We start from the raw sequence: 113181 nt of genomic DNA, 5'->3' as shown, positions 1-113181 counted from the left end.
GTGCGCGCACGGCCGGCAGCAGGCCGCGCCGCGAGGGAAACACGGCGTGGATGATTTCGCGCTGCGGCCGCCATTGCTCCATCAACTGCAGCAGGCTGCCATTGGCCACCTGCTCGGTGATCATCATGGTCGGCAGCTGCACCACGCCCACGCCGGCCACGGCCGCGTCGCGCAGGGTCAGCATGTCGCCCGTGACGAAGCGCGGCGTATGGCGCAGCTGGGCGCGCGCCCCATTGGGGCCATGCAAATCCCACTGGTAGTGCTGTTGCGGCATGCCCAGGGCCAGGCTGGGCCAGTCGGCCAGGTCGGCCGGCGCCTTCGGCAGCGGTGCACCGGCGAACAGCAAGGGGCTGCCCACCATGCACTGGCCCCGTTCGGCCAGCACGCGCAGCACCAGGTCGCTGTCGGGCAGCGGCGGCGGACGCACGCGGATGGCCACGTCGATGCCCTCGGCCACCAGGTCGACGCGTCGGTTGCTCGCTTCCAATAACAGAGTCACCTGCGGATGCGCGCGCATGAAACCGGCCAGCATGGGCGCGACCAGCGATTGCAGCAGGGCGATGGGGCAGGACAGGCGCACCGTGCCGCGCGGCGCGGCGCGCGTCAGTTCGATCGCTTCCTGCGCCGCCTCCGCTTCCACCAGCATCGCCTTGCAATGCTCGTAAAACGTCTGTCCCACGTCGGTGACGGAAAAATGCCGCGTCGTCCGCTGCAGCAGGCGTGCGCCCAGGCGCTCTTCCAGCAGCGCGATGCGCCGGCTCAGTTTGGATTTCGGTATGCCCAGCGCGCGCCCGGCCGGCGCAAAGCCGCCATGGTCGCCCACCTGCACAAAGTAGTACAAATCGTTCAGGTCCTGCATGCCGCCTCCTTGGTCGTTCTATTTTTGGAACGCTGATGGCCTATTTTACCGTCTACCCGCTTCATCGTTGCAAGCGTATTCTGTCTCCAGCGTAATGCAAACCTCAACAGGAGATCGAGATGAACAAAGTCACAGGTATCTACAGCGCACCGCGCCAGCACTGGGTAGGCGATGGTTTCCCCGTGCGCTCGATGTTTTCGTATAACGGCCATGGCAAGCAGCTGAGCCCGTTCCTGCTGCTCGACTATGCCGGCCCCGCCGAATTTGCACCCGGCAGCCGTCCGCCCGGCGTCGGCTCGCACCCGCACCGCGGCTTTGAAACGGTGACCATCGTCTACAAGGGCGAAGTGGCGCACCGCGATTCGACGGGCCAGGGCGGCGTGATCGGCCCCGGCGACGTGCAGTGGATGACGGCCGGCGCCGGCATCCTGCATGAAGAGTTTCACTCGCCTGCCTTCACGCAGTCGGGCGGCACCCTGGAAATGGTGCAGCTGTGGGTGAACCTGCCGGCGAAAAACAAGATGACGGCGCCCGGCTACCAGGCCATTACCAGCGACACGATACCCACGCTGGCGCTGCCCGACGATGCAGGTTCCGTGCGCGTGATCGCCGGCGATTTCGCTGGCCAGCATGGCCCGGCCCGCACGTTCTCGCCGATGCAGGTGTGGGATGTGCGCCTGGGGCAGGGCAAGCTGACGGAACTGCCCGTGACCCGCGGCTGGAGCACGGCGCTGATCGTCCTGCATGGCACGGTGCTGGTCAACGGCGAGAGCGTGGTGCGCGAAGCGCAGATGGCGCTGTTCGAGCGCGACGGCGACAGCATCACCGTCGAGGCGAACAACGATGCCGTGGTGCTGCTGCTCAGTGGCGAGCCGATCGATGAGCCCATCGTCGGCCATGGCCCCTTCGTCATGAACACCGAAGCGGAAATCGCGCAGGCGTTCGAGGATTTCAACAGCGGCCGCTTCGCCCGCATCGCGAAGTAATTTGTGCAGTGAATTTGTGTAGTACCCGTGCCGCATCCCGCGGCACGGTTTTTCAGGAGACCACCATGAGCACCCCCGCCAACTTCCAAGGTTTGCCACCCATGATCGATCCCGACGACGCCGTCATGCTGTTGATCGACCACCAGAGCGGCTTGTTCCAGCTGGTGCGCGACATCGAGCAGCACGTGCTGCGCGGCCACGTCACGGCGCTGGCCAAGCTGTCGCGCCTGGCCAAGATGCCGACGTTGACCACCGCGTCCGTGCCCGACGGCCCGAACGGCCCCTTGATCCCGGAAATCCACCATTTCAACCCGGAAGCCGTCTACATCCCGCGCACGGGCCAGATCAATGCCTGGGACAATCCGGCCTGGGTCGATGCCATCGAGAAGACGGGCCGCAAGACCCTGCTGATCGCCGGCACGCTCACCAGCGTGTGCATGGCTTTTCCCACCATCAGCGCGCTGGCGGCCGGCTACAAGGTGTTTGCCATCATCGACGCCTCGGGCAACTGGTCGAAGATGGCCACCGACATCACCATGGCGCGCGTGACGCAGGCGGGCGCCGTGCCGATCGACACGTATGCCGTGCTGGCTGAAGTGATGAGCACCTGGAACCGCGCCGACGCGATGGAATTCGCCGCCATCATGACCGACCACATCGTGCCGCCATACCGCGCCCTGATCGAAAGCTATGACAAGGCGCAGGGCGTGCAAAAGAATGGCCGCGAAACGAAGCTGGAAATCCTCGAGGCGGCATCGAAGGGCTGACCGCCGCTACGGCGTTCATAATTGCTGCGTATCGCCACCAGCACGCCGCGCTGCTCCAGGCGCGTGATGGCGGCGTTCAGGCGCGCCAGGTCGGCGGGACCCGCGTCGAGCATGAGGATGCCTTGCCGGAAGCCGCCGAAGGTATTCAGGCGGCCGTCTTTTTCCAGGGCCGGACGGGCCGCCGCATGGTCTGCCCCATACCAGCCCACCTTGGGCGCCAGCAGGGTGGACTTGCCGCGCGCGAGCTGCGCGAAGCTGGTGACCTGGCGGGTTGCGGATATCAAATGGGCTATAGTGGCGGCGTGTCTTCACCCAAAGGAAATCCGCTTGACTCCCCCGCTCGAGATTGCCGCCAATGTCTTGATGACTGTTTCCATCGTCCTGGCTGGCCGTAACAACATTCATTCCTGGTGGATCGGCATCGTTGGCTGCGTGCTGTTTGCCGTGCTGTTTTTCCAGGTTAACCTGTATGCCGACGTGATGCTGCAGCTGTTTTTCATCGTCACCTGCGTCATCGGCTGGCTGCAATGGCGGCGCGGCGCCGGCGGCCAGCCCTTGCCGATCACGCGCACGGGCTGGCGCAGCCTGGCCTGGATAGTCCCGGCCGGCATCGCTTCCGTGGCGATCTACGGCATGTTGCTGCACCGCTTCACGAATGCCTACGCGCCGTTCATCGATTCGGCGGTGTTGGTATTTAGCATCATCGCGCAATTTCTGCTGATGAGCCGGCGCATCGAGACGTGGGCCTTTTGGCTGCTGGTCAACACGGTGGCCGTGCCGCTTTACTACAGCCGTGGCCTGCACCTGACGGCCGTGCTGTATGCGGCCTACTGGGTCAACGCCGTCATTTCCTGGTACTGGTGGAGCGTGCAGGCACGCCGCGCGGCGGCCGCACCGCCGGCGATGGCCGACGCGTGATATTGCCAAAAACCAAGTCCTTAGATCCAAATCGTATATACATTCAATTTTTAATTCGTTCACCCCATAAAGACACCGGGATATAGTGGCCTTTCCCCGCTTACCGGTGTCTTTTATGTTGCGTTTTACCCTTTCTGCCTGTTTTTACGCCGCCCGGCACCAGCTGACCATGCAATGCATGGCGCAGTGGATGCCGATGCGTGCTCGTCCACGCATCCTCTAAGAACGCCTATCAAAATCTGCTGCGCGTCGTAATTTGCGGCCTGCGATGCTCACTGTACCTTCGTACAGTTGCGCTTCTCGATCGCAACTTACTTCCGCTCGCTACGGTTTTGTTAGGCGTTGTAAGTCACCCATACATTTCGTTGTCGTTTGCCCGCTGACCACCCGGTCCGCGTGCCCCTGCTCGGCCTTTTTTATCTGAAAAAGGCTGCAATCCCAATAAGAGGAAACCATGTTCAAACCACTCGCCATCAGTCTTGCCATCGCCGCCGCCTTTCCCGCCGTCTCCACCATCGCCCATGCCGAGGACGACATGCTGCGCGTCAACGTCACCGGATCGAATATCCGCGTCAGCGAAAAGGAGGGCGCCAGCGCCGTGCAGGTCATCACGGCCAAGGAATTGAAAGCCAGCGGCAAGACCAGCGTGTCGGACGTGCTGCGCGCCATCTCGGCCAACAGCGGCAACAGCTACAACGAACAATATACGGGCAGTTTCTCGGCCGGCACCTCGGGCCTGTCGCTGCGCGGCATCGGCCAGAAAAATACCCTGATCCTGGTGAACGGCAAGCGCGTGGCCAGCTATGCGACGGCGCAAAACCTGCAGGAAACCTTTGTCGATCTGAACAGCCTGCCGATGGCGGCCGTGCAGCGCATCGAGGTACTCAAGGATGGCGCCTCGTCGATCTACGGTTCCGATGCCGTGGCCGGCGTTGTCAACATCATCCTGTACAAGGAGTTTACGGGCACGGACATCACGGCGCAGTGGGGCGGCTCGACCGAAGGCACGGGCCAGCATGAAAAGAGCGCGGCGCTGCAGACGGGGTTCGGCAAGCTCGAGGAAGACGGCTACAGCCTGGTCTTCTCGATCGACGCGCAGCAGCGCGACAAGCTGCAGCAAAGCGACGTGGCGTGGATGCGCGATGCGGACTTCCGCAATCAGCAGCGTGGCGCGCTGGGCTGGGTAGCCACCAATTATGCGGGCAGCGATCCGACGCGGACCCTGGGCGGCGTGCGCGCACCGCTGCAGCTGGTCAATTATGGCGACATCACCCCCGGCAAGACGGGGCAAGTGCTCGCGTATAACCCGTCGCCGTATAAAACCCTGATCCCCGGCATCGAGCGCGTGCACACGGCCGCGCGCGCCACCTTCAAACTGAACGCAGACACGGAAGCGTACGTCGACTTGCTGCACAGTTATTCGCGCGCCGATCAGACCTTCAGCGCGCCGCTCACCGTCAACAATGCCACGCGCGTGTGGAACAACGCCACCCAGGCGCTCGACACCATTCCCGTCGTGCTGCCGATCGGCCACCCGAACAATCCGGGCACCACGCCCCTGCCGTTCACGGCCACCCTGTTCGACCTGGGACCGAGGCTGAAGCAGGACAAGGTCACCTTCTACCGCGCGCTGGCGGGCATCAAAGGCACGCTGGCGGGCTGGGACTGGGATGCGGCCGTGGGCCACTCGAGCAGCAAGCTGGAAGAAACCGTGCAGAACTTCGTCAACCGCTACGAATTCCAGAAGGTGCTGGCCGACGGCAGCTATAACTTCTTCGACCAGTCGCAAAACAGCGAAGCCGTGCGCAACCGTCTGCGCCTGTCGACCCTGCGTCCGGCCGAGTCGACTCTCGACACCGTCGATTTTTCGGCCGCGAAAGACCTGTGGCAATTGCCTGCCGGTCCGCTGGGCTTTGCCGCCGGCGCGCAGTGGCGCCGCGAAAAGATGGATTCGCAAACCTCGACGGCCGTGCTGTCGGGCACGGAGCTGCGTCCGGCCATCAACATCATCAACGGTTCGCGCAGCGTGTCGGCCCTGTTTGCCGAATTCAACGTGCCCGTCGTAAAAGACCTGTCCGTCAACCTGGCGGGCCGCGCCGACCATTACAGCGATTTCGGCAATGCGTTTTCGCCGAAAGCCAGCGCGCGCTACCAGGCGGCACCGTGGCTGCTGGTGCGCGGTACCGTGTCGCGCGGCTTCCGCGCGCCGTCGCTGCCGGAAATCACCGACAGCACGGCCGTCAGCTATACCGGCGTGATCGATCCGCGCGACCCGATTACGCCCACGCAGTCGCGCGGCGTGACGGTGATGACCATCGCCAATCCGAAGCTGCGCCCCGAGCGGTCGAATAACCTGAACCTGGGCGTGGTGGTATCGCCGACCAGCAGTTCGAGCATCGGCCTCGATTATTACCGCATCAAGCAGGATGGCGTGATCGGCACGGAAAGCGCCACCACCACTCTCGCCAACGAAGCGTCGGCGCCGCAGAAGATCACGCGCGATGCCGATGGCCGCATCACGACCCTGTACCGCCAGTACCGCAACCAGGGGCAGCGCGAAGTGTCCGGTATCGACCTCGACCTGCGCCAGCGCTTCGTCGACAAGGACTGGGGCAAGCTGACCCTGGCCGGCCAGTTGAGCCGCGTGCTGCGCTTTGCCGAACCGCTGTCCGACGGCGCGCCGCTCACCGATGGCGCCGGCACCAATTATTTCGGTTCGATTCCGAAATGGCGCGGCGTCACCTCGGCCACGTGGGAGCAGGGCAAGTGGTCGTCCACGCTCACCTGGAACTACGTGGGCAGCTATGCGCAAAACACGCATCTTGATGAATCCGTGGCCGCCTTCAGCACGTTTGACGTGACCACCAGCTGGCAAGTCACGCCAGCGGCGAACGTCACCTTCATCGTGCAAAACCTGGCCAACAAGCGCGCGCCGTGGGATTACTCTGCCTCGGGCTTCGACTATACGCAAGCCGACCCGCGCGGACGTTTCGCCTCGCTCAAGCTGAACTACAAGTTCTAACCGGCCGTTGCCTGCCGCTGCCCCGTCTGCTCCTGCAGGCGCTGGCGGTAGGCGCTGGGCGTGACGCCCATGCGTTCGCGGAAGGCCGTGGCGAAGTTGCCTGCGTTGTGAAAGCCGATCAGCAGGGCGATATCCTGCACGTCGATCTCGGTCTGCTGCAGCAGTTCCACGCCGCGGGCGATGCGCGCTTCGCGGATGAAGGCGAAGACCGTCATGCCCGTCTGCTCGCGGAACATCAGGGTTAGCTTTTCGCGGTAGGTGCCCACGCTGCGGGCGATTTCGGACAGGTTCGGCAGGCTGCCCAGGTTGTCGAGGATCAGTTGTTTGACGGCGTTGACGAACACGAGGTCCGGATGCTGCAGCTTGTCGCTGATCGGTGTCGTTGCTGGCAAGGTACTGTTGCTTTTACGCATCAAACCCAGGTGGATATGGATGCGCGCGGCCAGTTCTGCCGGCGTGAACGGCTTTGAAATGTAGTCGACGCCGCCCACCTGCAAGCCCATGATGCGCTCCTTGGCGGCATCGGCGCCGCTGAGAAAGATCACGGGTATCTGTTCCGTTTCGGGATTGGCCTTGAGCAAACGGCACGCCGTGTAGCCATCCATTTCAGGCATGCGCACGTCGAGCAGGATCAGGTCGGGATGCGTGGCCAGTGCCAGCTGGTAGCCCTGGTAGCCATTGAAAGCGATGCTGAATCGATAGGGCTGCTCGCTGAGCAGTTCCATCAGCATGCGCTGCTCGAACGCGGAATCATCCACGATCAAGATGTTCTTTCTGATGGTTTCGCTGGTCAATGGCATGGCATGGAAGACTTAACCAAATAGCAAGTTGTTGCTTATTATGCCCTGCTTTTTCTTTTTTTTCTGCTTTTCTCGTGTTTCAAAAGATGTTTCTCCGCCAGAAGAAGCGAGGATTTCCCAGATCGCCAATACTTCGCTCATGCATTGATTTTAAGCAATGTGGATTGCCAAAAAATCTGTTTTGCCAATGCCGCAAAAAATGCCGGAGTCCCCGGGTTCCTGACTCTTGGCACAAGTATTTTGTCGTCCTGGTTTGCGTGCCCGAGAAAACGCCGGCAATACCGTGACTATCCTCGATGCCCTTCATATTGGTGGGCTCATTAATGATGTTCCATCATCAGGAGGTATCATGTTGCGAGTTATTTTTCCCCGCCTTGTCGTTGCCGCCAGCGTGGCTGTTGCCGCCACGGCGCTCCTGCCGCGTGGCGCCGACGCCGCCGTGTATTTGAATGGCAGCGCCACCACCACCTTTGACGTTACCCTGAAAATCATCGCCAATTGCACCATCGCGGCGGCCAATCTCGACTTTGGCCAAAGTCAGGGTGTACTGGCTACTGCCGTGAACGTCAATACGACCGTGAACGTCACCTGCACCAACACCACGCTGTATAACGTGGGCTTGACGGCCGGCTCGGGCAGCGGCTCGAGCGGCACCACGCGCTACATGAGCGGCACGGGCGGCAATACGGGTACGGTGCAATTCAATCTGTACCAGGCGGCCGGCAGCACCTTGTGGGGCGATACCCAAGGCACGGATACCGTCGGCGGCACCGGCAACGGCTCATCGCAGCCGATCACGGTGTACGGCAATATTCCGCCGCAGGCGACGCCGGCGCCCGATACCTACAAGTCGACTATCACGGCCACCGTTTACTTTTAAGCCAGGCGCCGCGTGAAGGCCGCTGCTGTTTCCCTGATGAAAAGCGTGCTGGCGCTGCTGGCCTGCTGCGCCGCTGGCGTTCAGGGCGCCAATCTGCAGATTTCGCCGGTGACGCTCAATTTGCGCGCCCCACAGAATGCAGCGGGCATCAATTTGCAAAACCTCGGCGACCAGCCCATCTATGGACAGGTGCGGGTGTTCGCCTGGGAGCAGCGCGATGGCGAGGAAACCTTGGCGCCGACGCAGGAACTGGTGGCCAGTCCGCCGATCGTGGAAATCGCCGCCAACAGCCGGCAGACCATCCGCCTCGTGCGTGCCCAGGCTGGCCCCGTGGCGCAGGAAAAGACGTATCGCGTGCTCATCGATGAAGTCAGCCGCGAAGATGGGGCGGGCCGCAGCGGCATCGATATCCGCCTGCGCTATTCGGTGCCCGTGTTCGTGCTGCCGGCCGGTGCGCCGGGCAAGGAAATACTCGACTGGCAAGTGTTTCGCGAGCGGGGCGAGTGGATGTTGCGTGTCAAGAACAGCGGCAACTTCCATGCGCAGATCGGTGCGATGACGTTGACGAACCAAGCGGGCAAGGAATTTGTCATCAGCAAGGGGCTGTTTGGTTATGTCCTGGCGGCACGCATGCGCGTCTGGCGCCTGCCCGTCGCCAGGGAGGCCGAACTGGATGGACCGTTGAGTATTGCGGCAAACGTGAACGCAAAGGCGCTCGTTGCCACGAATTCGACACCTTGAACCGGGCCGCCATGGCGGGCGGGCTTGCCGCGAACCGGGTTAAACCATGAGACGCGCACTGGCATCCTTGCTGTTGCTGTTGCTGGCCATGGCACCGGTGGCCAGGGCCGATGGATCGGCCGCCGAGACGGGCGCCGATCCGGGACCGGCCAGCTTGCCGAGCGATCCGATGGCGCCGAACGAACTGTATCTGGAGGTGACTGTGAATGCTGAATCAACCGGGCTGATCTTGCGCTTTACCCAGGTGGGCAAAGGCTTGCGCAGCAGTGTGGCGAACTTGCAGCAGCTGGGGCTGGACCCGGCGCGCCTGCTCGCACCCGGTCAGACCGACGTGGCGCTCGATGCGATTCCCGGACTCAGCTATGACTATGATGCGGCGCGCCAGAGCGTGTCGCTGCAGGTGGCGGACGACTTGCGTTCGCCGTACCGCATCAACGCGCGCCTGGCCCCGCAGACGCCGCCGTCGCGCGTCACGCCCGGCGCCGTCCTCAATTACGAAGCCTATGCGGAACTGGGCCGGACGCGGCGCGCCGCCATCTTCAACGACTTGCGCTATTTCAATGACAGCGGCGTGTTCAGCAACACCGGCACTTTGAACCTGGGATCGGACCAGCGCAAATACATGCGTTTTGACACGTTCTGGAGCCACGCCGACCCCGAGACCCTGCAGACGTGGCAAGTGGGCGACCTGATTTCCTCCTCGCTCAGCTGGAGCCGCGTCGTGCGCGTCGGTGGTCTGCAGTGGCGCAAGAATTTCCAGCTGCGCCCCGACCTGCTGACTTTTCCCGTCGCCTCCTTCGACGGCACGGCGCTCGTGCCTTCGTCGCTGAGCCTGTACGTCAATGGCGTGCAGCAATATGCTGCCAGCGTGCCCAGCGGTCCGTTCGTGCTGAACCAGGTGGCCGGCATCAATGGTGCCGGACAAGCCACCATCATCACGCGCGATGCCCTGGGGCGCAGCGTGACGACCGTGCTGCCCCTGTATGTCGATACGCGCATGCTGGCTGCCGGCTTGAGCGATTATTCGGTCGAGGCGGGCGCCGTGCGGCGCGACTATGGCCGCCGCCTGTTCGGCTATGAGCGGCAGCTCGTTGCCAGCGCTTCCGTCCGCCATGGCGTCAGCGACAGCTTCACCATCGAAGGACATGCGGAACTGGCTGCCGGCCTGTATCAGGCGGGGGCGGGTGCTCTGGTGCGGCTGGGTCAGGCGGGCGTGCTCAGCGGATCGTTGTCGGCCAGCGCCGGCCGCAGCCGTGGCGCGCAGCTGGGCGCCGGCTACCAGTACATGGGGCCACGCTTCAGCGTCGACGTGCAAAGCGTGCGCGCGAGCGCCGGCTTTGGCGACCTGGCCTCGCGCGACGGCAGCCCCGTGGTGCGCGCGGCGGACCGCTTTACCGTCAGCCTGCCTTTGCCGGCGGGTAGCAGCATCAGCAGCAGCTATATCAGCTACCGCACACCGGGCGCGCCGCCATCGAAGCTGGCCACCGTGGGCTATTCGGCCACCCTGTTTCACGGCCTGTTCCTGAACGCCAGTCTGTTCCAGGATTTGCGGCAACGCGAGAAGCGGGGATTTTATGTCGGCCTGAGCATGGCTTTCGACAATAATCTGTCCATCAGCACGAGCGCCAGCCGGCAAAACGGCGAGAGCGGCCGCAGCGTCAGCGCGCAGCGCGCGGCGGACTTTGGCGGCGGCTTCGGCTGGAACTTGCAAGCTGGCACGGTGGGCGGCAATACCTACCGGCAAGCGCAAGTGGAATACCTGGGCAACGACGGCCGCGTGAGCGCGCGCACGCAAAGCAGCAGCATGGGCAATGCTTCCTCGCTGGGCGCGGCTGGCGCGCTGGTGCTGATGGATGGCCATGTCGAGACGGCGCGCCAGGTGGGCAACGGTTTTGCGCTGGTCTCCACTGGCGGCGTGGGCAATATTCCTGTGCTGCATGAAAATCGCCAGATCGGCGTGACGGGCAGGAGCGGCTATCTGCTGGTGCCGAATTTGAATCCCTATGGGAATAACCAGATCAGCATCGCCACGGATGAACTCGACGTCGACGCGCGCGTACCCGTGACCAATATGACGGTTGTGCCGCAGCACCTGGCCGGCGTGCTGGCGGCGTTTCCCGTCGAACGCTACAGCGCCGCCACCGTCATCGTGCAGGGCGCCGATGGCAAGCCGCTGGCCACGGGCTTGCCCGTGCTGCATGTACAAAGCGGCAGGCAGACGGTCGTGGGCTTTGACGGCATCATTTTCGTCGACGACCTGCGCGAACAGAATCAGTTGCACGTCGGCGAGGGCGACAGCGCGTGCACGGTCGGCTTTGCGTATGTGCGTCCGGCCGCAGGCGGCTTGCCCTTGATCGGGCCATTGCGTTGCGCGGCCGTTGCCGCCGGGGGAGGCCGCTGATGCGCCGCCTGCTGCCATGGCTGACCTTGCTGCTGGGCTGCGCCTGGGGTAGTGTGGCGCAGGCGGCCGATACCTGCACGGTCAGCATGACGAATATCAATTTTGGCTCCGTCAGCCCGATTTCCGGCACCGACTACGTGGCGCAGGCAACAGGCACCTTCAGCTGCCTGTTTTCGTCGCTGAACCTGGGACAGTTACTTACGCCCAATGCGCAAGTGTGCATCTCGCTGGGGCTGGGCACGAATTCCACCTCGGCCCTGCCGCGCAAGCTGGGCAATGGCAGCAACCGCATGGAGTACAACGTGTACGTGGACAGTTCATATGCGACGGCAAAAATCTGGGGGGGCGCCGGCGTGACAGGCGCGCCATCGACCTTCGGCATGACCCTGTCGGCCGGCTTGCTGGCCCCGCCCGGCACGTATTCCACCACCTTTACCGTGTACGCGAAGATTCCTGCCGGTACGGCCCTGGCCGCCGTGCCCACGGTCGCCAACGCCAATACCGTCTATGCGTCGAGCTTTGCCGGCGTGGGCACCTACACCTACACGACGTATGGCCTCGTCAACCTGCAGGGTTGCACGGCCACCAGCGGCAGCTTCGGTTTCACGGTGAGTGCCACGGCCGTCAACGACTGCACCATCGCGGCCAGCCCGATGGCATTCGCCAACGCCTCCATCCTGACGGGCAACTTGCGCAGCACCAGCACCTTGTCCGTGCGCTGCGTGAATAACAACGCCTACCAGATTGCCCTGAACGGCGGCAGCGTGGCGGCCAATGTGGCCAACCGGCAAATGAAAAACCTCTTAACGACGGACAAGGTCAGTTACCTGCTGTCATCCACGCTCGATGGTGCGCCCTGGGGTGATGGCACGGCAGGCACGAGCATGGTGACGGGCACGGGCACGGGCGCCAGCGTGCCGCTGACGATTTACGGCCGCGTGCCGGCGCAGGTGTCGCCGCGCCCCGGCGACTACAAGGACACGGTGACGGCAACGATTTATTTTTAGAACGTGACGGTAACGAGGCCGGCGCCCGATGGCGTCGCCTGCTGGTGCAGCAGATAAGGCGTGTTGTGCTGGCAGCGTACCTGGGTGATGTTGCGCTGCGAAACGATGGTGCACGCTTCCTGCACGACGAAGGTGGCCTGCAGCGTTGCGGAAGAGGCGGTACCGGCGGTGGTGGTCTGGCAAAGGGACAGGGCGAGCAGGGCAGGCAGTACGGCAAGCTTCATAGGGGGCATCGTGAACGCATCGAGTGAAAAACGGGCGTGGGCAGCAGCGCCGGAAGGCGTGGCTGGCACCGTTTTTCGCACCGGGATTGGGAGAGCAGAACCAGCCATGATTGTACTTGAACAAGGAAAGTGTGAGTTTTCGTGTATTTTCAGCCCGCCGCAGGGGCAAGCACCTCACTTTCAAAATGATAGTAACTAAGTTTCCGTGTTGCAACTGAAATTTTTTTCGATTGTTGTGTTGAATCAATGTGAGGAGATGGTCATGAAACATACCAACTTTAATAATTTGCCTTGCCCGATTGCGCGCAGCCTGGGCAAGGTGGGCGAATGGTGGAGCATCCTCATCCTGCGCGAAGCGTTTTATGGCAAGACGCGCTTCGACGAATTTGAAAAAAGCCTCAAGATCGCCCCGACCATCCTGACGCGCCGCCTGGCCGACCTGGTGGAAGGCGGCTTGATGACGCGCCGCCTGTATTGCGCCAAGCCACCCCGCTACGACTACGTGCTGACCAAGTCCGGACGCGCCTTCAAGCCCGTCTTGCTGGCGTTTATCGCCTGGGGCAATGAAAACTTTGCGCCGGAAGGCGCCAGCCTCGTCATCGCCAGCCGCGATACGGGCCTGGCCGCCGATCCGGTGCTGGTCGACGCCACGACGGGCTTGCCCATCAATGACGAGTATTACGCGTTCGCGCCAGGACCTGCCGCCAGCGACAGCATGCGCAGCATCATCCTCGACGCGGAAAAAAGCAGCGGCATCGCGCCCAAACCGAAGGCGCCGGCCGCCAACCGCGGCTGGGTGGCGGAAGGGCACCTGGCCTGAGACGCGCTGGCAGGCGCGCACCAGGTTTGGCGCAAAGCAAGACGGACTGCACGGCAAGGCGTTACCGTCGCACTATGCAATGCAAGTGCGGCGCAGGCCCGGCTGTGCAGGGTGAGGCGCCATCCGTGACCCGATGTCCGTTGAAGGAGTACTGCGATGACTACATTGCCGCAACACGCTTGCCGCGCCGCCACCGTGCTGGCGCTGGCTGCCCTGCTGGGCGCCTGTTCCCATGGCCCGCACCATCCGGGCAGCCAGGACGTCACCTTGACGGGCGCGCAGGAAGTGCCGGCCAATACCAGCACGGCCAGCGGCAGCGGCAATATCCGCGTCGCCGATGACCGCAGCGTCACCGGCGGCGTGCGCTACACGGGCATGGTGGCCACCGTCGCGCATATCCATGAAGCGCCGGCCGGCGCCAACGGCCCCGTCATCGTGCCCCTGGTGAAAACGGCCGAAGGCATGTTTGCCGTGCCGGCCGGCGCCATGCTGACGCCGCCCCAGTATGTGAGCTACCAGGCCGGCAACCTGTACGTGAACGTGCACAGCGCCGCCTACCCGGCCGGCGAGATCCGCGCCCAGCTGAAGCCATAGCCGCCACCCGCGCTTTCTCCGAAACCTCCTTGGGCCGCGCGAGCGGCCTTTTTTTGCGCCCGGCGGCCTGCCGCAGCACCGCGCTACAATGGCGCTTCATGCTGACCATCCTCGCCATCACCTTTCCCTTCTTCGCCCTGGTACTGTGCGGCTACCTGGCCGTGCGGCGCACGCTGCTGCCGCTGGCCGCTATCGGCGGCTTGAACAGTTTTGTCCTGTACTTCGCGCTGCCGTGCATGCTGTACCGTTTCGGCGCCGCCACGCCCATCGCGCAGCTGCTCGACGCCAGCGTGTTCGGCGTGTACCTGCTGTGCGCACTGATCATGGTGGGCGTCACGACGGCCATGACCCTGAGCCACCGCATCGACTGGAACAACGCCGCCTTCGGCGCGCTGGTGGCGGCCTTCCCGAATACGGGTTTCATGGGCGTGCCCCTGCTGTTGACCCTGCTGGGCCCCCGGTCCTCGGGCCCCGTCATCGTCACCATCATCGTCGACATGCTCATTACCAGCTCGCTGTGCATCGCGCTGTCGCGCATCGGCAGCGGCGGCGCGCACGGCAGCCGCGCCGCCGTCGCCAACGCCATGAAGGGCATGCTGGGCAACCCGATGCCGTGGGCGATCGTGCTGGGCGCCATGTCGTCGTGGCTGGAACTGGCCTTGCCCAAGCCATTGATGCAGACGGTGGGCCTGCTGGCCGACGCCGCCTCGCCGGTCGCCCTGTTTACCATCGGCGCCGTGCTGGCCCGTTCGCAAATGAGCACGGCCGATCCGGCGCCGCTGGGCGAGTATGTGCCCGTGGCGCTGAAAAAACTGCTGCTGCATCCGCTGCTGGTGTGGGGTATCGGCCACGCGTCCATCGCGCTGGGCGCGCCGCTCGATCCATTCGCGCTGACCTGCATGGTGCTGGTGGCTTGCCTGCCCAGCGCCAGCAACGTCTCGCTGCTGTCGGAGCGCTTCGGGGCAAATACTGCGCGCATCGCCCGCATCATTTTAGTGTCGACGGCGCTGTCGTTTTTGACGTTTTCGGCGGCCGTCAGCTGGCTGGCGTGACGTTGGCGGCGATCAGCGCGCCGAGTGCCTGCGCCGCACCGGGCTGGGTGCCGGCGGCCAGTTCGCGCGCCATGGTGGCCTGGTCCTGCATGCTGCGGTTCTGCCCCAGCTTCCATTTGCCCGTGATGCGCGTAAGGGGGATTTCGATGCCGACGATGACTTTCAGGAGTTTCTCGATATAGGCGGCCGGTGCATCGCTCACCCGCCATGGTGCGGCTTGATCTGCCTCATGGCGTGCCGTCAGCCGATCCACCAACCCCAGCAGCCACGCCGCGTCGTCGATGGCGCGCAGGGGACCGTGGGCGTGCACGACCGCGTAATTGAAGGTCGGCACCTCCTTGCCGCTGCGCTGCTTTTCCGCATACCAGGCGGGCGTGATGTAGGCGTGCGGGCCCTGGAAAATCACCATGCATTCATCGTTCCCGCCGGCGGCGCGCCACAGCGGATTGGCGCGCGCCACGTGAGCGCGCAGGATGCCGAATGGGGCGTCAAGCGTGGGCGCGGCGATCTCGAACGGCAGGTGGTCGGCGCACAAGCCATCGGTATCGTGGCGCACCAGCGCGCCCAGCGGATGCGCGTCGATCAAGCCATGCAGCACGTCGAGGCGCTCTTCGCGAAAGCTGGCGGGCGTGTACATTCAGGCGGCTCCTTCCACGACCACCTCGGCCGTCAGCGAATTGGCGATGTAGCAGCGCTCGTGCGCGTCGTGGTGCAGGGCGGCCAGCGCCTCGGGCGAGGGCGGCGTTCCCGCAAACGCGATGCGCGGACGCAGCACGATGCGCGTCATGGCCAGGCGGCCTTGTGCATTCTTGCCCAGTTGCCCGACGGCGTCGTCGCGGTAATCGTCGATGACGTAGCCGCGCTGCGCTGCCAGCGACAGGAAGAACAGCATGTGGCAGCTCGACGTGGCGGCCACCAGCGCTTCTTCCGGATCGATATTTGCCGCCACCGACATGGGCAGCGGCACGGACAGGGGCGACGACGAGGCGGCTACCGTCAGGCCGCCGTCGAACTGCCATTCATGGCCGCGGCTGTAGCGCTGGCCGGCGAAATCCTGGCCGTCGCGCTGCCAGGCCACGGTGGCGAAAAACTGATGCATGGGTGCTCCGCAAGAGTAGAGGGGAATGCGCCATCTTAGCGCCAGTCTTGGCTATTTAAAACAGCCAATAAGTGCTATATTGAAGCTGCCAATTCAAGAGTGCCGCCATGCCAGCTTCCCACCTGCACCAGATCATCGCCACCTTGCCGCTGCAGCGCGGCGCCAGCGAGCCGCTGTTCCGCCAGCTGTATGCGGCCATCAAGGCCGCCATCCTCAATGGCCGCATGAGTCCCGGCATGCAGCTGCCGCCCACGCGCGACTTTTGCCGCCTGCTGGCCGTGTCGCGCCAGACGGTGCTCAATGCGTATGCGCTTCTGACGGCCGAAGGCTACCTCGATGGCGCTGTGGGGCGCGGCACCTTCGTCAGCGTCGAGGTCCCGATGGCCGCGCCGCCCGCCAAGATGGAAGCGCCCGGCCTGCTGCGGCCCCTGTCGGCGCGCGGTCAGGGCGTGGTGACGGCCATGCGCCAGGTGGCATATCACCGTGGCCCGCTGCGGGCCTTCCGCGTCGGCATGCCGCGTATCGACCATTTCCCGTTCGACGTGTGGAATCGCCTGGAAGCGCGGCGCTGGCGCAGGCCCGACCACCATTTCGGCTACAGCGATCCGGCCGGCTACCTGCCGCTGCGCGAGCTGCTGTGCGTGTATCTGAAAGCGTCGCGCGGCGTCCAGTGCACGCCGCAGCAAATCGTCATCACCTCCGGTTCGCAGCAGGCGCTGTTCCTGCTGTCGACCATCCTGCTGGCGCCCGGCGACGCTGCCTGGATGGAGTCGCCCGGCTACCGGGGCGCCAGCGGCCCGCTGCGCGCGGCCGGCGCGCGCGTGTTTCCCGTTCCCGTCGATGCGCAGGGACTGGACGTGGCGTATGGCATAGCGCACTGTCCGCAGGCGAAGCTGGCGTACGTGACGCCATCGCACCAGATGCCGCTGGGCGTGAGCATGAGCTTGCCCCGCCGCCTGGCCTTGCTGGCCTGGGCCGCGCACAACAAAGCCTGGTTGGTGGAAGACGATTACGACAGCGAATACCGCTACGCGGGCGCGCCATTGGCTTCGCTGCAAAGCCTGGACCGGGCCGGCTGTGTGGTGTATGTCGGCACCCTGTCGAAAGTGCTGTTTCCTGGCCTGCGCCTCGGCTATATGGTGGCGCCGCCCGCGCTGGCCGAGGCGCTGGTGCAGGCCAAGGCCGTGATGGACCGGCACACGGCCATTGTGCCGCAGATGGCGCTGGCCGACTTCATCGCCGAGGGCCACTTTGGCCGCCATATCCGCCGCACGCGCGACAGCAATGCCGAACGGCGCGACTTGCTGGTGCGCGGCATCGCGCGCGAACTGGGCGACCAGCTCGCGTGCGGCCCGGCCGACAGCGGCCTGGAACTGTGCGCGTATTTTCGCGCCAGCCACGATGAAGAAAGCGTCGCGCGTGCAGGGCTGGAACGGGGCATCGAGTTGCGTCCGCTGGGCCACTATGCCGATCCGGCGGCAGGGCCCGAGTGCGCCACTCCACCAGGGCTGCTGTTGGGCTTTGCGGCCATTCCCCCCACCGAGATACAGCACGGCGTGCAGGAACTGGGACGCATCCTGCGCGGCCGATAAACTATACTGGCACTTGCCTGCACATGAAGAACACGACCATGACCACCATCCGCTGCTCCTGGGCCAACCCGGCCAATCCCCGCTATCTCGATTACCACGATACGGAGTGGGGCGTGCCCTGCCACGACGAGCGACGGCTGTTCGAGATGCTGAACCTGGAAGGCGCGCAGGCTGGCCTGAGCTGGGAAACCATCCTCAACAAACGCGACACCTACCGCGCCGCGTTCGATGACTGGGACGCGGAAAAGATCGCCGCGTATGGCCCGGACAAGGTGGCGCAGCTGCTGGCGGACCCCGGCATCGTGCGCAACCGCCTGAAGGTGGCGGCCGCCATCACGAATGCGCAAGCCTATTTGCGCCTGCGCGCACAAGGGCAGACCCTGGACAGTTTTTTGTGGGCATATGTCGATGGCCAGCCCATCGTCAACAGCTGGCAGCCGGGCGCATTTCCCGCCAAGACGGCCCTGTCCGACAAACTGTCGAAAGACTTGCTCAAGCTGGGCTTCAAGTTCGTCGGCTCGACCATCATCTACGCCTACATGCAGGGCATCGGCATGGTCAATGACCATGCGCCCACCTGCTTTTGCCGCGCGGGGCGCTGATGCACCGCGCGCTCGTCCTGCTCGACACGGATTTCGACGGCGCCCGCTTGAGCGCTGTCTGTGCGGCGCATGGCGGGCGCCGCCTGCATTACATCGCGCTGGCGCCGCGTCCCGTCGATGCACGCCACTTGCCCGAGCAGTGGCGTGCGCAATGGCCGCCCTGGGTGCCGGGCTTGCACCGCATGGTGTCGCACGATGGCCTCGTCACGCTCGATGTGCTGATCGGCGAGCCCGACGCCTGCCTGGCGCAATTGTCGGCGCGCGTCGATGAAGTGCACCTGGCCTGGGTGCCGCCAGCCACGCCGGTGCTGGCGCGCCTGATGGCCGATGGCGCCCGCCTGCAAGCCGTGCACCTGGACGAGGCGCAGCGCATGGCCCTGCAAAAGCATGGTTTTGTCTTCGACGAGAGCCGTTTGCGCGCCATGTTTTATGCGCGGCGCGGAGAATCCGTGAGCGCGGTGGTGCCCGAGCGGCGCGCCATCGTCATCGGCGCGGGCGTGGCCGGTGCGACCGCCTGCGAGCGGCTGGCCGCGCGCGGCTGGAAGGTGACCCTGATCGAACGCCACGCGCAGCCGGCCAGCGAGGCCTCGGGCAACCTGGCCGGCATCTTCATGCCCCTGATGTCGAAGGACGACAATATCGCCACGCGCCTCGTGCGCGCCGCCTACCTGTATTCGCTGAACCGCTGGAAAGACCTGGGCGGTATCGGTGCCGCTTTTGACGGCGCCCAATGCGGCGTGCTGCAACTGGCGCGCGACGGCGCGCATGCGCGGGTGCAGCGGCAGATCGCCGCCAGTGGCCTGTATCCGCGCGAATTCGCCCGCTGGCTGGAAGCGCCCGAGGCGACCGCCATGCTGGGCGCGCCGGCGCCCGATGGCGCCTGGTGGTTCGAACAGGGCGGCTGGGCGCGTCCGTCCTCCGTCTGTGCCACCATGCTCGACGCCTGTGGCAGTTTGCTCACACGGCACTTTTCCAGCAGCGCCCTGGGCCTGGAGCGTGGCGACCAGGAATGGCTGGTGCGCGATGCGGACGGCACCCTGATCGCGGCCGCGCCCAACGTCATCCTGGCGGCAGGCACGGGTGCCATCGATTTTGAGCAGGCGGCCGGCTTGCCGCTGGACGCCGTGCGCGGCCAGGTCACGCACCTGGCCGAAGCCAGCTTGCCACCGTTGCCGTTCGTCGTCTGCCGCGAAGCCTACATGACGCCGGCGCACGAGGGCATCGTGTGCGTGGGCGCCAGTTACGATGCGGACGCGGACGCCCGCTTGCGCCTATCGAGCCAGGAAGACAATATCGCGAAGATCGCCGACATCCTTGGTGTCGCCCCGTTCGACGCGCCGCTGGCCGGCCGCACGGGATTTCGCTGCGTGGCGCCGGACCGCCTGCCGCTGGTAGGTGCCTTGCCCGACCCCGGCGTACCGGGCCGCTGCGAGCGCCTGCGCGACGTGCCGCGCTGGCCCGGCCTGCATGGCTTGCTCGGTTACGCCTCGCGCGGCCTGATCTGGGCGCCGCTGGCGGCCGAGCTACTGGCGTGCCAGCTGGAGGGGGAGCCGCTGCCGCTGGAACGCCAACTGGCAGAGGCCCTGGATCCTGCGCGGTTTTTATTGCGCGAACGGCGCCGCGCTATTTAAGCGGTGCGGCAGATCAAGTGAGAGCTGGTGTCAGACCCGGCGGGTCTGACACCATATACGTTTTTCAGCTTTCCAAACTCTTTTTAATTTGTTTTCCGAACAACATAAGTTCGCTACAGTGGACTCGTGCTGGTTTTTGACGACGGAATAAAGAGGTGGAAAGATGGCTGCTGCAGAACTGATTTTCGATCCCCGCGCCGCGCACGGCGAGGCGGCGTTTGACGAAGTGCTCAATCTGGCGCGTACCCAGGCGCAGGCGCAGGGCTTGCCGTATGCGGGCATCTTCAGCGCGCAGGATGCATGGCAGCTGGTGCAGGCCGGCAAAGCCGCGCTGGTCGACGTGCGCACGCATGAAGAACGCACTTTCGTCGGCTACGTGCCCGCCTCGCTGCACGTGGCGTGGGCGACCGGCACGGCCATGAACCGCAATCCCCGCTTTACGCGCGAACTGGAAGCGAAGGTGGGCGGCAAGGATGCCGTCGTGGTGCTGCTGTGCCGCAGCGGCAAGCGCTCGGCCGCGGCCGCCGAAGCGGCCGCCAAGGCCGGTTTCACGCACGTCTTCAATATCGCGCAAGGCTTCGAGGGCGACCTCGACGAGCAGCAGCAGCGTGGCCACAGCGGTGGCTGGCGCTGGCATGCGCTACCCTGGCTGCAAGATTAATTTTCTTCCCGGGACCACCATGAACCAGCGAGCCATTCCCCCTGCCTCCCTTGCCGCGCAGCCGCAATGGGAACTGCGCCAGATCGTCGATGAATTGCGCGCCGTGCGCGAGCAGTGGCGCGAAGGATTGGCCAGCAATCAGGAGTGCGGCGCGCGCGAATTCCCGTCGCGCCAGCATTTGCGCGACATCGTCGGCGCCCTGTGCGCGGCCCTGTTCCCGATGCGCCTGGGCCCCCTCGACCTGCAGCAGGACAGCGAAGATTTTTTTGTCGGCCACACGCTCGACACGACCCTCACGGGCTTGCACGAACAGGTGCGGCGCGAACTCAGCTACCACGCGCGCCAGCACGGCTTGCAGCAGACGGTGTCCATCGAACAGCAGGCGCTGGCGATCGTGCAACGCTTCGCCCGCGCACTGCCGCGCATCCGCGCCCAGCTCGACACGGACGTGGCGGCCGCCTTCCATGGCGACCCGGCCGCGCACAGCGTCGATGAAGTGCTGCTGTGCTATCCGGGCATCCTGGCCATCATCCATTACCGCCTCGCCCACACCTTGTATGCGCTCGGCGCGCCGCTGGTGGCGCGCATCATCGCCGAAGTAGCTCATTCGCAGACGGGCATCGACATCCACCCGGGCGCCATCATCGGCAGCAGCTTTTTCATCGACCATGGCACGGGCGTGGTGATCGGCGAGACGGCCATCATCGGCGAGCGGGTGCGCATTTATCAAGCCGTCACCTTGGGCGCCAAGCGCTTTCCCGCCGGCGCCGACGGCGTGCTGGAAAAGGGACTGGCGCGCCATCCCATCGTGCAGGACGACGTGGTCATTTATGCGGGCGCGACGATCCTCGGGCGCGTGACCATCGGCCAGGGTTCCGTCATCGGCGGCAATGTCTGGCTGACCCGCAGCGTGGCGCCAGGCAGCCATGTCACGCAAGCGCACAACCAGCAAGAGGCACCGGAGCCGCCGGCGCCATCCCACCCCGCCTTTGCCCACCACCCATGAGGACAGCATGTTGATCAAACAGTTTGGACTGGCCGTGCGCCAGTTGCGCGAAGGGCATGGCTGGTCGCAGGAGCGCCTGGCCGAAGCGGCCGATTTGAACCGTTCGTTCATCGGCGAAATCGAACGGGGTGCCGCCACGCCGTCGCTGCTGACGGTGGAAAAGCTGGCCGGCGCGCTGGGCATCGGCCTGGCCGGATTGATGGCGCGCTGCGAGCCGGAATTGGTGGATTAAAGCGGATCGATTAAACGTCGCGTTGATGGCGATAGCATGTTGAGAAGAATGGGGAGACGCTCGATACTTTATTCGTTTTTCGGATAAGCATATTCACTTTTCTCATCAGGAGTAGTCATGGCAGAAGCAACAGAGAACCAGTTCGCGCTGGGCGATAACGCCGCGCGCCAGCTGGCCAATGCAAGCAAGAGCGTCCCCCAGTTATCCACGATCACGCCGCGCTGGCTCGTGCACCTGCTGCAATGGCTGCCCGTGGAAGCGGGTATCTACCGCCTCAATCGCGTAAAAAACCCGAAGGACGTGCGCGTCGCCTGCTCGCAGCGCGACGAGTCGGAACTGCCGCAAACCTTCGTCGACTACGACGACCAGCCGCGCGAGTATTTTCTCAATGCCGTCAGCACGGTGCTCGACGTGCACACGCGCGTATCGGACCTGTACAGCAGCCCGCACGACCAGATCAAGGAGCAGCTGCGCCTGACCATCGAGACGATCAAGGAACGCCAGGAAAGCGAGTTGATCAACAATCCCGATTACGGACTGCTGGCCAGCGTACATGACGACCAGCGCATCTTTACCCTGACGGGCGCACCGACGCCGGACGACCTCGACGAACTGCTGACGAAAGTGTGGAAGGAGCCGGGCTTCTTCCTCGCCCACCCGCTGGCCATTGCCGCCTTTGGCCGCGAATGCACGCGCCGCGGCGTGCCGCCGCCGACGGTCAGCCTGTTCGGTTCCCAGTTCCTCACGTGGCGCGGCGTGCCGCTGGTGCCATCGGACAAACTACCGATCGAAGACGGCAAGACGAAGATCATTTTGCTGCGCGCGGGCGAACAGCGCCAGGGCGTGATCGGCCTGTTCCAGCCTGGCCTGGCGGGCGAGCAAAGCCCGGGCCTGTCCGTGCGCTTCATGGGCATCAACCGCCACGCGATTTCGTCCTATCTGATTTCGCTGTATTGCTCGCTGGCCGTGCTGACCGACGATGCGCTGGCCGTACTGGAAGACGTGGAGATCGGTAAATACCATGACTACCCAGACACCTACAAGTGATGGCGCGGCGGGCTTGCCTGTCGTCCCGTTCTTACCCGACGAAGCGACCTTGAACCGCCTGGCCGGTGAATTCTTTGCCCGCTTGCCGGGGTTGGCCCCCGCCTCGGACAAGTCGCCCAGCCTCGGCGGTTCCGGCAGCGTGCTCGATGCGGCGCCCCGCTATGCGAACCGTCCGCCGCCGCAGCCCGGCCCTTCCTTCGCCGCCATCGCCCCCGGCGTGGCGACGGCGCAAGTGCCGCCCGTGACGGCGCCGCTGGAAGCTCCGATTGCGCCGGCGCCCGCATCGATTCCCACGCCGCGTGCGTCCTCCCTCGGTGCGCCGTCGCCCTACTATTTTGTCGGCGGCGCGCATGGCTATCCGGCGTCGGACGGCAAGCTCGATGGCCTGGCGCAGCAGGGGCTGGGACAGGCCGCGCCGCAGCAGGCACCCGCGCGCCAGCTGTCCGTATCGCCGGCTAACAGCCAGCCCGTGTTCTATTTCCAGACCGAGCTGCCCTCGGCGACGAAGCCCGGTCAACACCAGCCGCCGGCGCCATTCGACGTGCATGCCGTGCGGCGCGATTTTCCCGTGCTGGCCGAGCGGGTCAACGGCAAGCCGCTGGCCTGGTTCGACAATGCGGCCACCACGCACAAGCCGCAGTCGGTGATCGACCGCGTGTCGTATTTTTATGCGCACGAGAATTCGAACATCCACCGCGCGGCGCACGCATTGGCGGCGCGTGCCAGCGACGCGTACGAGGCCGCGCGCGCCAAGGTGGCCAATTTCCTCGGCGCGGCTTCGCCTAACGAGATCATTTTCGTGCGGGGCGCCACCGAGGGCATCAATCTGGTCGCCAATACCTTTGGCCGCAAATACATCGGCAGCGGCGACGAGATCATCGTCTCGCAGCTCGAGCACCACGCCAACATCGTGCCGTGGCAGCAGCTGGCGGCGGAAAAGGGCGCGACCCTGCGCGTGATTCCCGTCGACGACAGCGGGCAGGTCATCCTCGATGAATTCCGCAAGTTGCTCAACGGCCGCACCAGGCTCGTGTCCGTGACGCAGGTGTCGAATGCATTGGGCACCGTGACGCCCGTGGCGCAGATCATCGCGCTGGCGCATGCGGCCGGCGTGCGCGTGCTGGTCGACGGGGCGCAAGCCGTGTCGCATTTGCGCGTGGACGTGCAGGCGCTGGGCGCCGATTTCTATGTCTTCTCGGGCCACAAGGTATTTGGCCCGACGGGGATCGGCGCCGTGTATGGCAGGGCGGACTTGCTCGAGCAATTGCCGCCATGGCAGGGCGGCGGCAACATGATCGCCGACGTCACGTTCGAGCGCACCGTCTACCAGGGCGTGCCGAACCGTTTCGAGGCGGGCACGGGCAATATCGCCGATGCCGTGGGCCTGGGCGCGGCCATCGATTACGTGCAGCGCATCGGCCTGGAAAACATCGCCGCTTACGAGCACGCGCTGCTGGAATACGCGACGCACCAGCTGCAATCGATTCCCGGCGTGCGCCTGATCGGCACGGCGCTCGACAAGGCCAGCGTGGCCTCGTTCGTGCTGGCCGGCTACGAGCCGGCGGAAGTGGGGCGCGCGCTGAACGACGAGGGCATCGCCGTGCGCTCGGGCCACCATTGCGCCCAGCCGATCCTGCGCCGCTTCGGCGTGGAAGCGACCGTGCGGCCGTCGTTTGCCTTCTACAACACGTATGAGGAAATCGACCGCATGATCGTCGTGGTCAAACGCCTGGCGGGCGCGCGCCGCTGATCTTGCCTGCTTGTCAAGCTGATGCCGCCCCTGCGCAAGCGGGGGCGGCATTGTTGCGTCATGTCACGGACTTTGCGCGCGGCTGGCTGGCGTCCGCAGGCTGGCGGTATAATTTATCCTTGGCAATATTGAAGCTGCGGCCCAAGGAGATATCCGGTGGAAGATCAACACAGCTCGCCCGAGCTTTTCCTGTTCCTGGCATCGACCGTGCACGACATGAAAAACTCGATCAGCGTGGTCAGCGGCACTCTGGAGTCGCTGCTGGCGGCCGAGCAGGCGAAAACACCCCCCCAGGCCGACCCCGCCTACCTGCAGATGGCGCAGATGCTGTACCAGACCAAGCGTCTCAACGATAACCTGATTCAGCTGCTGGCCCTGTACAAGGAAGTGGGCAAGCCCGGCTACCCGTTCGACGTGCAGCCGCAGCTGGTGAGCCAGGTGGTCGACCAGGTGGTGGACCAGGAAAAGATCCTGCTGGCGTCGAAAGGCATCGCCCTGGAGACGGCCTGCCCGCCGGAGCTGATCTGGACCCTCGATGAAGACCTGGTCATCGGCGTGCTCGCGCATGCGATCAATAACGCCATCCGCTACACGAAAGACACGATCCGCCTGTCCGTGCGGGAGCACGGCGGCATGCTCGAGCTGCGCGTGGAAGACAATGGCGACGGCTATACGCAGGCCTTGCTCGACGCAGGCAGCGCGGCCATGGATGGCATGGCGGCCGGCGTGAATTTTTCTACCAACAGCACGGGCCTGGGCCTGTATTTTTCCAGCGAAGTGGCAAAGATGCACAAGCACCGGGGCAGCAGCGGCAGCATCGCCCTGGAAAATGGCGGCGCCCTGGGCGGCGGCTGTTTCATCCTGCGCCTGCCCTGAACGAGGACTCCATGACGACAGACAGCCACGCCACGGCCGCCGAAGCGGGCAGCACCGACTGGGCCGACAAACATTATCTGCTGGTCGATGACTTCATCGGCATCCGCATCTTGCTGCGCGAATCGTTGCGCAATCTGGGCGCGCGTCATATCGACCAGGCAGCCAGCGGCGGTGAAGCCATGAAGCTGCTGGCCAAGACGCGCTACGACGTGGTGCTGTGCGATTACAACCTGGGCGAAGGCAAGAACGGCCAGCAAGTGCTGGAAGAGACGCGCGTGCGCAACCTGACGGCGCCGTCCAGCGTCTGGCTGATGGTGTCGGCCGAGAAAAGCGTGGAATCCGTGATGGGCGCGGCCGAGCACCAGCCCGACGCGTATCTGATCAAGCCGATCACGGAAGGCGTGCTGCTGACGCGCTTGAACCGCGTGTGGCACAAGAAGCAGGTGTTTCGTGAAATCGACCAGGCCTGCATGGAAAAAGATTATTTGCGCGCGGCCAAATTGTGCGACGCGCAGATCGAAGTCAACAAGCTGCACGAGCTGGAATTGCTGCGCATGAAGGCGTCGTTGCTGCTGAAAAGCGGCGAGCCGGAAAAGGCCCGCGCCGTGTACGAAAAAGTGCTGGCCGACCGTGATTACAGCTGGGCCAAGGCGGGCCTGGGCAAGATCCGCATGAACAACGGCGAGCACGAGGCGGCGCGGCAGATTTTCCAGGGCGTGATCGTCGAAAACAAGTACTACATCGATGCCTATGACCAGATGGCCGTCGCCTACCAGCTGATGGGCCAGCACGAGGAAGCGTGCGGGGTGCTGGAAAAGGCGGCGCGCCTGTCGCCCAATTCCGTGCCGCGCCAGCGCAACCTGGGACTGGCGGCCCTGAAAGTCGGCAATGTCAGCATGGCGGAAAAGGCTTTTCGCAAATGCATCTCTATCGGCGAGTTTTCCGTTATGAAAACGCCGGATGCCTACCTGGGCCTGGCGCGCGTGTGCGGCCTCAAAAAGGATGCCAAGGAGGCGCTGCAATGGCTGCTGCTGGCGCAGCGCGAATTCTCGCCCGAGCAGATCGGGCTGCGCGCGAAGATCACGGAAGGCATGGTGCACCACGAAACGGGCGACTACCGGCGCGCGCGCAAGTGCGGCGATGAACTGGAAGCCATGCTGCTCGAAGACCCGGCGCGGCCCGAGAAAAGCATTTGCATGGAACTGGCGACCCTGCTGTTTGCCGTCGGCGTCAAGGATGCGCCGGCCGGCCTGCTGTGCTATGTGGTGAAGAACAACCACGACAACCAGGTGGTGCAGGACGAGGTGCAAAAGATCTTCGACAAGGCGAAGATGGGCGACGAGGGCACGAGCCTGATCATCGCCTCGCGCAAGGAAGCGTCGGACTTGATGAACAAGGGCGTGCTGCTGTGGAAGACGGACAAGCTCAACGAAGCGGTGGCCTGGATGCGTACGGCGCGCGAAAAGCTGCCGAACAATCTGCGCATCCTGTTCAATTCCGCGCAAATCATCGTCTCGTTCCTGGAGCAGCGCGGCTACCAGGCGGAATTGGCGGCCGAAGCCATGGAAGTGTTGTTGTATGTGGACAAAATTGCACCAGGCCAGCAGCGCTTCGCGCAATTGATGGAGCAACTGGTGCAGCTGACGCCGCCCGCACCGGAAGAGGCCGTCGTGGTAGCGGAAAAAGCGCCGCCGGCGCCGGAAAAAGGGGGAAAAGTCGTGCGTGAGCGTGCCGGATGATAAACTAGGGGCCAGCGTGGGTTCGCCTGCGCTTGAGTTGCTCTACAACAATAAGGAAGAAACTATGCGTGATGTGGTCAATGAAGTATACAAAAAAATGAAAGTCGGCGCCGTTGCCTGGGTACGCCCGGTCGCCGCCAAGGGAGACACGCTGGAAACATTCCAGTCTTCGTACGAGCACGCCAAGGCGCTGGCCGACGAAGGCCTGATCACGATCGGTGACGTAAAACGCCAAGCCGACAATCAGATCGAGGCGATCCGCATTCATCGTATCGCCTGATCATATCGCCAGCTTGAAACATCAGGCCTTGCCTGGTGCTTTCGACTTGGGTGCCGCGCGCTTTGCCGGCGCCTTGCGCAGCGGGGCCTTGGCCTTGGCTGCCGTGCCTGCTTCTGCCGGCTTGGCGGATTTGCCGGCCGCCGGCTTGGCCGCCGCTCCAGCCGCTCCACCGCCAAAACTGGCAGCATCGGGCGACATCGCTGTCGACACGGCCTGCTTGAACTGATCTTGTAACAAATTCCACCAGGCACTTGGATTGGCCAGCTGGGCTGCCGCCTGGCTGCCGGCATCGTTGGGCGCCGCTGCGGCCGGTTCGGGCGCGGGTGCGGGCGCAGGCGCCGGTTTCGGTTCAGGCGCTGGCGCCGCTTGCTGGAAAAACGCGGAAGCGTAGGGCACGGATTCAAACACGGATTTCTCGCTGGCGCCGGGCTGGGTGATGGCCGCCGCCAGGGACGCGCCCATCGATTTCAGGGTGGCGATGGTGCCGCGCTGCACTTCCAGTGCCTGGATACTGCCGCGCAGCATGCTGGTATTGAGGTTCAGCCAGGCTTCGACGGCTTTCAAGTCATTGATTTTCTTGTCCAGCTCTTCCACCGACATGGTGGGCGCCGTGATGCCGGGCACGCCCATGCCGGGCACGCTCATGCTGCCCCACAGGTTCTTGACGAAGTCGAGGGTGTCGGTCACAACTGCTGCGCCCGGCATTTGGGGCATTTGCGGGTTTGCCATGCGAAATCTCCTGGTAGGTGGATGTGCCTAGCGTAGCAGATATCAGCTTGCTACTGACGCAAAGCCGCCAACATTTTCTTACATAAAACAGTAGGAGTTGAGCACGGGCAAGAAGCAGGAAGTGGGGGGAAGGCGGTACACTACGGCCTATGATGCCTGACTCCTTCTTTTCACCACCGCGCCGCCGCACCGTCATTTTTGTCGCGATCATCGGCGCACTGCACTACGTGGCACTGGAATGGCTCACCTCGCGTGCCAGCATGGTGCCGCTGGGGCAGGATCATGCGCAGGTGGTCAGCATGGCGCTGATCGCCGAGCCACCCAAGCCCGTGCCGGTGGCGCCGCCTCCGCCGCCGCCGAAGCTGCAGCCCTTGCCCGAGCCCCGCTTGCCGCCGCCGCCGCCGACGACGGAACTGCCGTCGAGCGAAGCGCCGCAGTTGACTGCGCCCGCCAGCGACGTGCCGGAAGGACCTGCCACGACCGAGCCTGCCGCCGTGGCTGTCCCGGTCATCACGGCGCCCGCACCGGCTGTGGCGGCCGCGCCCGTGCCGGCCAGCGCGCCGCCGCCACCGCCCGTCGAGCAGGCGCGGCGCTACAAGACGAATGCGCCTGCCTCGGCCCAGTTCGACCTGCACGTGGACCGGCGCGATGCGGACGGCACCAAGTGGCAGGGCGTGGCCGCCATGGCGTGGGACAACCGCGGCGACACGTACCAGCTGAAACTGGAAGTGGGCTTGAGCATGCTGATCACGCGCATCAATCTGCTGGTGCTGACCAGCGAGGGCCTGATCGATGACGGCAGCATCGTGCCCGTCACGGCCACGGAAAAACGCAAGGGCCGCGCGCAAACGGCCACGCATTTCAACCGCGACGCCAAGGCCATCACGTTTTCGGCCACGACGGCTACAGTGCCATGGCAGGAGGGGACGCAAGACAAGGCCACCGTGCCATTCCAGCTGGCCGCCATCGGCCGCGCGGACGTCAACCAGCTGGCGGGCAATATCGATATCCTCGTCGGCGAGGAAAAGGAAGCGACCGTCTTCCGTTTCCAGCTGGTGGGCGAGGAGGAACTGGAGACCAAGATGGGCCGCCTGGTAACCTGGCATTTGCGCCGGCCGCCGAAGCCCGGCACGTATTCGTCGCAGCTCGATATCTGGCTGGCGCCGTCCATGCAATGGTATCCGGTACAAATACGCAATACCGAAGCGAACGGGGCGCTGACCACGCAAACCGTGACCCAAATTCGCGTCAATGACGCTACAGGAAAATAGATGACTACTTTGATAAATTTGAAGCGCGTTCTGATCGCCAGTCTGCTGGCCGCCACCCTGAGTCCCGCCATGGCGGCGGACGAGCCCGTGGACCACCCCGTCATCAAGCGCCCGTACAAGCTGGCGCCGTCGGCCGACCTCGTGTATTCGATCAAGGCCAGGCAGCGCGGCATTGCGCTGTCCGGCGAATCGGTCAGCAACTGGCGCGCCGGCGATGGCAAGTACTCGCTGCTGGCTGAAACCAAGGCCGCCCTGTTCGGCAAGATCCTCGAGCAGCGCAGCGAAGGCGCGATCGACGATTTCGGCCTGGCGCCGGCCCAGTTCGTGGAAAAACGTTTCCGCAAGGAAGCGGCCACGACCACCTTCAAGCGCGACAGCAAGACCATCGTCTTCAGCGAAGGCGACGACAGCTATCCGCTGAAAGGCGGCGAGCAGGACCGCAACAGCACCGTCTGGCAACTGGTCAGCATAGCGCGCGCCGCGCCCGAGAAATTTACGCCCGGTTCGGAATGGAGCTTCTTCGTTGCCGGCCGCCGCGACGCCGAGCCATGGACCTTCAAGGTCGTCAAGCAGGAGACCGTCGCCACCGGCCAGGGTCTGGTGGAGGCCGTGCACCTGACCAAGGCGCCGCCGCCGGACAAGAAAGGCCAGCAAGTGGACCTGTGGCTGGCGCCGTCGCTGGAATGGTATCCCGTGAAGGTGACGTTCGCCGATGAAGACGGTGATTACGTGGAGCAAACCTTGCAAAAGATTATCCAGAAGTAAGTGCTTGCTAATAACCCCGATGCAGAAACCGGGGGCGGACCCTGAGGGTCCGACCCCGGCCCTTCGCCGTTGGGGTTTCCCTCAATACAACACTCGGCGACCTGACTGCCCGCTGGCTGCCCTCCCACGCGCTAAATTGCATGTCAGAACTGATATACTGACGCCCCCGCCCCGCAGCGCTGCGTTAGCCCGCTGCGCCGCCCGCTGAACACTCATCCGGAAAAGAATGATTGATATAATGGCAAGTGCAGCCGTGGCTACGGATGCAAATCAGACAGAGCAAGAGCATCACGATTCCTTGCAGGCGCATTTCCAGCCCAATATTTCGGCCGATGAAATCGAGCAAGTTTTTCACTTGAAGCGGGCGCAGCCCCTGCTGCAAGTATTTACGGCTCTGTTTCACGGCGGTTTCGATGGCGTGCTGGTGCGTCTGCTCGTGTTGCGCGAACTGGCGTCCGATGCGGCCACGTCCGCCTATACGCGCGCCGATATCAATACGAAACTGGCCTATCTGTTGCCGGAAAGTCTGGAAACGGTCTTGCTGCGCCTGCGCTCGAATCAGTTGCTGGCCTGGGATGCGCAGCAGGGCGTGTACCGCGTCACGCCGATGGCGCGCAACGTGCTGTCCGCCATCGACAGCTTGCTGGGCTTGGGCCAGACGGAAGACGAAGCGGAAATGGGCTTTTTGCTGTCGCAGGTGGCGGGCGCGCAAGCCGTCGGCGGCGTATCGGTTGAACAACTCCAGCATTTGCTGGGGCGCCTGGTGGACTTGACGGAGGAATTCTCCGACGCCATTGCTTCCGGTTCCGAATTCCGGCTGCGCACGGCGCAGGCAAAGTGGAACATGGCGTGCGACTGGGTCGAGAAGGGTTCCGAGATTCTCGTGGCCATCACGTCCGATGAAAACGCGGACAGCGCCACGCACAAGGCGGCGCAGGCGATCGGCCGCGCGCAAAGTAAATTGCTCAACATGCAAGGCATGTTTTCGCGCGCACTGAACCAGATCGAGCGCCAACGCGTGCACCTGGGCCAGTCCGGCCTGTCGACCACGGACATCAAGCGCTGGTTGCTGCTGCATGACGACCTGGCCAGCCTGGCCGAAGGCGCCATCGATCAGCCCGTCGTGCCGCTGTTCTCCACGCCGGCCGAGATGATCGACGTTGCCGAAACGGAACTGCTGTCCGAACGGGCGGCAGGCATTACCAACACGGGCCTGCCCAGCGGAGAGGATGCGCCCACCACCATCAGCGACGGACCCGCCATGCAGCTTGAACTCGATGACCTGTTGGACCGCCTGTCGAACTTCGCCAGCCTGGGCAATTTCCCCAGCATCGGCGAAGAGGGGCCGAAATCGGTGCCCGTGCAGGACTCGCTGCTGCCTGCCAGCTTTGCCGTCGCGTCGTACCGCGCCTCGATGCTGCCGCTGCTGGGCGACGTGTCCGAAGCGAGCTTGCAAGGCTCGACGGCCGAACTGGCCCGCCTGCCGATTACCTTTACACCGACCGACGAGATGGTCCAACTGACCGACCCCCACGTGGCGGCCATGTCGATCGCCTCGCTTTCACTGAATGTTTCACTTGATTTAGATAGCGGCACCGCCGATGAATGACGATTCCCAAATCCTGATTGCGCGCCTGCTCACGCATCAAACCCTGCGCCGCGACGACAAGCTCGTCAAGCGCGTGCTGTCCGACGAGCTGTTCCGCGCCGAGATCGATGCGCGCCTGCTGGCCTGCGGCTTGAAGCTGCTCGACAACGTGTATGCCGACCACGTGACGTTGGCACTGACGCGCACCATCGAGCCGAAGATCTTCGGCGCGCGCGACGTGTGGCAAAACAATAATTTCGGCCTGGCGCGCGATGGCGTGGCCTTGCTGGTGGTGCTGTGGGCGCAGATCATCCTGCCCAAGCGCGAACGCCAGGAAACGCACCAGCACGCGGACGACGACCAGAACGATATGTTCGGCACGGAAAAGCCGCTGCCCCGCGCGGAAGATGCGTCGATCGGCATTTCCTACAAGGCGCTGCTGTCGGACTTCGGCGACAAGCTGGGCAAGAAGACGCGCATGGACATGAACCTGGGCACCCTGGCCAAGCTGGGCTTCATCGAGCGGCGCGGCGATTTCATTCTGGAAGGTCCGTTGCTGGACCTGATGATGGATACGGACGTCTTGAAAGAGCGCATCATCAACGGCGCCCTGGCCGACGTATTCAAGCGGGCGCCGGCGCGCCTGGTGGCCGTCGACCTCGATGCTGACTTGTCCGCTGATTTGTCCGCCGACATCGGCGACCTGCCTGACGCCGGCGACGAGCCCGCGTCCGACCTTCCTCACTGAAAGCGCCCATGTTTCATATCAAATCACTTGAACTGGTGCACTGGGATTACTGGCAGCGCATCAAGAATATTCCGCTCGACGCGAAGATCATCACCATCGCGGGCCAGAACGGTTCGGGCAAGACCACCTTGCTCGACGCCTTGCGCACCTTGTTCGGCCTCGACTGCTCGATGGGCCGCACGTATAAACACTATGCGCGCCACTCGGGCCAGCAGACGGCCTGGCTGCGCGCCGTGGTCGACAACAAGAACGTGGGCAAGCAGCTGTCGAACCGCCCGTTCCGCAGTTCCGGCTTCTTCAGCGACGATGAAGTGACCCTGTTTTGCCAGATCCAGAAAAATGGCGGCGACTGGAAGCGTCAGTATCTGATGCGTCCGGGCAATGTGCAGATCGAAGACATCACGGATGCCAACGACTGGCTCGGCGTGGAAAACTACCGCAAGCGCCTGGCCAATGCTGGCCTGTCGCCGGCCATGTCGAAAGTGCTGGCGCTGGAGCAGGGCGAGACGGACAAATTGTGCGAATATGCGCCGCGCCAGCTGCTCGATCTGGTCTTCCAGGTGTTTGGCGACAAGGAAGTGCTGGACGCCTACGACGAAGCCAAGCGCCATCAGCGCGACACGGAAGTAGAGCTGAAACGTTTCGAGACGGAACTGGAAGCGTCGAAAACCAACCTGGAAGGCTTGCGCCTGCGCGTGGCCAATTACCACCAGTGGGAAGGGCTGCATAAAGAGCGCCGCAACCTGCTGGAAGAAGTACTGCCCAGCCTGCAATACCACGAGGCGCGCGAAAAAGCGGCCATCGCCAGCCGGCAGTTGCGCGATGCGCGCAAGCCGATGGCCCAAGCGGACCAGCAGCTGACCGATAAACGCAATGCGCTGGCCGCGCAAGCGAAGGCCCTGTCCGACGCGCAGATGAACGAGACCCTGCTGGAGCAGGAATCGATCGGCCTGCAGAGCCGCTTGTCACTGATCAATGCCAAGCTGAAACCGCTGGACAGCCTGCTGGAACAGAAGGATCGCCTGCAGAAGCTGGCCGCCGATTCGGGCAGCGACATCGCCGAAGTGGCAGCCCAGCTGGAACAGAAGGAAGCGGAACTGCTGCGCCAGCGCCAGCAGCGCGACGCCCTGTCGGCGCGCATCGCGGGCGAGCAGGCGACGATTGCAGCATTGCAAGGCAAGACGGCCATGCCGGAGCCGGACAATGTGCGCGGCATGCGCCGCGCGCTGCGCGACGCAGGCATTCCCCACGCGATGCTGTCGGACATCGTCGAAGTGACGGACAGCCGCTGGCAGGGCGCCGTCGAAGGCGTGCTGGGCGGTTACGCCTCGGTCGTCTTGCTCGACAAGGCCAAGGATGCGGCCGCCGCTTACCGTCTGGCCGAGAAGGAACGCTACCGCCACTTCATCGTGCCCGACCTGGTCACGGCGCCCGTGGCGAAAGACGAGAGCTTGCTGGCCGTGGTGAAATTTTCCGCGCCCGTACCCAGCTGGCTGATCGAGCAGCTGTCGCGCATTTCGCGCGTCGATTCCGTCGAAGCAGGCTTTAAATTGGGCAACCACGAAGAGTGGATCACGCCCGAGGCCTACCACCGCGAACGCCGCGGCGGACGCTCGCTGTTCGTCGAAGCATCGCGCTACCGCTTCGGCCAGGCTGGCCGCAGCGGCCGTCTGGAAGCGCTGCTGCGCTCCTTGCCGGGCCTGGAAGGCCAGGAAGACACGCTCACCCTGGCGATCTCGAAGCTGGCGGCGGAAGTGGGTGCCTTGAAAGCGCGCATCGCCGGCGTCGACGCGGCCAAGGAACTGAGTGCACGCCAGGAAGAATTCGCCGAAGCGCTGCGCAATTCGAAGCCGCTCAAGGAAGAGCGCCTGGAAGTGGGCGGCCGCCTGGGCGAGCTGCAGAACCTGACGAAGAACGCCACCGTGGCGCGCACGCGTGCCGATACGGTGTGGCAAAACGCGCGCCTGGCCTTGTCGGAAGCGGAAGCCGGTTCGCGCCTCGGCTACAAGAAGCAGATAGAACAGCGCGCCGAGCATGCGCGTGCTTTGCTGGCCCTGCGCCATGCGTGGCGCCACTTGCCGAAAAGCTGGCGTCGTCCCGCGCGCCGCGCGGCGCTCGTGGCCGAACACCAGAATGCGCACCAGGTCGATTTGCGCGTGGCCAGCCTGCAAAACAGCCTGGCGCGCGACGACTGGGAACTGGACGCGACCGTCATCGACCAGCATCACCGCCTGTCGGATCAGCTGCACGGCCGCCAGTCGGAAACGGACGAGCGCCGCTACCAGAACAACCGCGCTATCGAAGCGACGGGCAATGCCCGCGGCGCCTACATGGAGCGCTTGCGCTACACCATCAAGACTTACAGCAAGAACATCAAGGAGCTGGGCGAACTGGCCGGCATCGAAGTCCATGCCGACCCCGTGCGCCTGGAGAACGACGACGTGCAACTGTCGCAGGCGGGCTTGCACGTGCGCTTCAAGTTCGACGGCAAGGGCGTCATCGGCATGAACGATGGCGAAGCGTCGGGCGGCCAGCAGGTGATGAAGTCGCTGGTATTGTTGATCGGCCTGCTGAAATCGGAAGACGGTTCCGGCGGCTTCGTCTTCATCGACGAACCGTTTGCCCATTTGGATATCCGCAACATTCAGCTGGTCGGCGAATTCCTGAAGAATACGGAAGCGCAATACCTGATGACGACGCCGTTGACGCACAACACGGACGTCTACGATCCGTCGGAGCTCACTTTGATCACCAGCAAGAAGAAAAAGGATACCCAATGGGCGCAACCGATTTTCGTGTTGCAGCGCCGGGTCGATCCGGCACCGGGCAAGGTGGTGTGATGATCATGCGCAAGCTTGTTCTGGCCACGGCCCTGTCGCTGGCATTGGCAGCCACGGCCGTGGCCAACGACGGCATCGGTTCCGTCAGCGCGGGCGGCATCCTGTTCGGCAAGACGGATGCCGTGGCCATGAAAAAGGAAGTGCTCAGCGTGAGCACGGACTTGATCAAGGTCGAGTACGAGTTCCTCAACGAGTCGGCCAAGGATGTGGAAGAGACCATCTTCTTCCCGCTGCCCGAATACTCGTCCGGCTACCATGGCTCGCCTACGTATTACGGCCAGCCGCAGCAGTTCACCGTCGACGTCGATGGCAAGCGCAAGGACTATCAAACGACCTTCGTCGCCAAGCTCGACGCCGAGGACGTGACGGCCCGCTTGCGCCAGCTGGGTCTGTCGGATGCGCAAATTGCCTATTTCCCCTCGCACACGCCGTTCGACAAGAAGGTGGCGCCGCTGACGGCCGCGCAGAGCAAGATCATGATCCGCGAAGGCTTGCTGGCCCAGCTGTATGACGAAGAATGGGTGCCGGCCTGGACCGTCAAAGTCATCTACCTGTGGCAGCAGAAATTCTCCGCCGGCAAAGTCGTGCGCGTGCGCCATCAATATGCGCCGTTCGTCGCGGCCGGTCCGGGGGCGTCTTACCTGGGCGATGGCGATACATTTGAAAAGAAATACTGCGGCGACAAGGCCTTCTACAAGACGTGGAACCGCCTGGCGGCCAAGCAGGGCGAAAGCGGCTTCGTCAATGCTGTCTGGGTGTCGTACATTCTGACGACCGGCAACACGTGGAAGAATGGCATCGAAGACTTTACCTTGAACCTGATCAAGGGCAAGCCGGACGAGCTGGTCAGCCTGTGCTTCCCCGGCACGTTCACGAAAATCAACCCCACCACCTTGCAAGTCAAGCTGCGCAACTTCCATCCGAAGCAGGATCTCGACGTGTACTTCGGCAATGTCGAAAGCGCGGGCGACCACGACGGCGTGGCGCCACGGATCCGGCCGTAAGCGCGTGAGCACGCAGGAAGCACTGGCCGCGCGCCTGCGCGCCATCGCCCGCGCCACGCCGTGGTGCATGCAAGCCCTGCACGCCGTGGCGCAGCTGGGCTTGCCCCACTGCTGCATCGGTGCCGGCGCCGTGCGCAACCTCGTGTGGGACGCCTTGCACGGCTACGCGCAACCGTCGGCATTGAGCGACATCGACGTGGCGTATTTCGATGCGCACGATGTGCATCCGGAAAGTGAAACGCAGTTGCGCCAGCGCCTGGAAACCGTGCTGCCCGGCGTGCCGTGGGAAGTGTGCAACCAGGCCCGGGTGCACCTGTGGTTTGAAGATTACTTTGGCTACGCCGTGCCACCGCTGTTGTCGCTCGACGACGCCATCGCTTCCTGGCCCGAGTTTGCCACTTCGGTTGGCATCCATCTGCAGCCTGACGGCGAGATCGGCATCATCGCGCCGCATGGCCTCGATGAGCTGTTCGCCATGGTGGTGCGGCGCAACCCCGTGCGCATCAGCGAAGACGGCTATGCGCAGCGCCTGGCCAGCAAAAATTATGCGGCGCGCTGGCCGCGCGTCACCGTCATCGCTTAAGAAATACTGGCGTAAAAGCAATTAAATGCACTGTGGATACAGATTGCCTATAATTGGCAGCTATCTAATAGTGTTTTCCTGATCTCATGTCCCTGTCCCTGTCCATTTCCATGCCGCTGCGTCGCCTCGGCCGTTTGTTCTGCCTTTCCTCCGCCCTCGTGGCACCCGCCGCCTGGGCCGACAGCTACAGCGATTTCCAGCAAGCAAGCGGCCAGCTGGAAGCGCTGATGGCCAAGGCCACGCCGCAAAGCGGCTTGCCGCGCCTGGGCGACCCTGGCGTGGCGCAGCTGTTTGCCCATATCGCCGATGGCCCGCGTCTGTTCCGGGCGCCCGTCGCGGCGCTGCAGGACGTCAACCAGAGCGTGGCCCTGTGCGAACGGAGCACCAATCTGGGCAAGTCCTATTACCAATTTGGCCTCACGCGGCCGCTGCCGTTGTCCGGCGCCGAATTGCAGCAGGCGCGCAGGGAACAAGTGACGCAGAACCTGGCCGATTACGGCGATGAAATGGCCGCCTTGTTCGCCTTTGGCATGCATTGCCATGCGCATTTGATTGGCTTGATGGAAAAGGAGTTCAGCAGCCAGCCCATGCAGGAAGTGAGCAGTGCAGAGCGTATGCGCGCCCGCGCCTTCAGCAAGGGATCGAGCACCATGTTTGTGAACGTGGTGCAGTTCGTGCAAGTGCCGTTCTGGAACGTGGCGCAAAAGAAGCGGATGCTGGAAGCGGCGGCGCAGCACGCCGCGGCGAATGCCAATTTGATGGCGCCGCCCTTGCGCGAGCGTTTGCTGACCAGCCTGGCCGATGCGGACAAGGATCTCGATCCTGCCCTGGCGCCGGCGCTGGCGGCGATACGCCTGGCGCTGTCGGTGACGACGTGTACTGGCCTGTGCCAGTACTATTGACTGATGTGACTTACTCGGATGCCTGCAGTGGCTTGTTGCGCTGGCGCCAGCGCACGAGGCCCCACGCATACACGGCGTAGTAGCCGACGACGAGGCCGTAGGCGGCCATGGTCAGCGGACTCTGGCCGAATGGCGGCGGCGGTACGGGCACGTCCAGGCGCGTGTTCAGGTAGATTTCCATGCCGCGGTACAGCAGACGGGCGATGAACAGCATCGTGACGGCCAGGCCCAGGTAGCGGTGCTGGGTAAAGAAAAAGTCTTTGCCGACCTGTTCGAAGCGCGTCAGCTTCAAGCCCAGCACGCCGAGCCAGCCACCGGCCAGCGCGCCTGCGCCCAGGCTGGACAGGGGCAACAGCTCGAATTTCGTCGTCGTCGCCAGGAACAGCAGCAGCGCGGGAAAGACGATCGCCACGCTCCAGTGGCGCCACAGCTGCGACTTCTGGCGCGCCACCAGTTTCTTCAAGCGCGAATAAATGCGCCAGACCAGCAGCGGGACCAGGAACAGCAGGGCGAGGGTAGTGGTTTCCATGTAGACATTCGGGTGCGGGTAAAACAGCGATTGTAAGCCAGATGGGGACGGGCGGCGATGCTTGTCAAACAGCAAAAGTTGCTGGTTGACATTTACATGGCATGAACGCACTATGCCCTGTCACATCATGCTTTGGCCGCGGACGCGAGGCCGGCAGGCAAATATGGGCAGCGGCGCGCATCTCGTGGTATGGTCTTCCTTTGCCCGCAGGGAGGCCAGCCATGTCAGTCATCCATACCCACCGCGCGCCCGACCCGGCGCCCGTCGATGAACCCATGCCGGCGCCGGAGCCGCAGGAAGCGCCCGGGCGCCAGCCGGGGCCCGTGCATCCTGTGCCGCAGGACGATCCCGTGCCGCACCCGCACCCCAGTTAATCTCGTCAAGAAAGGCTGTTTTAGATGGCAATTGTCAAGGAAGTCTACACACGCAAAGTCAGCGGAGAATCGTTCGACTATGAACTCGATTACACCCAGGGCGCGGACGTGGCCTGGATTGCGCGCGTGTACCACGACGGCGTGCTGAAAGGCTCGCCGCACGGCGCGCTGACGGCCAACGTACTGTCCGGTCCCGCACTGGAACAGTACCTGCGCGCCTACGTCGAAGGCATGATCGAGCGGGGGCTCGACGTGGCTGAGTAAGCTGTTTGCAGTATTGATGAAAAAGGGCGCCGAGGCGCCCTTTGTTTTTTGCTGATGCTGTGTTTGAGACCTTGGCCAACAATGTTGTCGGATTAGCGGGGCAACGCCCCGCGTAATCCGACAACAGCGTTGGCACCCGGGCCGCTGTCCACGGCCAATCTAATCAAACGCCCACGTATACAACACGTCCAGCGCATTGTTCGTGCCCGTCTGGAATTGCAGGGTGATGCGGCGGTTCAGTTTGTAGCGCAGCTTGACCAGGCTCGTCGCCGTGCTCGTGCCTTGCTCGAACGTCAGGTAGGCGCGCGAGGATAGCCGTTTGCCGACGGTGACGACCGTGCTTTCCAGCCCCTTCGCCTGTGACAGTCCCACTTCGTCGAGGCCCAGCGAATTGGCCAGCTTGCCTTGCAAGCCGCCGCCGGAGCCGCCGAAGAGGGCGCCGGCCGCCGTCGTCAGGAGGGCCATTTCATCGCCGGCCGCCGTTTCCGCGCCGTGGCCGAGGATCAGCCAGGCCAGCTTGTCGCTGTCCGACACGCTCGGCGTGGACACCAGCTTGGCCGTCGGCGCCTGGGCCGTACCGCGCACTTCCACGCCCGCTTCCACGTTCGTTTCCGACAAGGCTTCGCCTTCGGGACGCTTGCGCACGGCCAGGATATTCAGCGACGGGTTGTCGTAGGCACCCGTGAAGGCGATCAAGCCCCGCTCGATCGACAGCTTCTGCCCGTAGGCCGCGTACTGGCCGCTGGTGACCTTGATGCTGCCCGTCACGCGCGGCGCGGCGCGGTTGATGACACGCGCGCGCACATTGCCCGCCAGATCCGCGTCGATGCCCATGCCGCGCAAGTGGAAGGCATTGCCCAGGTCGAACTCGAGGTCGATATTCAGGGGCAGCGACGGTGCTTCCTTGCTGCCCTTGACTTCCTTGCCCAGCACCACCACGTCGCTGCTTTGCGTCGGCGTGTCTTGCGGCGCCAGTTCGATCAGCGCGCGGTTGGCCTTGAACTTGCCCTCGAAGCTGAAACGCTTGTCGTTGCGCACCAGGGTGCTGTTGCCCGACAGGACCAGGGTACGGTCGGGGCGGGACAGCGCCTGCAGGCGGTCGGCCAGCAGTTTCAGTTCCAGGCTTGCCTCGCCATTCGCAAAGCGTACCCAGCCATCTGCCTGCACCTTGCCATCGCCGCCGTCAAAGCTCAGGCGCTGCAGTTGCAGTTGATCGCCGGCCAGCTTGGCTTGCAGCACGCCATTGCGCAATTTCAAGCCCTGGTCGGCCCAGTTGACGAGCAGCTTGCTGCCGTTGATGTCGCCATTCAATTGCGGCGCGCCGATGGTGCCGCTGCCGGACAGGGCCACCTTCAGGGCGCCGCCCAGCTCCAGGCCAGGCTGGCCCGTCAGTGGCGCCAGCCACGCCAGCGAATCGATATTGGTGGTGCCCGTCAGCGAGAGGGCGCTGTCGTTGCTGATGCGCCCGCCCAGCATTTGCACGGTGGCATTGATGTCGCTCTGGCCCGCGCGCGCGCCGTCGAGTTTCACGGCCAGGCGCAGCTGCTGGTTGGCCACGTCCACTCGCGCATCGAGCGTGCGCAAGCCCAGCGCCAGCGGCTGTTCCACGCCCACCGTCACGTCGCCTTTTTCGCGGTAGATGTGCAGCATGCCGGCCAAAGAGGGATCTTTTTGCTTGACCGTCGGCACCTGCATGTCGAGCGACCATTGCGCGCCCAGGGTCAGGTCGCTGCGCGCATTGGCTTGCAGCGCAGGGACCACTTGCGCCAGATACGTCAGCGCCACGCCGGCCGCCTGGCCGGAACTGGTCCAGCGGGGACCGTTCTTGACGAGGCTTTGCATGGTGATGCTGCCTGCCGGCAGTTTGATGACGGTGTTGCCCACGCTGATCTGTTCCGGTTGGCCCAGGCCCGCCACGCCGCTGCCGGCAGGGCCTGCCACTTTCACGGGCACGGGCGCTTGCAGCACGAGCGCATAGCGGCCCTTGTTTTGCAGGCTGTCGATGGTGCCCGTCCAGCTGGCGCCGCTCTGGCTGCCGCGCACTTGCACGGTGGCGTCGAAATCGTCATTGCGCGCCGCCAGGCTCACCGTATGGCTGCCGCGTGTGCCCGTCGTGCCCAGGCGGGCGCTGGCCAGCTTGAAGGTGGGCGTGCTGTAGCCCGTGATTTCCAGGCTGCTGACCATGGGGTCGAGCGCTCCCTGGCCGGCGCCCACGCTGGCGCTGCCTTTCACGGCTTTTAATTGCTGGTCGCCAAAGAAGGTCAGGTCCTTGCCATCCAGGGTCAGCTGGGCTGCGGGCGCGTCCATCCTGCCCGAGACGGAACCGGCCGCATGCAGCACGCCGGCAAAGCGGGGGCCCAAAGTCGACAGTTGCGGCGCATCGAGTTTCCACGTCAGCTGGTCCGTGGCGCCGCCGAGCGCGCCCTTGGCCAGCAGGCTGTTCGGTCCCAGGCGCAATTCCGTATCCACGCTGTCGATGCGCTTGGCATTGGCCGACAGCTTGGCGTAGCCGGCCAGCGGTGCGTTTTGCAAGGTCGATTCGCGCAGGGCCAGGTTGAGGGCCACTTGCCAGTCGCTCGTCAAGCGGCCGCTGCCGTTGAAATCCGCATTGACATTGCCGTTCGGCAGCGATGCGCCAAACACGGCCGGGTTGATCTTTTGCAGGGAGCCCGTCATTTTCAATTCCGCTTGCTGCTTGGCTCCCGTCAAGCCTACTTCGCCGCTGGCGTGGATGGCGCTGTCGGGCGCAGGGCGCTTGCCGCTGGTTAGGCCCAGGCCCTTCGCATCGGCAACAAAGCTCGTGCGCGGCTGCTGCATGGTGCCCTGCACCACGCCGCTGGCCAGCACCGTGCCCAGCAAGTCGCCTTGCAGGGCGGACAGCTGGCGCGCATCGACGTTCCAGTTGAGTTTTTCGCCAGCGCCGCCAAAGTTGCCCTTGGCTGCCACGTTGTTTTTGCCCAGTGCCAATTGCACGTCGATGCCGCTGAAATGGGCCGCGTCGGCCGTCAGCTTGCCCTTGCCGGACAGGGGTTGGTCGAGCAGCTTGCTGGGGCGCACGGTGAAGTCCGCATTCGCCAGCCATGTTGGTGCCACGTGGCCATTCGCGCGCACGTCGAGGTTCAGGTCGGCTACAGGGAAGGCGCCGAAGTCGGCGGGATTGAGACGGCTGGTGCTGGCCACGGCCTTGAACGGCTGCTCATCCTTCAGGCTGATCTGACCCGTCGCATTCACGCTGCTTTTGCCCGCTTGCAAGGTCGCCTTGCGCAATTGCACGAGCGAGTCGGCCAGGGTCGCTTCCACGTCCAGGCGCAGCTTGGCTTCGCCGAGTTTGGCACGCAGGGTCTGCGTCTTGCCGTCGCTGTCGAGCACGATGTCGCCGACGATCTTCGTGCTGTTGATGCTGCTGTAAATATGCTGCAAGTCGATCTTGTCCGTGTGCAAGGTCAATTGCGCATTGCCGATGGGCGCGTCGGCCGCGTCGCGGTTAAGCTTGCCGCTACCGGTGAATTTGCCCGCGTTGCCGAAATCGATGATGGCCGACTCCAGGGTCGTGGCCGTCAGGGTGCCGCCCAGGCGCGCCTCGAACTGGCGCAGCGGCAGCTTTTGCTGGTCGATGGGGCCCGGCGTGGCGTGGTTGAGGATGGCCAGCTTGCCCGACACGGTTTGTGCATTGGGCCGCGTGTCGATGGCGGCGTCGAGTTCCAGGCTCAGGTCCGCCTGCGGCAAGGTGGCGTCGAACTTGCCCGGATTGATGTTGCGGCCACGGATGCTGGCCGAGCGCAGGATGATGACGGGATCGAACGGCGCCAGCGCCAGTCGGGCGTCGGCCGTGGCCGCACCCGCGTTGCCCTTAGCTGTCACGTTCAGCACGTTCAAGTCGCCGCCCAGCTGCAAGGCGAGGGCAGCCGGTTTTTCGCCGGCGGCGGGGTTGAGCTGCGTCAAGCCGGCCTTGCCCGACAGTTTGAACGGCTGCGTGGCGGCTATCGTCGCGCTGGCCGTGGCCTGGCCGAACGGCGTCAGGGCCGAGGCGTCTTCCAGCTGCCATTGCGACTTGTCGCCCGACAGGGTGAAATGGATTTTTTCAAACACCGTGTTGCCACCCGGGCTGACCAGGGTCACCTTGTCCAGGCGCGCGTCGGCAATGCCGATCCTGAACGGCGCGGCCAGGCTGGTGGGCATGGTCGACGGTTCTTCGGACGGCGCCGTGCTTTCCACGGACAGGCTGGCCACATGCAGTTCGCTGATGGCAATGCCTTCCGAAAAGAACTGGAACGGCGACCAGTTGATGTCGATATTGTCGGCCGTGATGTGCTGCGTCTTGCTGCGGTAGCTGACGCGGCCCAGGTGCATGCGGTTGTACAGCGAGCCGGAGACGCCCGACACTTCGATCTCGCCGCCGCTGGCGCTGGCCACTTTTTGCACCAGCATCTGCAAGGTCGATTCGCGGCCCAGGAACCAGAAGGCGCCGCCCAGCAGCACGGCCAGGCTGGCGACGGCGATCAGTACGTAGCGCATCGCCCGACGCGGTTTTTTGGCCGGCGGCGGAGGGACGGCGCCGGGGGATTCGGTAGTCATATCGGACATCAGAAAGTGAATCCCAGAGAGAAGTGCAAACGGTAGGCGTGGACGGCGTGGCCATATGCCACGTCGACATTGATGGGACCGACGGGGCTCTTGTAGCGCCCGCCCAGGCCGTAGCCCGATTTCGGCGTCATGGCCTCTTTCACGGTGTCGGCCGCGTTGCCGGCGTCATAGAAGGCGGCGATGGCCCACTTCGGCTTGAACCAGTACTGGTATTCGGCGCTGCCGGTGAGCATGTAGCGCCCGCCGACGGTGGCGTCGCCTTCTTTGACGCCCAGTTCCTGGTAGGCATAGCCGCGCACCGACTGGTCGCCGCCCGCGCGGAACAGGTAGACGGCCGGCACGCCGCGTTTTTCCTTCGAGCCCAGCGCGCCCATTTCGCCGCGCACGATCAGCTCGCCCTTTTCACCGAGCGGACGGTAATACACGGCCTTGCCGGCCACGCGCACGAAGCGTTCGTCCGTCAGCACGGGCAGCAGGGCGCCACCCACCTGGGCGTTGATGACGTAGCCCTTGGTGGGGAACAGCAGGCTGTCGAGGCTGCGCTTGGTGATGGCATAGGTCAGCGGCAAGCTCTTGCTGCGCGTCTGTTCCAGGCCCACGATGGTTTTGTTTTCGCTGAGGAACTCGAACGTCAGGCTGCGCTCGAGGTTGGTGCCGCCCCAGTTGCGCTTGGCCGAGATGGTCGTCACAGCCGTGATTTCATTGGAAATGTCGCTGCGCTCGAACGAAGCGCCCGCGCTGTCGTTGTAGCCACGCTCGGTCGTTGGAAAGTAAAAATTGGCGTGCGCCGCCTGTTTCTTCGTTTCCATCGTGAGGGCGCTCTTGAAGCGCGTGCCCCACACATTCAGGTTGTCATAGTTGAGCTGTGCGCGATTGCCCGTGTTCGTACTGAAACCGAGACCGGCGCTGACGTTCTGCTGCTTGTTTTCCGTCACGCGCACGACCAGCGGCAGCTGCGGTGCGGGACCGCGGTTGGCAGGCTTGGCCTCGGGCGTGGCGCCGGCGGCATCGGCTTGCTGGCTTTCCTGGCCCGCCTCGATCTGCTCGCTGAGGATGCTGCTCATGTCGGCGCTCACTTCCACGCTGGCAAAGTAGCCCGTGTCCTGCAGGCGCGCCTGGAACGATTGCAGCGCCGATTCGCTGTAGTAATCGCCCGGACGGATCTTGTCGAGGTTGCGGATGATGCTGGCGTCGTAGCGCTTCAAGCCTTCGATGCGCAGCTCGCCGAAGCGCAGCTCGGGGCCGCTGTCGAGCACCACCAGCAGCGAGACCTTGTGCGTTTCCGGGTCGACCACGGCTTGCGTGTCGACCAGCTGGGCGCGCGGGTAGCGCGTCTGCACCACTTCGCGCAGCAGCGCGCGCTTGGCCGCTTCCCAATCGGACTGGCGAAACACGCTGCCCGTCTTCAGGGCCCAGCTGCGCTTCAGGGCTTCCGTATCGTAAGGCTCGCTGGCGGCCAGCGGCGGCGTGGGATCGAAGCCGCGCAATTCCAGCTCGACCTTGTCGATGGTCGCGGGCTGGCCCGGGTCGACGTCGACGATGACGACGGGCTTGGCGCCCGTCGTATCGACGCGCACCGTGACGACGGGCGTATAGTAGCCGGCCGTGGCGATGAGGTTTTTGGCTTCCTCGGGCGTAGCGCGTACGAGGCGCCGCAATTGCTCGCGGTCCATGCGCGGGTTGCCGCGGAAGCGTTCCAGGTCCAGGTTTTTTTCGAGCAACTCATCGAGGTCGCCGGGCGCGTTGACCTTGACCTCGTACTGCAGCGGGGTCGGCGCCGCTTCGGTGGCGCTGGCGCTCTCTGGAGCAGCATCTTGCGTGGCCTCCTGTGCGGCGGCATGGGCGGCAGGAAACAGCAATACGACACCACCGGCCGCCGCCAGTGTCAGTTGCCCCATTACTTTTGCCACTACTTGTGCCAAAATTCGTGGTCGTATCGCCTTGCCGGCAGCCGTATGCCGTATGGGTCGTGCAGAAAACATGGTGCTCCAGATAAGTAAATGCTGACTGCATGTTACCGGAATAGGTAAACTGATGGCGGACGAATAAGTATTTTTTGCGCAGGGAATCATGTTTTTCCGCGCACTATTGGACAGAATAAAACTGAAAAGAAAGAAATTATGCTAGCAACGGACTCCGCACTGGTGCTCTTTAGCGGTGGGCAAGATTCCACCACCTGCCTGGCCTGGGCCTTGAAACACTATAGCCGCGTGGAAACCATCGGCTTTGATTATGGCCAGCGCCACGCGATCGAGCTGACCGTGCGCCCAGGCGTACTGGAACAGATGCGCCAGCAGTCGCCCGAGTGGGACAGCCGCCTGGGCCAGGATCACATGATCGACCTGTCGCTCATTTCCGCCATTTCCGATACGGCCATGACGCAGAACGTCGAGATCGTCATGCAGGAAAACGGCTTGCCAAACACCTTTGTTCCTGGCCGCAACTTGCTGTTCATGACCGTGGCCGCCACCGTGGCCTACCGCCGCGGCTTGACGGTGCTAGTGGGCGGCATGTGCGAGACGGATTTCTCCGGCTACCCGGATTGCCGCGACGATACGATGAAGGCGCTGCAAGTGGCCCTGAACCTGGGCATGAACACGCGCTTGAAGCTGGAAACGCCGCTGATGTGGCTGGACAAGGCGCAAAGCTGGGACCTGGCGGAAGACCTCGGCGGCCAGCCGCTGGTCGACCTGATCCGCAGTGGCACGCATACGTGCTACCTGGGCGAACGTGGCGAGCTGCACGACTGGGGTTATGGCTGCGGCACTTGCCCCGCCTGCGCCCTGCGCGCGAATGGCTACCAGCAATACGCTGCGAGAAAAGCCCTGAAGTAACAGGTTGCGCCGTTTCTTCAAGCGGCGCGGCGGGGAGGCCAGCCATGCTGTGGTTTTTGCCACAGGAGCGTCTTGCCATGAAATCCCTCTTTGCCGCGCTGTACGGCCCCGTGTTCTGGGCCGGCTTCATCGGCGCCGCCGCTTGCCTGATCGCGGCGTGCCACTACTCCCTCTGGGCCTTGCCGCCCTTGCTGCTGCTGGCCCTGCTCACTTCCTTTCTTGCCGAACGCTATCTGCCGTATGACGGCGCGTGGAACGACGGTCACGGCGACGGCTGGCGCGATACGCTGCATGCGCTCGTCAATGAAGCGCTCTACTTGCTGGGCCTGGCGGCCTTTCCCCTGCTGGCCGGGCACCTGGCGCTGGGTCCATTCTGGCCAGTCCAGTTGCCGTTCTGGGCGCAGCTGCTGCTGGCAATCCTGATTGCCGACTGCGGCATCACGCTCGTGCATTACCTGAGCCACCGCTATTATTTTTTGTGGAAATTGCATGCCGTGCACCACAGCGTGCAGCGCATGTACGGTTTCAACGGCTGGATGAAACATCCGCTGCATCTGCTGCTCGAAGCGGCGGGCGGCATGCTGCCCTTGCTGCTGCTGGGCATACCGGAGAAGGTCATGGCCGTGCTGGCGTTTGCCGTGGCGATCCAGCTGTTGCTGCAGCACGCGAATGTCGACATGCGCATGGGGCCGCTGCGCCACGTATTCGCCTGGGCGCCCTTGCACCGTTTTCACCACATGAAGTACGGCACGGCCGGCGACGTGAATTTCGGCTTGTTCTTTACGTGCTGGGACCGCCTATTGGGCACGGCCTTCGACGCGCCCGGCTACCGCATGCGGGGTGAAGACCTGGGCATCGGCAGCCGTCCCGATTATCCCGTCGCCTATGGACCGCAACTGCTGGAACCGTTCCGCTCGGAAGAGGGCGTGCGCGCGCCCGAGCTGCCGGCCGGCTTGCAGCAGGCGCTCAATCGTGCCGTCAATCGAGCAGCTTGACGTCGAGCTGGCGCAAGCTGCGGTCGGCGCGTACGCCGAACAGGCTGCGCATGGTGCGCGAAAAATGCGCGGCATCGGCAAAGCCGGCACCGTGGGCCGCCTGCGTCAGGGTACTGCCGAGCAATATAAAACGGATGGCCAGGCGCAAGCGGCGCCACAGCACCAGGCGCCGCACGGGCAAGCCCAGCTGGGCGCTGAACAGGCGCTCCAGCTGGCTCAGCGACAAATGCGCGGCCTCGGCCACGGCGGCGGCGCTGACCTTGCCGGACAGCAGCGCATCGACCTTGTCCAGCGCCCGCAGCAGACGGGGATCGGACAAGCGCTCGCGCGGCTGCGCCTGCAGCGCGGCGGCCAGGCTGTCGAGGCTGGGTACGCCGGCGCTGGCGGCCGCCGCCAGCAGGGCCGCGCCACCCAGGCGCTGCGGCTCCGCATAGATGGTCAGCATGGGGTCCGGCGCGGCGATGATGGCGTGCGGGCGCAGGCTGTCGACCAGCAAGTACCGCGCCGTGTGGACGATGCCGTCGAGCTCGGCCGTGAAAGGCGCTCGCGTGCTCAGCATCAGCTGGTGCGCATAATGGGCGTGACTGTCCGTGGCGCCCGCTGCGCCATGCAAGATGGCAAAGTCCGGCGCCAGCCAGAGTGTTCCCTGCCAGCTATCTTGCTGCAAACGCGGCTCCTCGGTGATGGATTGCGGGGCGATCATACCAGTGTCGGGCGATGGTTTTCATGGCATCGAATTTTCCTGGAGTACACATCATTGCGTTCACGAAATATGTGCTCTTTTTAATACAATATTCAGCATTGCAAGGGCGCCCGCTGTAACGTACTATCATTCTCATCGACTACCGATGGTAGTTGTACAGCCCGCTGCCAGCCATGTTGCTGGCCGTGAAATGGTTTGATGTCCGTCCTGCCTGTCAGCCTGTCATGTCTACACGCGCGTCTTCGTCGTGGTTTGCCAAGCCAGTGTCGCACTGGGTGGGACCGCGCGCGTTGGCCGCGCTGGTGCTGGCGCTGTGTCTGGGGTTGACGTATGGCGCCTGGCGCAATGCCCATGATGCCAGCGAACAGCAGGTGCAGGCCGATTTCGATTTCCGCGTGCGCGAACTGGTGGGCAACATCGCCGGCCGCATGCAGACCTATATCCAGGTGCTGCACGGGGTGCAGGGACTGTATGCCAGTTCGCAGGAAGTCACGCGCCGCGAATTCCATGCCTATCTGTCGGTGCAGCAGGTGGACCGTCACTTTCCCGGCATCCACGGCATCGGCTTCCTGCCGCTGTTGCCCGGCGCCGCCCTGGCGCGGCACGAGGCCAGCGTGCGCGCGGAAGGCTATCCTGGCTATGCCGTGCGTCCGCACGGCCAGCGTGCCTGGCATGCGCCCATCACCTATCTGGAACCTTTAATCGACAGCAACTTGCTGGCCTTCGGCTATGACCTCTGGTCCGAACCCGTGCGCCGCGCCGCGCTCGAGCAGGCGCGCGATACGGGGCGGGCCGCCATGACGGGCAAGATTCACCTGGTGCAAGATAGCGGCAGCGCCCAGGCGCATGGCTTCCTCGTCGTGCTGCCCGTGTATGACAACGGCATGCTGCATGCGAGCGTGGAACAGCGGCGCGCCGCCTTGCGCGCCTGGGTGTTTGCGCCGTTCCGCATGGGCGACCTGATGGCGGGCGTGGGCGGCGAGGCGGCGCGCCAGCTGGACCTGGAAATCTATGACGGCGCGCAACTGGCCGAGGCGGTCCTGATGTACGACAGCTTGCCGGGCGGCTTTTCATCTGCCGCGTCGGACAGCCGCGTGTCGCGGCAAGTCATCACCGTCGCCGGCCGCCCCTGGACCTTGCGCGTGCGCGCCATGCCGGGCTTCGATGGCGAGCTGCTGGCGCGGCCCCGTCTGGTGGCCTGGACGGGGGGGCTGGCCAGCATCGTGCTGGCGCTGGCCGCCTGGCTGCTGGCGGCGGGCCGCGCCCGCGCCCAGGCGGCGCTGGCGCGCTCGAGCGAGCTGACCGGCCAGCTGGAGCAGGGGCAGGCGAGCGTGCTGGCGATGGCCGAGGCGGCGCAGCGCAGCCAGGCCATGCTGCGCAGCATCCTCGATTCGACCATCGACGGCATTCTGGTCGACAACGTCAACGGCCGCATCTTCACGTCGAACCGGCGCTTCCGCGACCTGTGGCAAGTGCCCGACGCGCTCGACTGGCAAGCTGATGGCACGGCGCTCGTGCGCCATGTGGAAAGCCAGCTCGAGCAGGCGGCGCCTTTCCTCGGTGCACGCGCCCACGCGCCGCACGGCCACCGCGAGCGGCGTGACGTGCTGCATCTGCGCGATGGACGGGTGGTCGAACAATATGTGCGCAGCATGCAGCTGGGCAATGAGCAGGCGCGCTTGTGGACTTTCCGCGATATCAGCGAGCGTAGCCAGGTGGAACGGCGCGAGCACACGCGGCGGCAAGTGCTGGAAATGCTGGCCACGGGTGCGCCGCTGGAACGGGTGCTGGAAAGTGTGGTGCTGAGCGTGCAAGCCGACCATCCTGCCATGTTGTGCAGCATCTTGCTGCTCGACGAAAGCCGCCACCGCCTGGTGCTGGGCGCGGCGCCGAGCTTGCCCGCGTTTTTCAACCTGTCCAGCCATGGCCATGACCTCGACACCCTGCAGGGCGTGCATGGCATCGCCGCGCAAGCCGTGCGCGACGGCCAGCGCGTGATCGTCGGCGACCTGCATGCCGGTGCGCAGGAAACGATGGAACTGGCATGGCGGGCCCAGCTGCAATCGTGCTGGGCCGAGCCTGTGCGTGGCGGCTCGGGCAAGCTGCTCGGTGTGCTGATGGCGTATCACCGCCAGCCGACCCTGCCGGGCGCGGCCCATCTGGCGCGGCTGAGCGAGGCGGCGCACCTGGCCGGCATGGCCATCGAACAGGCGCAGGTGGCGCTGGCCCTGCGCGCCGGCGAAGCGCGTTTCCGCAGCCTGTACGACCATGCGCCCGTGGCCTTGTGGGAACAGGACTGGTCGGCCGTGCGCGCCGCGCTCGATGCTATCGAGCAAGCGGGCGTGCGCGACCTGGGCACCCACTTCCAGGCCAATCCGGATGCGCTGCGGCGGCTGGCGGGGCTGGTGCGCATCATCGACGCGAACGGCGCCGCGCTGGCGCAGGTGCGCGCCAACGAGGACGACCAGCGCCGCGGCGCGCTGAGCCTGGCGCAGAATTTCGACGATAGCGCCTTGCCTCATTTCGGCGCTGCGCTGCTGGCGCTGGCTGACGGCGCCCACCTGTACGAGTGCGAAAGCAGCTTCGTGCGTCTCGATGGCGCGGCGCGGCAAAATGAGTTGAGCTTGCTGGTGATGCCCGGCCATGCGGACAGCCTCGATTTCGTCATGGTGTCTTCGCTCGATATCACGGAGCGCAAGCGCATGAACGCGGAACTGCTGCAGCTGGCCACCACGGATTTCCTGACCGGCTTGCCGAACCGGCGCCACTTCATGGCGTCGCTGGAAAACGAGCATGCCCGATTGCAGCGCGAACTGGCCAGCTGCGCCAGCGTGCTGATGCTCGACATCGATCATTTCAAGCGCGTCAACGACGAGTATGGCCATGCCGTGGGCGATGCCGTGCTGCGCCACCTGGGCGCGCTGATGTGCCAGGCGCTGCGCAAGGTCGACGTGCCGGGCCGCGTGGGCGGCGAGGAATTTGCCATCTTGTTGCCGGGCACGAATCTGAGCGCCGCCGCCGTGTTTGCCGAACGGCTGCGCCGGCGCGTGGCGGAAAGTTCGCTGACCATCGATGGCGGCACGGTGATCACCATCACGGTGAGCATCGGCATGGCCGCCATGGCCGGCACCGATGCCGATTGCGACGCCGTGCTGGCGCGCGCCGACGAGGCGCTGTACCGTGCCAAGCGGGGCGGACGCAACCGCATCGAACAGAATGATGGCGGCGGCGACGGCGTGCTCAGCAAGTTTATGGCGCAGTGATTACAGACTGTGCTGACGCGCTTGCGCCTGCTTGCGGTTGCGGCTGACGATCAGCCAGACGATGGCGACGGGTATCAGCAGCGGCAGCAGCACGGGCGTGCTCAGCGCGAGCGCCAGCACCACGCACAGGACCACGGCGGCGATCAGCACCACGCCCACGCCTGCCAGCACCACGCCTGCCACGATGGTGGCGCACACCACCGCAATGGCGGCGATCAGCAAGCCGCCGCCGGCAAACACGAGGCCGAACAGCCACTCGAGCGGACCGTCGACATCGTCGCCGTTGAACTGCATGTGCATGTCGCTGCCGCCGATCTTGTCGAGGAACAGGCAGGCGAGCATGACGAGGAGGACGAAGGTGAGCAGTTTTTTCATGGTGAGCCTCGCAGTGTGGGTGATGGGGTGTTGCATGGTCACACTGTAGGGGCGCGCCCGGCTTGCCGCCAGCGGCGTGCGACAGGCCGTCATTTTCACGGTATGGAAGGCGCTGGAGGCCAGAAAACGCTGATCTGGAACAAGATTTCTTTTCTTGTAATGTGCGCAAGCCGTCCTATACTGAATACCTCACTCTCGCAAGGAGGGCAACATGCTTTTGTTTGCAGATACCGGGGATCAATCGCTATCCCCCCCTGACCATCGAATCACGCGCCAGCGTAGCGCCACGCAGTCCTGCGCCGAGCCCGTCGGTGCGCCATCGGCGATACCGCCGATCATCATCAATCCGTTTAATTACCATGCGCCGCTGCCGGCCATCGACCCGCGCTGGGTGCCGCCGGGCCCGCCGCTGACCTGGCCCAACCGGCCTGCCATGTCCATGTGCTGACAGTCGCGTGGGAAGATGCCGGACGGAAGTGTTGAACGCTCACCCATGCCGCCGGGAACGCGGCACGGGCGGGCGTTTTCGACTATCATGCTAGCCCCGACCTTCCATCACGAGCACCGCCATGAGTACCGATTTCCCCGACTTTTCCGACGAAGCAGCCGAGCAGGACAATGACGCCCCGATCCAGGAGCCGCGCCTGTGGGTAGGCAATGGCTGGACGGCGAGGGTGATCAAGAACGAGGAAGACGAAGGCTGGGCCGTGGCCATGATCAAGGATGGTGAACCGGAGCCGGCGCTGGTGGGCCCGTGGACCATGGGCCGCGACAAGAAAAACCCGAAGCCGCTCGACGTCAACGCGTTCAATACCCTGGTCAAGACGGCGTCGGAAGTGCTGCGCCGCCACGAGCAGCAGCTGCATGCGCAATTGCACAAGAACCTGTTCGTCGCCACCGACGAGGGGCAAGTCAAGGTGATGTTCGACATCGTCCCCGACGAAGACCACCCGTACGCGGAGCTGAGCGCCTACGACGCCGATGGCGAACAGATTGCCAAGGTGCGCACCTCGGCTGCGTTCAAGTTCAACGCCACGTCAGCGGCGAACTGGATCGAGGGCGGCTACCGCCGCCCGTAATCCAATGCCACCCCCGGCGTCAACAATGTGTCGGATTACGCGTGCCCTTCGGCCACGCTAATCCGACCTACCTCCTCTTTTTTTCTGCGATACGCGAGCCGGTACAGCAGCGGCAGGCGTAGGTCGGATTAGGCCTGAAAGGCCGTAATCCGACGCCGCCAGAGCCAACAATGTGTCGGATTACGAATCCGACCTACCTCTTGCGGCATACGCGAGCCGGTACAACAGCGGCAGCACCAGCAATGTCAAGGCTGTCGACGACAGGATGCCGCCGATCACCACGGTGGCCAGCGGACGCTGCACTTCGGCGCCCGTGCCCGTGGCGATCGCCATCGGCACGAAACCCAGCGACGCCACCAGCGCCGTCATCAGCACGGGCCGCAGCCGCGTGATCGCGCCTTCCCGTATGGCATCCTGCAAGGGCATGTCCTGTTCGCGCAGCTGGCGGATGTAGGCGATCATCACGAGGCCGTTCAGCACGGCCACGCCGGACAGGGCGATGAAGCCGACCGCCGCCGAGATCGACATGGGTATGTCGCGCAGCCACAGGGCGACGATGCCGCCCGTCAAGGCGAACGGGATGCCGCTGAACACCAGCAAGCCATCCTTCACGTTGCCGAACATGGCGAACAGCAAGACGAACACGAGGGCCAGCGCCACGGGCACCACCAGTTCCAGGCGTTTCGTGGCCGACTGCAGCTGCTCGAACTGGCCGCCCCAGCTGGTCCAGTAGCCGGCGGGAATGGCCACTTGCGCTTGCAATTGCTGCGTGGCGTCGGCGACAAACGAGCCGATATCGCGCCCGCGCACATTCGCGCTGATGACGATGCGGCGCTTGCCGTCTTCGCGGCTGATCTGGTTCGGCCCCGGCGCTACTTGCAGGCTGGCTACTTCACCGAGCGGAATGAAGCGGGCACGGCCTTCCGCCGCTGCACCCAGCGGCAAGGCGATGGGCAGGCGTTTCAGCTGCTCCAGGTCGCTGCGCAGGCTGTCGGGCAGGCGCACGACGATGTCGAAGCGGCGGTCGCCCTGGAACAGGGTGCCGGCCTCTTGCCCGCCGATGGCCGTGGCGATCGCCGCTTGTACGTCGGCAATGTTGAGGCCGTAGCGGGCCGTCTGCTCGCGGTCGATCTGCACCGTCAGCATCGGTAGCCCCGTCGTCTGCTCGACCTTCACTTCCGTCGCACCGGGAATCTTGTCCAGCACGCCGGCGATCTTCGCGGCCGTACTGTCGAGCACGGCCATGTCATCACCGAACAGTTTGACGGCCACGTCGCTGCGCACGCCGGAAATCAGTTCATTGAAGCGCAGCTGGATCGGCTGGGAAAACTCGTAGTTGTTGCCCGGTAAACTGGTGGCCGTCGCTTCGATTTCCGCCAGCAAGCGCTCGCGCGATTTTCCCGGTTCCGGCCACTGGTCGCGGGGCTTGAGCATGATGTAGCCGTCGGAAATATTCGGCGGCATGGGGTCGGACGCGATCTCGGCCGTCCCCGTGCGGGCGAACACGCGCGCGATTTCCTTGTGGTTTGCCATGAGCTTGCTTTCCAGCTGCTGCTGCATGGCCAGCGACTGGCTCAAGCTGGTGCCGGGAATGCGCAGGGTCTGGATGGCGATGTCGCCCTCGTTCAGGCTGGGCACGAATTCGCTGCCCATACGTGTTGCAAGCAAGCCCGACAGCACTACGGCCACGGCCGCGCCCGTCAGCACGACAGGCGTGTTGCGCATGACCTTGTCCAGCAGCGGTGCATACCAGCGCTTGGCGGCGCGCATGATGGCGTTTTCCTTTTCCGCCACCTTGTCGCCGATGAACAGCGCCACGGCGGCCGGGATAAAGGTGATCGACAGCAGCATGGCGCCCAGCAGGGCGATGACCACCGTCAGCGCCATCGGCGTAAACATGCGGCCTTCCACGCCCGTCAGCGCGAAGATGGGCAGGTACACGACCATGATGATCAGCTGGCCGTACAGCAGGGGGCGGCGTGCCTCTTGCGATGCGGCAAACACTTCCTGAAAACGTTCCTGCAAGGTAAGCGGCCGTCCCAGTTTCTGCTGCGCATGGGCCAGGCGGCGCACGCAGTTTTCCACGATCACGACGGCGCCATCGATGATGATGCCGAAGTCCAGCGCGCCCAGGCTCATCAGGTTCGCGCTCACGTGGTATTGCACCATGCCCGTAAACGTGAACAGCATGGCCAGCGGAATCACCATGGCCGTGATGACGGCCGCACGGATATTGCCGAGGAACAGGAACAAAATGGCGATCACCAATACCGCGCCTTCCAGCAGGTTTTTCTTCACCGTATTGATGGCCTTGTCGACCAGCACCGTGCGGTCATACACGGTGACGGCGTGCACGCCTTTCGGCAGGCTGCGGTTGATCTCCACCATCTTTTTATCGACGGCTTGCGAGACGGCGCGGCTGTTCTGCCCGATCAGCATGAAGACGGTGCCGAGCACCACTTCGCGGCCGTTTTCCGTGGCCGCGCCCGTGCGCAGCTCGCGCCCCAGCACCACGTCGCCCACGTCGCGGATGCGAATCGCCACGCCCTGCACGTTGGCGACGACGATGTTGCCGATGTCGCTTTTGGACGCCACCTGGCCCGGCGCGCGTATCAGCAGTTGCTCGCCCTGTTTTTCGATATACCCGGCGCCCACGTTGCTGTTGTTGCGCTCGAGCGCCGTCACCACGTCTTGCAGGCTGATGCCGTAGGCAGCCAGTTTTTCCGGGTACGGCGCCACCTGGTATTGCTTGGCGTAGCCGCCGATGGCATTGATTTCCGTGACGCCCGTGACGTTGCGCAACTGCGGCTTGATGATCCAGTCCTGGATTTCGCGCAAGTCCGTCGGCGTGTACGGCGTGCCATCCGGCTTTTTCGCGCCGTCCTGCGTTTCCACCGTCCACAGGTAGATTTCGCCGAGGCCTGTGGAGACGGGGCCCATCTTGGGCGTGATGCCGGACGGCAGACTTTCTTTGGCTTCCTGCAAGCGCTCGTTGATCATCTGGCGCGCGAAATAGATGTCCGTGCCATCCTTGAAGATCACGGTCACTTGCGACAGGCCGTAGCGCGATAGCGAGCGCGTCTGTTCCAGATTCGGCAAGCCGGCCATGGCCGTCTCGATGGGGAAGGTGACGCGCTGCTCGGTTTCCAGCGGCGAATAGCCGGCGGACTGGGTATTGATTTGCACCTGTACATTGGTGATGTCGGGCACGGCGTCGATGGGCAGCTTTTGATAGCTGTAGATGCCCAGGCCGGCCATGGCAGCCACGGCCAGCATCACCAGCCAGCGCTGGTCGATGGCGAAGCGGATCAAGCGTTCAAACATGATGGTTTCCTTAGCTTTGACGTGATCAGTGTTCGTGGCCGGCGGAGTCCTTGCCCAGCTCGGACTTCAGGACAAAACTGCCTTGCGCCGCATACGGCGTGCCGGCGGCCAGCCCCTGCTTGATGTGCGTCAATGTGCCATCGCTGCGGCCGAGTACCACGGGCGTGGCCTGGTAGCCATCCTTGACTTGCACGAAGACGACGGGCTTGTCTTCCGCCGTCTGGATGGCCGTGCTGTGCACGGTGACGGGCGCGTCCGCTTCGCCGGACACCACTTCCACCGTGACGAACAGGCCCGGGCGCCACGCCATGTCCGGGTTCAGCAAGCTGATGCGTGCCTTGGCCGTGCGCGTCTGTTCGCCCAGCAAGGCGCCCACGTAGGTGATCGTGCCCTGCGCGCTGGCGTCGAAGGCACTGGCTTTCACCTCCGCCTTGCCTCCCATGCGCACGGTGGCCAGGTCTTTCGCCGGCACGGCGATTTCCGCCCACACGGTCGACAGGTCGGAAATGACGAAGATGTTCGCGTCTTCCTTGACGGCTTCGCCCAGGGTGATATGTTTTTCCAGCACCATGCCGTCGAACGGCGCGCGGATGTCGTAGCGGTTCAGCGGACCTTTGCTGATACCGCTGGCGCCCAGCGCGCTGAGCTTTTGCTGCGCATTCTGCACGGCGATTTCCGCCTCGCGCCACGCCTGCTGCGCCTGCAGGTAATCCTGTTCGGCCGAAATTTTCTCGCGCCACAGTTTTTCCTCGCGCTCATACGTGGAGCGGGCCAGCGACAAGCGCCGCTGCGCCGACAGCAGCGCGCTGCGCTGTTCCGACAATTCCGTACTGGCGATGACGGCCAGCACTTGCCCCTTTTTCACCAGCTGGCCCAGGTCCGCCTGCACGGCTTCCACCACGCCGGCCAGGCGCGGCACGACGTGGGCCGTACGGTCTTCATTGAACCGGATTTCACCGGGCAGGGCCACCGTCGTCTTAATGCGGCCGGGCGCGGCCGTGGCGATGACGACGCCAGCGGCCTTGCTTTGCGCCGCCGTCAATTCCAGCTTGCCTTCCACTTCTTCGTGGCCATGTTCGTCTTTCTTTTCAGCATGTGCTTCCGCCTTGACGGCAGGGGCCGGCGGGGCGTTGGACTTGCCGGTACCGAGGATGAGGATTGCCAGCACGATGCCGGCGGCCGCGATGGAAGCGATGGCGATCGTCTGCTTTTTGAGTGTGATGTTCATGGATGGTATTCCTTACAAGGGAGCTGGTGTGCCCAGCAGGCGCTCGATGTCGGCGGCGGCGTGCTGCGCTTCCGTCAGCGCGCGCAGGTATTGGTTTTTGGCTTGCAGCAAGGTGCGCTGGGCATCGAGTACGTCGAGGAAGGCGAACTTGCCGAACTCAAAGCCCTTGCTGGCCGCGTCATAGGCGCTTTGCGCGCCAGGCAAGATGTCCTGGCGCAAGCTTTCCACGTCGAGCCGGGCCGTCGCCAGGCGTTCGGTGGCGGCTGCCACGGCTGTTTGCACGGCGATGCGGGCGGCGGCCAGCTCGTCGCTGGCCTTGTCGCTGCGGCGCAGGGCGTCGAGCTTGTTGCCGGCATTGCGGTCGAACAGCGGTAGCGGCAAGGCCAGGCCGATGATGGCCTGGTTGCGGCCCAGCTCTTCCGAGCGCTTCATGCCGATACTCAGCGTGACGTCGGGCGTCGCGCGCCGCTGTTCCACGTCCAGCATGGCTTGCCGCTGCGCCAGCGCGCTGCTGGCCTGGCGCACGGCGGGCGCCTGGGCCAGGCGCGCCGCCAGTTCGCTTGCCGGGGGCAGCTCCGGCAAGGTTTCCAGGCGTCCCTCGGCCGAGGTAAAGCGGGGCGTGGGGTTGCCCCACAGGGCGGCCAGGCGCTTGCGGGCGCTGGCCAGGGTGCTGCGGGCCAGGTTCAGTTCCAGCCGCATGCTCGCTTCAGCCACGCGGGCGCGGGTTTCCTCGACGGGCGAGGCCTTGCCTGCCGTCACCCGGCGCGCCGTGATGTCGCTGGCGCGGGCGGCCAGCGCTTGCGCGCTGTCGGCCAGGCGCAAGCCTTCCTGGGCCGCCAGCACGTCGACAAAGGCGGAAGTCACGGCGGCGCGGGTTTCCGCCTGCTGCAGTGACAGGCCCGCTTGCGCCAGGTCTTCGCCGCGCTGGGCGACGGCGGCGCGCGCCCCGCGCTTGCCGCCCAGTTCTATGAGCTGGTTCAGTTGCACGGTGGTGCTGCGCGAGGCGCGCCGCGTGTCTTCCATCACGGTTTGCAGTTCCGGATTGGGCAGGGCGCGTGCCTGCTGCAGGGCGCCGCCTTGCGCCGCCAATTCGTGGCGAGCAGCCGACAGGGTGGCGTTGCCGCCCTCGGCGATTAGCAGCGCGGCGGGCAGGGTCAGCGGAGCGGCAGGTTCCACGCTGGATTGCGCGTGGGCAAAGTTGCCGGCCAGCAGGCCCGCGGAGAGTAATAATAGATAAATGGATCGGTACATCGAATTCTCCAAAGTATGGAAAAGAATTCGACGGGACGCACAGGCTAGCGCCCTGGTCAATCAGGCGTGCGTTGTGATCAGTAAAAAGGGACGTCCCGTCGGCCTAGATGGCCGACGACCAGTCTGGGCGCTTGGGAGCGTCCGGGATGTGGGAAGCGTAAAAGAAGGGGGAAGTGTCCGCGTTGACGGAGGCCGTGTCGCCGATGGGCAGGCTGGAGCCGGCCGGCAGCCATGCATGGCCGATGCCATGGCAGACGTTGCAGTCGCTGTGCGGCTGGCCTTTTTTGTCACTGGCGGGCTGCTTGTCCGCATCGGACTCGGCCTTGTGCTGGTGGCTGTGGTGGCCCAGGTGCTGCGCCGCCTTGCCTTCCTCGTGCAGGCAATACGCGCTCGCCGCGGCCCAGGACATCTGGAGCGGAAGCACGAACAGCAGAAAAATGAGGAAGAATCGGCGCATGGTGACGGCTATTGTACAGAAAGAAAGAAGGCCGTGCCCATGTCAGCGCGGCTGGGCGCGCCACGCCTTCAACTGCGCGGCGATGGCCTTGCCCTGAAACAGCTGCGGCTCGGAATGCTCTTCCGCTTCCATGCCGCCTTCGCGGAAATCGGCCGCTTCGCGCGCCTGCACCAGTACTTTGGCCTTGTCGAACGCTTCGGAAAAGCCGGCGCTCTTTGGCAAGGCTTCCTTGAAATACGCTTCGCTGAAATACGTAAAATCGTTCTGGTCGTCGCAGCCGAACGAGGTCCGGTCGCTGCGCGCGGCCGTGATGATGAGGGTATTGTCATCTTTTAAGGGCGCAATGAAGCCGCCCGCATAGCAGGCCGAGATCACGATGACTTTCCAGCGGATGCCGCTGTGCTTGAGCATGGATGCCAGCTCTTGCGCGGGCAGGCTGTGCAAGTCCATGCCGTTTTGCGCCAGCGCCAGTTCGTGCTCGGGCGAGCCGTGGCTGGTGAGGAACAGGAACAGGATGTCGTTGGCCTTGTCCATCTTCGCGCCCAGCGCGTCGAGGCTGGCGGCGATGCTGGTGCGCGTGGCCATCGGCTGCTGGGCCACCGTGTTGCGGCTGTTGACGAGCATCAATGAACGGCCCACGGTGCCGTAATCGCGGTCGAACTGGCGCTGCACGAAGGCCGTTTCGCGGTGGAACACTTCCTGCGCGCCATCGCCGGCCACGCCCAGCAGATACAGATTAATTTTCTTTGCCGCATCGCGCGGTGCGATGCGGGCCAGGGCGCCGTCGAGCAGGTTGCGCTGGTTGTACAGGGCCAGTTCGATATTGTCGCGTGTGAGCTTGTCCAGGGCAGGGTCGTCCAGCTGGCCTTCCGTCCAGTTGCCGCTGTCTTCGCGCCGGCCGTCCGCCTGCGCCACGGCGTAGCGCAGCACGCCCTTGCCGTCGAACTGGCCATTCTTGAAGCCGCCCCGGTACTCGTCGCCGTCGGCCGTGCGCAGCACGCCTTCGCCTTCGAATTTCCAGTCTTTCAGCTCGCCTTCGTAGTGGATGCCGTCGCTGGTGGTGACCTTGGCCTTGCCCTGCACCTGGCCCTGGACGAAGTCGCCTTCGAAGACGGTGCCGTCCGTGTCGGTCAGTTTGCCGACGCCGTGCGGGCGCCAGTGCTTGAAATGGCCTTCGAAGGTGGCGCCGTCGGCGCCCTGGAAGCGGCCTTGTCCCTCGAAGCTGCCCTTGACGAAGTTGCCCGCATAAATCTCGCCCTTGGGCGAGGTGTAGCGGCCGATGCCATCGAAGGCGCCCTGGCGGAAGGCGCCCGTGTATTCGACGCCGGACGCCTGGCGCAGCTTGCCCTGGCCGGAAAACACGCCGCGCGCGAAACCGCCTTCGTAAAACGCGCCGCTCGCGTACTCGAGCCGGCCCTGGCCATGCATCTTGCCCGCGACGAGGGGGCCGAAATAGCGTCCGCCATCGGCCGTTTCCGCCGCCGGCGCCTTGGCTGGCGCGGCGCACAGCGGCGGCATGCCCAGCGCGGCAAAGGCCAGCAGGCCGGCGAGGGTATAGGGACGAAGCGAGGCGCGTAGCGTGGCGGTCATGAGGACGGTCTGGTCTGTAGGAAGGGGCCTAGTCTGCCACTGTATTGCCAGCGTGGCAAATGTGCGCGTGGCGTGCGTTGCTCTGCCTCAAGGCAAGATTCTCCGTTTTATGCCGTGCCAAGGCCGGGCTGAACTGATAATATTGATTTTCAGAACATATACTTGCACAAGGTACATAGTCACCCATGGAAAGCCGCCTCAGCCGTCTGGAAGCCGTTCAAACCGTGTTGCTGGAGATCGGGCAGCGCTCGAGTACCTGCAGCGATATCAGCGAATTCCTGCAGGCGGTGCATGCGGCACTGGGGCGCATCATGTATGCGGCGAACTTTTACGTGGCGCTCAGCGACCATGACGACGGCCTCGTGCGCTTTCCGTATTTTGTCGATGAATTCGATGCCGCGCCCGATCCGGACGAGGGCGTACGCCTGGCCAGCGCCGCGCAGTCGCCCACGGCATGGGTCATCGTCAACCGCAAGCAGCTGGTGATGACGGCCGACGACGACGCCATGCGCGCCATCGGCGGTGGCGCCTGGGGCGGCGGCACGGCGGCCGAGCACTGGATAGGCTGCCCGCTGCTGGACCAGCAGCATCAGGTGCTGGGCGCCATCGTCATCCAGAGCTATGACGCGCAGCACCGCTTCAGCCTGGAAGACCAGGCCCTGTTCGCGCTGATCGCCACCCACGTGTCGAGCGCCCTGCAAGGCATGCAAAGCATGGACCGGCTGGAAAAGGCGGTGCAGGAGCGCACGGCCCTGCTGGCGCACGAGGTGGCCGAGCGGCGCCGCGCGGAAAACCTCCAGCATGCGCTGTATGAAATCGCCAACCTGTCGGCGCAGGCGGCCGACGCGACGACCCTGTATGCGCGCCTGCACGCCATCATCAGCGAGCTGGTGACGGCCAAGAATTTCCTGATCGCCCTGTACCACCCGGACAACAAGGACATCACGATCCCGTACTTCGTCGACGAGAAGGATGCGCAGGCGCCCGTGAAACGCTTTCATTACGGCATCGGCATGAGTTCGTACGTGCTGGCGCGGCGCAAGGCTTGCCTGCTGGACGCCAGCAGCTATGCGGCGCTGGTGGCCAGCGGCGAGATGGACGAGCCGCTGGGCAATGTCGGCATCGCCAGCTGGATGGGGGCGCCCATGCTGCTGGGCGACCGGAAATATGGCGTGATCATCGTGCAAAGCTATGACGAATCCGTCGTGTATGGCCAGGCGGAACTCGATGTGCTGGCTTTCATGGCCAGCCACGTGGCCGTGGCGATGGCCCGCATCCAGGCCGACAGCGCCATGCGCCAGGCCAAGGAAGCGCTGGAAGAACAGAACGCGGCCTTGAACAGCGCCCTGAGCGCTTTGCAGGAAGCGCAGTCGGAACTGGTGCGCCAGGAAAAGCTGGCATCCCTGGGGCGCCTGGTGGCGGGCGTGGCGCATGAAATCAATACGCCGCTGGGCATTTGCGTCACGGCCACCAGCCACCTGGTGCAGGAATTGAAACTGACGCGCGAAGACCTCGAAGGCGGCCAGCTCGACGAGGACGGTTTGCGGCAATTCTTCGACATCATTGACCAGACCCTGCGCATCATGACGACGAACACGCAGCGCGCCGCGGCGCTGGTGCGCAGCTTCAAGCAGGTGGCCGTGGACCAGTCGTCGGACGAATTGCGCAGCTTTAACTTGCGCAAATACCTCGATGAAGTCCTGCTGTCGCTGCAGCCCAAGCTGAAAGGCAAGCCGGTCAAGGTGGAGATCGACTGCGCGCCCGAGGTGCAGCTGCGCAGCTATCCGGGCGCCGTCTCGCAGATCGTCACGAACATGGTGGTCAATTCACTGGTGCACGGCTTTGCCGAAGGCGAGCCGGGCAAGATCAAGATCGGCGTGCGGACGGCTGGCGACATGCTGGAACTCGACTACAGCGACGACGGCATGGGCATGGACAGCGCCACCCTGGGCCAGCTGTTCGACCCCTTCTTCACGACGAAGCGGGGTTCCGGCGGCAGCGGACTTGGTGCGCATATCCTGTATAACCTGGTGACGGGACCGCTGGGAGGGACGGTGAAGGTGGTGAGTGCGCCCGGCATGGGACTACACTACAAAATCCGTTTTCCGCTGGAGCCACGTAGGTCGGATTAGCGGCGCAGCCGCGTAATCCGACGTACGCATGCTAATCCGGGAAACGCTGATTCAACGCCAGCGCTTCATCCAGATTCTCAATCAGCAACTCCACATACTGCGGATCGAGGTGGCTGCCGCTCACTTCGCGCAGGTAGCTGACCACGCGCTCCAGGGGCCAGGCATCCTTGTAGCAGCGCTTGTGCATGAGGGCGTCGAAGACGTCGGCGACGGCGGCGATGCGCGCGTATTTGTGGATGTTTTCGCCGACGAGACCTTGCGGGTAGCCGCTGCCGTCGAATTTTTCATGGTGCTGGTGGGCGATCACGGCCGCTGCCTTCAGGAGCGGGCGCTGCGAGCCGTCGAGGATGGACATGCCCACCGTCGGATGCTGCTTCATGATTTCCCATTCGACCGCATCGAGCTTGCCCGGTTTGAGCAGCACGGCGTCGGGCGTGGAAATCTTGCCGATGTCGTGCATGGGTGCCGCGTGGCGCAGCACCATGGTTTCCTCTTCCGACATGCCGGACGCCTGCGCCAGCAGCTGGCACACTTCGGCCATGCGGCGCACGTGGTTGCCGCCTTCGTGCGAGCGCGATTCGACCACGTCGCCCAGGCGCAGGATCAGCTCGGCCTGGGTATCGGTGATTTCCTGCGTCAGCAGGATGTTGTCGAAGGCGATCGCCACGCCCGAGCAGAATACTTCCAGCAATTGCGCGTCGAGGTCGGAGATTTCTTCCACGCCTTTCAAGACCAGCAGCGAGGCCTTGCCGCTGCTGTTCGGGAAATAGCCGACATAGGTGTCGCCGTGCAGGCGCGAAATTTTATTGCTCTTGGCGTCGTCCAGCTGCGACAGCAGGGACGGGCTGAGAATGCCATCGTCCGTGTCGCCGATCTGCGCGAGGATTTCATAGTCTTGTTCGCCCGAGATGGCGCTGGCGCCGCGCAGGCGCAGCAGCATGCTCGTTTCCAGGCGCAGCAGGGCGACGACTTGCTGCAGCAGGCCGCTGGCAAAGTCGCGCAAGTTGCGCTGCTTGAAGATGTGCGCCGAGGCGGCGATGACGCGCTCGAGGCCTTCGCGGTAATGGAGCTGGGCTTGGCGCGCTTCTTCCACCTTCATGATGTCGCGGTAGGCGCGCAGGGCGGCAAAGGTGGTGGTGAACAGCTTGGTGCGGTCCAGTTCCGTCTTTTCCTTGTAGTCGTTGATGTCGTAGTTGACGATCACGCGTTCTTCCGGCGCCTGTCCCGGCTGCCCAGTGCGCAGCACGATGCGCGTAAACTGGTTGCCCAAATCTTCGCGCATCCAGCGCGCCACTTCCAGGCCGCTGTCTTCGCGTTCCATCACCACGTCGAGGAAGATGAGCGCGATGCCTTCTTCGCGCGCCAGCACCTGCTTGGCTTCGGCGCCGCTGTACGCGTGCACGAAGCTCAGGGCGCGGCCTTCGAGGCGGAAACGGCTCAGCGTCAGTTTGGTGATGTCGTGGATGTCGGGTTCATCGTCGACGAGCAGGACTTTCCAGGGAGGTAACTTGGGCGATGCTGAAGACAAAAATGACATAAGGGCAAGTTCCGCTAAAAGGCATAACTGACGCAATGCTGAGACGCCCGCGCCAGGAATTCCTGTGCGCCACTACCGGCGTTGCGCGTTTTTCGGGCGCATTTTGTCGATTGTAGACTGACAGCTAAGTATTAACAATAAGCAAGAACAATTGACTAAAATCATGCAACACACGTGCTAAAAAAGCACTTTACATCCGCACTGCCGACACTATCTATACTTTATCGCTTAGGCAACTATATTTTCAAGACAATACTTTGTTTTAATTAATATTGCCAATGAATCTGCAAAAAAGTCTGCGGCCGGTCTTGTCAAAGTTGCCGTAGGAAAAGGTAACAAGGTATGAATTTCGCTTTGAACGGCGGCGCATGGGGGTATAGTGAAGCGGATCAAAAGTGGCTCATGCGCCACCCACATTTTTCCTGAAAGGATTACATCATGAAAAAGAAGATAACGCGCGCCCTGATTGCCGGCCTGGCCTTGCTGGCCAGCAGCGCGGCTTGGGCAGGAACCGAAGTGCATTTCAGCAAACCGGATCAATTCACCGATGTGCCGTTCGACCCGCAAGAACGGGAAGACGTACTGAAGGAGCTGACCCGGCATTTTGAGAAGCTGGGTACGACGCTGCCGTCCGGGCGGACCTTGAAAATCGACGTCACGGATGTGGATCTGGCGGGACGTGAGAATCCCTCCCTGCGTGCCGGCCATGATATCCGCGTCATGAATGGCCGGGTCGACTGGCCGCGCATGCGCTTGCAGTATGTGCTGGAACAGGATGGCAAGGTCATCAGCAGCGGCAATGCGGCCCTGTCCGATATGTCGTACCTGAGCCGCATCAATCCTTACTTCAGCAATGAAAAGTTGCGCTATGAAAAGCTGATGATCGACGACTGGTTTTCCGATACCTTTGGCGTCAAACTGAAGCGCCACGCGCGCAAGTAGTGAGTCAGCGGAGGTAAGCATCCTTCGATGCGCGCCTGCTCGCCGTTCTGCCGCATGGCGAGCAGGGCGGCATTCATCTTCTCGATGAACCCGTGTTGACGCCGATGGTCAGGCCGGCAAAGTCGGTCGGGAAGTGCGTGCGCGGCGTGCGCATGACGGCGTCATGGCAACACAGCACCACCAGGATGACGGTTTGCGGCGCGGCCAGGGCGCACGGCAAGGCGCCCAACAAGGCCAGAGTGAGGCACAGTCCTGCTCTTATCCGGTAATTGCATGCCGCTCCGGAATTAATTATCTTCCTGGAGCATGGCGGCCTTGAGCTGCTGTCAATCGATCCAGTTCACCTGCGGGAACTTGCTGCCGAACTCTTCCGGCATGGGCACGACCTGGCTGCGCTTGTAGTTGAAGAAGACAAAGCCGGACTTGGCCATCGCGATCAGGGTGTTGTCGCGCGGGCGCGTGATGCGGAAGGTGATGTCGCCGCCATACTTGTTGAAATCCATGACCCCGACTTCGAACAGCAGTTGGTCGCGCGCATGGGCTTCGGCGCGGTAGGTGGTGGCCAGGTCGGTGACGATGATGCCGGTGCCGTCCGCTTCGATGTCGCGCACGCCATATTCGAACAGGAAGCGGGCGCGCGCCTCGGAAATCATGGAAATCATGGAATCGTTGCCGAGATGGTTGCCGGCGTTGATGTCCGTCGTGCGTACCGTCAGTTGCGAGGAATAGCAGTACTGGTCTTCGGGAAATTCAAGTTTCAAACGGGCCATGGTGTTCTCTTGGGCTGGTGCGCAGGGCACGGCGGAAATGCCAATTCTAGCCGGTTCCCCGCGCTCCGTCGAAAAACGCGGCCTCAGGCGTGCGCCGCCATGACTGCTTGCTCATGCTTATTGGTCCACCTTTTTGCGTACGCTTATTTACGTACAATCTTGTACACCTTGCCCGTGCCGCTCAGCATGTACAGCTCGTTTTGCGCATCCTGGCCGAACGACAGGATGTTGCCCACGTTCGTGATGCCCCAGTCTTTCACGGCCGATGCCGTGCCATTGCTGTAGCTGAAACTTTTCAGCCAGGCGCTGCAGTAATCCGAATACAGGTATTGCCCCGCCAGTTCCGGCAGGTCCGCTCCCCGGTACACATAGCCGCCCGTGATTGAGCAGCCGTTGGCCGTATCGTTGTTGTACGTGATGGCGGGCAAGACCAGCCCCGCCTGGTTGCAGCTGGTGCTGTTGTAGCACTGCGTGCCTTCCATGGTGTTCCAGCCATAGTTGTTGCCCGCCTGACCCACGGGGCGCACGTCGACTTCTTCCAGGTTGGCCTGGCCCACGTCGGCGATGTACAGCAGCTGGGCTGGCACGTCGAAGGCATAGCGCCACGGGTTGCGCAAGCCGTAGGCCCAGATTTCAGGACGCCCGCCTGCCGTGGCAAACGGGTTGCCCGGCGGAATGGCGTACGGCTGGGCGGCGCTGCTGGCGTTGACGTCCAGGCGCAGCAGCTTGCCCAGCAGTACATTCGTGTTTTGCGCGTTGCGTGGCGGGTCGCCCGCGCCGCCGCCATCGCCCGTGCCCGCATACAGATAGCCGTCCGGCCCAAAGCTGAGCAGGCCGCCATAGTGGTTGCTGAACGTGGGGTGGGGAATTGTCAGGATGGTCAGCGCGGACAGGGGATCGGCCACGTTGGCGTTGCCGGCCCAGACCTGCCGGCGCTCGATGACGATATCGCCTGCCAGGTTGGTGTAATACAGGAAGAAATAGCCATTGCTGGCGTACTGCGGATGGAAGGCCATCGACAGCAAACCCCGCTCGCCGCTGGTGGTGGTCAGGGCGCTGATGTCGAGGTAGGGCGTGGTCAGCAGATTGCCATTTTGTACCACGCGGATGCGGCCGGCCCGTTCGAGGATGAACAAACGGCTGTCGCCGGGCGGCGCCGTGAGGAAGATGGGCATGCTCAAGCCGCTGGCCACCTCCTGCAGTCCCAAGGCCAGCGGCGTGGCCGCCGCATACTGGATGCTGGCGCTGGCCGTCGCCCCCGCATTGACTTGTACCTGCTGCGTGACGGGCGTGGGCGTCAAGGTCCCCGTGCCTTGCGCCACGCCGGCGGCGTTGAGCGTATAGGCGCCGGGGGCCAAGTCCGTCAAGGTGGTGCTTGCCGTCAATGTTTTGCTGTAGGACGCAGGTCCCGTGACCGTGACGGCGCCCGCCACGCCGGCCGGCAAGCCGCCGATGCTGACCGCCAGGCCGCCTGTGGTGGGGCCGGGCGCGGGGTCGTCGTCGCCACCGCCGCCACAGGCGGCTAGCAGGACCAGGCAGCATGCCAGCAGCAGGGCCAGCCAGGGCCGGGGAAAGCGGGGAAGGAAATCGCGCATGTCAGTCTCCTGCGGGAACGGCGCAACGGTGGCTCAATCGGGTAGCCTGTGCCAAGAATGCGCGTCTTTGCAATGGGTAGGTTGAGCTGGCGCAAACAGACATCGCACTGGCGCCAGCATACGCCCCGCGCGCGCCGCGCTTCCGTGCGCTGCTGCACCGTGCGGCGCCATCGGACAAATGCGCCGCGTTTTCAGACAAGCGCGGGGGCCGCTGTGCCACCGCGCCCACCGGCGCCCGATAATGGCGCATCTGAAACCGAGCAGGAATGACACACATGAAAACCAAAGCCGCGATTGCCTGGAAGGCGGGCGCCCCGCTGACCATCGAAGAAGTCGACCTGGCCGGCCCGCGCGCCGGCGAAGTGCTGGTCGAGCTGAAAGCCACGGGCATTTGCCATACCGATTACTACACCCTGTCCGGCGCCGATCCGGAAGGCATATTCCCCGCCATCCTCGGCCATGAAGGCGCCGGCGTCGTCGTCGACGTGGGCCCTGGCGTGACGACCCTGAAAAAGGACGATCACGTCATTCCCCTGTACACGCCGGAATGCCGCCAGTGCAAGTTCTGCCTGTCGCAAAAGACGAATCTGTGCCAGGCCATCCGTTCCACGCAAGGCCGCGGCCTGATGCCGGACGCCACCAGCCGCTTCTCGCTCAATGGCCAGCCGCTGTTCCACTACATGGGCACGTCCACGTTCTCGAACTACATCGTCGTGCCGGAAATCGCCCTGGCAAAAATCCGTTCCGACGCGCCATTCGACAAGGTGTGCTACATCGGCTGCGGCGTGACGACGGGCGTGGGCGCCGTCCTGTTCTCGGCCAAGGTGGAGGCGGGCGCCAACGTGGCCGTGTTCGGCCTGGGCGGCATCGGCCTGAACGTGATCCAGGCGGCGAAAATGGTCGGCGCTGACAAGATCATCGGTATTGACATCAACCCGGCGCGCCAGGCCATCGCGCGCAAGTTCGGCATGACGCATTTTATCAACCCGAACGAAGTGGAAAACGTCGTCGACGCCATCGTGCAACTGACGGACGGCGGCGCCGACTACAGTTTCGAATGCGTGGGCAACACGACCCTGATGCGCCAGGCGCTCGAATGCACGCACAAGGGCTGGGGCAAGTCCTTCATCATCGGTGTCGCGGCGGCGGGCCAGGAAATTTCGACCCGTCCATTCCAGCTGGTGACGGGGCGCGAATGGCGCGGTTCGGCCTTCGGTGGCGCGCGGGGACGCACGGACGTGCCGAAGATCGTCGACTGGTATATGGAAGGCAAGCTCAACATTGATGACCTGATCACGCACCGCTTGCCGCTCGAACGCATCAATGAGGGCTTCGACCTGATGAAGAGCGGCGAATCGATCCGTTCCGTCGTGTTGTATTAATTTTATCTGACTGTACTCATTGCGCAACACATGACGGACGGGGCAGGACGGCACGCTGTACTTCGCCGTCTGCCCCTGCTAGTGTGAAGACATCCGCCTTGCTTTGGGAGCCGTCCATGTTTGCCACTGCCTATCTCGCGACCTTGCGCCGCATGCTGCCCGTCTTCCTTGGCGCGGCCCTGTCTTCTCTGCTGGCCTTGTGGTGGAGCAATGCCGCCATCTTGGCCACGCCCGCCATCTGGCTGGCGCTGCTGGCCACGTATTTGCTGTGCGCACTACTGTTTACGCCGCTGGCCCGGCAGAGCCGCCAGCTGGCCACGCGCCATGTGCGTCACGGCAAGCCGCGCTGACCTCCTAGCGCGCCGTGCTGGAAAAGCGCTCGCGGTAGTCGCGCGGCGTGATGGCGAGTTTCTTTTGGAACAGGCGGCGCAGCCTGTCCTCGCTATGCAAGCCCGCCTGCACGGCCACCTGTTTTAAGGAAGACACATTGTCTTCCAGTAAACGGCGCGCCACTTCGAAGCGGGCCGTGTCGATGAATTCCGTGGGGCTGGTGCCCGTTTCGCGCTGAAACACGCGCGTAAAATTGCGCTCGCTCATGGCCAGCCTGGCCGCCAGCAGCGGCACGGTGAGCTCTTCGGCAAGATGTTCCATGATCCAACCCTGCAACTGGCGGATGGTCGGATGCGTCGTCATCTGGCTCGACAGGTGCACGGAAAACTGCGACTGGCCGCCGGGCCGCTTCAAATACACGACCAGGTCGCGCGCCACTTCCAGCGCGATATCGCGGCTGAAATCGTCTTCCACCAGGGCCAGCGCCAGGTCGATGCCGGCCGTCACGCCTGCCGACGTCCAGAATTTCCCTTCCCGCACGAAAATCGCATCGGCATTGACCTGTATCAATGGATAGCGCTGGCGCAGGCTGTCCACGGCGCTCCAGTGCGTGGCCGCGCTCTTGCCGTCGAGCACGCCCGCTTCGGCCAGGAAGAAGCAGCCCGTGCACAGGGCCGCCAGGGTATCGATGCGGGGCGCCGCTTCGGCCACCCAGGCGGCGAGGGCGGGGATGTCCTGCAAGACTTGCTCGACGTGATGGCAGCCGACGATGACGGCCAGGTCGGGCAAGCGGCTGGCGTCGAGCGCCTTGCTGGCGTGCAGCGACATCAGGGTGTCCGATTCGACCGGGCCGATGGCCGTCGAGGCGATGCGCACGTCGTAGCCGCCGGGCAGCTTGCGCAGGCGCAGATGGGTGTTGGCGTAGTCAAACACCTTCATGGCGCCGATGGCTTCGAGCGCCTTGAAGCCGGGGTAGACGATGATATCGACGGTGCGCAGGGGGAATTCTTTGGGGCTTTGCTTGATCATGCGATATGCGCGAGGGGGATAAATACTGCCATAATGCAACAACAGCGATGGCGTAGGTTAGCATGAAATAATCGGCGCGCCCGCTGGCTCCCCACCCATCGGATTCCTGAATATCGTGCGCTTACTCCACATTTTTGCCGCCCTGACTTTGCTGTTGGGCTCATCCCTTGCCCACGCGGCCACGCTTAACTTCAATGGTGGCGCCGTCAGCGGCTGTAGCCTGAGCCAGGATGGCTTGCAATACACATGCTCGTCGCTGGCGCTCGGTTCTACCGACGTCATCGTCATCGGCAGCGCGTATGGCGTGACGGTCAACAGTTCCTTGTCGATGAGCTATAACCAGGGCTTGACGATGAGCGGCAACGCCGCGCTGACGGTCAAGGGCAATCTCGATATCAAGGATATCAATCCGCCGAACCTGAAGGTGACGGGAGGGAGCTTGACGGCCGAGGGCGGCACTTTCTTCCTGGGCGCGCAGGAACAGACGATTACGGCGAATATCTTCGCCACCAGCATCAAGATGGGCTCGAACAATGTCACGGTGACGGGCAAGATCAGCGCCAAGGGCCCGGTGGAAATCGCCTCGGGTTCGGTCATCAACGGGCCGATCAGCGGCACCATCGTCAATATCCTGGCCGCCAGTACCCGCATCCAGGGCGATATCACGGCGACCACTTCGCTGACCATCGGCTCCGGCAGCCAGGTGACGGGCAACCTGAAATCGCCGACGATCGACCTGAAAGCGTCCGGCCTGCTCGTCACCGGCGACGTGGAGGCAAGCAATTCCTTGTCGATCGCCTCCGGCAATGGCATCAAGGGCAATGTGGACGCTGGCGAGGTAACGCTCGACTCGTCCAACGCCTATATCACGGGCAACGCCAAGGTCGATCACATCACCCTGGGCTGGCAGGGCCGGGTGCAGCAAACCATCACCTGCAAAACCTATACACCGTCCAATCCGTGCAGCTGCGTGACGAACAACAGCGGCTGGGCCTTCAATGAACCGATGGGGCCGAAATGCGGGCCGGGCACGCAGGCGGGGCCTCACCATTTCCAGATCGAGCATGCGGGCAATGCCCTGACGTGCGCGCCACAGACTGTGACGGTGACGGCATGCGCGGATGCCGCCTGCGGCGCCAGGTACACGAACGGCGTGAATGTCACTGTCAGTCCTGGCGGCACGGCGACGCAGATAGGCAACACCGGCGTGGCAACGGCCAGCGTGCGCCAGTACACGGTCGGCACGGCCACCCTGAGCCTGACGAGCGTGCCCGGCACCACGGGCGCGCTCGTATGCAAGCGTGCTTCGGACAACAGCAGCAGCTGCGACATGAGCTTTGCGGCGACAGGCTTGACGGTTATTCCCGTCAATCATGTTTCTGGCACGCAGAAGGCGTTCGGCATCAGCGCCGTGCAGGCGCCTCCCAGTTCGACCTCGCAAGCTTGCGTGCCCCTGTTCAAAAATACCAGCAAGACCCTGAATCTCGCTTGCAGCTATGGCAATCCCGCCAGCGGCACCCTGCCTGTTTTCGTGCAGGGAACTGGGGCGTTCGTGCCACTGGCATCGAACAGCACCAGCGCCTGCAGTACGGCGGGCGCGAACGTCAACCTGGCGTTCAACGACCAGGGCGTCGCCACCGCCGTCATGTCGTATGCGGACGTGGGGCAACTGAATTTGAAGGCCACCTATACGGGGTCGGCCACAACCGGCGACGCCGGCTTGAGCATGACGGGCATCGGTAATGTTACCGTCGTGCCCGCCGCGTTCAGCGTCCCCGTCATGACCAGCCCCCAGCGCGCAGGCGCGGCAGTGGCGGTCAGCATGCGCGCGCTCAATAGCGCGGGCGCCGTGACGCCGAACTTCGGCAATGAAAATCCGGCGGAGACGGCGCTGCCGACACTGGCCAGCCTGGTCAGGCCGACGACCAGTGAGATCGCCGCGCCGGACACACCAGCCAAGCCGGCCATGCAGGGTGGCGTGGTCTTTACGAATGGCCGCGTTGTCAGCAGCGACATGAACTGGCCGGAAGTGGGAACCATCACCATCGCCTTCAATTTGGCCAACCCCAACGGCTACCTGGATGCCAACCTTGCTGTGCCGGCCTTGCCCAAGGCATCGGGCGTGAGCGGGGAGGTGCAGTTCATTCCGCACCACTTCATTACGGAACTGGTGAAGACCGGCGCTCCCGCCGGCATCGCCACGCCGTGCGCGTCGCCGCTCACCTGCGCCAACGATGGGGCGACAGGCCGCTACGCGTATTCGGGGCAAGCGATAGGCGTGCGCGTGACGGCGCGCGCCTTGGGCGGGATGCCGACCAAAAACTATGACGACCGTGTCCCGAGCGTCCTGGCGCCCGTGCTGCTCGAAGGTCTCGATGCGGCCACGGGCACGATTTCCTTTCCGCCGAGTACCCCCGATAGCAGCAGCCGGCTTACCGACGGCAGCAAGGCGCAAACCACCGTCACCGGCGTGGCGCCCGCGAAATTTACCCTCGGCGTTGCCCTGCCCATGGTCGCCTACCGTTTTCCGGGCAAGGCCGGCGTGCCGCTGAAGGTGGCACCTACCGACGTGCGCTTGCGCGCCAGCAGCACCTATCCCGGCGGTGCCGTCGTCAGCTCAATCTCGCCATTGATACAGAACGAGGCACGGATGACCGTGCTGTCGGGGCAATGGATGGTGCCCCACGGCTATGGCTCCGAATTGCTGCCAGTCAGGCTGGCCGTGCAAGTCCAGTACTGGAATGGGACGAAGTGGGTCACGAATCTGCTCGACAGCATCAGTGCGATCAAGAAGCCGGATGTGGTGCTGGCCAATTGCAAGAAAACGCTGGACTGCGCCAAGCTGGCCGTTGATGACCGGACATACACCGTCGTCCAAGGCGTATTGCCGCAAACCAATTTCCTGACATTGCTGGCGCCCGGTGCCGGCAAGGCCGGCAGCGTGGACGTTTCCGTGGGCAGCCATCCCTACCTGGCCAGCACCATCGGCACCGTCGTCTTTGGCGTCTTCAAATCGGGCCCCGTGATTTACCTGCGCGAGATGTATTAGCCTGTACCAAGGGCAGGCGCAGACAGCGCGAAAAACCAGTAACATGGCTGGCTGTGGCATTCCTCCCAACCTCAGACTGGAGTTTTCTATGAGCACAACTTCGCAGTGGATCGATATCGCCGGCCCGGACGGCAGCTTCCAGGCTTACCTGGCCGTGCCGCACGTGGGCAAGGGCCCCGCCATCATCCTGTTGCAGGAAATTTTCGGCGTCAACGAGCACATCCGCGCCGTGGCCGACCAGTATGCGGCCGATGGCTACGTGGTGCTGGTACCCGACCTGTTCTGGCGCGCCGGCGCGCACATCGAACTGGGTTATGACGCGGACGGCTGGAAGCGCGCCGTCGAGCTGATGCAGGCCACCGACAATCCGCAGGCCGACGCCGATATCGCCGCCACCATCGCCGTCCTGCGCGCGCGCCCGGAAGTGACGGGCAAGCTGGCCTCGGTCGGCTACTGCTTCGGCGGCCGGCTGTCGTATCAGGCGGCCGCGGCCGGTCTCGTCGATGTGGCCATCGCCTATTACGGCGGCGGCATCCAGAACAAGCTGGACCTGGCCGACCAGATCAAGGTGCCGCTGCTCATGCATTTCGGCGGCCAGGACAGCCATATCCCGCCGGAAGCCGTGCAAAAGATCGCCGAGCGCTTCGAAGACCGGCAAGACGTGGAAATCCATATCTACCCGGGCGCCGAGCACGGTTTCAACTGCACCCACCGCGACAGCTACCAGCAGCGCGCCGCCGCCCAGGCGCATGGCAATTCGTTGATTTTCCTGGCGGAAAACCTGTAAGACAGCCATCCCAGGCTGGCCAGTTGCCATAGTTTGCTCAGCAGCAAAGCGGCATGGGCGCTAAAATAGCGGCTGTGCCGGGCAACTCCGGCCGGCCGGGCGCGGCGCCCGGCAAACCTGGATGAGGAACCGAATTAAAGATGGCCCAAGTAATTGTTTCTGTAACATTGGCGGCAAGCGCCGAACGAGTGTGGGATTTTATCGGCGGCTTCCAGTCGCTGGCTGAATGGTCGAGTTCGATCAAGACCAGCCTGTCCGAACACGGCGGCCGCGTACGCCGCCTGAAAACCACGGACGGCGCCATCATCGCCGAACGGCTGCAAAGCTACAGCGAAGCGGACAAGAGCTACAGCTACACCATCGTCTCGGGCCCGATCCCCGTCAAGAACTACCGTTCCACGTTGCGCGTCACGGGCGAGCCAGGCGCGAATGAATGCGTGGCGCAATGGTCGAGCGAGTTCGACGCGGCCGAAGGCGTGGAAGAGGTCATGATCGGCGCGTTCCAGCATCTGTATGAAACGGCATTCGTTGATTTAAAACGCATCATGGCAATCTGAAACCGCGCAATCCGGCATTCCCACCGGCGCTAACAATGTTGTCGGATTACGCGGCTGCGCCGCTAATCCGACCTACGGGACTCAACCCCATGTCCATGTTGGCAAATCCCTGTGATCCGCCAATTCATCGCCGCGCAGGTCGGATTAGCGAGGCCTCGCCTCGCGTAATCCGACAATATTGTTGCCAAGGCGGCGGTGTCGGATTACGCGGCTGTGCCGCTAATCCGACCTACGGCATTGTGGTTAGCACTCTTGTAAAAACACCGGCACAGGCCGGTGTTTTTCATGATACCTAGCGCTTGACCTTTCCAGACGCCTCGCCCTTGTTCCACACAGGCAAATTCTTGTTATTCGCCACTTCATAGCCGAGGTTCAGGGTGAATTGCGCCTGCTGCACCATTCCCGACAAATCCCATGACGGGTTGTACTCGTCCGTCACCTGGTGATAGTCCTTTTTAAAGGCCACCAGACGCTCGCCCGACGCTGTCGGCTCCTGGACGAAGTCGAACGAGCCGTCGCCGGAAAACACGGCCGAACCCACGTTGAAGGCGGGTACGCCAGCCTTGGCGAAGGCAAAATGGTCGGCCCGGTAAAACGCGCCGGACAGGTCGGGGATGGTCGGCGCCAGGCGCAGGCCCATGCGCTTGGCGACCTTGGCGGCGCTCGCGTACAGGCTGCTGCGTTCGGCGCCGGCCACGCCGATGTCGTGCGTCTTGCCGACAAAATTCATGCTGTCGAGGTTCAGGTCGGCGGCCGTCTTGGCCAGCGGCCACAGGGGCGCGCGCGTGTAGGCCGTGCTGCCCAGCATGCCCGTTTCTTCGCCGGCCGGCCACAGGAAGATCTGCGTGCGGCGCGCCGGCTGTTTCACGGCCACTTGCGCCATGGCCAGCAAGGCGGCCGCGCCCGAGGCGTTGTCGATGGCGCCGTTGTAGATGTGGTCGCTCTGGCCAGCGCGCTGGCTGCCTTCGTCATCCTTGCCCAGGTGGTCCCAGTGGGCCGAGTAAATGACGGCCTCGTCCTTGAGTTTCGGGTCCGTGCCCGGCACGATGCCGGCCACATTGAATTGCTCGATGCTGCGCACCTGGCTGTCGAGCGCCACCTTGACCGTGGCGTTCAGGGCCACGGGGCGGAACTCGCGCGTTTCCGCCTGCGCGCGCAAGGCGTCCAGGTCCTGTCCGCCGGCCTGGAACAGCGTGCGCGCCATGTCTTCCTGCAGCCAGCCTTCCATCGCATTGCCCGCACCGGCCAGGTTGAAGCGTTCATGGCCGAAACCGTTGGCCGGTACCGACCACGGATACGAAGCCGACGCGGTCGTGTGGATCAGCAGCACACCGGCGGCACCCTGGCGCAGCGCTTCCTCGTACTTGTAGACCCAGCGGCCATAGTAGGTCAGCGACTTGCCGGCGAAGCGCTGCGGTTCGGCAGCCGTCGCTTGCGGGTCGTTGACCATCATGATGACGAGCTTGCCCTTCAGGTCGACGCCCTTGAAATCGTCCCAGTTTTCTTCTGGCGCGCGGATGCCGTAGCCGGCGAACACGACGGGCGCATCGAACGCCACTTTTTGCTGGCCATTTGCCGCGCCAAAGACGATGTCCTTGCCGAAGGCGGGAGACAAGGTCTTGCCGCCCGCGCTAAAGGACACCTTGCTCGATGGCAAGGCCTTGCTGCCGACGATGGTCAGCGCCTGGCGGTAGCTGCCATCCTTCAACGGTTGCAGGCCGGCTACGGCCGCCTGCGTTTCCAAGTAGCGCACGGCCAGGTCGCCGCCGCGCTGGCCCGTGCCGCGTCCTTCCAGTAAATCGTCGGCCAGGAAGGACAGGTGGGCGCGCAGGGGCGCTTCGGCCACGAGCGGTTGGGCGAGGGCGGCCGTGCTGAACAGGCTGGCGGCGAGGACGAGGGGAAAGCGCATGACGACTCCAAAAGTGAATACGGGAAAGCAAAGCAGCGACAATCTTACTCTACCGCAATGCCCTGGCGTAGCGCGCGGCGCGCGCGGGCCGATTGCGGCCACAATGGCTGCTCGTCCACCGACAAGGAGCGTTCCATGACTGCCACGAACTTGCAATCGAGCAATACCCTGCGTACCGCCGACGGCACATTGATCCACTACAAGGACTGGGGCAGCGGCCCGCCCGTCGTCTTCAGCCATGGCTGGCCATTGTCGTCCGACGCGTGGGAAGATCAGATGTTTTATCTGGCCTCGCGCGGCTACCGCGTCATCGCGCATGACCGGCGCGGCCATGGCCGCTCGAGCCAGCCGTTCGATGGCAACGACATGGATACCTATGCTGACGATCTGGCCGCCCTGATCGACGCGCTGGATTTGACGGGCGCCACCCTCGTCGGCCACTCGACGGGCGGCGGCGAAGTGGCGCGCTACATCGGCCGCCATGGCACCGAGCGCCTGGCCGGCGCCGTGCTGGTGGGCGCCGTGCCGCCGCTGATGCTGCAAACTGCGGAAAACCCGCTGGGCTTGCCCCTGTCCACATTTGACGCCATCCGCGCCGGCGTGCAGGCCGACCGCAGCCAGTTTTTCCAGGATTTGAGCGAAGCCTTCTATGGCTACAACCGGTCCGATGCGAAACCCTCGCAGGGCGTGCGCGACGGTTTCTGGCGGCAAGGCATGCAGGCGGGCATGCCGGCATCCTACCTGTGCATCAAGCAATTTTCCGAGACGGATTTTACGGCTGACCTGGCCAAGTTCGACGTGCCGACCCTGGTGATCCATGGCGACGACGACCAGATCGTGCCGATCGCCGCCTCGGCGCGGCGCACTGCCGAACTCATCATCGGCAGCAAGCTGCTCGTGTATGCGGGCGCGCCGCACGGCCTGGCGACGACGCACAAGGACAGGCTGAACGAGGACTTGCTGGAATTTTTGCGCCACTCGGTCGATGCGGCAAGCAATATCGAGGCACACTTGTAAAACCGGCATATTCATTGCAAAACACATAATATTGCTTGGTTTTTGCACCAATTGCGTGCGGATCGCCGATTTTTCTGCGTTTTAGACTGCAAAAAATGGCGTTCTGCCGCCCCGTTCCACCCGGTAAGGTCCAGTAAAGAGTAAACTAGCGGATACACTCTTTCGCATTGGGCGATTCGAGCGAACTTGTGAGTGATTTCATGTCTGATACACCAATTTCCTTATTTTCCGACCTTAACCTGAGCGAGCCGCTGATTCGCGCGCTCAAGGATGTCGGTTACGAAACACCGTCGCCTATCCAGGCGGCCACGATTCCATTATTGCTCGCGAACCGCGACGTGCTGGGCCAGGCGCAAACGGGCACGGGTAAAACCGCCGCCTTCGCCTTGCCGATCCTGTCGCGCATCGATCTGAAACAAAGCTCACCCCAAGCCCTGGTCCTGGCACCGACGCGCGAACTGGCCATCCAGGTCGCCGAAGCATTCCAGGTGTACGCCGCTCACATTCCCGGCTTCCACGTGCTGCCGATCTATGGCGGCCAAAGCTACGGCCCGCAGCTGTCGGCTTTGCGTCGCGGCGTGCACGTCGTCGTCGGCACGCCCGGCCGCGTCATCGATCACCTGGACAAGGGTTCGCTCGACCTGTCCAAGCTGAAAACCCTGGTGCTCGACGAAGCCGATGAAATGCTGCGCATGGGCTTTATCGACGACGTCGAACGCATCTTGCAAGAAACGCCGGAAGGCCATCAAACGGCCCTTTTCTCGGCCACCATGCCTTCCGTCATCAAGCGCATCGCCACGACCTACCTGGTGAACCCGGCCGAAGTGACGGTTGCCGCCAAGACGGGCACGGCTGACAACATCCGCCAGCGCTACTGGCTGGTGTCGGGCATGCACAAGCTCGACGCGCTGACCCGCATCCTGGAAGCGGAAGCGTTTGACGGCATGATCATCTTCGCCCGCACCAAGCTGGGCACGGAAGAGCTGGCCGGCAAGCTGCAAGCCCGTGGCTTCTCGGCTGCCGCCATCAATGGCGACATCCAGCAAGCCCAGCGCGAGCGCACGATCCAGCAGTTGAAAGACGGCAAGATCGACATCCTCGTGGCAACCGACGTGGCCGCCCGCGGCCTGGACGTCGAGCGCATCAGCCACGTCGTCAACTACGACGTGCCGCACGATCCGGAAAGCTATACCCACCGCATCGGCCGCACGGGCCGCGCCGGCCGCAGCGGCGAAGCGATTTTGTTCATCACCCCGCGTGAAAAGAACTTGTTGAAAGCCATCGAACGCTCGACCCGCCAGCCGATCGGCATGCTGGAACTGCCAACGATCCAGGCCGTCAACGACGTGCGTATCGCCAAGTTCAAGGAACAGATCAGCGAAACCCTGGCCCTGGGCGAACTGGAACAGTTCCAGTCGCTGATCGAGGATTTCGAGCGAGAGCAAAACATTCCCGCCATCGAAATCGCCGCCGCCTTGGCGAAGATGGCGCGTGGCAATGTGCCTTTGTTGCTGGACAAGAACAAGGCGCGCGAGCAAGCCACGTGGCAAGACGACCGTCCAGTGCGCCAGGACCGTTTTGACCGCCCTGAGCGCAATGACCGTTTCGAACGTAATGACCGCTTCGACCGCAACGAGCGCAGCGAACGTCCGGCCTTCCCGAAAAAGGAACGCATTCAACGTCCAGCCGACGCCGGCATGCAGACCTTCCGCATTGAAGTTGGTCATCAGCATGGCGTGAAACCAGGCAATATCGTGGGCGCCATCGCCAACGAAGCGGGCATCGATTCGAAAAACATCGGCCGCATCGAAATCTATGACGACTACAGCGTCCTGGACTTGCCGGACAGCATGCCGAAAGAATTGCTGGACCAGCTGAAAACCGTGTGGGTCGCGGGCCAGCAGTTGCGCATCAGCCGCGACGGCGACGCGCCGGACCTGGCACCGCCAGCCGCGCCGCGCAAACCGTTCGCCGCCAAGTCGGCGCCAGCGTTCAAGGATGCGCCTGCGGATGCGGGCGATGCAGCCCCTGCGCCGCGCGCGCCGAAGAAGGAACGTCCACGCCCAGGCGTGACGGCCTACCGCATCGAAGTGGGCCGCGAGCACGCCGTGACGCCAAGCAACATCGTCGGCGCCATCGCCAACGAAGCGAACCTGGAAGCCAAGCATATCGGCCGTATCGATATCTTTGACAACTTCAGCGTGCTGGACTTGCCGGAAGGCATGCCGCCGGAAATCCTCGACCACCTGAAATCGGTCGTCGTTTCGGGCCAGAAGCTGCGCATCAGCCTCGATGACGGCACGACGGAGCGCAAACCGGCGCCACCGCGTCCGAAGTCGCCTCCCCGTAAGACCTACAAGTAAGCCATCCCCACGGGCGCTTCGGCGCCTGTGTCGCGGATTGGAGACACATCCCCCACTGGCGCATTCGCGCCAGTTTTTATTTTCCCTCAAGAAATGAATATTGTTGCCGCGTTATGGTTGGCAGCAGACGTCGCCATGCTCCGACCATTGTGCTAGTTCTCTTGTGCCTTTTTATCGACGCATACGCCGTATTTATTACCTGTCGCGCCAACAAATAATTTTTTATTAATTATTCTCTCTGCGCGCAATTTGAATTTTACATTCAATAAAACCAATCAAGTTGAATCAAAGTAAATTCTAAAACATAAATGAATTAGCTTTTATTAAATTATTTGACCAGTGTCGCTGTCGCCGGGGCGATATATCATGGGTGCTTGATGTGGTATATTGTTTTTATGATTTTGTTATGCTAGTTGAGAAAAATAGAGGAGCGACGATGCGGGTCAATACGCCTATCACGCAAAATGAATACGTATTAAATGAAGGCATGACGATTGTTTCCACAACGGATTTACAGGGGAACATCAATTACGCCAATCAGTATTTCATTGAAGTCAGCGGTTTTTCAGAAATGGAACTGCTGGGTGCGCCACAGAATATCCTGCGTCATCCCGATATGCCGGCCGAAGCGTTTGCCGACCTGTGGGACACCATCAAGACGGGCATGCCATGGACCGGCATGGTCAAGAACCGCTGCAAGAATGGCGATTTCTACTGGGTCTTCGCCAATATCACGCCCGTCATCGAAAACGGCCGCCCGATCGGCTATATGTCCGTGCGCACCAAGCCCACGCGCGAGCAGATCAACGAAGCGGCAGCCCTGTATAAAAGTTTCAAAGACGGCAATAGCGCCAAGCTGGCGATCCGCAATGGCCGCGTCGTGCGCCAGGGCTGGGCTGCCAAGCTGGCCGAGTGGCGCAAGCTGACCCTGTCGCAAGACCTGGCCCTGCATTGCATCGTCTTCGGCGTGGTGCTGGCCATTCTCGGCTGCGCCGTGTGGAATATCGATGGCGACACGAGCACGGCCACGCGCAGCTGGCTCAGCGGCGCTGCCGCCGCGGCCGTGGCGCTGATGCTGTATTTCTGGGCCCACCTGCACAATTCCCTCGTCGCACCGCTGGGCGAGGCCATCACGGTGGCGCGCAAGATGGCTGGCGGCGACTTGACGGGCGTCATCGACAAGGTGCGTGACGACGACATGGGCCAATTGATGGCGGCCTTGCGCCAGACGAATATCAACCTGCACAGCATCATCGGCGACGTGCGCGCCAACTTCGAGGATATCCGCGTCACCACGGCCGAGATCGCCACCGGCAATATGGATTTGTCCAGCCGCACGGAATCGCAGGCGTCCAGCCTCGAGCAGACGGCGGCCAGCATGGAAGAACTGACGTCGACCGTGCAAAACAGTGCCGACCACGTGGCCACGGCCAACGACCTGGCGGCGCAGGCGTCGACCGTCGCGGCCAAGGGCGGCACCATCGTCAGCGAAGTGGTGACCACGATGGACGAGATCAGCACCTCGTCGCGCAAGATTCTCGACATCATTGGCCTCATCGACGGCATCGCCTTCCAGACGAACATCCTCGCCTTGAACGCGGCCGTGGAAGCGGCCCGCGCGGGCGAACACGGCCGCGGTTTCGCCGTCGTCGCCGGCGAAGTGCGCAGCCTGGCGCAGCGCTCGGCAACAGCGGCGAAAGAAGTGAAAAACCTGATCGACCATTCGATCGCCACCGTGAACGCGGGCAGCGTGCTGACCAGCAATGCGGGCGCCACCATGACGGAGGTGATCGCCTCGGTAGCCCGCGTGACGGAAGTGATGGACGAGATTTCCTCGACCACGCGCGAGCAGAACCAGGGCATCGGGCAAGTCAACCAGGCCGTCATCCACATGGATGGCATCACGCAGCAGAATGCGGCGCTGGTGGAGCAGGCGGCGGCCGCCGCCACCAGCCTGGCGCAACGCACCGACAGCGTGGCCCAGTCGATCGGCATCTTCAAATTGAAGGCCTCGCCCAAGCGCAAGACGGCTGGCGTGGGACGCAGCGTGGGCGCGGGCGTGGCGTCGCGGGCCTTGCTGAAGGCACGCTAAGACAATTTCCCGCCAGCGCACCTCTGGCGGGATTTACTTCGGTATCCGGTACACCTCTCCGCTACGCACCTTCCGCACCACCCCATCCCCGCCAAACAGAATCACGTATTCCCCCTGTGCGCCCGAGGCGGCCGGGTAGGTGTACATCCATACTTCATTGCCGCTGTCGAAACGGATGGACGTGCTTTCTCCCAGCGCCGCGCGCACCTGTTCGCGCGTGCTGCTGCCTGGTTGCACCGTCTGTTCCAAGGTAGCGTAAGGCACGTTCTTGCTTGCCTGCAAGGCGCGCGTGCCGGAGCAGGCGGCCAGCAGTACCAACGCGAAGACACCCAGCCATTTCATGGCGCCACCTCGTCCATGTAAGTAAATTCCAGCAGGGTGTCGTCGGGCCAGCTGGCATCCCACAAGGGCGCGTAATACGTGCGGTCAAGCAAGACCTGGCAATCGCAATAGGGTAGCGAGGCGGGCGTCTGCTCGCCGCCCGCGTACAGCATCCTGAACGGCAATGCCAGGCGGCGCTCGCCATGCACGAGGGTCACGCCGAACAGGGGACGGTCCGTGAAGAACAGGTAATTACCGTCCGGCTCGGAACACACCTTGTCCGTGCTGTAGAGCATGCTGGACAGCCAGGCGATGATTTGCGGGTCGTTCGAGATCAGCCCGGAATCCATGCCGGCGCGGCATTCCAGGCGCAGGTCGCCCAGGCGCCGCGTGCCGGGCGGCAAGCCGGGCGTGATGACTTGCGCGCGCCAGCTCATGGTGGTGGCCTTGCGGTTGGCGATCAGCACGGCGTCTTCGCGCACCGCTTGCGCATGGCGCACGGGGGCAAAGCTGTTGTCCTCTGCCAAGGGTAACGGGATGCTGACGGTGTCGCCGGCGATGCGCAGCTGCACGCCCGTCATGTCCACGCCGGGCTGGCGCGGCAGCAGGCGAAAGCGCAGGCTCGCTTGCGGCGCCAGCGCACGGTCGCGCTCGAAGCGGTCCACGCCCTGCAGCATCTTGCGGTACGACTTATCGACGGGATCGCGCGTGGCGTCCACTTTCACCTGCGGCACGGGCGCGGTTTGCGCCAGGGCAACCGGGCCAGGGAGCAGGCAGGCAAGCAGCAGGGGAATAGGGATGCGCATGGCTGGATGCTACGCTTTTTTGCGCGGCAGCCACGCACGGGTGGCTGTCTCGGTATTCGCTCAGTACTCGCTATATTTGCGCGCGTCGCCGCGCACTTGCTGCGCCGGGTATTTCTGCGCATTGAGTTCCATTTTTTCCAGCACGGCCGCGTATAGGTCGACGCCGCTCTTGTCGGCCAGGCGCACCAGATACATCAGTACGTCGGCCAGTTCGTGGCGGATGCCCGTGCGCTTGACCTCGTCCAGCTCGGCGTCCGCGCCCGTGGACAGCCACTGGTAGTGCTCGGCCAGTTCCGCCACTTCGACGGACAGGGCCATGGCCAGGTTTTTCGGCGTATGGAACTGGTCCCAGTCGCGCTCGTCGGCAAAGGCGCGCAGGCGCGCACGGATGTCAAACAGGCTGTCGGCAGGCGCGTTCATGCGGCCACCTGCAGCGGTTTTTCCATGAAAACACTGAATGGATCGTCAGGATAGTCGCCGTACGGCCCGCGCCGCTGGTAGCCGTGGCGCGCGTACAGGGCGATGGCTTCGGGCTGGTGGATGCCCGTCTCCAAGGTCAGCAAGCGGCAGCCGCGCGCCAGCGCCTGCTCTTCCAGCAGGGCCAGCAGGCGCTTGGCCAGGCCCAGGCCGCGGCTGTCAGGGTGCACGTACATGCGCTTGACCTCGCCGAAATCGGGCGTGACGACGATGGCGCCGCAGGCCCGCGCCGCGCCTGCCGCATCGCGGGCGACGGCAAACAGCAGGGTATCAGGCGGCACGGACGCCAGGTCCAGCGAGTAGACGCACTCGGCCGGATACAGGGTCTGTTGATAGGCGTCAAGCTCGGCGATCAGGGTTTGCACGTCGGCTTGCTGCGGCGATTCCAGGCGGATGGTCATGGGAAGGTCGAATGTATGGGACTTCCCCCATGGTATCACTGCGGCCGCGCCAGGCGCATCGTCAGGCCGATGGGCGACATCACGAAACCCATCAGTTCCTGCGCCTCGCCGCCATCGGGCGTGTCGACGCCGGCGATGTCGAAGCTGCCCAGCAGCATGGCCATGGCGATCTTGATTTCCAGCAAGGCCAGGTAGCGGCCCGGGCACGTGCGCAAGCCGGCACCGAAAGGCATGGCGGCGCGCTTGTTGTTCGCCTCGCCGCTTTCGGCCAGCCAGCGTTCGGGCTGGAACGCTTGTGCGTCGGGAAAGTGCGTATCGGACACGCTGTCGTGGCGCATCACGCACCACAGCATGCTGCCGGCGGGCACGGCCACGTCGCCCACCACCGTGTCGCGCAGCGCTTCGAGCGGAATGTAGGGCGCCACCGGTTTCAAGCGCATGGCTTCGCTGGCGCAGGCGCCCAGGTAGTCGAGGCTATCCATTTGCGCCACGGTGAACTGTGCCACGTCGGGCGCCAGGCGCCGCACTTCCTCGCGCGCCTTGGCCAGGCTGTGCGGATGGCGCTGCAACAGGTAGATGATCCAGGAAATCGTGTTGGCCGTCGTGTCTTCGCCGGCCAGCAGCATGGTCAGCACATTGCCGGCCACGGCGCGGTCGTTCACGCCGCTGCCGGGTTCGTCTGCGGCGGCGATCATGGCTTCGAGCAGGTTGGGCGGGCGCACGCGCCGCGCGGGGTCTTGTTCCATGCGTTCGCGCGCCTGCCGCACCAGTTGCGCCACGGCCACGTCCAGCGCCGCCACGTCGCGGTCCAGGCGCCGGTCGACGGGCAGCTTGACGTAGCGCCAGTACGGCAGCATCGACAGGCTGCGCCGCGCCACGGCTGGCAGGATGGCGTCCAGGTGGCGCTGGATCACGTCCTCGCCCGATTCGAGCGTGTTGACTTCCGTGCCGAAGGCCAGGCCGGCGATGATGTCGACCGTGTAGCGCTTCAGGTCGCCATCAAGGGCAATGGCCTGGCCTTGCGTGGCGGCCAGATGCCAGCGCCGCTGCAGACGCCGCGCCACCGTCACCAGCGCGGGAAAATACGCCTTGATGGCGCCTGGCGCCATGCCGGCCATCACCATGCGGCGCTGGTTGCGCCACTCGCTGCCTTCGGCCAGGAAGACGCCGGGATTACCACCCATTTCCTCCGAGACGATGTAGCTGCTGAGGGGGCGGCGGAAACCATCGGGGCGGTCGCGCAGCACGGCGGCAACAGCCTCGCTGTCGGCCACCACCAGCACCAGAGTGCGGCCGAACCAGGCACGCATGAAAGGCCCATAGCGGCGTACCCAGCCTTCCACGTCGCGGTGGATGCGCGGCAGCCGCACTTGCATGGCGTTGCCGATGATGGGCAAGGCGAATGGCCCCGGCAACTGGCGGATCTGGCGCAGAGTGGTGGCGGGTGCGGCGGCGTGGTCGAGTGGCTGCATGGAAAGCTCCTGTTGTCGTGGGAACGATGGCTAGACTCTAGCTCGCTTGCGGGCGCGCGTCTTGAACGAATACGACATGAACGCATACGCGCGCGGCGCCGAAAAATGCCGGTACAATCGTCGCCATGCCTGCCGCCCCCACGCCTCTGACCCGCTTGATCGCGCCGCGCACCGCGCTCGCTTCCTGCGTGCGCGCCTTCCTCGTGCGCGACACCACGCATTGCGCGCCGCTGCCGCCCGCGCAGCGCCTGAACCGCTTTCCCGCCACGCCCATGTGCTGCCTGCTGTGGACGGTCGCGGGCGACGTCGAGGCGGCCGCGCCCGGCCCCGACCTGCTGCACGTGCGCATGCCGCCCGCCCTGTTCAGCGGGCCGCGCGGCTATCCGCTGATCAGCTACAACCCCGGCCCCGTGCACTCGTTCATGGTGATGCTGTATCCGGCCGCCCTGCATGCGCTGACGGGCATCGATATGGCGGCCCTGTTCGACCAGGTGCGCCCGCTGGAACCGCTGTTCGACGCCGACTGGCTGGCCTTGTCCGACGCCGTGCTGGCCGCGCCCGACGATGCAGCGCGCATCGCGCTGGTGGAAGCATTCCTGGCGCCGCGCTGGGCGCTGGCGCGCAAGAGCGGCGACCATCCGGCCGGCGCCATCCAGGACTGGGTGCGCCGCCTGGGCGTACAGGCGGCCTCGACGGGCCTGGCCAGTGGCGCGCGCAACATCGAGCGCCGCATCAAGGCCTGGGCCGGCCAGCCCATGCGCGCCCTGCGCCGCATGCGCCGCGCGGAACAGTCTTTTCTCGACGCACGCGAGGCCATGCTGCAAGGCAATGCTTCATGGACCGATATCGCCGCCGAGGGCGGCTACGCCGACCAGGCCCACCTGTGCCGCGAAGTGCGCGCCATCACCGGCCTGAGCCCCACCGAACTGGCACGCGCCAGCCGCGAAGATGAAAGTTATTGGATCTATAGGATATGGGCGTAATCCGGCCGGTGGTGATGTCGGATTACGCGGCGTACCGCCGCTAATCCGACCTACCCGTGGTGGCGAGTGGTGATGCCTACCGAATATGGGCGTCGGATTAGGTGGGGCCGCCGAGGTCCGGAGGACCGTAATCGGACAACATCGTTGGCGTGGCCGGTGGTGGTCATGCCGGATTACCGCTCGCTGTACACCTGTCCCTTGGACAGGGTCACTTCATGGTGCCCCGCGCCGGGCGCCATCATGGGGAAACAATTTTCTTCGCCATGCACGCGCACGTCGAGGAAATACGGGCCTTCGGATGCCAGGCAGGCCGCCAGCGCGGCGTCGAGGTCTTCGCGCCGGCTCACCGTATGTGCCTGCCAGCCGAAGGCGCGGGCCAGGGCGACGAAATCGGGCAGCGCCTCCGTGTAGTTGTGGCTGTAGCGCCCGCCATGGATGAGTTCCTGCCACTGGCGCACCATGCCCATATAGCCGTTGTTCAACAGCACCACTTTCACGGGCAGACGGTGCTGCACGGCCGTGGCCAGTTCCTGGATATTCATCAAAATCGACGCGTCGCCGCTGACGCACACGACGCGCTTGCCCGGATGGGCGATCTGCGCGCCGATGGCGGCCGGCAAGCCATAACCCATGGTGCCGGCGCCGCCCGAGGTGAGCCAGCGGCGCGGCTGCTCGAAGCGCATATGCTGCGCGGCCCACATCTGGTGCTGGCCTACGTCGGTGGACACGATGGCGTCCTGTCCGTCCAGGGCCGCCTGCAGCCGGCGCATCAGCGCCTGCGGGGCGATCACGTCCGGCGTGTCGTCGAACGTCAGGCTGTCCTGCGCGCGCCAGCCGTCGATGCGCTGCCACCATGGCTGACGGTCCGCCAGCAAGCGCCCGCGCAGCTGCGCCAGCAGGGCGGTCAGCACGGGTGCGCAATCGCCGCGCAGGGCCACGTCGGCGCGCACCACCTTGCCGATCGACGTCGGGTCGATATCGACGTGGATGATTTTCGCGCCGGGGCAGAAGGCATCCAGCCTGCCAGTCACCCGGTCGTCGAAGCGGGCGCCCACGCAGACGATCAGGTCCGCGTGGTGCATGGCCAGGTTCGCTTCCAGGGTGCCGTGCATGCCCAGCATGCCGAGGAAGGCAGGGTGCGAGGCGGGAAAGGCGCCCAGTCCCAGCAGGGTCAGGGTGCATGGCGCGGCCGCCAGTTTCACCAGTTGCTGGAACGCGGCGCAGGCATCGAGACCGGAATTGATAAGGCCTCCGCCGCCATAGAACACGGGCTGGCGCGCGTTGGCGATCAGGCTGGCGGCCTGATCGATATCGGCCGCGTCGGGCAAGGGGGCGGGGACGTTGGCGGCGGGCAGCAGCGACGTGTTGTCCGCAACGGGCGCCAATTGCATATCCTTGGGAAAATCGATCAGCACGGGACCAGGCCGGCCCTGCGTGGCTTGCGCGTACGCTTCGTGCACGACGGCGGCCGTCTTGTCGGCCGTGCGGATTTGCCGGTTCCACTTGGTGACGGGGCGCGAGATGCCCAGCGCGTCGCATTCCTGGAAGGCGTTCGTGCCGATGCTGGTGGTGGCCACCTGGCCGCTGATGCAGATGACGGGAATCGAATCGCACAGGGCGTCGAGCAAGCCCGTGGTGGTATTGCTCATGCCGGGGCCGGACGTGACGAAGACGACGCCGGGCCGCCCCGTGCTGCGTGCATAACCCTCGGCCGCGTGCACGGCCGCCTGTTCGTGCCGCACGAGCACGTGGCGCAAGCGCGGTTGCGCGTGCAGCGCATCGTACAGGGGCAGCACGGCGCCGCCGGGATAGCCGAAGACCGTATCGACGCCCAGGGCCAGCAGGGTGTCGATCAGGGTACTGGCGCCGTTGCGCGGCGCAAGATCGTGGGCGGGAGCGAGGAGGGGAGCGGGATCGGGTTTCATGTGTCTATTTTCTGCTTGCCCCGGCAGAAAAGGCTGCTGGTTTTCTCGTATAAAATGCCTTGATCAGCAAAATTTGCTGTAAACATGGGAAATTGCAAAATGAAGCTCGACAAATTCGACCTCGCCATCCTGACGGCCCTGCAGCAGGATGCCCGTATCAGTCTGCACGAGCTGAGCGCCAAGGTGGGCCTGACCTCGTCGCCATGCTGGGCGCGCATCAAGCGCATGGAGGACGATGGCGTCATCGAAGGCTATACGGTCAACGTCAACGCGGCCAAGGTGGGGCTGGCCGACACCGTCATCGTGCAAGTGACCCTGGACGACCATTCCGACCAGGCCCTGTTCGAATTCGGCCACGCGCTGGCCATGATCCCGGAAGTGCTCGAAGCGTTCCTCGTCTCCGGCGACTACGACTACTACCTGCGCATTGCCGTGAGCGACACGCGCGACTATGAACGGCTGCTGCGCGAGCGTTTATACAAAATCCCCGGCATCCGCCACAGCAAATCGAGTTTCGTGCTGCGCCAGCTCAAGCAGAGCTATTTGCCGTTGCAGCGATAGCCTGCCCGCACGACGGGAGTTTTTCCCTAGTTCATCGATGGTGGCTGTCCGATACTGGACAGACATAAAAACCATGATAAAAACGGGGACCCGCATGAAACTGACTTTATTGGCTGCGACGGCCTTGGCGCTGTGCCAGGCGCAGGCTGCCGAACCTGCTGCCGCCAGCCTGGCCGCGAACCTGGCCGCCTCGGGCGACTTGCCCACCGTCATCATCACGGGCAGCATGCCGCTGCCCACCGTGGAGCAGCCGCGCGATACTTTGGCCGCGCCCGTGCAGATGGCCAGCGCGCAGCAGATCGCCTCCAGCGGCGCGCTCGATATTTCCGCCTTCCTGCGCCGCAACCTGGGCAGCGTGTATGTGAACGAAGTGCAGAACAACCCATTCCAGCCCGACGTCAGCTACCGCGGCTACACGGCCTCGCCCCTGCTGGGCACGCCGCAGGGATTGTCCGTGTATCTCGATGGCATGCGGCTGAACCAGCCGTTTGGCGACGTCGTCAGCTGGGACTTGATCCCGCGCATGGCGATCAAATCGCTGACCCTGATGCCCGGCTCGAATCCCCTGTTCGGCTTGAATACCCTGGGCGGCGCGCTGGCCTTGCAGACCAAGGATGGCAAGAGCCACCCCGGCACCGCCGTCGAGGCGCGCCTGGGTTCCGATCAACGTCGCGCCGTCGAGGTCGAACATGGCGGCAGCAATGCGCAGGGCTGGCACTGGTATGTGACGGGCAACCGTTTCAAGGAAGTGGGCTGGCGCGACGATTCGCCATCCGACGTGCGCCAGGTATTCGGCAAGCTGGGCTGGAGCGATGCGCGCACCGATATCGCCGTCACGCTCGCCCACGCGGACAATGCGCTGACGGGCAATGGCTTGCAGGAACAGCGCATGCTGGCGCGCGATTACCGCAGCGTCTACACCAAGCCCGACTTGACGGAAAACAGGTCGACCCTGCTGAACCTGACGGGCAAGCACCAGGCCAGCGCTGCCTTGCTCTTGTCCGGCAATGTCTACTACCGCAAGATCGATACGCACACCTACAACGGCGACCTGAACGACGAGTCGCTCGACCAGTCCATCTACCAGCCCGGAGCGGCCGAGCGCGCTGCTCTGGCGGCGGCCGGCTACACGGGCTTTCCCGCCAGCGGGGCAAATGCGTCCAATACGCCTTTCCCGAAATGGCGCTGCATAGCCAACGTGCTGTTGAATGACGAGCCGGCCGAAAAATGCAACGGCATGATCAACCGCAGCCATACCGAGCAGGAAAACTATGGTTTTTCAGGCCAGTTAACCGCGCTGGCCGATGTGGCGGGCGCGCGCCACGCCGTCACGGCCGGCGCCGCCTTCGATGCCAGCCACGCCACCTTCCGCCAGACGAGCCAGTTCGGCTATCTGAACCCGGACCGCGGCATCACGCCCGTCGATTTCTTTGCCGACGGCACACAGATCGACGATGACGGCACGCCCGTCGATAACCGCGTCGACTTGAGCGGGCGCATGCGCACCTGGAGCGTGTATGCGAGCGACAGCATCGCGTTCAGTCAAGACTTGACCCTGACCATCTCCGGCCGCTACAACCGCAGCACGGTGCGCAACCGCGACGCCATCACGCCGGGCGGCGGCAGCGGCTCGCTCGACGGCGACCACCGTTTCAGCCGCTTCAATCCCGCCATCGGCCTGGCCTATGCGCCAGTCAAGGGCGTGAGCGCCTACCTCGGCTACAACGAAGGCAGCCGCATGCCGACGGCCATCGAACTCGGTTGCGCCGACCCGGACAATCCATGCCGCCTGCCCAACGCCATGGCTGGCGACCCGCCCTTGAAACAGGTGGTGACGAAGACGTGGGAAGCGGGCGTGCGCGGCCAATGGGGCGAGGTGGCACGCTGGAGCGCGGGCGTGTTCCGCGCGGAAAACCACGACGATATCCTGTTCGTGGCCGACAACCAGGCCGGTTTCGGCTACTTCAAGAATTTCGGCAAGACGCGCCACCAGGGCATGGAGCTGGCGCTCGACGGCAAGGCGGGCGCGCTGGACTTCGGCGTTAACTACACGTGGCTGCAGGCGACGTACCAAAGCCGGGAAACCGTCAACGGCAGTGCCAACAGCAGCAGCGACGCGGAGGCGCCTGGCCTCGAAGGCAATATCGCCATCATGCCAGGCAACCGGATTCCGCTCACACCGAGCCATATCCTGAAGGCGCACGTGGAGGTTCAGGGCGGACGCGACTGGACGGTGGGCCTGGCCATGACGGCCGTGTCGAGCTCCTATGCGCGCGGCAATGAAAACAATGCGCACCAGCCAGGCGGGCCAGCGTACCTGGGCGCGGGCAAGAGCGGCGGCTACGCCGTGGTGGAACTGAACGGCAAATACCAGCTGACACGGCAACTGAGCGTATTCGCCCAGGTCAACAACCTGTTCGACCGACACTATGCGACGGCGGCCCAGCTGGGCGCGACGGGTTTCGACGCCAACGGCAATTTTGCTGCCCGGCCACTACCGGCCGTGAACGGCGAGTATCCGATGGTCAACGCGACCTTCTATGCGGCCGGCACCCCGCGCAGCGTGAATGTGGGCTTGCGCTACGTGTTTTAAGGGTGGATATGCTCAATGACCCCGTTGCGCAGGGCAAGATGGACGAGGGCGGCGGGGCCGGGCACGTCGAGCTTTTCCTTGATGGAGGTTTGGTGGTTGGCCACCGTCTTGCTGCTCACGTGCAGCAGGCGGGCGCAGTCGGCGGCGCTGCGGCCTTCGGCCAGCAGGCGGAAGATTTCGAATTCGCGCTGGCTCAGGCTGCTCAAGCGCTCCGCTTCCATGCGGGCAGTACCTTGCAGCAGGCCCGGCGCGCTGTGCGGATCGAGGTAGCGCCGGCCCGCGTGGGCCGCGCGCACGGCATCGACCAGGTGTTCCGGGTCGGCCTGTTTGCTGACGAAGCCGCAGGCGCCGCCCTCAAACGCGCGGGCGATCAGCTGCGGCGTGTCGTGCATGCTGAACACGAGCACGCGGGCGCCGGCGTCGCGGGCGATCAGCTTGCGCAGCAATTCCAGGCCGCCGATGCCGGGCATGGACAAATCCGTCACGCAGACGTCGGGCGCGTGTTCCAGATGCAAGCCATACGCCGTTTCGCCATTGCCCGCCTCGGCCACGACGGCGATGTCGCCACCCTGTTCCAGCAGGCGCCGGTAACCGGTGCGCACCACCGGGTGGTCGTCGACCAGCATCACGCGGATCGGTGTCATGGCCGCGTTCATGCCGCACCGGCCGCCAGCGGCATCGCCACTTCGATGCGCAAGCCGTTGCCCAGCGCGCTGATCCAGCGGATATGGCCGCGCAGGCCGGCCACTCTTTCGCGCATGCCCAGCATGCCGAAGCCATCTGCCAGCGTTTTATCCGGGCATAAACCCTGGCCATTGTCTTCGATGGCCAGGTGCAGCAAGCCGTGCGCATCGGCGCGCAATTCCACCGTGGCGTGGTCGGCGCCCGCGTGGCGCGCCACGTTCGTCAAGCCTTCCTGCACCAGGCGGTAGATGGCGGTGGCCGTGCTGTCGTCGAGGTTGGCGGGGATGGCGTGCGGCGCGAAATGGCAAGCGATGCCGTGCTGCTGGGCCCAGCTGTCGCACAGCGCCTGCAGGGCCGGCGCCAGGCCCAGGCTGTCGAGCACGGGCGGGCGCAGCCGGCGCAGCATGGTGCGCACCATCGCATGCAGCGCTTCCGACGAGCGGGCGATGCTGGCGGCGCACGCCTGCACGTTCGCCTGGTCGCCATCGCGCGCGCGCAGGATGTAGCTGGCGGCGGCGCGGATGGCCGTGCAGTCTTGTCCCACTTCATCGTGCAGCTCGCGCGCCAGCGCGCAGCGCTCCTCTTCCTGCGCGCGCAGCAGGCGCTGCGTGAGGGCGCGGTTTTGTGCCAGCAGCAGCGCCACCTGGCGCCCGCGCCGCACGGCAAAGCCGGCCAGGACCAGCGCCAGCAACAACAGGCTCAGAGCCAGTTCATCGAGTTGCCAGTGGTCGTGGCGCCACAGCGCGTAGGTCAGCCGTTCGGCCAGGTCCAGCCTGGCTGCCAGCAGGAAAAAAGCCAGCGCGAGCGCGCAGCACATGAGGAGGTGCCGGGCCGGCCGCGTGCCTGAGCGGCCGTTGCCGGCCAGTTGGTAGTGTTCCATGATGCAGCTCCCTGTGCACGGTCGATCTCTTCGTTGAGCAAGCTTCATGCCATCGGCGCAGGGGCTGTGGCCGGGCGCGCAGGGGAGAGACAAGTGTTCCAGGATGGAACAGGTGTACCGCGATGTGACGGGTGGTGCTATGGCGCGGCGGGCGCGGTTTTCGAGCTTATCTGAAGTCGTGCCGGCATGCTGGCGCACACGTCTGCAGTGTGAGGCATTGTTGTTCCAATGTAACGTTGAGATTCCTCAAGCTTTCATAGATAAAACAAAACAAAGTATCGCAGAGTTAGATAAAAAATAAATAAATGATATTAAAAATATGTTATTTGTTTTATGCGATTTGCTATATTTGTTGACACTTTTGTGAAAAAGCTGAAAGCGGGCGCCAGACCTGCCGACCTATCTATCCACAACAAACAAGGGAATAGAATGAATCGTCCATCACATGCGCGGGTATCGCCCGCCACTGCCCATCCGCCCGCTACCCGCGGTCGCGCCACCATCCTGGCCGCGCTGGCCACCTTGTCCGTCCTGGCCTCGGCGCCGGCCATGGCCGATGTCCTGACCTTCGATAATTTGCGTCCCGACGTGTATGAAAGCGGCCAGACGCTCAATACGTCGAGCTACAACCTGCTGTTCCTGGCCGACCCGACCACGGCGACCGGCGGCGGCGTCAGCGGCGTGGGCGCCATCCTCGATGGGCGCGCGGGTTCGTCGTGCGATATCGCCGCCTGCCCGCAGGGCGGCACCGGCAACTACTTGGCCATCCTCAACGATGGCGGCGTGAATTTCGCGCGTGCCGACCACCAGGCGTTCAGCCTGGCCGGTTTCGACTATTCCTTCATCGCGCCCGTATCCGGCTTGCCCAACATGCAGTGGGGCCAGCTGCAGCTGAGCGGCACCCTCAGCAACGGCCAGGTGGTCAGCACCTCGCTGGCGTTCCCGGGCCAGGGCAGCGATGGCAACTACCATTTCCAGGGCGCTTCCCTGCTGGGCGGCTTCAGCAACTATGCGTTTACGGGCCTGACCTTCAACGCGTGTATCTTCAACGATACGGGCGCGTGCAGCAATTCCATCGATTTCCCCGCCTTTAACCAGGGCCAGTTTGCGCTCGACAATATCAACATCAGCGCCGTGCCGGAACCGTCGACCTACATGCTGTTGCTGGCCGGCCTGGGCGCCATCGGCATGCTGTCGCGCCGCCGCAGCGGCAAGTTCGCCGCGTTCACCGTGCAAGGAGCATGAGATGAAATTACGTCCCGTTTCACTCGCTATCCTCCTGCTGGCCGCCAGCCTGGCGCAAGCGGCGCAGGCGCAGGAACGCCGTTCCTACATCGTGCAGCTGGTCGACAAGCCGGCCGCCACCTACACGGGCCAGGTCGACGGCCTGGCCGCCACCAAGCCGGCCCCGGGCGCACGCATCAACGTGGGCGCCGCCGATGTGCAGGCCTACCTGAGCTACCTCGACACCAAGCAGGCCGCCGTGGCCGGCACCGTCAGCGCGGCGGAAATCACGCACCAGTACAGCGTCGTCTTCAACGGCTTTTCCGCCTTGCTGACGGACGATGAAGTGCGGGCCCTGAAGAAAAACAGCGGCGTGGCCAGCATCAGCGCCGACTCCATCCTGCAGCTCGACACCAGCTACACGCCCACCTTCCTGGGTCTGGACAAGCCGGGCGGCCTGTGGGAACAACTGGGCGGCAAGACGCACGCGGGCGAAGACATCATCATCGGCATCGTCGACAGCGGCATCTGGCCCGAGAACACGGCTTTTGCCGACCGCCTCGACGAGAACGGCGTGCCCAGCCACAGTGGCAGCAACGTCGTGTACGGCGCGCCGCCGGCCAGCTGGCAGGGCACTTGTCAGACGGGCGAAGGTTTTAGCGCCGAGAATTGCAACAACAAACTGATCGGCGCGCGCTACTACCGCGCCTCCACGGCGGCGCTGCACTGGACGGAATTCCGTTCGCCGCGCGATTCCGTCGCCGGCCTGACGGGGCACGGCGGCCATGGCACGCATACGGCGTCCACGGCCGGCGGCAACAATGGCGCCTTGGCCACCTCGAACGGCGTGTCGCTGGGCAAGGCATCGGGCATGGCACCGCGCGCCCGCATCGCCGCCTATAAAGTGTGCTGGACGGCCGCATCGACGGGCCGCAACGGTTGCGCCACGGCCGACAGCGTGGCCGCCATCGATCAGGCCGTCAAGGATGGCGTCAACGTCATCAACTTCTCCATCGGCCCGAACGCGGGCGGCGGCGCCTTCGACGAGCCGACGGAAGTCGCCTTCCTCGGTGCGGCCGCGGCCGGCGTGTTTGTCGCCACGTCGGGCGGCAATTCCGGCCCATCCACGCCGGCACCCGACGTGCCGGCGCCCGTCTCTCACATCAGCCCTTGGCTGGCGACGGTCGCCAATTCCACCCACAACCGCCTGTACGCGGGCAATGTCATCCTCAGCAACGGCACCAGGCTGGAAGGCGCATCGAGCAATGCGAAGACGCCGGCCCTGCCGCTGATCCGCTCGCGCGATGCGGGCCTGGCCGGCGTGCTGCCGACGGACCTCAATTTGCTGCGCTGCTTCGGCGGGGCCGATGCCACGTCCGCTTATCTCGACCCGGTAAAAGTGGCGGGCAAGATACTCGTGTGCGACCGTGGCGGCAACGTGTTGGTCAACAAGAGCGCGAATGCCAGGACGGCGGGCGCGGCGGGCGTGGTCATCGCCAACGTGGCTGGCGGCGCCAACACCATCATCAACCAGGCGCACACGCTGTCGACCGTGCACCTGGCGCAGGCACAGGGCGATGCGCTGAAGGCATTCATGGCGTCCACTCCGGACGGCACGGCGGCATTGGGCGAAATCCATACCATCCCCGACACGACGGTGCAGGCGCCGATCGTCAGCGACCGTTCCTCGCGCGGACCGAACGTGGCCAATGCGAACATCCTGAAACCGGATCTCTCGGCGCCCGGCACCAACATCCTCGCCGGCGTGACGGCCGACCTGACCCCGGCGCAGCGCGATGCCGTGGCGGCCGGTGGTGTGGCGCCAGTGGCCGAGTGGGATTTCTATTCCGGCACTTCGATGGCCAGCCCGCACGTGGCCGGCGTGGCGGCGCTGCTCAAGCAGCAGCATCCGAGCTGGTCGCCCGCGGCCATCAAGTCGGCGCTGATGACGACGGCCTTCAGCACCTATCCCGATGGCTTGAACGGTTCCGTGTCGTGGGATGCCACGGCGAAGAACTCGGGCCAGCTGCCGTGGGGCCAGGGCGCCGGCCACATCGCGCCGAACAGCGCGGCCGATCCCGGCCTCGTGTACGACGTGTCGGAAATCGACTATGCGCGCTTCTTGTGCGGCCTGAACCTGAAGGTCTACAGTCCCGCCACGTGCCAGGCCGTCGGCACCATTCCTGCCTACAACCTGAACCTGGCGTCGCTGACGGCGGCCAACGTGCTGGGCACGCAAGTGCTGACGCGCACGGTGACCAACGTGGGCGCCAGCAGCGCCGTCTATAACGTCTCGGCCAGCCTGCCCGGCTACACGGTGGCGGTGACGCCAACGAGTTTGAGCCTGGCGCCTGGCGCCAAGGGCCAGTACCAGGTCAAGCTGACGCGCACCACGGCGCCGGCCAATACCTGGACCTACGGCGCCCTCAGCTGGACGGATGGCACGCACACGGTGCGCAGCCCGCTGACGGCGCGCGGCACGTCGCTGGCCGCCATTCCGCTGGTCAGCAGCGAAGCGGCCACGGGCAGCAAGGTGCTGACCCTGGGCACGGGCTTCACGGGCGCGCTGGTCGGCGTCAAGTCGGGTCTCGTCGAAGCCGTGCGCCAGACGCGCACGATCGGCCAGGCGGTGACGGGCGCTGCCGCATCGGCTGCCTGCAAGGCCGGTGGCGCCACGGGCGTGAACGTGCACAACGTGGTGATTCCGGCCGGCACCCTGGCGGCGCGCTTTGCCACCTACGACTCGGAAACGACGGGCGGCGCGAATACCGACCTGGACATGGAGGTCTACAACGCCGCCAATGTGCTGGTCGGCAGCAGCGGCAATGAAAGTTCCAATGAGCAGGTGGAACTGCGCCTACCCGCCGCCGGTACCTACAAGGTGTGCATGATCGGTTTTGCGCCGCAAAACGGCCAGGCCGACTACGCCTTGTCGTCGTGGGTGCTGGCGCCGGGCTTGAACAACGGCATTTTCAAGGCGCTGATGCCGGGCACGGCCTACGTGGGCGGCACGGCGTCTGTATCGCTGAGCTGGTCCAACCTGGCCGAAGGCAAGCGCCACCTGGGCGCCGTCGGCTACCAGGTAGCTGGCGTGGTGCAGGGCGTGACGGTGGTCGAGGTCAATACCAATGATCCCGTGCCGCTGTTCCAGAACGCGCGCGGCGCCAAGCCGGTGCTGGCCGAGTAAACCGTTGCAGATGTAAGCGCAAGGCGTGCCTCCGGGCACGCTTTTTTTTTAACGGAGACCCCCGTTCGGGATGAATAGCACTTGCATGGAGGTAACGCCCCCGGTATCTTGTCGGCTAGCCAAGGCTTTGTGGCCTGGCATTCTTGGGGAGTCGCGCGTGACCAGTTTCCGCACCAATACCGACCGCCTGCTGGAAGTGCGCCTGCAGGATGAAAAAGTGCTGGCGATTGCCGGCGCGATGGTCGCCTATACGGGCGCCATCAAATTTGAAAAGTCCCTGCTCGGCGGCGAGGGCCTCTTCGGCGCGCTCAAGCGCAAGGTGACGAACGAAGGCATGCAGGTGATGCAGGCCTCTGGCACGGGCACGGTGTTTTTCGCGCAGAATGCGGCCGAGATCACCGTCATGGCGCTGGCCGGCGAAAAGCTGACCATCGAAAGCAGCAGCCTGCTGGCCTACGACACGAGCCTGAAGACGGGCACCAGCTTTGCGGGCCTGCGCGGCGCCAGTTCGGGCCAGGGCCTGTTTTCCACCACCGTCGAAGGCAACGGCAACCTGGCCGTCATTTCGCGCGGCAACCTGATCATGCTGGAAGTGACGCCCGCGCATCCGCTGCGCGTGGACCCGGACGCTTTCGTCGGATTCAAGGGCGACATCCGCCAGGAATTCGTTTTCGACGTCAACTGGCGCACGATGATCGGCCAGAGCTCGGGCGAATCGTACCAGCACAAATTCACAGGCCAGGGCGTGGTGTTCATCCAGCCCGCCGAACGTTAAGTTAGCGAGGACCCGCGATGCCTGTCTATCAGCAGATCAATGAAAAGATGCTTGAGGTCAAACTCGGCAATGAAGAAGTGTTCGCGCGCAAGGGCGCCATGGTGTCGTACCAGGGCGACGTGGCGTTCAGCCGCTCTTTCCTGGCCGGCCAGGGCGTGCAAAGCCTGGCCATGCGCGCCGTCACGAACGAAGGCTACGCCATGATGTCGGCGCGTGGCACGGGCAGCGTGTTTTATGCGCAGGGCGGCCTGTTCGTCACCATCGTCCCCGTGCGCGGCGAAACGTTTTACGTGGAAAGCGATTCCCTGCTGGCCTTCGATGCGCGCCTGACGGCCGGCACCATGTTCCTCGGCAACCAAGGCGGCGTGCAGGGCGTGGTGCGCGGCATGGCCTCGGGCCAGGGCTTGTTTACCACCACCTTGCAAGGCACGGGCGATGTGGCGATTTTGTCCGACGGTAACGCCATCGGCTTGCCCGTCACGCCGGACGTGCCCGTCTTTGTCGACCCGCAGGCGTATATCGGCCACACGGGGCAGCTGAGCTCGACCATCGTCACGGACTTGAACTGGAAAACTTTCGTCGGCCAGGCGTCCGGCGAATCGTACCAGGTGAAGTTCACGGGCCAGGGCACGGTCTACATCCAAGCGAGCGAAAGGTAAGCCATGACGATTTACACTCCCGATACCTTGCCGAAGAACGATAACCTGAACCGTTTTTCGTATGTCATCGACGTCAAGGAACAGATATTCATTCGCAAGGGCAAGATGATCGCCTTCTATGGCGAACTGCGCTTCGAAGCCATGGGCAGCAGCGTGCTCGACCTGATCGTACGCAATGCCTTCAATGCGCCGAAATACATCCACCACTTTGTCGTGGCGCAAGGGCAAGGCCAATTGATTTTGGGCGACAACGGCAACGACCTGGCGTGCTACGACCTGGACAACGCCAACATGACCATCCGCGCGAAAAACCTGCTGGGTTTTACGAAGGATGTGATTTGCCAGGAATCGACCTTGCCCGGCTACCTGACGATGATAGGCACCGGTAAAGTGATCGCCTCGTCGAACGGCCCCGTGCATTTCCTCGAGTTGCCGTGCCGGGTGGACGAGCAGGCCGTGCTGGGATGGGCCGATTGCCCCAGCCCCTCGTATCACTACGATTACGCCCACGTGCAGGGCTGGGCCTCGGCCGCCGGCGCGCTCACGGGTTTTACCCTGTCGGGCGAGGAAAAGCAGATCGACTTCACGGGCGCCGGCACGGTGCTGGTGCAATCGTCCGAGCTGGACGTGACGGGCAGCTCGGCCCTGGCCAACCTGCTGGCGCAATTGCCGATGCTGGGCAAGGAAGACCTGGGGACCTTGAGCTTGTCCGTGCAGCAGCAGATGAAAGAACAGCGTTAAGCTACTTGACGGTCGCCCAGCCGGGCGGCCGTTTTTCTAAAAAGGCGGTGACGCCTTCGTCCGCATCCTCTTCCATCATGTTGCGCGCCATCACGTCGCCCGCATACGCATACGCCTCGTCCAGCGGCAGCTGGCGCTGCCGGTAGAACATGGCCTTGCCGTAGCGGATGGCCGTCGGGCTTTTCGCCATGATCTGCCGCGCCAGGCGCGCCACGGCTTCGTCGAGCGCCGCGTCGGCCACGGTCTCGTTGATCAAGCCCCAGTCGGCGGCCGTGTCGGCGTCGATGAAGCGGCCCGTCACCAGCATGTCGAAGGCCCGCTTGGGCGACACATTACGCGACAGGGCCACGGACGGCGTGGCGCAGAACAGGCCCACGTTGATGCCGGACACGGCAAAACGGGCGGATGCGCCCGCCACGGCCAGGTCGCAGCTGGCCACCAGCTGGCAGCCGGCCGCCGTAGCGATGCCATGCACGCGGGCAATCACGGGCACGGGCAAGGTTTGAATGGCTTGCATGACGCGCGAGCATTGCGCGAACAGGGTTTGATAATACGCAAGCTGGCGCGTAGCCTGCATCTGCCGCAAATCGTGGCCCGCGCAAAAAGCCTTGCCTTCGGCAGCCAGCACCACGCAGCGCACATGCGGCTGCTGCGCGATGGCGTCCAGCGCTTCCTGCAGCGCCGCCAGCATGCCTTCGGACAGGGCATTGAATTGCAGCGGGCGGTTCAGGCGCAAGGTGACGAGGCCATTTTGCTCTTCGCGCAGCACCAGCGGTGCTGCCGTGTCATGTATTGCGGTCATGTGGTCTCCGGTGGTGAATTTGATGGGGCTTGTGCCCTGATCATAGCCTGCTTGCATCTTCAATCGCGCCATATTGTTTTTGGCAGCGAAGACAGAAAAAACTGCGCCGCTGGCTCTTGCCCAGGACGGCTTTGTGCAGTGGAATATGGCAGCGTGGACAGGTCTTTTTGGCATGCGCCAGCCAGTGCGCCTTCAGAGTGCCCGCTTTTTTCCAGCCGAGAAAATCAAAGCTGTACTGGCGCGCCTGTTCCACCAGCATGCGCAACTTGGGCGCGGGCAGAGCGCCGACTGGCGAGAGCGGGTGGACGCGGATGCGGAACAGCACCTCGTTCTTGATGATATTGCCCACGCCGGCAAAGATATCCTGGTCCAGCAAGGCGTCGCATGCCAGCAAGTCGGGCCGCGCGCGCAGCTTCTTGCGAGCGCGCGCCCCATCCCAGGCGGGATTCATCACGTCGCCGCGCCAGTCATAGAGGGTATCGAGATCGGCATCCAGGGGCTTGATGGAGCAGGCATAGAAATTGAGTTCGCTGCCATCGTCAAATTCCAGCTGCAGCCGCGGTGGCGTATCCTTGCGTTCGTTGATGCGGTAGCTGCCGAACAATAGAAAATGGATGCGTAGCGCACTGTGCGGCAACTGCAGCAGGAAGTGCTTGCCCCAGCTGCGCAGCGCCAGCAGCGGCTGCCCCTGCAGTTGCGCAAGATCGATTTTTTTGCAGTTGCCGCTGGCCCGCGCGATCGTCTTGCCGGCAAAGGAAGCAGCCTGTTCGCACAAGATGACGATAGAAGGTCCTTCTGGCATCGCAACTCTCCCGGGAGGTCAAGGCGTTGCCGCGACCGTTCCAGACAGTGTCGATTAAACGCCACCATCGTGGCGCACGGCAGGCCGGCTTACTTGGCGGCGTTGACGCTGCCGATGCCGGCGATCGATTTGTGCACGATCTTCGGCTTGCCGTAATACGTCAGTTCGCCCATGCCGCGCACCACGGCGTTCAGTTCGCCCGAGGAATATACCTTGACGGAGCCGATGCCTTCGAAATTCACGTCGACGTTTTTCGCCAGCAAGGCTTTCGTATCGACTTCGCCCACGCCTTGCGCCTTCAGGCGCAGCCAGTCGACCTGGCCATCGGCGGCCAGGCGGCCCGCGCCCTTGTAGCTGATGTCGACTCTTGGACCGTTGAGCTTGGTCAATATCTTCTCGCCCGCGCCTTCCGCGATCAGCTTGCGCAAGGTGGGCATGGCGATGATGACGCGCGGGTCGCCCTCCGTTTTCTTGATGTCCTTGTCCTTCATCGAGATTTTCAGCTCGCCATCGACCACTTCCGTGATCACGCCGCTGAGGAATTTCTGGTCGCCGCGCAGCAGCAGGCTTTGCTCCTTGCCCGATTCCACTTCGATGCTGATGGGGCCGCGGATGTCGATGGCGTTGAAGGCGGCTACCGTGCGGGTTTGCTCGTCGGCATGCGCGAGGGTGGAGAGGCAGGCGAGGGACAGGACTGACAACAGGAACAGAGGACGCATGGCGGTTTCCTTGAGTAGTTGATCAGTGTATTCTATTGTGCAACATCTCGATTGGGGAGAAATTTGCGACGAACGGCACAAATCGCGGTGCGGACGACACGGCGCCGCCGGCCAGCCGCGCGCCCGGCAAGGCGCCGTTGGTCTATGCTATGGCGTACCGCGTCCTGGAGAGCAGATGAAAAATTACCACAAAGAAGATTATCCCGTCGCCGATATCCGGCGCTTTCTCGAACCGGGGCCGGTGGTGCTCGTCAGTTCAACGTGGCAGGGCGAAAGCGACGTCATGACCATGGCCTGGCACATGCTGATGGAATTTACGCCATCGTTGCTGGGCTGCTTTATTTCCGACGCGAACCACAGCTATGAAATGATCAAGCGCAGCATGGAATGCGTGATCAACCTGCCCACGGCCGACATGGTCGACCAGGTCGTCGCCATCGGCAATTGCAGCGGCGAAGATACGGACAAGTTCACGGCCTTCGGCTTGACGGCCCAGCCCGCCGAGCTGGTGGGCGCGCCCCTGATCGCCGAGTGCTACGCCAACTTCGAATGCAAGCTGGCCCAGGTGGCGGGCAATCCGAAAGGCGGCTTCTTCATCTTCGAGTGCGTGAAAGCCCACGTGGCCACCTCGCCCAAGCTGCCCGAAACGTTACATTACCGCGGCAACGGCGAGTTCATGGTGTCGGGCCGGACCATCAGCCGCAAGAGCTTGATGAAACCGGAAATGTCGTAGGTCGGCGTAGGTCGGATTAGGCGCAAGGCGCCGTAATCCGACACCACCGTTGGCCGATGATTAAATCACGCCCTGTGCCAGCATCGCATCGGCCACTTTCACGAAACCGGCGATATTGGCGCCATCGACATAGCTGACCGTGCCATCGGCGCGCGTGCCGTATTGCTTGCACGCGGCGTGGATGCCTTGCATGATCTGCAGCAAACGCGCATCGACTTCTTCGCGCGGCCAGGAAATTCTGGCCGCGTTCTGGCTCATTTCCAGGCCGGACGTGGCCACGCCGCCCGCATTGCTGGCCTTGCCCGGCGCGTACAGCACGCCGGCCGCTTCGAAGGCTTTCGCTGCCTCGATGGTGGTGGGCATGTTGGCGCCTTCGGCCACGCACTGCACGCCATTGGCGATCAAGGTGCGCGCATCGTCGATGTTCAGTTCATTTTGCGTGGCGCAGGGCAGGGCGATGTCGACCGGCACATGCCATGGCGACACGCCCGACTGGAAGCGTACGCCCGTGCGCGCGGCGTAATCGCTGACCCGGCCATACAAATGGTTCTTGACCTCCATCAGGATGGCCAGCTTTTCCGGCGTAAAGCCTGCCTCGTCGATGACGGTGCCGCTCGAATCGGAGACGGTGATGACTTTCGCGCCCATGGCCATGGCTTTTTCGACCGCGTACTGCGCCACGTTGCCCGAACCGGACACGGACACGCGCATGCCTTCGAACGAGCGGCCCCGCGTTTTCAGCATTTCCTGCGCAAAGTACACGGTGCCGTAGCCCGTCGCTTCCGGCCGCATCAGCGAGCCGCCGAAGCTGGCGCCCTTGCCCGTAAACACGCAGTCGGCGCGGTTGCTGAGCTTTTTCATCATGCCGGCCATATAGCCCACTTCACGCCCGCCCACACCGATGTCGCCGGCCGGCACGTCCGTGTCCGAACCCACGTGGCGGAACAGTTCGCTCACGAAGGCCTGGCAGAAGCGCATCACTTCGCCCGGGCTCTTGCCCTTCGGATCGAAATCGGAGCCGCCCTTGCCGCCGCCCATCGGCAAGGTCGTCAGCGCATTCTTGAACGTCTGCTCGAAGGCGAGGAATTTCAGCACGGACAAGGTCACGGAAGGGTGGAAGCGGATGCCGCCCTTGTACGGCCCGATGGCCATGCTGTGCTGGATGCGGTAGCCGCGATTGACTTGCACTTGCCCGTGATCATCGACCCACGACACGCGGAACATCACCACGCGCTCGGGCTCGATCAAGCGTTCCAGCAAGCCTTGTTCCGCGTATTTCGGGTGCTGTTCCAGGAACGGCCACAAGCTCTCCATGACTTCGGTGACGGCTTGCAGAAACTCGGGTTGACCTGGATTGCGTGCGGCGACATGCTGGACATACTCGTGAGCAGATGCGTATTTCATCAGAATTCCATGGAGGTAATCGGTTATTTGGGCAACTATCATCGCAGATTTCGCACAAAAATGGTGCGGAAATTTGGTTTTGAGGGGTTTCTGCTACATTGTGGGGATTTTTTGGGGCACTGTGGCCGATGCGAGCCGTAAACGACAACGCCAGCCCGAAGGCTGGCGTTGTCGTCATTCTTGCGTGCCTGGCTCGTCAAGCCAGGACAGGGATCACCCCGCCATGCCGCGCAGGATCAAGCCCGTGATGTAGGCGCCATAGGTGCCCAGCGCATAGCCGAGCACGGCCAGCAGCACGCCGACGGGGGCCAGGGCCGGGTGGAAGGCGCTGGCGATGACGGGAGCCGAGGCGGCGCCGCCGATGTTCGCTTGCGATCCCACGGCCATGAAGAACAGGGGCGCGCGGATCAGCTTGGCGACGAGCAGCATCAGGCCGCCATGCACGGCGATCCAGATCAGGCCCAGCAGGAACAAAAATGGCTTGTCGAGCAGGGCGCCCAGGTCCATGTGCATGCCGATGGTTGCCACCAGCACGTACAGCATGGCCGAGCCGATGGTCGAGGCGCCCGCGCCTTCCAGGCTGCGTGCCTTGGTAAAGCTGAGCAGCAGGCCGAAGGTGGTGGCGAGCACGACGATCCAGAAGAAGTTCGACGTCAGGCTGTAATCCTGCAGGCGCCATGCGGCGGGCAGGGTGTTGATCCAGCTGATGATGGGGCCGGCGAGGAAATGCGACAGGCCCGTCACGCCCAGGCCCACGCCGAGGATGATCATGATGTCGGTCAGGTTGGCGATGCGCGCGTGCTGCGTACGGTAGCTTTCGATGCTGTCCTTGAGCGCATTGATGGCCGTCAAATCGGCACCGGTCCAGCGGTCGAAGGCACCCGCGCGGCCGGCCAGGAACAGCAGCACGGCCGTCCAGACGTTGGCCACCAGCACGTCGACGGCGACGAACTGGCCAAACAAGGTCGCATCCACTTCAAACACTTCCTTCATGGCCGCCTGGTTGGCGCCGCCGCCTATCCACGAGCCGGCCACGGTGGTCATGCCGCGCCACGTGTCGCCGGCCACGGTTTCCGGGTGAATCAAACGCAAGGCTTCGAACGACACGAGGGCGCCCAGCATCACGCCCAGGGTGCCCGTCAGGAACATGATGATGGCTTTGGGGCCGAGGCGGATGATGCCGCCGAAATCGATGGCCACGCACAGCAGGACCAGCGCGCTGGGCAGAAGGTAATCGCGCGCCACGGCGTACAGGCCGGACGCGTTGCCGTCGATGATGCCGAAGGTGTTCAGCAACGCCGGGATCAAATAGCACATCAGCAGCGACGGGATATACGTGTAGAACTTTTTCCAGAAGCCGTCGGGGCGGGAAGCGCTCCAGAAGACGGCTCCCAGGGTCATGGCGAGCAGGCCGAGGACGACGGCGTCATTGGTGATCAGGGCGGGTGTGGCAGGTGGCATCGGGGATTCCGGTGAACGTGTCAGGGACGCACCGGGTTCCGATAACGGCCCCGGGCGCAGGGTGGCCGTATCGTATAGCAATGTTGAAGCCTAAACAAATTGTTTAGGCGGCGATGCGGAAATTTTCACTTGTCGAATCAAACACTTATATACTGGTTCATCACCCCGCGCACCAGACTGGCGGTTACAAATAGCGCGCCAGCAAAGCCTTGTCGAGAGCGCCGTCGAGTTCGATGCGCACGAAGTGGCCGCTGCCGGGCGCCACCTGGATCTCGCTGCCGTCATCGCTGAGCATGCGTGCTATGGTGAAATCGCGGTTGCCGCCCGGATGCACGGCTTCGATCCGGTCGCCCACGGCGAAGCGGTTTTTTACTTCCACCCTGGCCCAGCCGTCCGCCACGCCCAGCACGTCGCCCACGTACTGGCTGCGATCCGCCTCGGACGCGCCGCGCATGTAGTTCTGGTGCGCCTGGGTATGGTGGCGCTGGTAAAAACCGTCCGTGTAGCCGCGGTTGGCCAGGCCTTGCAGCTGGCCCAGCAGGCCAATGTCGAAGGGGCGGCCCGCGACGGCGTCATCGATGGCCTGGCGGTAGACTTGCGCCGTGCGCGCCGCGTAGTACAGCGACTTGGTGCGGCCCTCGACCTTCAGCGAATCGACGCCGATTTTCACCAGGCGCTCGATATGCTCGACGGCGCGCAAGTCCTTCGAATTCATGATGTAGGTGCCGTGCTCGTCTTCGAGTATCGGCATCAGCTGGCCCGGGCGCTGGGCTTCTTCAATCAGGTAGGGCTGGTCGGCCAGCGGGTGGCGCGGCTGCTGGTGCAGGGCGGAAAACGCATTGTTGTCGGCCTCGGCCAGCGCCTGGTGAAATTCCAGCGGCACCACCTGAATGCCGCCCAGGTCGCCGCTGGCGTCTTCGGACGCATTTTTCACCTTGTAATCCCAGCGGCAGGAATTCGTGCACGTGCCCTGGTTCGGGTCGCGGTGGTTGAAATAGCCGGACAGCAGGCAGCGGCCCGAATAGGCGATGCACAGGGCGCCGTGGACGAATACCTCGAGCTCCATTTCCGGGCAGCGCTGGCGGATTTCCTCGATCTCGTCGAGCGACAGTTCGCGCGACAAAATCACGCGCGTCAAACCCATGCGGTGCCAGAATTTGACATCGGCCCAGTTGACGGCATTCGCCTGCACGGACAGGTGCACGGGAATCTCCGGCCACTTGTCGCGCACCATCATGATCAGGCCCGGGTCGGCCATGATCAGCGCGTCGGGGCGCATGACGATCACTGGTTCCATGTCGCGCAAATACGTTTTCAGCTTGGCGTTGTGGGCGAAGATATTGCTGGCGACAAAGAACTGCTTGCCGCGCGCATGCGCGCCATCGATGCCCTCCTGCAAGGCTTGCAAGGTCGAAAAATCGTTATTGCGCACGCGCAAGCTGTAGCGCGGCTGGCCCGCGTAGACGGCGTCAGCGCCATAGTCGAAGGCGGCATGCATCTTGGCCAGGGAGCCTGCAGGCAGGAGGAGTTCGGGAGCGTGGCGCATGGAGGATGGGCAAAGCCGGCGATCTTATGCTGGCTGGCCGCATATTGCATTGCCTTGGATCAAGGGATTGGCATTCGCCGCAAGGTGCTCAGACGTAAGGCGTGCCCGCCATGGCGGCGTTCAAACCCATGTGTCCCTGGTCCACCAGGGACAGAAAGCCGGTCTTGGCCAGCTGCGCATCGCCATGCTGCGCGAAGGCACGGTGCGCTTCGATGAGGGCGGTGCTCCAGGTGGCCAGCAGCAGGCTGGCCGCCAGTTGGGCAAGGGGGTCGCCGTCATCGCACCCCGTGCATTCCGTCAGCGCATGCGCGACCACTTGCGCCAGCTCGTCGCGGATCGCCCGCGCCCGCGCTTTCAAGGTGTCGCTGGCTTCGATGGTGGCAATGAAGCCCTGGCCGGCGGCGGAAAACGTGATGTAGGGACTGTCTTCAAGCACCAGCCGGTGCGCCAGCAGGCGCAAAGTTTCGATGGGAGCAATGGCTGGGTCGCGCTGGCGCAAGGCGGCGCGCAGCAGCTCGCGTCCCTCTTCCTCGCGGTCGAAGAACATGTCTTCCTTGCGCGGGAAATGGTTGAACACTGTCATGCGTCCTACGCTGGCGGCCGCCGCGATTTCGTCCACCGTCACCTGCTCGAAGCCACGCACGAAAAACAAACGCGTGGCGGCGTTCGAGATGGCTTGCCGGGTGGCAATGCGTTTGCGGGAGCGGAGGTCGGAAGGAATCGTCATGTTGCCACGATCATACACTAAGTGTACTGAGTACAGATAATGCTTGATGGCGCGGCTGGACCGGGCGTACTATTTATGTACTGAGTACATATTTGGATTGAGCTATGAAAGAATCCCTTCCTGTGGCGGCGCTGCCTGTCATCTTTGCCACTGTCTTGCTCGACGCCGCCGGTATCGGCCTGATCTTTCCCATCCTGCCGGCGCTGCTACGCGACGTCACGCATGCCGATAATGTGGCGCCGTATATTGGCATCATGACGGCCCTGTATGCACTGATGCAATTCATCTTTGCGCCCGTGCTCGGAGCGCTGAGCGACCGCCTGGGTCGGCGTCCCGTGCTGCTGCTTTCCTTGGGCGGCGCTGCCGTCAATTATCTGTTCCTCGCCTTCGCGCCGAGCCTGTGGATGCTGCTGCTGGGGCGTGCCATCGCGGGCCTGACCAGTGCCAATGTTTCCGTGGCCACCGCTTACATCGCCGACATTTCGCCCGAGGCGACACGGGCGCGCCGCTTCGGCTTGCTCAACGCCATGTTCGGCGCCGGCTTCATCATCGGTCCCGTGCTGGGCGGCGCGCTGGGCGATGACGGGCTGCGCCTGCCGTTCATGGCGGCGGCCGTGCTGAACGGTTGTAACCTGCTGCTGGCGTTTTTTACCTTGCCTGAGTCACGTCCAACCCTACGTCGGCCGACAGGCGAAAAAGTCGACCTGGCGGCATTGAATCCCTTGCGTTTCTTGCGCTGGGTCTTCTCTGAGAAAAGCTTGCTGCCGATCACCGTCATCTTCTTTACCTTCAGCGCGGCCGGCGAAGTGTATGGCGTGTGCTGGGCCTTGTGGGGTCACGATGCGTTCGCGTGGAATGGATTGTGGATCGGCCTGTCGCTGGGCGCCTTTGGCGTATGCCAGGCGCTGGCGCAAGCCTTCTTGCCCGGCCCTGCCGTGAAACTGCTGGGTGAGCGCGCTACCATCCTGGCGGGTGTAGCTTGCGCCTGCGTGGCATTGACCGTCATGGCGTTTGCCACCCGGAGCTGGATGATCTTCGCCATCATGCCCGTGTTCGCCTTGGGCGGCATCGGCGCGCCGGCCCTGCAGTCGCTGGCTACGCGCCAGGTTGCCGGGGATCGGCAAGGCCAGTTTCAGGGTGTGCTGGCCTCGGCCGTGAGCCTGGCTTCCGTGCTGTGTCCGCTGGTGTTTTCCAGCATTTATTTTGGCGTCAGGGCGTACTGGCCGGGCGCGGTCTGGTTGTCGGTGATTGTTGTGTACGCGGCGCTGGTGCCGCTCGTGCTGGGCTTGTCGCTGGCGTCAAGCAATTCTGCATCATCGCGGGGATAGGAACCCTGCATTTCATGCACTGCGGCGGGCGCAAAATCGTCGACCTGTATCAAGCCGTCGACCAGGCGCGCATAGTCGAGCAAGGTATTGTGCTCCTGGCAGCTGACCGAGCCCTTCGCCTTGGCTGCGGCCAGCCACTGCTGCATGGCGGACAGGCTTTGCGGCAGGTGCCGCAGGGCCGCGCCTGCGGGCGTGTCTTTCAGGCGTTTTTCGATGTGCAGGATGTCGGGCAGCAGGGCCAGGGCCCGTTCGGCGCAGGCCACGGGATCGCTGCCTTGGCTGTCCTCGCTGGCGACATAGCCGTCGGCCAGCAGGCGTTCGCGGTCGGCGCCCGGCGTTTGCAGGGCCAGCGCCACCGCGCTGCCCAGTTCGTCGGATGGCGGACGGTGGGGCAGGCCAAACGGGAACAGCAAGGTGCGCAGCAGCACGGCCAGCACGCGCGCGGGGAAATTGTCGAGCACGCCCGTCAAGCCCTGCTGCGCCTTGACCAGCGCATCTTGCAGCGACCAGTGCACGTAAGGCAGGTCGGCCTCGGGCCGGCCATCATCCTCGTAGCGCTTCAGCACGGACGACGCCAGGTACAGCTGCGCCAGCACGTCGCCCAAGCGGGCGGACAGCCGCTCGCGGCGCTTGAGTTCGCCACCGAGCACGAACATCGACATATCCGTCATGACGGCAAACGCCGTCGACAGCCGCGTCAGGGCGCGGTAGTAGGGCGTCAGTACAGGCGCGCCGGCATCGGGCACGGCCGCCATGTGCGCGCCGCCCAGTCCGTACCACAAGCCCCTGGCCAGGTTGCCCAGCACAAAGCCGACGTGGCCAAAGAAGGCCGAGTCGAAATCGCGCAAGGCCTTGCGGCCGTCGCCTTCGCTGACGGCGGCCATTTCCCTGAGCACATATGGATGCGCGCGGATGGCGCCCTGGCCGAAGATGATCAGGCTGCGCGTGAGGATGTTGGCCCCTTCGACCGTGATGGCGATGGGGATTTGCTGATAGGCGCTGGCGAGGAAATTGTTGGGGCCGATGCAGATGCCTTTGCCGCCGAGAATATCCATGCCGTCGTTGACGAGCGCGCGGCCCCGTTCCGTGACGTGGTATTTGACGATGGCGGAAATGACGGCCGGCTTTTCGCCCAGGTCGACGGCATGCGCGGCCAGGGTGCGGGCCGCATCCATCAGGTACAGGTTGGCGCCCATGCGGGCCAGCGCTTCCTGCACCCCCTCGAATTTGCCGATCGGCATGTTGAACTGGCGCCGCACGGCCGCATACGCGCCGGTGCCGCGCACGGCCATCTTGCCCATGCCCACGCTGGACGAGGGCAACGAAATGGCGCGCCCGGCCGCCAGGCATTCCATCAGCATGCGCCATCCCTTGCCCACCTGCGCCTGGCCGCCGATGACCCAGTCGATGGGAATGAACACATCGTTGCCCGACGTGGGGCCGTTCTGGAAGACGGCGTTCAACGGGCGGTGGCGGCGGCCGATCACGACGCCGTCGTGGCTGGCGGGAATCAGGGCGCAAGTGATCCCCGGTGCATCGTTGCTGGACAGCAGATGATCGGGGTCGCTGGTCTGGAATGCCAGCCCCAGCAAGGTCGCCACGGGCGCCAGGGTGATGTAGCGCTTGTTCCACGTGAGGCGGAAACCCAGGGTAGGACGCCCTTCATGCATACCCATGCAGACCACGCCCAGGTCGGGAATGGCGGCCGCATCGGAACCCGCGTATGGGCTGGTCAGCGCGAAGCAGGGAATTTCGGTGCCGTTGGCCAGGCGCGGCAGATAATGGTTTTTCTGTTCTTCTGTGCCGTAGTGCAGCAGCAGTTCGGCCGGTCCCAGCGAATTGGGCACCATCACGGTCACGGCCAGCGCCGAGCAGCGGCTCGACAGCTTCATCACCACTTGCGAGTGCATGTAGGCGGAGAATTGCTTGCCGCCATATTGCTTCGGGATAATCATGCCGAGGAAGCCCTGGCTTTTTAGGTAGTCCCAGGCCGCCGGCGGCAAGTCCAGTTGTTGCTGCGTTTCCCAGTCATCGACCAGTTCGCACAGCCGCTCGACGTCGTGCTCAAGAAAGTGGCGCTCTTCAGCCGTGAGCGAGGCGCGTCCATACGCCAGCAGTTTGGGCCAGTCGGGCTGGCCGGAAAACAGGTCCGCATCCCACCACGTGGTACCGGCCTCGAGCGCGTCGCGCTCCGTGTCGGACATCGTCGGCAAAATGCGCTTGAACAGGGCCAACAGGTGCGGGGCAAGCAGGGCGCGGCGCACGGGGCCGGGCGCGAACAGTACAACCAGGCCCAGCGGGGCCGCCACCAGTATGATCGTCAGCATGCGATATCTCCCTGTTATATGACAACAGGATAGGCCGAGATGGCGAATGTTACTGTGCGGTACAGCGCATACGCACAACGCCAACCGCAGGGGTTAGCGTTGTGGTGTCAGGCGTGAAGCGTATTAATGTTGTGGAACGACAATCACCGTATCGCCCTGTTTGCCCTTGGCGCCCGTGTCGCCTTTGGCGCCTTCATCGCCGGCAGCACCAGCGTCGCCCTTGGCGCCATCGTCGCCTTGCATGCCGCTGTCGCCGGTCTGGCCCGTGGCGCCGGTGGCACCGGTCGCGCCGGCAGGGGCTTCAGCGCCAGTGGCACCCGTCGCGCCGGCAGGACCAGGCGCGCCGACAGGGCCGGGAACGACTTGCACGACGGTAGGCGCGGGTGGTGCTTCGCGCTGGCAAGCGGTCAAGGCAAGGGTAGAGGCGAGCGCGAGCAATATCAGGGTAGTTTTCATGATGCATCCTTTGGCAGTGTGCCGTTATGTACGGAACGGCTCGACGGCGTCGGGCGCGAGTTTCGCATGGCGGTGTGGCGGGGAGAGCTGACCAGATGGCCGTTGCGCCGTGTCGCGCAGGAGGCTGGCGGCGGGAAGGGATGTGGTCTGCCTGCAGCATGGGCTCTTGGGCTGCTGCAGTCCGTTCGTTTGCGTACACAGCGGCGGGGTGGGGGAGGTTTTGTGCAAAGGAAAACAAAAAGCCAACCCGAAGGTTGGCTGTGGCTGTTCAGCTGGGATCGGCAGCACCGTGACTTGGAGCCTGGCGCTGCCTGATGCGCTTATTTAACGGTGAAACTCCTGTCGTGGCCGCCATTTGTACTCGTATAGTCTAATACGTCACGGAAGGCGAGCGAGCCGACCAGCCATTCGCCCGCTTTGGCGCCTGCGGGGATCGTCACCGTCGAACTGAAGGTGGCATGCTTCGCGTCGCCGGACGCCAGTTTCCATTGGCTGTTGATGCGGGTGCCGCCGTTGTCGGCGATGTTGTACCAATAGGGGGCGGGCAGGGCGTTGAGATTGACGCCGGTGGCATCTGTCACGCTGACGGTGGCCGTCACCTGTTGACTTGTCTGCGAGACGTCAACGATGGCGGGGGTGACAGTGATGGCAGAAACGGTGGGCCCTGACGTGTCGCTGAGCCCATTGCTTTGCACGGTGAAACCCTGGCTGTAGCCGCCATTTGTACTCGTATAGTCTAATACGTCACGGAAGGCGAGCGAGCCGACCAGCCATTCGCCCGCTTTGGCGCCTGCGGGGATCGTCACCGTCGAACTGAAGGTGGCATGCTT

General features: G+C 64.0%; 98 protein-coding genes and 1 pseudogene (1 of these 99 cut by a window edge). 57 read left to right on the top strand and 42 right to left on the bottom strand.

What is annotated here, in order from left to right; translation table 11 throughout:
- Positions 1-859: the 5' portion of a LysR family transcriptional regulator gene (locus tag ACQ4WO_RS20815; protein ID WP_436483079.1), read on the bottom strand. The gene continues 47 nt to the left of window position 1, outside the view; the window shows 859 of its 906 coding nt (coding positions 1-859); its start codon is at positions 857-859; its stop codon lies beyond the left edge, outside the window.
- A 119-nt stretch (positions 860-978) separates the two neighbouring features.
- Between ACQ4WO_RS20815 and ACQ4WO_RS20810 the strand changes: the two genes are divergently transcribed.
- Together ACQ4WO_RS20810 and ACQ4WO_RS20805 are read left to right on the top strand one after the other, a co-directional pair.
- A complete protein-coding gene (locus ACQ4WO_RS20810) occupies positions 979-1845 on the top strand; it encodes a pirin family protein (protein WP_436483078.1) in 867 nt (288 codons plus the stop codon).
- A gap of 65 nt (positions 1846-1910) precedes the next feature.
- Complete coding sequence (locus ACQ4WO_RS20805) at positions 1911-2612, top strand: isochorismatase family protein (RefSeq protein WP_436483077.1); 702 nt, start codon at positions 1911-1913, stop codon at positions 2610-2612.
- Here the strand turns inward: ACQ4WO_RS20805 and ACQ4WO_RS20800 are convergent.
- A complete protein-coding gene (locus ACQ4WO_RS20800) occupies positions 2534-2896 on the bottom strand; it encodes a hypothetical protein (RefSeq protein ID WP_436483076.1) in 363 nt (120 codons plus the stop codon). The two genes, ACQ4WO_RS20805 and ACQ4WO_RS20800, sit on opposite strands and share 79 nt — an antisense overlap.
- A gap of 43 nt (positions 2897-2939) precedes the next feature.
- On the opposite strand from ACQ4WO_RS20800, the gene pnuC reads away from it, so the two are divergent.
- Together pnuC and ACQ4WO_RS20790 are read left to right on the top strand one after the other, a co-directional pair.
- On the top strand, positions 2940-3530 hold the full coding sequence (gene pnuC, locus ACQ4WO_RS20795; RefSeq protein ID WP_436483075.1) for a nicotinamide riboside transporter PnuC: 591 nt from the start codon (positions 2940-2942) through the stop codon (positions 3528-3530).
- A gap of 454 nt (positions 3531-3984) precedes the next feature.
- Positions 3985-6552, top strand: a complete 2568-nt coding sequence (locus ACQ4WO_RS20790) for a TonB-dependent receptor (RefSeq protein WP_436483074.1) — start codon at positions 3985-3987, stop codon at positions 6550-6552.
- Here ACQ4WO_RS20790 and ACQ4WO_RS20785 read toward each other — a convergent pair.
- Both ACQ4WO_RS20785 and ACQ4WO_RS20780 read right to left on the bottom strand, forming a co-directional pair.
- Positions 6549-7352 carry a response regulator transcription factor gene (locus ACQ4WO_RS20785; RefSeq protein WP_436483073.1) on the bottom strand — a complete coding sequence of 268 codons (804 nt, stop codon included), beginning with the start codon at positions 7350-7352 and terminating at the stop codon, positions 6549-6551. The genes ACQ4WO_RS20790 and ACQ4WO_RS20785 overlap by 4 nt on opposite strands.
- Before the next feature lie 12 nt (positions 7353-7364).
- On the bottom strand, positions 7365-7493 hold the full coding sequence (locus ACQ4WO_RS20780; protein WP_436483072.1) for a hypothetical protein: 129 nt from the start codon (positions 7491-7493) through the stop codon (positions 7365-7367).
- Positions 7494-7701: 208 nt separating this feature from the next.
- On the opposite strand from ACQ4WO_RS20780, the gene ACQ4WO_RS20775 reads away from it, so the two are divergent.
- From ACQ4WO_RS20775 to ACQ4WO_RS20760, 4 genes are read left to right on the top strand one after another with little or no spacing between them, the layout of a single operon-like run.
- Positions 7702-8232: a Csu type fimbrial protein gene (locus ACQ4WO_RS20775; protein ID WP_436483070.1), complete on the top strand. Its 531-nt coding sequence runs from the start codon at positions 7702-7704 to the stop codon at positions 8230-8232.
- Between the two features lie 12 nt (positions 8233-8244).
- Positions 8245-8973, top strand: a complete 729-nt coding sequence (locus tag ACQ4WO_RS20770) for a fimbrial biogenesis chaperone (protein ID WP_223279080.1) — start codon at positions 8245-8247, stop codon at positions 8971-8973.
- A gap of 46 nt (positions 8974-9019) precedes the next feature.
- Entirely contained in the window at positions 9020-11374 is a 2355-nt protein-coding gene (locus ACQ4WO_RS20765) for a fimbria/pilus outer membrane usher protein (RefSeq protein ID WP_436483068.1), read from the top strand.
- Positions 11374-12381, top strand: a complete 1008-nt coding sequence (locus ACQ4WO_RS20760; protein WP_436483067.1) for a Csu type fimbrial protein — start codon at positions 11374-11376, stop codon at positions 12379-12381. The genes ACQ4WO_RS20765 and ACQ4WO_RS20760 overlap by 1 nt, the downstream gene beginning before the upstream one ends.
- Here ACQ4WO_RS20760 and ACQ4WO_RS20755 read toward each other — a convergent pair.
- Positions 12378-12605: a hypothetical protein gene (locus tag ACQ4WO_RS20755; RefSeq protein WP_436483066.1), complete on the bottom strand. Its 228-nt coding sequence runs from the start codon at positions 12603-12605 to the stop codon at positions 12378-12380. The two genes, ACQ4WO_RS20760 and ACQ4WO_RS20755, sit on opposite strands and share 4 nt — an antisense overlap.
- Before the next feature lie 262 nt (positions 12606-12867).
- Between ACQ4WO_RS20755 and ACQ4WO_RS20750 the strand changes: the two genes are divergently transcribed.
- The 3 genes from ACQ4WO_RS20750 (at position 12868) to ACQ4WO_RS20740 (ending at position 15071) form a co-directional block, all read left to right on the top strand.
- A complete protein-coding gene (locus tag ACQ4WO_RS20750; RefSeq protein ID WP_034753667.1) occupies positions 12868-13425 on the top strand; it encodes a winged helix-turn-helix transcriptional regulator in 558 nt (185 codons plus the stop codon).
- A gap of 156 nt (positions 13426-13581) precedes the next feature.
- Entirely contained in the window at positions 13582-14019 is a 438-nt protein-coding gene (locus tag ACQ4WO_RS20745) for a CHRD domain-containing protein (RefSeq protein ID WP_436483065.1), read from the top strand.
- Positions 14020-14117: 98 nt separating this feature from the next.
- Complete coding sequence (locus ACQ4WO_RS20740; RefSeq protein WP_436483064.1) at positions 14118-15071, top strand: AEC family transporter; 954 nt, start codon at positions 14118-14120, stop codon at positions 15069-15071.
- Here ACQ4WO_RS20740 and ACQ4WO_RS20735 read toward each other — a convergent pair.
- Positions 15055-15708: an FMN-binding negative transcriptional regulator gene (locus tag ACQ4WO_RS20735; RefSeq protein ID WP_436483063.1), complete on the bottom strand. Its 654-nt coding sequence runs from the start codon at positions 15706-15708 to the stop codon at positions 15055-15057. The genes ACQ4WO_RS20740 and ACQ4WO_RS20735 overlap by 17 nt on opposite strands.
- Positions 15709-16170, bottom strand: coding sequence for an OsmC family protein (locus ACQ4WO_RS20730; RefSeq protein ID WP_436483062.1), 462 nt, complete (start codon positions 16168-16170; stop codon positions 15709-15711).
- Positions 16171-16277: 107 nt separating this feature from the next.
- Between ACQ4WO_RS20730 and pdxR the strand changes: the two genes are divergently transcribed.
- The 11 genes from pdxR to ACQ4WO_RS20675 all read left to right on the top strand — a co-directional run bounded on the left by pdxR (position 16278) and on the right by ACQ4WO_RS20675 (position 27586).
- Positions 16278-17762 carry a MocR-like pyridoxine biosynthesis transcription factor PdxR gene (gene pdxR, locus ACQ4WO_RS20725; protein WP_436483061.1) on the top strand — a complete coding sequence of 495 codons (1485 nt, stop codon included), beginning with the start codon at positions 16278-16280 and terminating at the stop codon, positions 17760-17762.
- Between the two features lie 38 nt (positions 17763-17800).
- Positions 17801-18364 carry a DNA-3-methyladenine glycosylase I gene (locus tag ACQ4WO_RS20720; protein WP_436483184.1) on the top strand — a complete coding sequence of 188 codons (564 nt, stop codon included), beginning with the start codon at positions 17801-17803 and terminating at the stop codon, positions 18362-18364.
- Positions 18364-19995 (top strand): FAD-dependent 5-carboxymethylaminomethyl-2-thiouridine(34) oxidoreductase MnmC1, encoded by a 1632-nt coding sequence (mnmC1, locus tag ACQ4WO_RS20715; protein ID WP_436483060.1) that lies wholly within the window; start codon positions 18364-18366, stop codon positions 19993-19995. Before ACQ4WO_RS20720 ends, mnmC1 begins: the two co-directional genes overlap by 1 nt.
- A 163-nt stretch (positions 19996-20158) precedes the next feature.
- A complete protein-coding gene (locus tag ACQ4WO_RS20710) occupies positions 20159-20656 on the top strand; it encodes a rhodanese-like domain-containing protein (RefSeq protein ID WP_436483059.1) in 498 nt (165 codons plus the stop codon).
- Positions 20657-20675: 19 nt separating this feature from the next.
- Entirely contained in the window at positions 20676-21662 is a 987-nt protein-coding gene (gene epsC / locus ACQ4WO_RS20705) for a serine O-acetyltransferase EpsC (protein WP_436483058.1), read from the top strand.
- A 7-nt stretch (positions 21663-21669) separates the two neighbouring features.
- The gene (locus ACQ4WO_RS20700; protein WP_034784364.1) at positions 21670-21894 is read left to right on the top strand and encodes a helix-turn-helix domain-containing protein; all 225 of its coding nucleotides are present in this window, start codon (positions 21670-21672) and stop codon (positions 21892-21894) included.
- Positions 21895-22011: 117 nt separating this feature from the next.
- The gene (locus ACQ4WO_RS20695) at positions 22012-22941 is read left to right on the top strand and encodes a family 2A encapsulin nanocompartment shell protein (RefSeq protein WP_034784363.1); all 930 of its coding nucleotides are present in this window, start codon (positions 22012-22014) and stop codon (positions 22939-22941) included.
- Positions 22916-24691, top strand: a complete 1776-nt coding sequence (locus ACQ4WO_RS20690; protein WP_436483057.1) for a family 2A encapsulin nanocompartment cargo protein cysteine desulfurase — start codon at positions 22916-22918, stop codon at positions 24689-24691. Before ACQ4WO_RS20695 ends, ACQ4WO_RS20690 begins: the two co-directional genes overlap by 26 nt.
- 156 nt (positions 24692-24847) lie before the next feature.
- Entirely contained in the window at positions 24848-25567 is a 720-nt protein-coding gene (locus tag ACQ4WO_RS20685) for a sensor histidine kinase (protein WP_436483056.1), read from the top strand.
- A gap of 11 nt (positions 25568-25578) precedes the next feature.
- The gene (locus tag ACQ4WO_RS20680) at positions 25579-27306 is read left to right on the top strand and encodes a response regulator (protein WP_436483055.1); all 1728 of its coding nucleotides are present in this window, start codon (positions 25579-25581) and stop codon (positions 27304-27306) included.
- Positions 27290-27586, top strand: a complete 297-nt coding sequence (locus ACQ4WO_RS20675) for a hypothetical protein (RefSeq protein ID WP_223279079.1) — start codon at positions 27290-27292, stop codon at positions 27584-27586. Before ACQ4WO_RS20680 ends, ACQ4WO_RS20675 begins: the two co-directional genes overlap by 17 nt.
- A 21-nt stretch (positions 27587-27607) precedes the next feature.
- Here the strand turns inward: ACQ4WO_RS20675 and ACQ4WO_RS20670 are convergent, their stop codons facing one another.
- Entirely contained in the window at positions 27608-28315 is a 708-nt protein-coding gene (locus ACQ4WO_RS20670; RefSeq protein ID WP_436483054.1) for a PhaM family polyhydroxyalkanoate granule multifunctional regulatory protein, read from the bottom strand.
- 149 nt (positions 28316-28464) lie between these two features.
- Between ACQ4WO_RS20670 and ACQ4WO_RS20665 the strand changes: the two genes are divergently transcribed.
- The 8 genes from ACQ4WO_RS20665 to ACQ4WO_RS20630 all read left to right on the top strand — a co-directional run bounded on the left by ACQ4WO_RS20665 (position 28465) and on the right by ACQ4WO_RS20630 (position 38016).
- Entirely contained in the window at positions 28465-29586 is a 1122-nt protein-coding gene (locus ACQ4WO_RS20665; RefSeq protein ID WP_436483053.1) for a DUF3108 domain-containing protein, read from the top strand.
- Entirely contained in the window at positions 29587-30351 is a 765-nt protein-coding gene (locus tag ACQ4WO_RS20660; RefSeq protein ID WP_436483052.1) for a DUF3108 domain-containing protein, read from the top strand.
- A 238-nt stretch (positions 30352-30589) separates the two neighbouring features.
- On the top strand, positions 30590-31960 hold the full coding sequence (locus ACQ4WO_RS20655; RefSeq protein ID WP_436483183.1) for a hypothetical protein: 1371 nt from the start codon (positions 30590-30592) through the stop codon (positions 31958-31960).
- Positions 31953-32687: a hypothetical protein gene (locus tag ACQ4WO_RS20650; RefSeq protein WP_034753458.1), complete on the top strand. Its 735-nt coding sequence runs from the start codon at positions 31953-31955 to the stop codon at positions 32685-32687. Before ACQ4WO_RS20655 ends, ACQ4WO_RS20650 begins: the two co-directional genes overlap by 8 nt.
- A gap of 8 nt (positions 32688-32695) precedes the next feature.
- A complete protein-coding gene (locus tag ACQ4WO_RS20645; protein ID WP_436483051.1) occupies positions 32696-35527 on the top strand; it encodes an ATP-binding protein in 2832 nt (943 codons plus the stop codon).
- Between the two features lie 5 nt (positions 35528-35532).
- A complete protein-coding gene (locus tag ACQ4WO_RS20640) occupies positions 35533-36531 on the top strand; it encodes a DUF4424 family protein (protein ID WP_436483050.1) in 999 nt (332 codons plus the stop codon).
- A 4-nt stretch (positions 36532-36535) separates the two neighbouring features.
- Complete coding sequence (locus ACQ4WO_RS20635; protein WP_436483049.1) at positions 36536-37114, top strand: nucleotidyltransferase family protein; 579 nt, start codon at positions 36536-36538, stop codon at positions 37112-37114.
- Positions 37115-37200: 86 nt separating this feature from the next.
- The gene (locus ACQ4WO_RS20630) at positions 37201-38016 is read left to right on the top strand and encodes a hypothetical protein (RefSeq protein ID WP_436483048.1); all 816 of its coding nucleotides are present in this window, start codon (positions 37201-37203) and stop codon (positions 38014-38016) included.
- Between the two features lie 10 nt (positions 38017-38026).
- On the opposite strand, the gene ACQ4WO_RS20625 is transcribed toward ACQ4WO_RS20630, so the two are convergent.
- Positions 38027-38545 (bottom strand): CcdC protein domain-containing protein, encoded by a 519-nt coding sequence (locus ACQ4WO_RS20625; protein ID WP_436483047.1) that lies wholly within the window; start codon positions 38543-38545, stop codon positions 38027-38029.
- Positions 38546-38766: 221 nt separating this feature from the next.
- Here ACQ4WO_RS20625 and ACQ4WO_RS20620 point away from each other — a divergent pair, with 221 nt between their 5' ends.
- Both ACQ4WO_RS20620 and ACQ4WO_RS20615 read left to right on the top strand, forming a co-directional pair.
- Entirely contained in the window at positions 38767-38919 is a 153-nt protein-coding gene (locus tag ACQ4WO_RS20620; RefSeq protein WP_175444616.1) for a hypothetical protein, read from the top strand.
- 24 nt (positions 38920-38943) lie between these two features.
- The gene (locus ACQ4WO_RS20615) at positions 38944-39183 is read left to right on the top strand and encodes a hypothetical protein (RefSeq protein WP_034753464.1); all 240 of its coding nucleotides are present in this window, start codon (positions 38944-38946) and stop codon (positions 39181-39183) included.
- 159 nt (positions 39184-39342) lie between these two features.
- Here the strand turns inward: ACQ4WO_RS20615 and ACQ4WO_RS20610 are convergent, their stop codons facing one another.
- Positions 39343-43698, bottom strand: a complete 4356-nt coding sequence (locus ACQ4WO_RS20610; RefSeq protein ID WP_436483046.1) for a translocation/assembly module TamB domain-containing protein — start codon at positions 43696-43698, stop codon at positions 39343-39345.
- 68 nt (positions 43699-43766) lie between these two features.
- Positions 43767-45665 (bottom strand): autotransporter assembly complex protein TamA, encoded by a 1899-nt coding sequence (locus ACQ4WO_RS20605; RefSeq protein WP_436483045.1) that lies wholly within the window; start codon positions 45663-45665, stop codon positions 43767-43769.
- Between the two features lie 222 nt (positions 45666-45887).
- On the opposite strand from ACQ4WO_RS20605, the gene queC reads away from it, so the two are divergent.
- Together queC and ACQ4WO_RS20595 are read left to right on the top strand one after the other, a co-directional pair.
- On the top strand, positions 45888-46601 hold the full coding sequence (gene queC, locus ACQ4WO_RS20600; RefSeq protein ID WP_101483693.1) for a 7-cyano-7-deazaguanine synthase QueC: 714 nt from the start codon (positions 45888-45890) through the stop codon (positions 46599-46601).
- Positions 46602-46678: 77 nt separating this feature from the next.
- The gene (locus ACQ4WO_RS20595; RefSeq protein ID WP_436483044.1) at positions 46679-47596 is read left to right on the top strand and encodes a sterol desaturase family protein; all 918 of its coding nucleotides are present in this window, start codon (positions 46679-46681) and stop codon (positions 47594-47596) included.
- On the opposite strand, the gene ACQ4WO_RS20590 is transcribed toward ACQ4WO_RS20595, so the two are convergent.
- Positions 47580-48299, bottom strand: a complete 720-nt coding sequence (locus tag ACQ4WO_RS20590) for a helix-turn-helix domain-containing protein (protein ID WP_436483043.1) — start codon at positions 48297-48299, stop codon at positions 47580-47582. The two genes, ACQ4WO_RS20595 and ACQ4WO_RS20590, sit on opposite strands and share 17 nt — an antisense overlap.
- A gap of 224 nt (positions 48300-48523) precedes the next feature.
- Between ACQ4WO_RS20590 and ACQ4WO_RS20585 the strand changes: the two genes are divergently transcribed.
- Positions 48524-51562, top strand: coding sequence for a sensor domain-containing diguanylate cyclase (locus ACQ4WO_RS20585; protein WP_436483042.1), 3039 nt, complete (start codon positions 48524-48526; stop codon positions 51560-51562).
- Here the strand turns inward: ACQ4WO_RS20585 and ACQ4WO_RS20580 are convergent, their stop codons facing one another.
- A complete protein-coding gene (locus tag ACQ4WO_RS20580) occupies positions 51563-51937 on the bottom strand; it encodes a hypothetical protein (protein ID WP_436483041.1) in 375 nt (124 codons plus the stop codon).
- A 211-nt stretch (positions 51938-52148) separates the two neighbouring features.
- Here ACQ4WO_RS20580 and ACQ4WO_RS20575 point away from each other — a divergent pair, with 211 nt between their 5' ends.
- Complete coding sequence (locus ACQ4WO_RS20575; protein WP_072457088.1) at positions 52149-52385, top strand: hypothetical protein; 237 nt, start codon at positions 52149-52151, stop codon at positions 52383-52385.
- Positions 52386-52506: 121 nt separating this feature from the next.
- The gene (locus ACQ4WO_RS20570) at positions 52507-53016 is read left to right on the top strand and encodes a hypothetical protein (protein WP_034753470.1); all 510 of its coding nucleotides are present in this window, start codon (positions 52507-52509) and stop codon (positions 53014-53016) included.
- Positions 53017-53196: 180 nt separating this feature from the next.
- Here ACQ4WO_RS20570 and ACQ4WO_RS20565 read toward each other — a convergent pair whose 3' ends face one another.
- From ACQ4WO_RS20565 to ACQ4WO_RS20545, 5 genes are all read right to left on the bottom strand, one after another.
- Positions 53197-56340: an efflux RND transporter permease subunit gene (locus ACQ4WO_RS20565; RefSeq protein ID WP_436483040.1), complete on the bottom strand. Its 3144-nt coding sequence runs from the start codon at positions 56338-56340 to the stop codon at positions 53197-53199.
- Positions 56341-56365: 25 nt separating this feature from the next.
- Positions 56366-57568 (bottom strand): efflux RND transporter periplasmic adaptor subunit, encoded by a 1203-nt coding sequence (locus ACQ4WO_RS20560; RefSeq protein WP_436483039.1) that lies wholly within the window; start codon positions 57566-57568, stop codon positions 56366-56368.
- 12 nt (positions 57569-57580) lie between these two features.
- Positions 57581-58819, bottom strand: a complete 1239-nt coding sequence (locus ACQ4WO_RS20555; protein ID WP_436483038.1) for a TolC family protein — start codon at positions 58817-58819, stop codon at positions 57581-57583.
- Positions 58820-58922: 103 nt separating this feature from the next.
- A complete protein-coding gene (gene czcI, locus ACQ4WO_RS20550) occupies positions 58923-59276 on the bottom strand; it encodes a cation efflux protein, CzcI family (protein ID WP_436483037.1) in 354 nt (117 codons plus the stop codon).
- 42 nt (positions 59277-59318) lie between these two features.
- On the bottom strand, positions 59319-60866 hold the full coding sequence (locus ACQ4WO_RS20545) for a C13 family peptidase (protein ID WP_436483036.1): 1548 nt from the start codon (positions 60864-60866) through the stop codon (positions 59319-59321).
- Positions 60867-61051: 185 nt separating this feature from the next.
- Between ACQ4WO_RS20545 and ACQ4WO_RS20540 the strand changes: the two genes are divergently transcribed.
- Positions 61052-62998, top strand: a complete 1947-nt coding sequence (locus ACQ4WO_RS20540; protein ID WP_436483035.1) for a GAF domain-containing sensor histidine kinase — start codon at positions 61052-61054, stop codon at positions 62996-62998.
- A gap of 31 nt (positions 62999-63029) precedes the next feature.
- On the opposite strand, the gene ACQ4WO_RS20535 is transcribed toward ACQ4WO_RS20540, so the two are convergent.
- On the bottom strand, positions 63030-64535 hold the full coding sequence (locus ACQ4WO_RS20535) for a DUF3369 domain-containing protein (protein WP_436483034.1): 1506 nt from the start codon (positions 64533-64535) through the stop codon (positions 63030-63032).
- Between the two features lie 438 nt (positions 64536-64973).
- Here ACQ4WO_RS20535 and ACQ4WO_RS20530 point away from each other — a divergent pair, with 438 nt between their 5' ends.
- Positions 64974-65477 carry a DUF3016 domain-containing protein gene (locus tag ACQ4WO_RS20530; RefSeq protein ID WP_436483033.1) on the top strand — a complete coding sequence of 168 codons (504 nt, stop codon included), beginning with the start codon at positions 64974-64976 and terminating at the stop codon, positions 65475-65477.
- 73 nt (positions 65478-65550) lie between these two features.
- Here ACQ4WO_RS20530 and ACQ4WO_RS20525 read toward each other — a convergent pair whose 3' ends face one another.
- The 3 genes from ACQ4WO_RS20525 to ACQ4WO_RS20515 form a co-directional block, all read right to left on the bottom strand.
- A complete protein-coding gene (locus ACQ4WO_RS20525; protein WP_436483032.1) occupies positions 65551-65709 on the bottom strand; it encodes a hypothetical protein in 159 nt (52 codons plus the stop codon).
- Between the two features lie 94 nt (positions 65710-65803).
- A complete protein-coding gene (locus tag ACQ4WO_RS20520) occupies positions 65804-66247 on the bottom strand; it encodes a thioesterase family protein (protein ID WP_034753479.1) in 444 nt (147 codons plus the stop codon).
- Positions 66248-66390: 143 nt separating this feature from the next.
- The gene (locus ACQ4WO_RS20515) at positions 66391-67842 is read right to left on the bottom strand and encodes a PQQ-dependent sugar dehydrogenase (protein WP_436483031.1); all 1452 of its coding nucleotides are present in this window, start codon (positions 67840-67842) and stop codon (positions 66391-66393) included.
- A gap of 275 nt (positions 67843-68117) precedes the next feature.
- On the opposite strand from ACQ4WO_RS20515, the gene ACQ4WO_RS20510 reads away from it, so the two are divergent.
- The gene (locus ACQ4WO_RS20510; RefSeq protein WP_034753481.1) at positions 68118-69224 is read left to right on the top strand and encodes an S-(hydroxymethyl)glutathione dehydrogenase/class III alcohol dehydrogenase; all 1107 of its coding nucleotides are present in this window, start codon (positions 68118-68120) and stop codon (positions 69222-69224) included.
- Positions 69225-69340: 116 nt separating this feature from the next.
- Positions 69341-69574 (top strand): hypothetical protein, encoded by a 234-nt coding sequence (locus ACQ4WO_RS20505; RefSeq protein ID WP_152252186.1) that lies wholly within the window; start codon positions 69341-69343, stop codon positions 69572-69574.
- A gap of 4 nt (positions 69575-69578) precedes the next feature.
- On the opposite strand, the gene ACQ4WO_RS20500 is transcribed toward ACQ4WO_RS20505, so the two are convergent.
- A complete protein-coding gene (locus ACQ4WO_RS20500; protein ID WP_072457106.1) occupies positions 69579-70583 on the bottom strand; it encodes a GlxA family transcriptional regulator in 1005 nt (334 codons plus the stop codon).
- Positions 70584-70698: 115 nt separating this feature from the next.
- Between ACQ4WO_RS20500 and ACQ4WO_RS20495 the strand changes: the two genes are divergently transcribed.
- The 3 genes from ACQ4WO_RS20495 (at position 70699) to ACQ4WO_RS20485 (ending at position 74976) form a co-directional block, all read left to right on the top strand.
- On the top strand, positions 70699-73632 hold the full coding sequence (locus ACQ4WO_RS20495; RefSeq protein WP_436483030.1) for a DUF6701 domain-containing protein: 2934 nt from the start codon (positions 70699-70701) through the stop codon (positions 73630-73632).
- 88 nt (positions 73633-73720) lie between these two features.
- On the top strand, positions 73721-74419 hold the full coding sequence (locus ACQ4WO_RS20490) for a dienelactone hydrolase family protein (protein WP_436483028.1): 699 nt from the start codon (positions 73721-73723) through the stop codon (positions 74417-74419).
- Between the two features lie 140 nt (positions 74420-74559).
- A complete protein-coding gene (locus ACQ4WO_RS20485) occupies positions 74560-74976 on the top strand; it encodes an SRPBCC family protein (RefSeq protein ID WP_436483027.1) in 417 nt (138 codons plus the stop codon).
- Between the two features lie 292 nt (positions 74977-75268).
- On the opposite strand, the gene ACQ4WO_RS20480 is transcribed toward ACQ4WO_RS20485, so the two are convergent.
- Entirely contained in the window at positions 75269-76885 is a 1617-nt protein-coding gene (locus ACQ4WO_RS20480; protein ID WP_436483026.1) for a M28 family peptidase, read from the bottom strand.
- A 135-nt stretch (positions 76886-77020) separates the two neighbouring features.
- Here ACQ4WO_RS20480 and ACQ4WO_RS20475 point away from each other — a divergent pair, with 135 nt between their 5' ends.
- From ACQ4WO_RS20475 to ACQ4WO_RS20465, 3 genes are all read left to right on the top strand, one after another.
- On the top strand, positions 77021-77902 hold the full coding sequence (locus ACQ4WO_RS20475) for an alpha/beta fold hydrolase (protein ID WP_436483025.1): 882 nt from the start codon (positions 77021-77023) through the stop codon (positions 77900-77902).
- A 200-nt stretch (positions 77903-78102) separates the two neighbouring features.
- Positions 78103-80265: a DEAD/DEAH box helicase gene (locus tag ACQ4WO_RS20470; RefSeq protein ID WP_436483024.1), complete on the top strand. Its 2163-nt coding sequence runs from the start codon at positions 78103-78105 to the stop codon at positions 80263-80265.
- 436 nt (positions 80266-80701) lie between these two features.
- Positions 80702-82357, top strand: coding sequence for a methyl-accepting chemotaxis protein (locus ACQ4WO_RS20465; RefSeq protein ID WP_436483023.1), 1656 nt, complete (start codon positions 80702-80704; stop codon positions 82355-82357).
- A 33-nt stretch (positions 82358-82390) separates the two neighbouring features.
- Here the strand turns inward: ACQ4WO_RS20465 and bamE are convergent, their stop codons facing one another.
- The 5 genes from bamE to ACQ4WO_RS20440 are packed head-to-tail and all read right to left on the bottom strand — an operon-like array spanning position 82391 to position 85834.
- Positions 82391-82699: an outer membrane protein assembly factor BamE domain-containing protein gene (gene bamE, locus ACQ4WO_RS20460; protein WP_436483022.1), complete on the bottom strand. Its 309-nt coding sequence runs from the start codon at positions 82697-82699 to the stop codon at positions 82391-82393.
- Complete coding sequence (locus ACQ4WO_RS20455) at positions 82696-83484, bottom strand: hypothetical protein (protein ID WP_436483021.1); 789 nt, start codon at positions 83482-83484, stop codon at positions 82696-82698. The genes bamE and ACQ4WO_RS20455 overlap by 4 nt, the downstream gene beginning before the upstream one ends.
- A 60-nt stretch (positions 83485-83544) precedes the next feature.
- The gene (locus tag ACQ4WO_RS20450) at positions 83545-83904 is read right to left on the bottom strand and encodes a nucleotide pyrophosphohydrolase (protein ID WP_436483019.1); all 360 of its coding nucleotides are present in this window, start codon (positions 83902-83904) and stop codon (positions 83545-83547) included.
- Positions 83901-84362, bottom strand: a complete 462-nt coding sequence (locus ACQ4WO_RS20445) for a GNAT family N-acetyltransferase (protein ID WP_128141189.1) — start codon at positions 84360-84362, stop codon at positions 83901-83903. The genes ACQ4WO_RS20450 and ACQ4WO_RS20445 overlap by 4 nt, the downstream gene beginning before the upstream one ends.
- Positions 84363-84397: 35 nt before the next feature.
- Entirely contained in the window at positions 84398-85834 is a 1437-nt protein-coding gene (locus tag ACQ4WO_RS20440; protein WP_436483018.1) for a cytochrome P450, read from the bottom strand.
- A 125-nt stretch (positions 85835-85959) separates the two neighbouring features.
- Here ACQ4WO_RS20440 and ACQ4WO_RS20435 point away from each other — a divergent pair, with 125 nt between their 5' ends.
- Positions 85960-86817: a helix-turn-helix domain-containing protein gene (locus ACQ4WO_RS20435; protein ID WP_436483017.1), complete on the top strand. Its 858-nt coding sequence runs from the start codon at positions 85960-85962 to the stop codon at positions 86815-86817.
- Between the two features lie 173 nt (positions 86818-86990).
- Here ACQ4WO_RS20435 and ilvB read toward each other — a convergent pair whose 3' ends face one another.
- Positions 86991-88742: a biosynthetic-type acetolactate synthase large subunit gene (gene ilvB / locus ACQ4WO_RS20430; RefSeq protein WP_436483015.1), complete on the bottom strand. Its 1752-nt coding sequence runs from the start codon at positions 88740-88742 to the stop codon at positions 86991-86993.
- Positions 88743-88841: 99 nt separating this feature from the next.
- Here ilvB and ACQ4WO_RS20425 point away from each other — a divergent pair, with 99 nt between their 5' ends.
- Both ACQ4WO_RS20425 and ACQ4WO_RS20420 read left to right on the top strand, forming a co-directional pair.
- Positions 88842-89303 (top strand): Lrp/AsnC family transcriptional regulator, encoded by a 462-nt coding sequence (locus tag ACQ4WO_RS20425; protein WP_034784295.1) that lies wholly within the window; start codon positions 88842-88844, stop codon positions 89301-89303.
- 94 nt (positions 89304-89397) lie between these two features.
- Positions 89398-91896, top strand: a complete 2499-nt coding sequence (locus ACQ4WO_RS20420) for a TonB-dependent receptor (protein ID WP_436483014.1) — start codon at positions 89398-89400, stop codon at positions 91894-91896.
- Here ACQ4WO_RS20420 and ACQ4WO_RS20415 read toward each other — a convergent pair.
- Together ACQ4WO_RS20415 and ACQ4WO_RS20410 are read right to left on the bottom strand one after the other, a co-directional pair.
- Positions 91893-92540 carry a response regulator gene (locus ACQ4WO_RS20415; RefSeq protein ID WP_436483013.1) on the bottom strand — a complete coding sequence of 216 codons (648 nt, stop codon included), beginning with the start codon at positions 92538-92540 and terminating at the stop codon, positions 91893-91895. The genes ACQ4WO_RS20420 and ACQ4WO_RS20415 overlap by 4 nt on opposite strands.
- Before the next feature lie 8 nt (positions 92541-92548).
- On the bottom strand, positions 92549-93460 hold the full coding sequence (locus tag ACQ4WO_RS20410) for a histidine kinase (RefSeq protein ID WP_436483012.1): 912 nt from the start codon (positions 93458-93460) through the stop codon (positions 92549-92551).
- A 429-nt stretch (positions 93461-93889) separates the two neighbouring features.
- On the opposite strand from ACQ4WO_RS20410, the gene ACQ4WO_RS20405 reads away from it, so the two are divergent.
- The 5 genes from ACQ4WO_RS20405 (at position 93890) to ACQ4WO_RS20385 (ending at position 100046) form a co-directional block, all read left to right on the top strand.
- Positions 93890-94705 carry an NF038120 family PEP-CTERM protein gene (locus ACQ4WO_RS20405; protein ID WP_436483011.1) on the top strand — a complete coding sequence of 272 codons (816 nt, stop codon included), beginning with the start codon at positions 93890-93892 and terminating at the stop codon, positions 94703-94705.
- 1 nt (position 94706) lies between these two features.
- The gene (locus ACQ4WO_RS20400) at positions 94707-97871 is read left to right on the top strand and encodes a S8 family serine peptidase (protein WP_436483010.1); all 3165 of its coding nucleotides are present in this window, start codon (positions 94707-94709) and stop codon (positions 97869-97871) included.
- 157 nt (positions 97872-98028) lie between these two features.
- Entirely contained in the window at positions 98029-98646 is a 618-nt protein-coding gene (locus tag ACQ4WO_RS20395; RefSeq protein WP_181877963.1) for an AIM24 family protein, read from the top strand.
- A gap of 17 nt (positions 98647-98663) precedes the next feature.
- Positions 98664-99305: an AIM24 family protein gene (locus tag ACQ4WO_RS20390; protein WP_034753503.1), complete on the top strand. Its 642-nt coding sequence runs from the start codon at positions 98664-98666 to the stop codon at positions 99303-99305.
- Positions 99306-99308: 3 nt separating this feature from the next.
- Positions 99309-100046, top strand: a complete 738-nt coding sequence (locus ACQ4WO_RS20385; RefSeq protein ID WP_436483009.1) for an AIM24 family protein — start codon at positions 99309-99311, stop codon at positions 100044-100046.
- A 1-nt stretch (position 100047) separates the two neighbouring features.
- On the opposite strand, the gene ACQ4WO_RS20380 is transcribed toward ACQ4WO_RS20385, so the two are convergent.
- From ACQ4WO_RS20380 to ACQ4WO_RS20370, 3 genes are all read right to left on the bottom strand, one after another.
- Complete coding sequence (locus tag ACQ4WO_RS20380; RefSeq protein WP_436483008.1) at positions 100048-100848, bottom strand: enoyl-CoA hydratase; 801 nt, start codon at positions 100846-100848, stop codon at positions 100048-100050.
- A 40-nt stretch (positions 100849-100888) separates the two neighbouring features.
- Positions 100889-101650 (bottom strand): DNA-formamidopyrimidine glycosylase family protein, encoded by a 762-nt coding sequence (locus ACQ4WO_RS20375; RefSeq protein WP_436483007.1) that lies wholly within the window; start codon positions 101648-101650, stop codon positions 100889-100891.
- An 89-nt stretch (positions 101651-101739) separates the two neighbouring features.
- The gene (locus ACQ4WO_RS20370) at positions 101740-102369 is read right to left on the bottom strand and encodes a head GIN domain-containing protein (protein ID WP_436483006.1); all 630 of its coding nucleotides are present in this window, start codon (positions 102367-102369) and stop codon (positions 101740-101742) included.
- 175 nt (positions 102370-102544) lie between these two features.
- Here ACQ4WO_RS20370 and ACQ4WO_RS20365 point away from each other — a divergent pair, with 175 nt between their 5' ends.
- Positions 102545-103102 carry a flavin reductase family protein gene (locus ACQ4WO_RS20365; RefSeq protein ID WP_436483005.1) on the top strand — a complete coding sequence of 186 codons (558 nt, stop codon included), beginning with the start codon at positions 102545-102547 and terminating at the stop codon, positions 103100-103102.
- 60 nt (positions 103103-103162) lie between these two features.
- Here ACQ4WO_RS20365 and gdhA read toward each other — a convergent pair whose 3' ends face one another.
- The 4 genes from gdhA to ACQ4WO_RS20345 form a co-directional block, all read right to left on the bottom strand.
- Complete coding sequence (gene gdhA / locus ACQ4WO_RS20360) at positions 103163-104506, bottom strand: NADP-specific glutamate dehydrogenase (protein WP_436483004.1); 1344 nt, start codon at positions 104504-104506, stop codon at positions 103163-103165.
- A gap of 213 nt (positions 104507-104719) precedes the next feature.
- On the bottom strand, positions 104720-105967 hold the full coding sequence (locus ACQ4WO_RS20355; protein WP_128141202.1) for a DUF819 family protein: 1248 nt from the start codon (positions 105965-105967) through the stop codon (positions 104720-104722).
- Between the two features lie 184 nt (positions 105968-106151).
- Entirely contained in the window at positions 106152-107513 is a 1362-nt protein-coding gene (gene trhP / locus ACQ4WO_RS20350; RefSeq protein ID WP_436483003.1) for a prephenate-dependent tRNA uridine(34) hydroxylase TrhP, read from the bottom strand.
- Between the two features lie 88 nt (positions 107514-107601).
- Positions 107602-108240, bottom strand: a complete 639-nt coding sequence (locus ACQ4WO_RS20345) for a TetR/AcrR family transcriptional regulator (protein ID WP_436483002.1) — start codon at positions 108238-108240, stop codon at positions 107602-107604.
- 104 nt (positions 108241-108344) lie between these two features.
- Here ACQ4WO_RS20345 and ACQ4WO_RS20340 point away from each other — a divergent pair, with 104 nt between their 5' ends.
- On the top strand, positions 108345-109568 hold the full coding sequence (locus tag ACQ4WO_RS20340; protein ID WP_436483001.1) for a TCR/Tet family MFS transporter: 1224 nt from the start codon (positions 108345-108347) through the stop codon (positions 109566-109568).
- Positions 109569-109594: 26 nt separating this feature from the next.
- Here the strand turns inward: ACQ4WO_RS20340 and ACQ4WO_RS20335 are convergent.
- The 3 genes and pseudogenes from ACQ4WO_RS20335 to ACQ4WO_RS20325 all read right to left on the bottom strand — a co-directional run.
- Positions 109595-111895 (bottom strand): annotated as a pseudogene (locus tag ACQ4WO_RS20335) (acyl-CoA dehydrogenase); the annotation flags it as partial.
- A gap of 123 nt (positions 111896-112018) precedes the next feature.
- Positions 112019-112351 (bottom strand): collagen-like protein, encoded by a 333-nt coding sequence (locus ACQ4WO_RS20330; RefSeq protein ID WP_436483000.1) that lies wholly within the window; start codon positions 112349-112351, stop codon positions 112019-112021.
- Positions 112352-112671: 320 nt separating this feature from the next.
- Positions 112672-113181 (bottom strand): DUF7034 domain-containing protein (locus tag ACQ4WO_RS20325; RefSeq protein WP_436482999.1); only part of this gene is annotated, 510 nt, incomplete at its 5' end.

The organism is Janthinobacterium aestuarii, assembly GCF_051380835.1.
Classification (GTDB): Bacteria; Pseudomonadota; Gammaproteobacteria; order Burkholderiales; family Burkholderiaceae_D; genus Janthinobacterium; species Janthinobacterium aestuarii.
The sequence above is the reverse complement of the archived record's forward strand: the minus strand, read 5'-3'. Positions and strand labels throughout refer to the sequence as shown.

Coding starts and splice junctions, on each gene's coding strand:
- ACQ4WO_RS20810 (WP_436483078.1), top strand. CDS start 979: ATGAACAAAGTCACAGGTATCTACAGCGCACCGCGCCAGCACTGGGTA.
- ACQ4WO_RS20805 (WP_436483077.1), top strand. CDS start 1,911: ATGAGCACCCCCGCCAACTTCCAAGGTTTGCCACCCATGATCGATCCC.
- ACQ4WO_RS20790 (WP_436483074.1), top strand. CDS start 3,985: ATGTTCAAACCACTCGCCATCAGTCTTGCCATCGCCGCCGCCTTTCCC.
- ACQ4WO_RS20785 (WP_436483073.1), bottom strand. CDS start 7,352: ATGCCATTGACCAGCGAAACCATCAGAAAGAACATCTTGATCGTGGAT.
- ACQ4WO_RS20780 (WP_436483072.1), bottom strand. CDS start 7,493: ATGAGCGAAGTATTGGCGATCTGGGAAATCCTCGCTTCTTCTGGCGGA.
- ACQ4WO_RS20775 (WP_436483070.1), top strand. CDS start 7,702: ATGTTGCGAGTTATTTTTCCCCGCCTTGTCGTTGCCGCCAGCGTGGCT.
- ACQ4WO_RS20765 (WP_436483068.1), top strand. CDS start 9,020: ATGAGACGCGCACTGGCATCCTTGCTGTTGCTGTTGCTGGCCATGGCA.
- ACQ4WO_RS20760 (WP_436483067.1), top strand. CDS start 11,374: ATGCGCCGCCTGCTGCCATGGCTGACCTTGCTGCTGGGCTGCGCCTGG.
- ACQ4WO_RS20755 (WP_436483066.1), bottom strand. CDS start 12,605: ATGAAGCTTGCCGTACTGCCTGCCCTGCTCGCCCTGTCCCTTTGCCAG.
- ACQ4WO_RS20750 (WP_034753667.1), top strand. CDS start 12,868: ATGAAACATACCAACTTTAATAATTTGCCTTGCCCGATTGCGCGCAGC.
- ACQ4WO_RS20745 (WP_436483065.1), top strand. CDS start 13,582: ATGACTACATTGCCGCAACACGCTTGCCGCGCCGCCACCGTGCTGGCG.
- ACQ4WO_RS20740 (WP_436483064.1), top strand. CDS start 14,118: ATGCTGACCATCCTCGCCATCACCTTTCCCTTCTTCGCCCTGGTACTG.
- ACQ4WO_RS20735 (WP_436483063.1), bottom strand. CDS start 15,708: ATGTACACGCCCGCCAGCTTTCGCGAAGAGCGCCTCGACGTGCTGCAT.
- ACQ4WO_RS20730 (WP_436483062.1), bottom strand. CDS start 16,170: ATGCATCAGTTTTTCGCCACCGTGGCCTGGCAGCGCGACGGCCAGGAT.
- pdxR (WP_436483061.1), top strand. CDS start 16,278: ATGCCAGCTTCCCACCTGCACCAGATCATCGCCACCTTGCCGCTGCAG.
- ACQ4WO_RS20720 (WP_436483184.1), top strand. CDS start 17,801: ATGACCACCATCCGCTGCTCCTGGGCCAACCCGGCCAATCCCCGCTAT.
- mnmC1 (WP_436483060.1), top strand. CDS start 18,364: ATGCACCGCGCGCTCGTCCTGCTCGACACGGATTTCGACGGCGCCCGC.
- ACQ4WO_RS20710 (WP_436483059.1), top strand. CDS start 20,159: ATGGCTGCTGCAGAACTGATTTTCGATCCCCGCGCCGCGCACGGCGAG.
- epsC (WP_436483058.1), top strand. CDS start 20,676: ATGAACCAGCGAGCCATTCCCCCTGCCTCCCTTGCCGCGCAGCCGCAA.
- ACQ4WO_RS20700 (WP_034784364.1), top strand. CDS start 21,670: ATGTTGATCAAACAGTTTGGACTGGCCGTGCGCCAGTTGCGCGAAGGG.
- ACQ4WO_RS20695 (WP_034784363.1), top strand. CDS start 22,012: ATGGCAGAAGCAACAGAGAACCAGTTCGCGCTGGGCGATAACGCCGCG.
- ACQ4WO_RS20690 (WP_436483057.1), top strand. CDS start 22,916: ATGACTACCCAGACACCTACAAGTGATGGCGCGGCGGGCTTGCCTGTC.
- ACQ4WO_RS20680 (WP_436483055.1), top strand. CDS start 25,579: ATGACGACAGACAGCCACGCCACGGCCGCCGAAGCGGGCAGCACCGAC.
- ACQ4WO_RS20670 (WP_436483054.1), bottom strand. CDS start 28,315: ATGGCAAACCCGCAAATGCCCCAAATGCCGGGCGCAGCAGTTGTGACC.
- ACQ4WO_RS20665 (WP_436483053.1), top strand. CDS start 28,465: ATGATGCCTGACTCCTTCTTTTCACCACCGCGCCGCCGCACCGTCATT.
- ACQ4WO_RS20660 (WP_436483052.1), top strand. CDS start 29,587: ATGACTACTTTGATAAATTTGAAGCGCGTTCTGATCGCCAGTCTGCTG.
- ACQ4WO_RS20655 (WP_436483183.1), top strand. CDS start 30,590: ATGGCAAGTGCAGCCGTGGCTACGGATGCAAATCAGACAGAGCAAGAG.
- ACQ4WO_RS20650 (WP_034753458.1), top strand. CDS start 31,953: ATGAATGACGATTCCCAAATCCTGATTGCGCGCCTGCTCACGCATCAA.
- ACQ4WO_RS20645 (WP_436483051.1), top strand. CDS start 32,696: ATGTTTCATATCAAATCACTTGAACTGGTGCACTGGGATTACTGGCAG.
- ACQ4WO_RS20640 (WP_436483050.1), top strand. CDS start 35,533: ATGCGCAAGCTTGTTCTGGCCACGGCCCTGTCGCTGGCATTGGCAGCC.
- ACQ4WO_RS20630 (WP_436483048.1), top strand. CDS start 37,201: ATGTCCCTGTCCCTGTCCATTTCCATGCCGCTGCGTCGCCTCGGCCGT.
- ACQ4WO_RS20625 (WP_436483047.1), bottom strand. CDS start 38,545: ATGGAAACCACTACCCTCGCCCTGCTGTTCCTGGTCCCGCTGCTGGTC.
- ACQ4WO_RS20620 (WP_175444616.1), top strand. CDS start 38,767: ATGTCAGTCATCCATACCCACCGCGCGCCCGACCCGGCGCCCGTCGAT.
- ACQ4WO_RS20615 (WP_034753464.1), top strand. CDS start 38,944: ATGGCAATTGTCAAGGAAGTCTACACACGCAAAGTCAGCGGAGAATCG.
- ACQ4WO_RS20610 (WP_436483046.1), bottom strand. CDS start 43,698: ATGCGCTACGTACTGATCGCCGTCGCCAGCCTGGCCGTGCTGCTGGGC.
- ACQ4WO_RS20605 (WP_436483045.1), bottom strand. CDS start 45,665: ATGGGGCAACTGACACTGGCGGCGGCCGGTGGTGTCGTATTGCTGTTT.
- queC (WP_101483693.1), top strand. CDS start 45,888: ATGCTAGCAACGGACTCCGCACTGGTGCTCTTTAGCGGTGGGCAAGAT.
- ACQ4WO_RS20595 (WP_436483044.1), top strand. CDS start 46,679: ATGAAATCCCTCTTTGCCGCGCTGTACGGCCCCGTGTTCTGGGCCGGC.
- ACQ4WO_RS20590 (WP_436483043.1), bottom strand. CDS start 48,299: ATGATCGCCCCGCAATCCATCACCGAGGAGCCGCGTTTGCAGCAAGAT.
- ACQ4WO_RS20585 (WP_436483042.1), top strand. CDS start 48,524: ATGTCTACACGCGCGTCTTCGTCGTGGTTTGCCAAGCCAGTGTCGCAC.
- ACQ4WO_RS20580 (WP_436483041.1), bottom strand. CDS start 51,937: ATGAAAAAACTGCTCACCTTCGTCCTCCTCGTCATGCTCGCCTGCCTG.
- ACQ4WO_RS20575 (WP_072457088.1), top strand. CDS start 52,149: ATGCTTTTGTTTGCAGATACCGGGGATCAATCGCTATCCCCCCCTGAC.
- ACQ4WO_RS20570 (WP_034753470.1), top strand. CDS start 52,507: ATGAGTACCGATTTCCCCGACTTTTCCGACGAAGCAGCCGAGCAGGAC.
- ACQ4WO_RS20565 (WP_436483040.1), bottom strand. CDS start 56,340: ATGTTTGAACGCTTGATCCGCTTCGCCATCGACCAGCGCTGGCTGGTG.
- ACQ4WO_RS20560 (WP_436483039.1), bottom strand. CDS start 57,568: ATGAACATCACACTCAAAAAGCAGACGATCGCCATCGCTTCCATCGCG.
- ACQ4WO_RS20555 (WP_436483038.1), bottom strand. CDS start 58,819: ATGTACCGATCCATTTATCTATTATTACTCTCCGCGGGCCTGCTGGCC.
- czcI (WP_436483037.1), bottom strand. CDS start 59,276: ATGCGCCGATTCTTCCTCATTTTTCTGCTGTTCGTGCTTCCGCTCCAG.
- ACQ4WO_RS20545 (WP_436483036.1), bottom strand. CDS start 60,866: ATGACCGCCACGCTACGCGCCTCGCTTCGTCCCTATACCCTCGCCGGC.
- ACQ4WO_RS20540 (WP_436483035.1), top strand. CDS start 61,052: ATGGAAAGCCGCCTCAGCCGTCTGGAAGCCGTTCAAACCGTGTTGCTG.
- ACQ4WO_RS20535 (WP_436483034.1), bottom strand. CDS start 64,535: ATGTCATTTTTGTCTTCAGCATCGCCCAAGTTACCTCCCTGGAAAGTC.
- ACQ4WO_RS20530 (WP_436483033.1), top strand. CDS start 64,974: ATGAAAAAGAAGATAACGCGCGCCCTGATTGCCGGCCTGGCCTTGCTG.
- ACQ4WO_RS20520 (WP_034753479.1), bottom strand. CDS start 66,247: ATGGCCCGTTTGAAACTTGAATTTCCCGAAGACCAGTACTGCTATTCC.
- ACQ4WO_RS20515 (WP_436483031.1), bottom strand. CDS start 67,842: ATGCGCGATTTCCTTCCCCGCTTTCCCCGGCCCTGGCTGGCCCTGCTG.
- ACQ4WO_RS20510 (WP_034753481.1), top strand. CDS start 68,118: ATGAAAACCAAAGCCGCGATTGCCTGGAAGGCGGGCGCCCCGCTGACC.
- ACQ4WO_RS20505 (WP_152252186.1), top strand. CDS start 69,341: ATGTTTGCCACTGCCTATCTCGCGACCTTGCGCCGCATGCTGCCCGTC.
- ACQ4WO_RS20500 (WP_072457106.1), bottom strand. CDS start 70,583: ATGATCAAGCAAAGCCCCAAAGAATTCCCCCTGCGCACCGTCGATATC.
- ACQ4WO_RS20490 (WP_436483028.1), top strand. CDS start 73,721: ATGAGCACAACTTCGCAGTGGATCGATATCGCCGGCCCGGACGGCAGC.
- ACQ4WO_RS20485 (WP_436483027.1), top strand. CDS start 74,560: ATGGCCCAAGTAATTGTTTCTGTAACATTGGCGGCAAGCGCCGAACGA.
- ACQ4WO_RS20480 (WP_436483026.1), bottom strand. CDS start 76,885: ATGCGCTTTCCCCTCGTCCTCGCCGCCAGCCTGTTCAGCACGGCCGCC.
- ACQ4WO_RS20475 (WP_436483025.1), top strand. CDS start 77,021: ATGACTGCCACGAACTTGCAATCGAGCAATACCCTGCGTACCGCCGAC.
- ACQ4WO_RS20470 (WP_436483024.1), top strand. CDS start 78,103: ATGTCTGATACACCAATTTCCTTATTTTCCGACCTTAACCTGAGCGAG.
- ACQ4WO_RS20465 (WP_436483023.1), top strand. CDS start 80,702: ATGCGGGTCAATACGCCTATCACGCAAAATGAATACGTATTAAATGAA.
- bamE (WP_436483022.1), bottom strand. CDS start 82,699: ATGAAATGGCTGGGTGTCTTCGCGTTGGTACTGCTGGCCGCCTGCTCC.
- ACQ4WO_RS20455 (WP_436483021.1), bottom strand. CDS start 83,484: ATGCGCATCCCTATTCCCCTGCTGCTTGCCTGCCTGCTCCCTGGCCCG.
- ACQ4WO_RS20450 (WP_436483019.1), bottom strand. CDS start 83,904: ATGAACGCGCCTGCCGACAGCCTGTTTGACATCCGTGCGCGCCTGCGC.
- ACQ4WO_RS20445 (WP_128141189.1), bottom strand. CDS start 84,362: ATGACCATCCGCCTGGAATCGCCGCAGCAAGCCGACGTGCAAACCCTG.
- ACQ4WO_RS20440 (WP_436483018.1), bottom strand. CDS start 85,834: ATGCAGCCACTCGACCACGCCGCCGCACCCGCCACCACTCTGCGCCAG.
- ACQ4WO_RS20435 (WP_436483017.1), top strand. CDS start 85,960: ATGCCTGCCGCCCCCACGCCTCTGACCCGCTTGATCGCGCCGCGCACC.
- ilvB (WP_436483015.1), bottom strand. CDS start 88,742: ATGAAACCCGATCCCGCTCCCCTCCTCGCTCCCGCCCACGATCTTGCG.
- ACQ4WO_RS20425 (WP_034784295.1), top strand. CDS start 88,842: ATGAAGCTCGACAAATTCGACCTCGCCATCCTGACGGCCCTGCAGCAG.
- ACQ4WO_RS20420 (WP_436483014.1), top strand. CDS start 89,398: ATGAAACTGACTTTATTGGCTGCGACGGCCTTGGCGCTGTGCCAGGCG.
- ACQ4WO_RS20415 (WP_436483013.1), bottom strand. CDS start 92,540: ATGACACCGATCCGCGTGATGCTGGTCGACGACCACCCGGTGGTGCGC.
- ACQ4WO_RS20410 (WP_436483012.1), bottom strand. CDS start 93,460: ATGGAACACTACCAACTGGCCGGCAACGGCCGCTCAGGCACGCGGCCG.
- ACQ4WO_RS20405 (WP_436483011.1), top strand. CDS start 93,890: ATGAATCGTCCATCACATGCGCGGGTATCGCCCGCCACTGCCCATCCG.
- ACQ4WO_RS20400 (WP_436483010.1), top strand. CDS start 94,707: ATGAAATTACGTCCCGTTTCACTCGCTATCCTCCTGCTGGCCGCCAGC.
- ACQ4WO_RS20390 (WP_034753503.1), top strand. CDS start 98,664: ATGCCTGTCTATCAGCAGATCAATGAAAAGATGCTTGAGGTCAAACTC.
- ACQ4WO_RS20385 (WP_436483009.1), top strand. CDS start 99,309: ATGACGATTTACACTCCCGATACCTTGCCGAAGAACGATAACCTGAAC.
- ACQ4WO_RS20380 (WP_436483008.1), bottom strand. CDS start 100,848: ATGACCGCAATACATGACACGGCAGCACCGCTGGTGCTGCGCGAAGAG.
- ACQ4WO_RS20375 (WP_436483007.1), bottom strand. CDS start 101,650: ATGCCAGAAGGACCTTCTATCGTCATCTTGTGCGAACAGGCTGCTTCC.
- ACQ4WO_RS20370 (WP_436483006.1), bottom strand. CDS start 102,369: ATGCGTCCTCTGTTCCTGTTGTCAGTCCTGTCCCTCGCCTGCCTCTCC.
- ACQ4WO_RS20365 (WP_436483005.1), top strand. CDS start 102,545: ATGAAAAATTACCACAAAGAAGATTATCCCGTCGCCGATATCCGGCGC.
- gdhA (WP_436483004.1), bottom strand. CDS start 104,506: ATGAAATACGCATCTGCTCACGAGTATGTCCAGCATGTCGCCGCACGC.
- ACQ4WO_RS20355 (WP_128141202.1), bottom strand. CDS start 105,967: ATGCCACCTGCCACACCCGCCCTGATCACCAATGACGCCGTCGTCCTC.
- trhP (WP_436483003.1), bottom strand. CDS start 107,513: ATGCGCCACGCTCCCGAACTCCTCCTGCCTGCAGGCTCCCTGGCCAAG.
- ACQ4WO_RS20345 (WP_436483002.1), bottom strand. CDS start 108,240: ATGACGATTCCTTCCGACCTCCGCTCCCGCAAACGCATTGCCACCCGG.
- ACQ4WO_RS20340 (WP_436483001.1), top strand. CDS start 108,345: ATGAAAGAATCCCTTCCTGTGGCGGCGCTGCCTGTCATCTTTGCCACT.
- ACQ4WO_RS20330 (WP_436483000.1), bottom strand. CDS start 112,351: ATGAAAACTACCCTGATATTGCTCGCGCTCGCCTCTACCCTTGCCTTG.